This window comes from Micromonospora sp. NBC_01412 (assembly GCF_045040215.1).
Lineage (GTDB): Bacteria > Actinomycetota > Actinomycetes > Mycobacteriales > Micromonosporaceae > Micromonospora > Micromonospora rubida.
In genome coordinates this window covers 3,312,543-3,425,038 of sequence record NZ_CP109528.1, presented here as the reverse complement: position 1 = coordinate 3,425,038, position 112,496 = coordinate 3,312,543, and the positions used below count along the sequence as shown (strand labels likewise).

106 protein-coding genes, 1 tRNA gene and 4 pseudogenes (1 of these 111 only partly in view) are annotated in these 112,496 nt (G+C 72.6%); 47 read left to right on the top strand and 64 right to left on the bottom strand.

Annotated elements, in window-relative coordinates; translation table 11 throughout:
• Positions 1 to 154: 154 nt before the first annotated feature.
• From OG617_RS15785 to mqnC, 5 genes are all read right to left on the bottom strand, one after another.
• Entirely contained in the window at positions 155 to 1,432 is a 1,278-nt protein-coding gene (locus OG617_RS15785) for a geranylgeranyl reductase family protein (protein WP_396676345.1), read from the bottom strand.
• Positions 1,433 to 1,565: 133 nt separating this feature from the next.
• Positions 1,566 to 1,790 (bottom strand): hypothetical protein, encoded by a 225-nt coding sequence (locus tag OG617_RS15780; RefSeq protein WP_405102534.1) that lies wholly within the window; start codon positions 1,788 to 1,790, stop codon positions 1,566 to 1,568.
• Between the two features lie 100 nt (positions 1,791 to 1,890).
• On the bottom strand, positions 1,891 to 2,601 hold the full coding sequence (locus tag OG617_RS15775; protein ID WP_405102532.1) for a demethylmenaquinone methyltransferase: 711 nt from the start codon (positions 2,599 to 2,601) through the stop codon (positions 1,891 to 1,893).
• Between the two features lie 131 nt (positions 2,602 to 2,732).
• The gene (locus OG617_RS15770; RefSeq protein ID WP_405102530.1) at positions 2,733 to 3,968 is read right to left on the bottom strand and encodes an LPXTG cell wall anchor domain-containing protein; all 1,236 of its coding nucleotides are present in this window, start codon (positions 3,966 to 3,968) and stop codon (positions 2,733 to 2,735) included.
• Between the two features lie 381 nt (positions 3,969 to 4,349).
• Complete coding sequence (gene mqnC / locus OG617_RS15765) at positions 4,350 to 5,540, bottom strand: cyclic dehypoxanthinyl futalosine synthase (RefSeq protein ID WP_405102528.1); 1,191 nt, start codon at positions 5,538 to 5,540, stop codon at positions 4,350 to 4,352.
• A 206-nt stretch (positions 5,541 to 5,746) separates the two neighbouring features.
• On the opposite strand from mqnC, the gene OG617_RS15760 reads away from it, so the two are divergent.
• From OG617_RS15760 to OG617_RS15745, 4 genes are read left to right on the top strand one after another with little or no spacing between them, the layout of a single operon-like run.
• The gene (locus OG617_RS15760) at positions 5,747 to 5,929 is read left to right on the top strand and encodes a hypothetical protein (RefSeq protein WP_405102526.1); all 183 of its coding nucleotides are present in this window, start codon (positions 5,747 to 5,749) and stop codon (positions 5,927 to 5,929) included.
• Entirely contained in the window at positions 5,929 to 6,696 is a 768-nt protein-coding gene (locus tag OG617_RS15755; protein WP_405102524.1) for an N-acetylmuramoyl-L-alanine amidase, read from the top strand. The genes OG617_RS15760 and OG617_RS15755 overlap by 1 nt, the downstream gene beginning before the upstream one ends.
• Before the next feature lie 8 nt (positions 6,697 to 6,704).
• A complete protein-coding gene (locus tag OG617_RS15750) occupies positions 6,705 to 7,430 on the top strand; it encodes a hypothetical protein (RefSeq protein ID WP_405102522.1) in 726 nt (241 codons plus the stop codon).
• Between the two features lie 38 nt (positions 7,431 to 7,468).
• Positions 7,469 to 8,308 carry an ATP-grasp domain-containing protein gene (locus OG617_RS15745; protein ID WP_405102520.1) on the top strand — a complete coding sequence of 280 codons (840 nt, stop codon included), beginning with the start codon at positions 7,469 to 7,471 and terminating at the stop codon, positions 8,306 to 8,308.
• Positions 8,309 to 8,356: 48 nt separating this feature from the next.
• Here OG617_RS15745 and OG617_RS15740 read toward each other — a convergent pair.
• The 6 genes and pseudogenes from OG617_RS15740 to paaA form a co-directional block, all read right to left on the bottom strand.
• A pseudogene (locus OG617_RS15740) lies at positions 8,357 to 8,557 on the bottom strand (DUF397 domain-containing protein).
• A 413-nt stretch (positions 8,558 to 8,970) separates the two neighbouring features.
• Positions 8,971 to 10,080, bottom strand: a complete 1,110-nt coding sequence (gene paaE, locus OG617_RS15735) for a 1,2-phenylacetyl-CoA epoxidase subunit PaaE (RefSeq protein WP_405102518.1) — start codon at positions 10,078 to 10,080, stop codon at positions 8,971 to 8,973.
• Positions 10,077 to 10,553: a 1,2-phenylacetyl-CoA epoxidase subunit PaaD gene (gene paaD / locus OG617_RS15730; protein ID WP_405102516.1), complete on the bottom strand. Its 477-nt coding sequence runs from the start codon at positions 10,551 to 10,553 to the stop codon at positions 10,077 to 10,079. The genes paaE and paaD overlap by 4 nt, the downstream gene beginning before the upstream one ends.
• Entirely contained in the window at positions 10,547 to 11,272 is a 726-nt protein-coding gene (gene paaC, locus OG617_RS15725) for a 1,2-phenylacetyl-CoA epoxidase subunit PaaC (RefSeq protein ID WP_405102514.1), read from the bottom strand. Before paaC ends, paaD begins: the two co-directional genes overlap by 7 nt.
• Entirely contained in the window at positions 11,269 to 11,553 is a 285-nt protein-coding gene (paaB, locus tag OG617_RS15720; RefSeq protein WP_350883423.1) for a 1,2-phenylacetyl-CoA epoxidase subunit PaaB, read from the bottom strand. The genes paaC and paaB overlap by 4 nt, the downstream gene beginning before the upstream one ends.
• Entirely contained in the window at positions 11,550 to 12,617 is a 1,068-nt protein-coding gene (gene paaA / locus OG617_RS15715; protein WP_405102511.1) for a 1,2-phenylacetyl-CoA epoxidase subunit PaaA, read from the bottom strand. The genes paaB and paaA overlap by 4 nt, the downstream gene beginning before the upstream one ends.
• Before the next feature lie 371 nt (positions 12,618 to 12,988).
• Between paaA and OG617_RS15710 the strand changes: the two genes are divergently transcribed.
• Both OG617_RS15710 and OG617_RS15705 read left to right on the top strand, forming a co-directional pair.
• Positions 12,989 to 13,939 carry a serine hydrolase gene (locus tag OG617_RS15710; protein WP_405102509.1) on the top strand — a complete coding sequence of 317 codons (951 nt, stop codon included), beginning with the start codon at positions 12,989 to 12,991 and terminating at the stop codon, positions 13,937 to 13,939.
• Complete coding sequence (locus OG617_RS15705; RefSeq protein ID WP_405102507.1) at positions 13,939 to 14,889, top strand: hypothetical protein; 951 nt, start codon at positions 13,939 to 13,941, stop codon at positions 14,887 to 14,889. Before OG617_RS15710 ends, OG617_RS15705 begins: the two co-directional genes overlap by 1 nt.
• Positions 14,890 to 14,945: 56 nt before the next feature.
• Here OG617_RS15705 and OG617_RS15700 read toward each other — a convergent pair whose 3' ends face one another.
• From OG617_RS15700 to OG617_RS15690, 3 genes are all read right to left on the bottom strand, one after another.
• Positions 14,946 to 15,797, bottom strand: coding sequence for a menaquinone biosynthetic enzyme MqnA/MqnD family protein (locus OG617_RS15700; protein ID WP_405102505.1), 852 nt, complete (start codon positions 15,795 to 15,797; stop codon positions 14,946 to 14,948).
• A gap of 33 nt (positions 15,798 to 15,830) precedes the next feature.
• Positions 15,831 to 17,195 carry an MFS transporter gene (locus OG617_RS15695; protein ID WP_405102503.1) on the bottom strand — a complete coding sequence of 455 codons (1,365 nt, stop codon included), beginning with the start codon at positions 17,193 to 17,195 and terminating at the stop codon, positions 15,831 to 15,833.
• Positions 17,196 to 17,256: 61 nt separating this feature from the next.
• Positions 17,257 to 17,838, bottom strand: a complete 582-nt coding sequence (locus OG617_RS15690) for an ArsR/SmtB family transcription factor (protein WP_405102501.1) — start codon at positions 17,836 to 17,838, stop codon at positions 17,257 to 17,259.
• A 204-nt stretch (positions 17,839 to 18,042) separates the two neighbouring features.
• Here OG617_RS15690 and OG617_RS15685 point away from each other — a divergent pair, with 204 nt between their 5' ends.
• From OG617_RS15685 to OG617_RS15670, 4 genes are all read left to right on the top strand, one after another.
• On the top strand, positions 18,043 to 20,055 hold the full coding sequence (locus OG617_RS15685) for a HelD family protein (RefSeq protein WP_405102499.1): 2,013 nt from the start codon (positions 18,043 to 18,045) through the stop codon (positions 20,053 to 20,055).
• 140 nt (positions 20,056 to 20,195) lie between these two features.
• Positions 20,196 to 21,137, top strand: coding sequence for an ABC transporter ATP-binding protein (locus OG617_RS15680; RefSeq protein ID WP_405102497.1), 942 nt, complete (start codon positions 20,196 to 20,198; stop codon positions 21,135 to 21,137).
• 16 nt (positions 21,138 to 21,153) lie between these two features.
• Complete coding sequence (locus tag OG617_RS15675; RefSeq protein WP_405102495.1) at positions 21,154 to 21,891, top strand: ABC transporter permease; 738 nt, start codon at positions 21,154 to 21,156, stop codon at positions 21,889 to 21,891.
• A 143-nt stretch (positions 21,892 to 22,034) separates the two neighbouring features.
• On the top strand, positions 22,035 to 22,793 hold the full coding sequence (locus OG617_RS15670; RefSeq protein WP_405102493.1) for a VOC family protein: 759 nt from the start codon (positions 22,035 to 22,037) through the stop codon (positions 22,791 to 22,793).
• Positions 22,794 to 22,802: 9 nt separating this feature from the next.
• Here the strand turns inward: OG617_RS15670 and OG617_RS15665 are convergent, their stop codons facing one another.
• Entirely contained in the window at positions 22,803 to 23,384 is a 582-nt protein-coding gene (locus OG617_RS15665) for a TetR/AcrR family transcriptional regulator (protein ID WP_405102491.1), read from the bottom strand.
• A gap of 97 nt (positions 23,385 to 23,481) precedes the next feature.
• Between OG617_RS15665 and OG617_RS15660 the strand changes: the two are divergent.
• Positions 23,482 to 24,399, top strand: a pseudogene (locus tag OG617_RS15660) (alpha/beta hydrolase family protein); the annotation flags it as partial.
• Positions 24,400 to 24,418: 19 nt separating this feature from the next.
• Here OG617_RS15660 and OG617_RS15655 read toward each other — a convergent pair.
• From OG617_RS15655 to OG617_RS15640, 4 genes and pseudogenes are all read right to left on the bottom strand, one after another.
• On the bottom strand, positions 24,419 to 25,249 hold the full coding sequence (locus OG617_RS15655) for an ABC transporter ATP-binding protein (protein WP_405102489.1): 831 nt from the start codon (positions 25,247 to 25,249) through the stop codon (positions 24,419 to 24,421).
• Positions 25,246 to 26,340 carry a FecCD family ABC transporter permease gene (locus OG617_RS15650; RefSeq protein ID WP_405102487.1) on the bottom strand — a complete coding sequence of 365 codons (1,095 nt, stop codon included), beginning with the start codon at positions 26,338 to 26,340 and terminating at the stop codon, positions 25,246 to 25,248. The genes OG617_RS15655 and OG617_RS15650 overlap by 4 nt, the downstream gene beginning before the upstream one ends.
• 16 nt (positions 26,341 to 26,356) lie before the next feature.
• The gene (locus OG617_RS15645) at positions 26,357 to 27,295 is read right to left on the bottom strand and encodes an ABC transporter substrate-binding protein (RefSeq protein WP_405102485.1); all 939 of its coding nucleotides are present in this window, start codon (positions 27,293 to 27,295) and stop codon (positions 26,357 to 26,359) included.
• Between the two features lie 401 nt (positions 27,296 to 27,696).
• Positions 27,697 to 29,013: pseudogene (locus tag OG617_RS15640) on the bottom strand (M14 family metallopeptidase); the annotation flags it as partial.
• A 217-nt stretch (positions 29,014 to 29,230) separates the two neighbouring features.
• On the opposite strand from OG617_RS15640, the gene OG617_RS15635 reads away from it, so the two are divergent.
• A complete protein-coding gene (locus OG617_RS15635; RefSeq protein WP_405102483.1) occupies positions 29,231 to 30,565 on the top strand; it encodes a peptidase C39 family protein in 1,335 nt (444 codons plus the stop codon).
• A 106-nt stretch (positions 30,566 to 30,671) separates the two neighbouring features.
• Here OG617_RS15635 and OG617_RS15630 read toward each other — a convergent pair whose 3' ends face one another.
• From OG617_RS15630 to mqnE, 3 genes are all read right to left on the bottom strand, one after another.
• Positions 30,672 to 30,953, bottom strand: a complete 282-nt coding sequence (locus OG617_RS15630; RefSeq protein WP_405102481.1) for a DUF4229 domain-containing protein — start codon at positions 30,951 to 30,953, stop codon at positions 30,672 to 30,674.
• 73 nt (positions 30,954 to 31,026) lie between these two features.
• The gene (locus tag OG617_RS15625) at positions 31,027 to 31,461 is read right to left on the bottom strand and encodes a hypothetical protein (protein ID WP_396671576.1); all 435 of its coding nucleotides are present in this window, start codon (positions 31,459 to 31,461) and stop codon (positions 31,027 to 31,029) included.
• A 22-nt stretch (positions 31,462 to 31,483) separates the two neighbouring features.
• Positions 31,484 to 32,653 (bottom strand): aminofutalosine synthase MqnE, encoded by a 1,170-nt coding sequence (gene mqnE, locus OG617_RS15620; RefSeq protein WP_161689024.1) that lies wholly within the window; start codon positions 32,651 to 32,653, stop codon positions 31,484 to 31,486.
• A gap of 239 nt (positions 32,654 to 32,892) precedes the next feature.
• On the opposite strand from mqnE, the gene OG617_RS15615 reads away from it, so the two are divergent.
• Complete coding sequence (locus OG617_RS15615) at positions 32,893 to 34,401, top strand: C40 family peptidase (protein WP_405102478.1); 1,509 nt, start codon at positions 32,893 to 32,895, stop codon at positions 34,399 to 34,401.
• A 379-nt stretch (positions 34,402 to 34,780) separates the two neighbouring features.
• Here the strand turns inward: OG617_RS15615 and OG617_RS15610 are convergent, their stop codons facing one another.
• The gene (locus tag OG617_RS15610; protein WP_405102476.1) at positions 34,781 to 35,866 is read right to left on the bottom strand and encodes a hypothetical protein; all 1,086 of its coding nucleotides are present in this window, start codon (positions 35,864 to 35,866) and stop codon (positions 34,781 to 34,783) included.
• Positions 35,867 to 35,915: 49 nt separating this feature from the next.
• On the opposite strand from OG617_RS15610, the gene OG617_RS15605 reads away from it, so the two are divergent.
• The 3 genes from OG617_RS15605 to OG617_RS15595 all read left to right on the top strand — a co-directional run bounded on the left by OG617_RS15605 (position 35,916) and on the right by OG617_RS15595 (position 39,258).
• On the top strand, positions 35,916 to 36,440 hold the full coding sequence (locus OG617_RS15605) for a hypothetical protein (RefSeq protein ID WP_405102474.1): 525 nt from the start codon (positions 35,916 to 35,918) through the stop codon (positions 36,438 to 36,440).
• Between the two features lie 195 nt (positions 36,441 to 36,635).
• Complete coding sequence (locus OG617_RS15600) at positions 36,636 to 38,531, top strand: DEAD/DEAH box helicase (protein WP_405102472.1); 1,896 nt, start codon at positions 36,636 to 36,638, stop codon at positions 38,529 to 38,531.
• A gap of 97 nt (positions 38,532 to 38,628) precedes the next feature.
• Positions 38,629 to 39,258, top strand: a complete 630-nt coding sequence (locus OG617_RS15595; RefSeq protein ID WP_405102470.1) for a putative glycolipid-binding domain-containing protein — start codon at positions 38,629 to 38,631, stop codon at positions 39,256 to 39,258.
• 90 nt (positions 39,259 to 39,348) lie between these two features.
• Here the strand turns inward: OG617_RS15595 and OG617_RS15590 are convergent, their stop codons facing one another.
• The 3 genes from OG617_RS15590 to OG617_RS15580 are packed head-to-tail and all read right to left on the bottom strand — an operon-like array spanning position 39,349 to position 41,802.
• Positions 39,349 to 40,440, bottom strand: coding sequence for a PLP-dependent cysteine synthase family protein (locus OG617_RS15590; RefSeq protein ID WP_405102468.1), 1,092 nt, complete (start codon positions 40,438 to 40,440; stop codon positions 39,349 to 39,351).
• A gap of 23 nt (positions 40,441 to 40,463) precedes the next feature.
• On the bottom strand, positions 40,464 to 41,297 hold the full coding sequence (locus OG617_RS15585) for an SDR family NAD(P)-dependent oxidoreductase (RefSeq protein ID WP_405102466.1): 834 nt from the start codon (positions 41,295 to 41,297) through the stop codon (positions 40,464 to 40,466).
• A 46-nt stretch (positions 41,298 to 41,343) separates the two neighbouring features.
• Positions 41,344 to 41,802: an Lrp/AsnC family transcriptional regulator gene (locus tag OG617_RS15580; RefSeq protein ID WP_396671581.1), complete on the bottom strand. Its 459-nt coding sequence runs from the start codon at positions 41,800 to 41,802 to the stop codon at positions 41,344 to 41,346.
• 268 nt (positions 41,803 to 42,070) lie between these two features.
• Between OG617_RS15580 and OG617_RS15575 the strand changes: the two genes are divergently transcribed.
• On the top strand, positions 42,071 to 42,337 hold the full coding sequence (locus OG617_RS15575; protein ID WP_405102463.1) for a BldC family transcriptional regulator: 267 nt from the start codon (positions 42,071 to 42,073) through the stop codon (positions 42,335 to 42,337).
• A 66-nt stretch (positions 42,338 to 42,403) separates the two neighbouring features.
• Here OG617_RS15575 and OG617_RS15570 read toward each other — a convergent pair whose 3' ends face one another.
• On the bottom strand, positions 42,404 to 43,078 hold the full coding sequence (locus OG617_RS15570; RefSeq protein WP_405102461.1) for a UbiX family flavin prenyltransferase: 675 nt from the start codon (positions 43,076 to 43,078) through the stop codon (positions 42,404 to 42,406).
• 164 nt (positions 43,079 to 43,242) lie between these two features.
• Between OG617_RS15570 and OG617_RS15565 the strand changes: the two genes are divergently transcribed.
• Positions 43,243 to 44,211: a terpene synthase family protein gene (locus OG617_RS15565; RefSeq protein ID WP_405102459.1), complete on the top strand. Its 969-nt coding sequence runs from the start codon at positions 43,243 to 43,245 to the stop codon at positions 44,209 to 44,211.
• A gap of 87 nt (positions 44,212 to 44,298) precedes the next feature.
• On the opposite strand, the gene mqnP is transcribed toward OG617_RS15565, so the two are convergent.
• Both mqnP and OG617_RS15555 read right to left on the bottom strand, forming a co-directional pair.
• Complete coding sequence (gene mqnP / locus OG617_RS15560; RefSeq protein ID WP_405102457.1) at positions 44,299 to 45,213, bottom strand: menaquinone biosynthesis prenyltransferase MqnP; 915 nt, start codon at positions 45,211 to 45,213, stop codon at positions 44,299 to 44,301.
• Positions 45,213 to 46,673 (bottom strand): menaquinone biosynthesis decarboxylase, encoded by a 1,461-nt coding sequence (locus tag OG617_RS15555; protein ID WP_405102455.1) that lies wholly within the window; start codon positions 46,671 to 46,673, stop codon positions 45,213 to 45,215. Before OG617_RS15555 ends, mqnP begins: the two co-directional genes overlap by 1 nt.
• A gap of 744 nt (positions 46,674 to 47,417) precedes the next feature.
• Here OG617_RS15555 and OG617_RS15550 point away from each other — a divergent pair.
• Positions 47,418 to 48,278: an alpha/beta fold hydrolase gene (locus OG617_RS15550; RefSeq protein ID WP_405102453.1), complete on the top strand. Its 861-nt coding sequence runs from the start codon at positions 47,418 to 47,420 to the stop codon at positions 48,276 to 48,278.
• Between the two features lie 100 nt (positions 48,279 to 48,378).
• On the opposite strand, the gene OG617_RS15545 is transcribed toward OG617_RS15550, so the two are convergent.
• Entirely contained in the window at positions 48,379 to 48,966 is a 588-nt protein-coding gene (locus OG617_RS15545) for a carboxymuconolactone decarboxylase family protein (RefSeq protein ID WP_405102451.1), read from the bottom strand.
• Between the two features lie 88 nt (positions 48,967 to 49,054).
• Between OG617_RS15545 and OG617_RS15540 the strand changes: the two genes are divergently transcribed.
• Positions 49,055 to 49,531, top strand: coding sequence for a MarR family winged helix-turn-helix transcriptional regulator (locus tag OG617_RS15540; protein ID WP_405102449.1), 477 nt, complete (start codon positions 49,055 to 49,057; stop codon positions 49,529 to 49,531).
• Positions 49,532 to 49,770: 239 nt separating this feature from the next.
• On the top strand, positions 49,771 to 50,925 hold the full coding sequence (locus OG617_RS15535) for an FUSC family protein (RefSeq protein WP_405102447.1): 1,155 nt from the start codon (positions 49,771 to 49,773) through the stop codon (positions 50,923 to 50,925).
• Positions 50,926 to 50,988: 63 nt separating this feature from the next.
• On the opposite strand, the gene ccsB is transcribed toward OG617_RS15535, so the two are convergent.
• From ccsB to hemL, 6 genes are read right to left on the bottom strand one after another with little or no spacing between them, the layout of a single operon-like run.
• Positions 50,989 to 51,963, bottom strand: a complete 975-nt coding sequence (gene ccsB, locus OG617_RS15530; protein ID WP_405102445.1) for a c-type cytochrome biogenesis protein CcsB — start codon at positions 51,961 to 51,963, stop codon at positions 50,989 to 50,991.
• Positions 51,963 to 53,633, bottom strand: a complete 1,671-nt coding sequence (locus OG617_RS15525) for a cytochrome c biogenesis protein ResB (RefSeq protein ID WP_405102443.1) — start codon at positions 53,631 to 53,633, stop codon at positions 51,963 to 51,965. Before OG617_RS15525 ends, ccsB begins: the two co-directional genes overlap by 1 nt.
• On the bottom strand, positions 53,633 to 54,511 hold the full coding sequence (locus OG617_RS15520; protein WP_405102441.1) for a cytochrome c biogenesis CcdA family protein: 879 nt from the start codon (positions 54,509 to 54,511) through the stop codon (positions 53,633 to 53,635). The genes OG617_RS15525 and OG617_RS15520 overlap by 1 nt, the downstream gene beginning before the upstream one ends.
• The gene (locus OG617_RS15515; RefSeq protein WP_405102439.1) at positions 54,511 to 55,086 is read right to left on the bottom strand and encodes a TlpA family protein disulfide reductase; all 576 of its coding nucleotides are present in this window, start codon (positions 55,084 to 55,086) and stop codon (positions 54,511 to 54,513) included. The genes OG617_RS15520 and OG617_RS15515 overlap by 1 nt, the downstream gene beginning before the upstream one ends.
• A complete protein-coding gene (locus OG617_RS15510; protein ID WP_405102437.1) occupies positions 55,086 to 55,733 on the bottom strand; it encodes a histidine phosphatase family protein in 648 nt (215 codons plus the stop codon). The genes OG617_RS15515 and OG617_RS15510 overlap by 1 nt, the downstream gene beginning before the upstream one ends.
• A gap of 5 nt (positions 55,734 to 55,738) precedes the next feature.
• Positions 55,739 to 57,076 carry a glutamate-1-semialdehyde 2,1-aminomutase gene (hemL, locus tag OG617_RS15505; protein WP_405102435.1) on the bottom strand — a complete coding sequence of 446 codons (1,338 nt, stop codon included), beginning with the start codon at positions 57,074 to 57,076 and terminating at the stop codon, positions 55,739 to 55,741.
• Between the two features lie 142 nt (positions 57,077 to 57,218).
• On the opposite strand from hemL, the gene OG617_RS15500 reads away from it, so the two are divergent.
• Positions 57,219 to 57,554, top strand: a complete 336-nt coding sequence (locus OG617_RS15500) for an STAS domain-containing protein (protein ID WP_405102433.1) — start codon at positions 57,219 to 57,221, stop codon at positions 57,552 to 57,554.
• A 51-nt stretch (positions 57,555 to 57,605) separates the two neighbouring features.
• Here the strand turns inward: OG617_RS15500 and OG617_RS15495 are convergent, their stop codons facing one another.
• Together OG617_RS15495 and OG617_RS15490 are read right to left on the bottom strand one after the other, a co-directional pair.
• Positions 57,606 to 59,189, bottom strand: coding sequence for an ABC transporter permease (locus tag OG617_RS15495; RefSeq protein ID WP_405102431.1), 1,584 nt, complete (start codon positions 59,187 to 59,189; stop codon positions 57,606 to 57,608).
• The gene (locus tag OG617_RS15490; protein ID WP_405102429.1) at positions 59,186 to 60,103 is read right to left on the bottom strand and encodes an ATP-binding cassette domain-containing protein; all 918 of its coding nucleotides are present in this window, start codon (positions 60,101 to 60,103) and stop codon (positions 59,186 to 59,188) included. Before OG617_RS15490 ends, OG617_RS15495 begins: the two co-directional genes overlap by 4 nt.
• A 90-nt stretch (positions 60,104 to 60,193) precedes the next feature.
• Here OG617_RS15490 and OG617_RS15485 point away from each other — a divergent pair, with 90 nt between their 5' ends.
• Positions 60,194 to 60,703, top strand: a complete 510-nt coding sequence (locus tag OG617_RS15485; protein ID WP_405102427.1) for a GbsR/MarR family transcriptional regulator — start codon at positions 60,194 to 60,196, stop codon at positions 60,701 to 60,703.
• A 1-nt stretch (position 60,704) separates the two neighbouring features.
• Here the strand turns inward: OG617_RS15485 and OG617_RS15480 are convergent, their stop codons facing one another.
• Together OG617_RS15480 and OG617_RS15475 are read right to left on the bottom strand one after the other, a co-directional pair.
• Entirely contained in the window at positions 60,705 to 61,259 is a 555-nt protein-coding gene (locus tag OG617_RS15480) for a two-component system response regulator (RefSeq protein WP_405102425.1), read from the bottom strand.
• A complete protein-coding gene (locus OG617_RS15475) occupies positions 61,256 to 65,629 on the bottom strand; it encodes a HAMP domain-containing protein (RefSeq protein ID WP_405102423.1) in 4,374 nt (1,457 codons plus the stop codon). Before OG617_RS15475 ends, OG617_RS15480 begins: the two co-directional genes overlap by 4 nt.
• A 263-nt stretch (positions 65,630 to 65,892) precedes the next feature.
• On the opposite strand from OG617_RS15475, the gene OG617_RS15470 reads away from it, so the two are divergent.
• Together OG617_RS15470 and OG617_RS15465 are read left to right on the top strand one after the other, a co-directional pair.
• A complete protein-coding gene (locus tag OG617_RS15470) occupies positions 65,893 to 67,983 on the top strand; it encodes a SpoIIE family protein phosphatase (RefSeq protein ID WP_405102421.1) in 2,091 nt (696 codons plus the stop codon).
• Positions 67,984 to 69,482: 1,499 nt separating this feature from the next.
• Positions 69,483 to 69,914 (top strand): hypothetical protein, encoded by a 432-nt coding sequence (locus OG617_RS15465; RefSeq protein WP_405102419.1) that lies wholly within the window; start codon positions 69,483 to 69,485, stop codon positions 69,912 to 69,914.
• Between the two features lie 56 nt (positions 69,915 to 69,970).
• Here the strand turns inward: OG617_RS15465 and OG617_RS15460 are convergent, their stop codons facing one another.
• Entirely contained in the window at positions 69,971 to 71,329 is a 1,359-nt protein-coding gene (locus OG617_RS15460; RefSeq protein ID WP_405102417.1) for an FAD-binding oxidoreductase, read from the bottom strand.
• A gap of 153 nt (positions 71,330 to 71,482) precedes the next feature.
• On the opposite strand from OG617_RS15460, the gene OG617_RS15455 reads away from it, so the two are divergent.
• Complete coding sequence (locus OG617_RS15455) at positions 71,483 to 73,573, top strand: S9 family peptidase (protein ID WP_405102415.1); 2,091 nt, start codon at positions 71,483 to 71,485, stop codon at positions 73,571 to 73,573.
• 13 nt (positions 73,574 to 73,586) lie between these two features.
• Here the strand turns inward: OG617_RS15455 and OG617_RS15450 are convergent, their stop codons facing one another.
• Positions 73,587 to 74,534, bottom strand: coding sequence for a threonine/serine dehydratase (locus OG617_RS15450; RefSeq protein ID WP_405102413.1), 948 nt, complete (start codon positions 74,532 to 74,534; stop codon positions 73,587 to 73,589).
• A 147-nt stretch (positions 74,535 to 74,681) separates the two neighbouring features.
• A complete protein-coding gene (locus OG617_RS15445; protein ID WP_405102411.1) occupies positions 74,682 to 75,248 on the bottom strand; it encodes a TIGR03086 family metal-binding protein in 567 nt (188 codons plus the stop codon).
• A 31-nt stretch (positions 75,249 to 75,279) separates the two neighbouring features.
• On the opposite strand from OG617_RS15445, the gene OG617_RS15440 reads away from it, so the two are divergent.
• Positions 75,280 to 76,089, top strand: a complete 810-nt coding sequence (locus tag OG617_RS15440) for a DUF6597 domain-containing transcriptional factor (protein WP_405102409.1) — start codon at positions 75,280 to 75,282, stop codon at positions 76,087 to 76,089.
• A 309-nt stretch (positions 76,090 to 76,398) separates the two neighbouring features.
• Here OG617_RS15440 and OG617_RS15435 read toward each other — a convergent pair whose 3' ends face one another.
• The 6 genes from OG617_RS15435 to OG617_RS15410 are packed head-to-tail and all read right to left on the bottom strand — an operon-like array spanning position 76,399 to position 82,006.
• Positions 76,399 to 77,940, bottom strand: coding sequence for a SpoIIE family protein phosphatase (locus OG617_RS15435; protein WP_405102407.1), 1,542 nt, complete (start codon positions 77,938 to 77,940; stop codon positions 76,399 to 76,401).
• Positions 77,941 to 77,942: 2 nt separating this feature from the next.
• A complete protein-coding gene (locus tag OG617_RS15430) occupies positions 77,943 to 79,268 on the bottom strand; it encodes a sensor histidine kinase (protein ID WP_405103732.1) in 1,326 nt (441 codons plus the stop codon).
• Positions 79,269 to 79,300: 32 nt separating this feature from the next.
• On the bottom strand, positions 79,301 to 80,317 hold the full coding sequence (locus tag OG617_RS15425; RefSeq protein ID WP_405102405.1) for a SpoIIE family protein phosphatase: 1,017 nt from the start codon (positions 80,315 to 80,317) through the stop codon (positions 79,301 to 79,303).
• Complete coding sequence (locus tag OG617_RS15420; RefSeq protein WP_405102403.1) at positions 80,314 to 80,733, bottom strand: ATP-binding protein; 420 nt, start codon at positions 80,731 to 80,733, stop codon at positions 80,314 to 80,316. Before OG617_RS15420 ends, OG617_RS15425 begins: the two co-directional genes overlap by 4 nt.
• Positions 80,730 to 81,146 carry an STAS domain-containing protein gene (locus OG617_RS15415; RefSeq protein ID WP_405102401.1) on the bottom strand — a complete coding sequence of 139 codons (417 nt, stop codon included), beginning with the start codon at positions 81,144 to 81,146 and terminating at the stop codon, positions 80,730 to 80,732. Before OG617_RS15415 ends, OG617_RS15420 begins: the two co-directional genes overlap by 4 nt.
• Entirely contained in the window at positions 81,146 to 82,006 is an 861-nt protein-coding gene (locus OG617_RS15410; RefSeq protein WP_405102399.1) for an STAS domain-containing protein, read from the bottom strand. The genes OG617_RS15415 and OG617_RS15410 overlap by 1 nt, the downstream gene beginning before the upstream one ends.
• Before the next feature lie 160 nt (positions 82,007 to 82,166).
• Between OG617_RS15410 and OG617_RS15405 the strand changes: the two genes are divergently transcribed.
• The gene (locus OG617_RS15405) at positions 82,167 to 82,523 is read left to right on the top strand and encodes an STAS domain-containing protein (protein WP_405102397.1); all 357 of its coding nucleotides are present in this window, start codon (positions 82,167 to 82,169) and stop codon (positions 82,521 to 82,523) included.
• 9 nt (positions 82,524 to 82,532) lie between these two features.
• Here OG617_RS15405 and OG617_RS15400 read toward each other — a convergent pair whose 3' ends face one another.
• The gene (locus OG617_RS15400) at positions 82,533 to 83,843 is read right to left on the bottom strand and encodes an MFS transporter (RefSeq protein ID WP_405102395.1); all 1,311 of its coding nucleotides are present in this window, start codon (positions 83,841 to 83,843) and stop codon (positions 82,533 to 82,535) included.
• 50 nt (positions 83,844 to 83,893) lie between these two features.
• On the opposite strand from OG617_RS15400, the gene OG617_RS15395 reads away from it, so the two are divergent.
• The 5 genes from OG617_RS15395 (at position 83,894) to OG617_RS15375 (ending at position 86,365) form a co-directional block, all read left to right on the top strand.
• Positions 83,894 to 84,577 (top strand): FadR/GntR family transcriptional regulator, encoded by a 684-nt coding sequence (locus OG617_RS15395; protein ID WP_405102393.1) that lies wholly within the window; start codon positions 83,894 to 83,896, stop codon positions 84,575 to 84,577.
• 39 nt (positions 84,578 to 84,616) lie between these two features.
• The gene (gene mscL, locus OG617_RS15390; protein ID WP_405102391.1) at positions 84,617 to 85,090 is read left to right on the top strand and encodes a large conductance mechanosensitive channel protein MscL; all 474 of its coding nucleotides are present in this window, start codon (positions 84,617 to 84,619) and stop codon (positions 85,088 to 85,090) included.
• Positions 85,091 to 85,226: 136 nt separating this feature from the next.
• Positions 85,227 to 85,487: a hypothetical protein gene (locus tag OG617_RS15385; RefSeq protein ID WP_396676428.1), complete on the top strand. Its 261-nt coding sequence runs from the start codon at positions 85,227 to 85,229 to the stop codon at positions 85,485 to 85,487.
• A 199-nt stretch (positions 85,488 to 85,686) separates the two neighbouring features.
• Positions 85,687 to 86,061: a hypothetical protein gene (locus OG617_RS15380; protein WP_405102389.1), complete on the top strand. Its 375-nt coding sequence runs from the start codon at positions 85,687 to 85,689 to the stop codon at positions 86,059 to 86,061.
• Positions 86,062 to 86,092: 31 nt separating this feature from the next.
• Positions 86,093 to 86,365 (top strand): hypothetical protein, encoded by a 273-nt coding sequence (locus OG617_RS15375; RefSeq protein ID WP_405102387.1) that lies wholly within the window; start codon positions 86,093 to 86,095, stop codon positions 86,363 to 86,365.
• Positions 86,366 to 86,395: 30 nt separating this feature from the next.
• On the opposite strand, the gene OG617_RS15370 is transcribed toward OG617_RS15375, so the two are convergent.
• Positions 86,396 to 87,721 (bottom strand): benzoate/H(+) symporter BenE family transporter, encoded by a 1,326-nt coding sequence (locus tag OG617_RS15370; protein ID WP_405102385.1) that lies wholly within the window; start codon positions 87,719 to 87,721, stop codon positions 86,396 to 86,398.
• Between the two features lie 55 nt (positions 87,722 to 87,776).
• Here OG617_RS15370 and OG617_RS15365 point away from each other — a divergent pair, with 55 nt between their 5' ends.
• Positions 87,777 to 88,337, top strand: a complete 561-nt coding sequence (locus OG617_RS15365; protein ID WP_405102383.1) for a helix-turn-helix domain-containing protein — start codon at positions 87,777 to 87,779, stop codon at positions 88,335 to 88,337.
• 88 nt (positions 88,338 to 88,425) lie between these two features.
• On the opposite strand, the gene OG617_RS15360 is transcribed toward OG617_RS15365, so the two are convergent.
• On the bottom strand, positions 88,426 to 89,412 hold the full coding sequence (locus OG617_RS15360; RefSeq protein ID WP_405102381.1) for a LuxR C-terminal-related transcriptional regulator: 987 nt from the start codon (positions 89,410 to 89,412) through the stop codon (positions 88,426 to 88,428).
• A 175-nt stretch (positions 89,413 to 89,587) separates the two neighbouring features.
• Here OG617_RS15360 and OG617_RS15355 point away from each other — a divergent pair, with 175 nt between their 5' ends.
• From OG617_RS15355 to OG617_RS15340, 4 genes are all read left to right on the top strand, one after another.
• On the top strand, positions 89,588 to 90,307 hold the full coding sequence (locus tag OG617_RS15355; RefSeq protein WP_405102379.1) for a PP2C family protein-serine/threonine phosphatase: 720 nt from the start codon (positions 89,588 to 89,590) through the stop codon (positions 90,305 to 90,307).
• A 136-nt stretch (positions 90,308 to 90,443) separates the two neighbouring features.
• Positions 90,444 to 91,637 carry an enhanced intracellular survival protein Eis gene (locus OG617_RS15350; protein WP_405102377.1) on the top strand — a complete coding sequence of 398 codons (1,194 nt, stop codon included), beginning with the start codon at positions 90,444 to 90,446 and terminating at the stop codon, positions 91,635 to 91,637.
• 40 nt (positions 91,638 to 91,677) lie between these two features.
• Positions 91,678 to 92,424 carry a ZIP family metal transporter gene (locus OG617_RS15345; protein ID WP_405102375.1) on the top strand — a complete coding sequence of 249 codons (747 nt, stop codon included), beginning with the start codon at positions 91,678 to 91,680 and terminating at the stop codon, positions 92,422 to 92,424.
• Between the two features lie 188 nt (positions 92,425 to 92,612).
• Positions 92,613 to 92,828 (top strand): hypothetical protein, encoded by a 216-nt coding sequence (locus OG617_RS15340; RefSeq protein WP_405102373.1) that lies wholly within the window; start codon positions 92,613 to 92,615, stop codon positions 92,826 to 92,828.
• Positions 92,829 to 93,079: 251 nt separating this feature from the next.
• On the opposite strand, the gene OG617_RS15335 is transcribed toward OG617_RS15340, so the two are convergent.
• The 4 genes from OG617_RS15335 to OG617_RS15320 all read right to left on the bottom strand — a co-directional run bounded on the left by OG617_RS15335 (position 93,080) and on the right by OG617_RS15320 (position 95,234).
• Positions 93,080 to 93,370: a hypothetical protein gene (locus OG617_RS15335; RefSeq protein WP_405102371.1), complete on the bottom strand. Its 291-nt coding sequence runs from the start codon at positions 93,368 to 93,370 to the stop codon at positions 93,080 to 93,082.
• Positions 93,371 to 93,574: 204 nt separating this feature from the next.
• Positions 93,575 to 93,979, bottom strand: coding sequence for a hypothetical protein (locus OG617_RS15330; protein ID WP_405102369.1), 405 nt, complete (start codon positions 93,977 to 93,979; stop codon positions 93,575 to 93,577).
• Positions 93,976 to 94,812, bottom strand: a complete 837-nt coding sequence (locus OG617_RS15325; RefSeq protein WP_405102367.1) for a class I SAM-dependent methyltransferase — start codon at positions 94,810 to 94,812, stop codon at positions 93,976 to 93,978. Before OG617_RS15325 ends, OG617_RS15330 begins: the two co-directional genes overlap by 4 nt.
• A gap of 128 nt (positions 94,813 to 94,940) precedes the next feature.
• Positions 94,941 to 95,234, bottom strand: coding sequence for a hypothetical protein (locus tag OG617_RS15320; protein ID WP_396676441.1), 294 nt, complete (start codon positions 95,232 to 95,234; stop codon positions 94,941 to 94,943).
• 56 nt (positions 95,235 to 95,290) lie between these two features.
• On the opposite strand from OG617_RS15320, the gene OG617_RS15315 reads away from it, so the two are divergent.
• Positions 95,291 to 95,935: a TetR/AcrR family transcriptional regulator gene (locus OG617_RS15315; protein WP_405102365.1), complete on the top strand. Its 645-nt coding sequence runs from the start codon at positions 95,291 to 95,293 to the stop codon at positions 95,933 to 95,935.
• Positions 95,936 to 96,061: 126 nt separating this feature from the next.
• Here the strand turns inward: OG617_RS15315 and OG617_RS15310 are convergent, their stop codons facing one another.
• The 3 genes from OG617_RS15310 to OG617_RS15300 are packed head-to-tail and all read right to left on the bottom strand — an operon-like array spanning position 96,062 to position 99,455.
• Positions 96,062 to 98,266 (bottom strand): FtsX-like permease family protein, encoded by a 2,205-nt coding sequence (locus OG617_RS15310; protein ID WP_405102363.1) that lies wholly within the window; start codon positions 98,264 to 98,266, stop codon positions 96,062 to 96,064.
• Complete coding sequence (locus OG617_RS15305) at positions 98,263 to 98,934, bottom strand: ABC transporter ATP-binding protein (protein WP_405102361.1); 672 nt, start codon at positions 98,932 to 98,934, stop codon at positions 98,263 to 98,265. Before OG617_RS15305 ends, OG617_RS15310 begins: the two co-directional genes overlap by 4 nt.
• Entirely contained in the window at positions 98,931 to 99,455 is a 525-nt protein-coding gene (locus OG617_RS15300) for a PadR family transcriptional regulator (RefSeq protein WP_396676445.1), read from the bottom strand. Before OG617_RS15300 ends, OG617_RS15305 begins: the two co-directional genes overlap by 4 nt.
• A 407-nt stretch (positions 99,456 to 99,862) precedes the next feature.
• Here OG617_RS15300 and OG617_RS15295 point away from each other — a divergent pair.
• A tRNA-Lys gene (locus tag OG617_RS15295) sits at positions 99,863 to 99,934 on the top strand.
• 65 nt (positions 99,935 to 99,999) lie between these two features.
• On the opposite strand, the gene OG617_RS15290 is transcribed toward OG617_RS15295, so the two are convergent.
• From OG617_RS15290 to OG617_RS15280, 3 genes and pseudogenes are all read right to left on the bottom strand, one after another.
• Positions 100,000 to 100,425: a tyrosine-type recombinase/integrase gene (locus OG617_RS15290; RefSeq protein ID WP_405102359.1), complete on the bottom strand. Its 426-nt coding sequence runs from the start codon at positions 100,423 to 100,425 to the stop codon at positions 100,000 to 100,002.
• A gap of 163 nt (positions 100,426 to 100,588) precedes the next feature.
• A complete protein-coding gene (locus OG617_RS15285) occupies positions 100,589 to 101,803 on the bottom strand; it encodes an MFS transporter (protein ID WP_405102358.1) in 1,215 nt (404 codons plus the stop codon).
• Positions 101,804 to 102,331: 528 nt separating this feature from the next.
• Positions 102,332 to 102,663 (bottom strand): annotated as a pseudogene (locus OG617_RS15280) (hypothetical protein).
• A 208-nt stretch (positions 102,664 to 102,871) separates the two neighbouring features.
• Here OG617_RS15280 and OG617_RS15275 point away from each other — a divergent pair.
• The 3 genes from OG617_RS15275 (at position 102,872) to OG617_RS15265 (ending at position 105,792) form a co-directional block, all read left to right on the top strand.
• The gene (locus OG617_RS15275) at positions 102,872 to 103,129 is read left to right on the top strand and encodes a GntR family transcriptional regulator (RefSeq protein ID WP_266265022.1); all 258 of its coding nucleotides are present in this window, start codon (positions 102,872 to 102,874) and stop codon (positions 103,127 to 103,129) included.
• An 819-nt stretch (positions 103,130 to 103,948) separates the two neighbouring features.
• Positions 103,949 to 104,806 carry a MerR family transcriptional regulator gene (locus OG617_RS15270; RefSeq protein WP_405102356.1) on the top strand — a complete coding sequence of 286 codons (858 nt, stop codon included), beginning with the start codon at positions 103,949 to 103,951 and terminating at the stop codon, positions 104,804 to 104,806.
• Positions 104,803 to 105,792: a BtrH N-terminal domain-containing protein gene (locus tag OG617_RS15265; RefSeq protein WP_405102354.1), complete on the top strand. Its 990-nt coding sequence runs from the start codon at positions 104,803 to 104,805 to the stop codon at positions 105,790 to 105,792. The genes OG617_RS15270 and OG617_RS15265 overlap by 4 nt, the downstream gene beginning before the upstream one ends.
• Positions 105,793 to 105,965: 173 nt before the next feature.
• On the opposite strand, the gene OG617_RS15260 is transcribed toward OG617_RS15265, so the two are convergent.
• Positions 105,966 to 106,856: an META domain-containing protein gene (locus tag OG617_RS15260; RefSeq protein ID WP_405102352.1), complete on the bottom strand. Its 891-nt coding sequence runs from the start codon at positions 106,854 to 106,856 to the stop codon at positions 105,966 to 105,968.
• A gap of 326 nt (positions 106,857 to 107,182) precedes the next feature.
• Here OG617_RS15260 and OG617_RS15255 point away from each other — a divergent pair, with 326 nt between their 5' ends.
• From OG617_RS15255 to OG617_RS15245, 3 genes are all read left to right on the top strand, one after another.
• Complete coding sequence (locus OG617_RS15255) at positions 107,183 to 108,043, top strand: hypothetical protein (protein ID WP_405102350.1); 861 nt, start codon at positions 107,183 to 107,185, stop codon at positions 108,041 to 108,043.
• A gap of 88 nt (positions 108,044 to 108,131) precedes the next feature.
• Positions 108,132 to 110,330, top strand: a complete 2,199-nt coding sequence (locus tag OG617_RS15250) for a hypothetical protein (protein ID WP_405102348.1) — start codon at positions 108,132 to 108,134, stop codon at positions 110,328 to 110,330.
• Positions 110,331 to 110,342: 12 nt separating this feature from the next.
• Complete coding sequence (locus OG617_RS15245) at positions 110,343 to 110,966, top strand: hypothetical protein (protein WP_405102346.1); 624 nt, start codon at positions 110,343 to 110,345, stop codon at positions 110,964 to 110,966.
• 71 nt (positions 110,967 to 111,037) lie between these two features.
• Here the strand turns inward: OG617_RS15245 and OG617_RS15240 are convergent, their stop codons facing one another.
• Positions 111,038 to 111,871, bottom strand: coding sequence for an SDR family NAD(P)-dependent oxidoreductase (locus tag OG617_RS15240; protein ID WP_405102344.1), 834 nt, complete (start codon positions 111,869 to 111,871; stop codon positions 111,038 to 111,040).
• A gap of 106 nt (positions 111,872 to 111,977) precedes the next feature.
• On the opposite strand from OG617_RS15240, the gene OG617_RS15235 reads away from it, so the two are divergent.
• On the top strand, positions 111,978 to 112,496 hold the 5' portion of the coding sequence (locus OG617_RS15235) for a TetR/AcrR family transcriptional regulator (RefSeq protein WP_405102342.1). The gene runs 114 nt beyond the window's last position; 519 of the gene's 633 nt are visible here — the first part of the coding sequence; its start codon is at positions 111,978 to 111,980; its stop codon lies off the right edge, out of view.

Sequence of the window (112,496 nt, the reverse complement as noted above, 5' to 3'; positions counted from 1 at the left end):
TGCCCTCGGCGGTGGTTGGCCAAAATCACACTATTCACGTCCCTCACGACGGCTGTCGGCGGGGTCGATCCCTGTCCGACCTGCGGTCCTCGTCGACCGTCCGGCCGAAGCCCCACACTCGTCGACAACCTGCGGGGCTCGCGCACTCCTCGCGTTACACGGCTGGCGCCGCCTTCGTCATCGCGTTGATGACCCGGTCCATCGCGTCCCCGCCGCGCGGGTCGGTCAGGTTGGCCAGCAGCTTGAGCACGAAGCGCATCAGGGCTGGATGCGGCATGCCGTGCTTGGTGGCCATCCGCATGATCTCCGGACGGCCGATCAGCTTCACGAAGATCCCGCCGAGCCGGTAGTAGCCGCCGAACCGGGCCTTCAGTTCCTGCGGGTACGCCATCAGCGCCCGCTCCCGCTCGGCCCCGGCCGGCCGGGCGAGGGCCTGCACCGCGATCTCCGCGGCCAGTTCGCCGGACTCCATCGCGTACGCGATGCCCTCGCCGTTGAACGGGTTGACCATGCCGCCGGAGTCGCCGACCAGCATGACGCCGCGGGTGTAGTGCGGCACCCGGTTGAAGCCCATCGGCAGCGCCGCGCCGAGGATCGGCCCCTCGGCGTTCGCCTCGTCGGTCATCCCCCAGTCCTCGGGGGTGTTGGCCAGCCAGTCGGTGAGCAGCCGCCGGTAGTTGGTCTTGCCGAAGGCGGTCGAGGAGTTGAGCACGCCGAGGCCGACGTTGACCCGCCCGTCACCGAGGCCGAAGATCCAGCCGTACCCGGGGAGCAGGTTGTCGCCGCTGGCCTTGCTGCGCAGCTCCAGCCACGACTCCAGGTAGTCGTCGTCGTGTTTGGCCGGCGAGCGGTAGTACCGCCGGACGGCCACCCCGATCGGCCGGTCCTCCCGCTTGGCCAGCCCGAGGGAGAGCGGGAACCGGCCGGAGACGCCGTCCGCGGCGACCACCAGCGGGGCGCGGAAGGTGGCGGGCTCCTTGTCCGGGCCGACCTCGGCCTCCACCCCGACCACCCGGTTGTCGGCGTCGAGCACCGGACCGACCACGTTGACGTTGGTGCGCAGCTTCGCCCCGGCCGAGACGGCGCGCTGGGCGAGCAGGTCGTCGAAGTCGAGCCGGGTGCGGACCAGGCCGTAGTTGGGGAAGCTGGCCAGGTCCGGCCAGTCCAGCTCCAGGCGGACGCCGCCGCCGATCACCCGCAGGCCCCGGTTGTGCAGCCAGCCCGCCTCGGGCGAGGTGTCCACGCCCATCCGGATGAGCTGCCGGACGGCGCGCGGGGTCAGCCCGTCGCCGCAGACCTTCTCCCGGGGGAACTCGGTCTTCTCCAGCACCAGCACCCGCACGCCGTGCTGCGCCAGGTGGTACGCCGTCGCCGAGCCACCAGGGCCGGCGCCCACGACGATCACGTCGGCGTCGTTCTCCACCGCGGTCATCTGGGCCTCCTCCCGAGCGCTCGTGAAATCCTTCACAAGCCAGTCGGATGGAGTCTATGACCGACGTTACGTCCCTGCCTGGTTAGGTGGCCCTAACTTGCCGAGGTGAGAGCCGCCGGGCTCCACAAAGGGGTCAAAACGGCGCGGAGGTGGGTTCGTCCAGACCCGCATCGACCCTGATGGCCTCCGGCAGGTGGTCACGCAGGGCGCCGCCGGCCGCGCGGTCCAGGGCCGCCAGCACCTCCGCCACCACTTGACGGACGTCGGCCGGGTCGACCCCCGCCAGCTCCCTGAGCTGGGCGACGAGTTCCGCGGCGTCCTCGCTCGACGTCGCGCGCGCCGGCTCTGCTCCCGTCATGGAGCGAGCTTACCGGGCAAAGTGGACTAATTCCGCGCATTCGGGAAACGCGTCGCGGTCGGAACGACTCGGTCACGAACCGTGCGTCAGTCGGAACGACTCAGTCGCGGACCGCGCGGTGCAGGGCGACCACGCCGCCGGTGAGGTTGCGCCAGGCCACCCGGCCCCAACCCGCCGCGCCGATCCGCGCCGACAGGGCGGGCTGGTCCGGCCAGGCCCGGATCGACTCGGCGAGGTAGACGTACGCGTCCGGGTTGCTGGACACCGTGCGGGCCACCGCCGGCAGGGAACGCATCAGGTACGACAGGTAGACCGTGCGGAACGCCGGGTTGACCGGGGTGCTGAACTCGCAGACCACCAGCCGGCCGCCGGGCCGGGTGACCCGGGCCAGCTCGCGCAGGGCCGCGTCGGTGTCCGACACGTTGCGCAGCGCGAAGGAGATGGTCACCGCGTCGAAGCTGGCGTCCGCGAAGGGCAGCCGCAGCGCGTCCCCGGCCAGCAGCGGCACCGTGGGACGGGACCGCTTGCCGGCGTGCAGCATGCCGAGGGAGAGGTCCGCACCGACCGCGTACGCGCCGGACTGGGCCAGTTCCTCGGTCGAGACGCCGGTGCCCGCGCCGACGTCCAGCACCCGGTCGCCGGGGCCGAGCCCGAGAGCAGCCCGGGTGGCCCGCCGCCAGAACCGGTCCTGCCCGAAGGAGAGGACGGTGTTGGTCAGGTCGTAGCGGGCGGCCACGCCGTCGAACATCGCGGCGACCTCGTGCGGCTGCTTGTCCAGGCTGGCGCGCTGGCCCTGCGGGGTAAGGCTCACCCCTCCACTCTGCCAGCCGGCACCCCGCTGACCGATGCCGGGGCGGCGCGGAGCGGAGGTACGCGGACGGGCGGGGTGGTCGCCCACCCCGCCCGTCCCGTCACGTCGGACGCGTCAGTCGTTCCCGACGGTCAGTGGTTCGACTTCTCGTCCCCCGGGGTCACCAGCAGCACCCGGCGGCGACGGGAGAGCACCAGCAGCGCCCCGCCGGCCAGCAGCACAGCGCCGCCGATGCCGCCGATCAGCCCGGCCTGCACGCCGGTCACCGGGAGCCCGCCGCCACCGCCACCGCCGGTGCCCGGCGAGGTGGTCGCGCTCGGCTCACCGGACGGGCCCGCGGTCGGGGTGCCGGTCGGCGTCGGGGTCGGGGTGGGGGTGGGCTGGGCGGACAGGTCCACGAAGACGTCGAAGACGGCCTGGTTGTCGACCTCGTCCGTCTCGGTGAAGGCGCGACGCTGGGCCGCCGAGGCGACCTGCGGCTCCGACTCGGGAGCGCCCTGCGCCTCGTCCAGCCCGTACGCGAAGAGTTCACCGATGCGCAGCACCGGCTGGTCGGCGTCGTCGGCGACCTTCACCCGCACGTCGTCGGTGTAGTACTCGCCCGGCCGGATCACCGCGCCGGTGTCCTCGCAGAACGCCTGGGCCAGGCCGCCGATCTCCTGCTCGACGCAGTTCTCGGGCAGCTTCGCGAAGCTGACCTTGGCCGGCAGGGTGATGGCGTAGAAGACGCCGGTCGCCCGGCGGCTGCCGTCGTTGTAGATCGCCCAGTCCAGCGGGGCGGTCCCACCGCGCGGAATCGGCTTCAGGTCCGGCTCGTTGCTCTGCGCGCCGTCGACCACGACGTTGGCGTACCCGTCCTGCACCCAGGAGGTGAGGTCGTAGCCGGGGCGGGTGACGGTGACGTCGACGGTCTCGCTGTTGTCGCCCGTGTTCGGGTCGGCGGTCGCCGAGGCGACCGTCACCTTCAGCGCGCCGCCCTTGCCCCGGCCGCCGGCGCTGAACAGCGGGATGCCGAAGTCCTCGCTCGTGCCGCCGGCCAGGTCGCCGAGCAGGCAGGTGAAGGCGGTGCCGGAGACGTCGCAGCCGTCGGGGACGACGAAGCCGACCCGCTTGGTCAGGCCCTTCGTCTCCACGGTGACCCGGACGTCGCGGGCCGCGACCGAGCTGCGGGTGTTGTCGACGGTGAACTTGAACGGCTTGGCCTTGGCCGCCTCGACGCCCCTGGCCAGGTTCTGGCTGAGCGGGACCAGCGCCAGGTCGGCCTGGTCGGCCGCCTGGGCCGGGGCTGCCACGGTGGCCAGGCCGCCGGCGGCCAGCAGCGCCACGGCGCCGACACGGGCCAGGGCCGAACGGTGGAACGAGGTCATTGATCCCCCGGGGTTAGGGAAGGAGGAGGGTTTTTGCGGAACCGAGCGGACGTTATCCGAGGTAGATCGATTGCGCCAGGAGCCGGCACGGCAATTCATCCGTCCGGCCCCGCCCGTCAAGACGGTGGGGGCGGGATGGTCGACCATCCCGCCCCCACCGCCGCGCTCTATATGAACGGCCCCCACGGACCGATGGAGGACTGTGCCTCGGACCACGTCGCGGGGGACGTTAGCGACCCGCGCTGGCCTGCGCGACCCTTTCGGACGACAAGACGCACACCAGGTCCGACAGGCCGAGCAGAACTGTCCGGACCGCCGATCGGCTCACTGGCCGACCGGCCGGTGAGCGCTCGCCCAGCGTGTCCGCCGGTGCGCGGTGGGTCAGTTGGCCTCGACCAGCGGCAGCGGCCGGCCCGCCCCGCCGCCCGGCATGGCGATCGACGAGAAGTGCGAGACCACCCGGTCGTCGGTCGGGTCGTCGGCCGGGGTGCGGTGCACCGCGAGCCGGCGGTAGAGGGTGTCCCGCTGGGCCGGGATGCGGTCGGCCGAGCGGATCATGCCGATCAGCTCGTGCAGGTTGGAGCGGTGCCGGGCACCGGCCGAGGAGATGACGTTCTCCTCCAGCATGATCGAGCCGAGGTCGTCCACCCCCATGTGCAGGGCGAGCTGGCCGACGTCCTTGCCGGTGGTCAGCCAGGACGCCTGGAGGTGCGGGACGGTCTCGAAGAACAGCCGGGCCGTCGCGACCAGCCGCAGGTACTCCAGCGTGGTGGCCTGCGTGCGGCCCTTGAGGTGGTTGTTCTCCGCCTGGTACGTCCACGGGATGAACGCCCGGAACCCGCCGGTACGGTCCTGCACGTCGCGGATCATCCGCAGGTGCTCGATCCGCTCGGCGTTGGTCTCGCCGGTGCCCATCATCATCGTCGCGGTCGACTCCAGGCCCTGCCGGTGGGCCAGCTCCATGACCTCCAGCCAGCGCGCGCCGGACTCCTTGAGCGGCGCGATCGCCTTGCGCGGCCGGTCCGGCAGCATCTCGGCGCCGGCGCCGGCGATCGAGTCCAGCCCGGCCGCCTTGATCCGGGCGATGGCCTCGTCGAGGCTCACGCCGGAGACCTTGGCCATGTGCAGGATCTCGCTCGGACCGATCGAGTGGATGGCGAGCTGCGGGTAGGCCTTCTTCACCGAGGAGAACAGTTCCTCGTAGTACTCCACGCCGTAGTCGGGGTGGTGGCCACCCTGGAGCATGACCTGGGTGGCGCCCAGCTCGACCGCCTCGCCGCAGCGGCGCAGGATCTCCTCGGTCGGGTGGGTCCACCCGTCCTTGTGCTTGGGGGCGCGGTAGAAGGCGCAGAACTTGCACGCCGTCACGCAGACGTTCGTGTAGTTGATGTTGCGGTCGATCAGGTACGTGACGATGTCGTCGGGGTAGCGCCGCCGACGCACCGCGTCGGCCGCCTCGCCGAGGGCGTGGAAGGGCGCCTCGGTGTAGATCAGCAGGGCCTCCTCGGGCGTGATCCGCCCGCCGTCCGCGCCGCGCTGCAGGATGTCGTCGATCTCCCGGCTCACCGTCACCCCTCCGAGGGTACGCCGACCCCCATCCAGGCCCCCAGTGGTGCGCCGGACCGTGACCCATCCCCCATCTTCCCGCCCCACAAGCCCACGCTCAGATCGTGGACAGTTTCCGTCAGCAGCGGACGGAACCTGTCCAAGGTCTACGGGGGGCAGGACTGGGTGCGATCGGGGTTACCCGAAACACATAGAAACCCTACGATGCTTTCATGATCAATGAGCCCTCATTTCCTCCGAAGAACCCGGTCCGGCGGCGCACCCTCGTCGGACTGGTCCCGCTGGTGGCCGGCGGCCTACTCCTCGCCGCGACGGCCCAGCCCTCCAGCGCGGCCACCCCCGCCGACGCAGCCGACCCCGCGCCGGAGTGTCTCGCCGACCTGATCACGGGCTGATGGCCACCATCCCCTGGCTCGCCGACGTGCTCCGCGGCGCCGGCGTCACCGTGGTCGAACAGGGCAACTGGCTCGGCCGGGTCGCCGGCAGCTCGTTCGCCCCGATCGGCGTGCTCTGGCACCACACCGCGGCCACCTCCAGCGCCGCCAACCCGCACCCCGCCCTGAACATCTGCATCAACGGCCGGTCCGACCTGCCCGGCCCGCTCTGTCAGGCGCTGGTCGACTACAACGGCGTCTTCCACGTCATCTCGGGCGGACGGGCCAACCACGCCGGCGTCAGCCGGGGCAGCGGCCCCATCCCGGCCGGCGACGGCAACACCCTGATGGTCGGTTGGGAGATCGACTACAACGGGGTCAACCAGGCCATGACCGGCGCCCAGTACTCCGCCTCGGTGCTCGCGACCGCCGCCGTGCTGCGGCGGCTCGGCCGGGATGCCAGCCACGCCCGGGGCCACCGGGAGACCAGCACCAGCGGCAAGATCGACCCCTCCTTCATCGACCTCGACTCGATGCGCGCCGACGTGGCCCGCCAGCTCGCCGGCAACCCGCCCCTCGACCTCACGGAGAACGACATGAAGCTGATCCAGTCCACCAACCGAGGCATCGCGCTGGTCGGCCCCGGCTACTTCCGCCAGCTCAGCAACAACGAGGAGGTGACGGCCGCCGTCGCGCTGGTCGGCAACCCCCTGATCGGCAACGACCGCCAGTTCGACCTGTGGCGCAGCATCGCCTTCGACGGCCAGGTCAAGGCCCCGTCGGCCTGACACCGACGATGAACACCTACACCCGCCGCCAGGCGCTCGCCCTGGCGTCCACCGGAGCCGCCCTGGCCGCCACGGGCGTCGGGCTGTCCCAGGCTGCCTCCGGCGAGCCGGCCCAGGCAGCCTGCTCGTCGATCCCACCGAACGCCGACGACGCCGTCCTGACCGCCGTATACCAGGTCGCCACCGGGCTGTCAGCCAACGAGCGGGTGCTGCTCGCCGGCTTCGAGGCGGGCTGGGTGGAGTCGCGGATGAACAACCTGCCCTGCGGCGACTCCGACTCGCTGGGCGTGTTCCAGCAGCGCCCCTCCCAGGGCTGGGGCACCCCCGCGCAGATCATGAACGTGTCGTACGCGGCCAACTCGTTCTTCGTCCGGGCGATCCCGCTGGCCGCCGCCAACCCCGGCTGGTCTGCCGGGCGGGTGGCGCAGGGCGTACAGCGCTCCGCCTTCCCGGACCGCTACGACGCCGCGCAGGCCACCGCGCAGGCACTCATCGCCCGGGCCCGCGGGCTGACCCCACCCCCGCTCGACCTCTGGAAGGACGACATGAGGCTGATCCAGTCACCCGGCCGGGGCATCGCCCTGGTCGGTGCCGGCTACTTCCGCCAGCTCAGCAACACGGAGGAGGTGACGGCCGCCGTCGCGCTGGCCGGCAACCCCCTGGTCGGCAACGACCGCCAGTTCGACCTGTGGCGCAGCATCGCCTTCGACGGCCAGGTCAAGGCCCCGAGCTGACGCCCACGCGGGTGGCGGGGCTCGGGAAGGATGGCGGGATGCTGTTGCTCGTACCCGCCGACCCGCTCCGGCCCCGCTGCCCGGAACCGCACTTCGCGCCGGAGGCGACGACCGCCCGGGAGGCCGGCGTGCCGGTCGCGGTCGTCGACCACGACGCGCTCGCCCGGGGTGACGCCGACGCCGCCCTGCGACAACTGCCCGAGGAGACCGAGGCGGTCTACCGCGGCTGGATGCTCCGCTCCGAGCGGTACGCCGCCTTCGCGGACGCGCTGGCCGTGCGGGGCGTCACGCTGCGCACCGGCGCCGAGCAGTACCGGCGGGCGCACGAACTGCCTGGCTGGTACCCGGAGCTGAGGTCCGTGACGCCGGCCACGACGTGGACCGTGGGGGACGGGCGGGACGCGTTCGACCGGGCCCGCGCCACGCTGGGCGACGGCCCGGCCGTGCTCCGCGACTACTGCAAGTCGATGAAGCACCACTGGGACGAGGCGGCCTTCATACCCGACCTGGCCGACCCCGAGGCCGCCTGGGCGGTGGCCCGCCGCTTCCGGCAGCTCCGCGAGGACGACTTCGTGGGCGGTTTCGTGCTGCGCAGCTTCGAGCTGTTCACCTCGGCGGAGGTGCGGACCTGGTGGCGGGACGGCCGGTGCGTGCTGATCGGCCCGCACCCGGACACCCCGGACCGACCCCCCGCCGTCGACCCCGACCTGACCGCCGTCGCGCCGCTGGTGGCCGGCCTGGGACTGCCCTTCGTCACGGTCGACCTGGCGCTGCGCGACGACGGGGAGTGGCGGGTGATCGAGCTGGGGGACGGCCAGGTGAGCGACCGGCCCACCACCGTAGACCCGGCACGCCTGCTCACCCCGCTGCTGGCCTGAGCGCAGCCGGCGGCGGGGGTATCGGGGCGGTCACCTGCCGCCGGGCGATCAGGCCCGATTCGGTACGCCGACAAGAAAGGCGGCCCAGGAGGTGGGGTCGGTCGAAGGCCAGCACCGGCCCGGCCGGGTCCTTCGAATCGCGTACGGCGACCGCCCGCGCCGGCGTGGCCACCTCCACACGCAGTTGGCGTTGGAGCCGCTGCGGGTGGGCTTGCGCCAAATCACGCCGGACAGCTCAGGGGTGGTCATCCTCGGCCCTGGGTCGATGAAGATCGTCGGCCGGCGGAACCGGGTCCGTCCGGGCAGTGCGAGAACCCCGGCCGCCTGGTAGCGCGCCGAATGGGAGCGCAGGCAGCACCGTTTCAGAAGGTCATCGAAGTTCTCGAACCGAGGCCGGGGCCCTCATGCCATGCACCACGACCAGGAGCGCCATTTTCGACGCCAGGCCGCGCCATGACTGACCGCGCGGGAGATCTTGGAACGAAATGGCCCCTGGAGGGGCCGTTTGCTACCAAGATCTCCGGTTATCCTAAGGTGTGGAACGGAATTCCCGGAAAATGGAGGAACAGCCCGGGCCCCACCTCGCCACGACGACCGGTACCTGGCAACGGTCAACAGGTCCGTGTGGCGGTGGGGTGTTGGTCTCGGTGAGCCGGGGCAGGTCAGGCGTCGTAGTCGACCGTGAGCGTTTCGGTGACCGGGCTGGACTGGCAGGTCAGGACGTATCCGGCCGCCACCTCGTCCGGCTCCAGGGCGTAGTTGCGGGCCATCGTCACCTCGCCGTCGACCACCTTCGCCCGGCACGTCGAGCAGACCCCGCCCTTACACGCGTACGGCAGCTCGCCGCGCACCCGCAGCGCCGCGTCGAGGACCCGCTCCTCACGGCCCATGGTGAAAGACGACGACCGGCCGTCGAGCAAGATCGTCACCTCCGCCCCGGCGCCGGGCCGGTCCGCCGGGCGGCGCGGGGGCGCGGGGGCCTCGGCGACGTGGAACAGCTCCGTACGCACCGCCGACTCCGGCACGCCACGCTCCGCCAGCACCGCCTTCGCGTCGACCACCATCCCGTACGGGCCGCAGAGGAACCACTCCTCGATCGCGTCACCCGGCACGATGGTCTCCAGCAACCAACCCAGCCGCCCGGTGTCGATCCGCCCCGACAGCAGCGGCGACTCGCCCTGCTCGCGGGAGAGCACATGCACCAGGTGCAGCCGGGTCGGGTACCGGTCCTTCAGGTCCGCCAGCTCCTCGGCGAACATCACCGAGTTCGCCGAGCGGTTGCCGTACACCAGGGTGAAGGTGCTGGCCGGCTCGACGGCCAGGGCGGTGGCGACCAGCGCGAGCACCGGGGTGATGCCGGAGCCGGCGACCACCGCGCCGTAGCGGCGGACCCGGTCCGGCGCGAACGCCGTGGTGAAGTGCCCGAGCGGGGGCAGCACCTCGACGGTGTCGCCGCCGCGCAGGGCGCCGCAGGCGTAGGTGGAGAACGCGCCACCTGGGCTCTCCCGCACCCCGATCCGCAGCCGGCCGTGCCGGGCCAGGTCGTCGGGCGTCGAGCAGATCGAGTACGACCGCCGCACGTCCACGCCGTCCTCCCCGACGCGCCGCACGGTGAGGTGCTGGCCGGCGCGGAACGCGAAGGTCTCCCGCAGCTCCTCGGGCACGGCGAAGGTGATCGCCACGGCGTCGGCGGTGAGCCGGTCGACGGCGACGACGGGCAGCGGGTGGAAGGCCGGCCGGCGACGGACCGGGCGGGTGATCGTGACAGTCACAGCGCCTTCAGGTGGTCGAAGGGTTCGGAGCAGGAACGGCAGCGCCAGAGCGCCTTGCAGGCGGTGGAGCCGAACCGGCTGATCTGCTCGGTCTCCGGGGAGCCGCAGCGCGGGCAGCGGACGGCGAGGGTCAGCGGCACGACCGGACCGGACCGGACCGGGGCGGGCGGGGCGATGCCAGCGCCGGCGAGCTTCGCCCGACCGGTCTCGGAGATCCAGTCGGTGCTCCACGCCGGGCTGTAGACGGTGCGGACCTCGGCGTCGGGGTGCCCGGCGGCGGCGAGCGCCCGGCGGATGTCGGCGCGGATCATGTCCATCGCCGGGCAGCCGGTGTAGGTGGGGGTGATGGTCACGGTCACCCGGCCGGTGGCCGGGTCGGAGTCGACCGCCCGCAGGATGCCGAGCTCGTCGATGGTGATCACCCGGATCTCCGGGTCCATCACCGCCGCCACGGCCTCCCTCGGACTCACCACTTCGCCCCCGGGTGGGCGCGGTGCAGCACCTGCATCTCGGTGAGCAGGTACGACAGGTGCTCGGTGTGCAGGCCGTCCCGTCCGCCGGCCGGCGCCCAGCCGTCCGCCGGCCGGGCCAGCGTGGCCTCGGCGAGCACCGGGTCCACGGCGGCGTCGAACGCCGCGCGCAGGGTGGTCGGGTCGACCGGCGCGCCCGGGAACGGCGCGAACAGCTCGTGGACGTACGGCCAGACCTGGTCGACGGCGGCCTGCATCCGGCGGTGCGACTCGGCGGTGCCGTCGCCGAGCCGCCGCACCCAGAGCGAGGCGTGGTCGAGGTGGTACGCGGACTCCTTGCGCGCCTTCGCACCGATCGCCGCGAGCCGCTCGTCGGCGCAGCCGGCCAGCGCGGCGTACAGCGGGAGCTGGTACGCCGACAGGAAGAACAGCTTCGCCACGGTCACCGCGAAGTCGCCGTTGGGCAGCTCGACCAGCAGGCAGTTGCGGAACTCCCGGTCGTCGCGCAGGTACGCGAGCGCGTCCTCGTCCCGGCCGGCGGCCTCCAGCTCGCCCGCGTACGTGAGCAGCAGCCGGGCCGCACCGAGCTGGTCGAGGGCGACGTTGGCCAGCGCGACGTCCTCCTCCATCTCGGGGGCGCGGGTGGTCCACTCGCCGAGCCGCTGCGCGGCGATCAGCGCGTCGTCGCCGAGGGCGAGGGCGAAGCCGAAGGGGCCGTTCACAGGTGGGCCACCCCGTCCGGGACCTCGTAGAAGGTGGGGTGGCGGTAGACCTTGTCGGCGGCCGGGTCGAAGAAGGCGTCCTTCTCGTCCGGGCTGGACGCGGTGATCGCGCCGGCCGGCACCACCCAGATGGAGACGCCCTCCTGGCGGCGGGTGTACAGGTCCCGGGCGTTGTGCAGGGCCAGTTCGGCATCGGGGGCGTGCAGGCTGCCGACGTGGGTGTGCGCCAGCCCGCGTCGGGCCCGCACGAACACCTCCCAGAGCGGGGACTGCTCGGTCATGCGGCCACCTTCTCCTTCTTCTCCGCCTGCTTGGCGGCGTACGCCGTGGCCGCCTCGCGCACCCAGGCGCCGTCGGCGTGGGCGTGCCGGCGGTGCTCCATCCGCTGCCGGTTGCACGGCCCCTGGCCCTTGATCACCCGCATCAGCTCGTCGTAGTCGGGCTGGGTGTAGTCGTACGCCTGCCGCTCGTCGTTCCAGCGCAGGGCGGGGTCGGGCAGGGTGAGGCCGAGGATCTCGGCCTGCTGCACACACATGTCGACGAAGCGCTGCCGCAGCTCGTCGTTGGAGAACCGCTTGATCTTCCACGCCATCGACTGGGCGGAGTGGGTGGAGTCGCCGTCCGGCGGGCCGAACATGGCCAGCGACGGGTACCACCAGCGGTCGACCGCGTCCTGTGCCATCGCCTTCTGGTCGGGGGTGCCGTGGGCCAGGATGTGCAGGATCTCGTAGCCCTGCCGCTGGTGGAACGACTCCTCCTTGCAGACCCGGATCATCGCGCGGGCGTACGGCCCGTAGGAGCAGCGGCACAGCGGGACCTGGTTGACGATGGCCGCGCCGTCCACCAGCCAGCCGATCACGCCCACGTCCGCCCAGGTCAGCGTCGGGTAGTTGAAGATCGAGCTGTACTTCTGCCGCCCGTCGAGGAGGAGCCGCACCAGCTCGTCCCGGCTGATGCCGAGGGTCTCCGCGGCGGCGTACAGGTAGAGGCCGTGCCCGGCCTCGTCCTGCACCTTGGCCAGCAGGATCGCCTTGCGCTTGAGCGAGGGTGCCCGGCTGATCCAGTTCCCCTCCGGCTGCATCCCGATGATCTCGGAATGCGCGTGCTGGGCGATCTGCCGGATCAGCGTCTTCCGGTACGCCTCGGGCATCCAGTCGCGGGGCTCGATCTTCTGGTCGGCGTCGATCACGTCGGCGAAGTACGCCTCCAGGTCGGTGTCCGGGCCGGCGGTGCCGCCGCGCCGCCGGGCGGCCGCCTCCCGCAGCGCCGCCTCCGCCGCCTCCACCTCGCCGAGCAGGCCGCCGCCGGGCGCGTCGTCCGGAGCGGAGAAGTCGTTGCCATACATGGCAGCAAGTGTTACAGCTCGCCACTTCTAGCACCAGAGGGTGTCACAGGTTTCCGAAGACACCTTCCGTCACGAACAGTCACTCCCGGTGTCGACGCAGGTCGAGTCGGGGTATGACATGGGTCACCAAACAAAGGTGAAAGCCGCCAAGAGCGGCGAAGCGGTCCATTATCCCGCCTTCATAGCAACCTGACAGGCGTCGGATCCTGGCGTCAGGGCCATCCGGAAGTAGACTTTGCCGGTCACACCGATCGGCTGCCGACGATTGCCAGCGCCAGACGAAGGCCACTTCCCCCGGCCTCGGCGATCAAGCCGACCCTTTCGGAAAACGATCGGGCCCCCCGGCCCTGACATCTGGAGTTCATCCACTCATGCGACCTCGCGTGGCCATGGTGCTCGCCGTCGTGGCGGTCCTCCTCGGCAGCGCCATGCTGGTTCCCGCCGCGTACGCCCGGCTCTCCGACGACGACACCGGCGGATCCGGCGGGGGCGCGCAGAGCGTGGCGGCCCCCGAGCCGACCGCCCCACCGCCGCCGACCCTGGCAGCCGGCCCGGTCTCGATGAATTTTTCCGGTGAGTTCTTCTCCTGGGCCCTGATGGACCGGACCACCGGCACCATCTCCGGCTCGAAGAACCTGGCCTCGACCAACTCCACCGAGTCGATGATCAAGTCCTGGTTCGCCGCCGACTACCTGCGGCAACTCGGCGACAAGCCGCTGTCCGCCGAGCGAAGGAAGCAGATCACCACGGCGATCCGGGACAGCAACGACGACGCGGCCAACGCGCTGTACGCGGCAGTCGGCAAAGCCGCGACGATCAAGCGGATGATCAGCACCTGTGGGCTGACCGACACCAAGTCCGGCAACGTGCCCGGCTACGTCGGATGGTGGAGCTTCACCCGGATGTCACCCCGGGACGCGGTCCGGCTCGGCGACTGCGTCGCCGACGGCACGGCCGCCGGCCCCAAGTGGACGTCATACCTGCTGGACGAGATGAGCAAGGTTCGCGGCAGCATCAAGGAGCAGCAGCTGAAGTCCGGCGGCGGCAAGTGGGGCATCGTCGACGGCCTGCCGGCCGAGATCAAGGCGCAGGGCCCGGTCAGTATCAAGAACGGCTGGACGCCGTTGAACTACGACGGGAACTGGCACGTCAACTGCCTTGCGGTCACCAAGAAGTGGAGCCTCGCCGTCATGCTGCGCTACCCACAGAAGAGCGGTCTGCCCTACGGCGCGAAGGTCTGCGCCAGCGTGGCGACCCAACTGGTCACCCCGCAGCCGGGCGCCGCGCTCAAGGTGCCGCAGCAGCCGGTCGGGAAGCTCTGATGGCGGGCAACCGCCGGGCCCCCGGCGGGGATGCCTCTCCGCTGCGGCTGATCGTGATCGCCGTCGTCCTGATCGGGCTGGTGCTGGTGTCGCTGCGGCTGATGCCCGGCTCCCCGCTGGCCTCGGCCGCCGCCGCCAAGTGGGGTGACCCGTCCGCCCCGGTCGACCGCGCGGCCGCCGAGGCACCGGACCGCAGCTCGCGTCCCAGCCCCACGGCCAGCCCGTCGCCGTCGCCGTCGCTGGAGCCACTGCCGTTCGCCGACAAGCAGATCGACCTCGACATCGAGGGCTGGTACGCCTGGAGCGTGCTGGACACCCGGACCGGAAAGATCATCGGTTCGGAGAACATGGACGAGACCAACACCACCGCGTCGCTGATCAAGGCCTGGATCGTCGCCGACTACCTGCGCCTGGCCGACAAGGCCGGGCAGACGCCGAGCGACGCGAAGCTCGCCGACGCCACCCGGATCATCCGGGACAGCGACAACACCCGGGCCGAGCAGTTCTACAACTCCGTCGGCCGGTCCGCGTCGATCAAGCGGCTGATCTCCATCTGCAAGACCACCGACAGCAGCGTCGCCGCCGACGGGGGCTGGAGCCGGACCGCCCTCTCCCCCCGGGACACCGCGCGACTCGGCGCGTGCATCTCCGACGGTCGCGCAGCCGGCCCGGAGTGGACGAAGTGGCTGATCAACGAGATGCGGCTCGTCCGGGGTGCCGGTGACTTCGGCATCCGCAAGGCGTTCCCCGAGGCGGAGCAGAAGAAGATCGCCATCAAGAACGGCTGGATCGACCGGACCAAGGAGCAGGAGATGCACATCAACTGCCTGGCCATCGGCGACAACTGGACGATGGGCGTGATGGTCCGCTACCCGATCAACATGGGCTACGAGTACGGCATGAAGAACTGCCAGAAGATCACCGAGGCGGTGCTGCGCTCGACCACCTGACGGCAGGCCCCTCGGGCCCGCCCGGTCCGAGTCGGCCGCGCACGCAGGCCGCGCCGTCAGCCGGCGAAGAACTCCGGGCCGCCCTCGGGCAGGGCCGGGGCCTCGCCGATCTCGGCCGCCCGGCGGGCGAACTCCCGCAGGCCGGCCACCTGCCGCTCGCCGAGCGAGAAGTCCAGCGCCCGAAAGTACGTGGCCAGGGTCTCGGCGTCGAACGGCTCCCAGCGGGCGGCGGCCTCGGCGACCTGGTCCAGCTCCGCCAGGCAGAGGTCACGCGAGCGCAGGAACGCCTCGTGCACCTCCTTCACGAGGCCGGGATGAGCCGCGGCGAAGTCCCGGCGGACCGCCCAGACGGCGAAGACCATCGGCAGCCCGGTCCACTCCCGCCAGGCCTGGCCGAGGTCGGTGACCTCCAGGCCACGCCGGGGCGCCTCGTAGAGCGCCCGCAGCGCCACGTCGCCGATCAGCACCCCGGCGTCCGCCTCCAGCAGCATCTGAGTCAGGTCGGGCGGGCAGCGGAAGTACTCGGGGTTCACGCCGTACCGCTCGCCGAGCAGAAGCCGGGCCAGCAGCACGCCCGTGCGGGAGGTCGAGCCGAGGGCCACCCGTCCGTGGTCCAGCTCGGCCAGCGGCCGGGTCGACACCACGTTGACCGAGAGCACCGGGCCGTCGCTGCCCACCGCGAGGCCGGGCAGGAGCAGCAGCTCGTCGGCGTGGCGCAGGTACTCGACGTGCGAGATCGGCCCGATGTCCAGGTCTCCGGCGACGAGCGCGGCGCTGAGCCGGTCCGGCGAGTCCTTGTGCAGGTCGACGTCGATCAGTGCGCCGGAGCGCATCAGGCCCCAGTAGATCGGCAGGCAGTTCAGGAACTGGATGTGTCCGACCCGGGGGCGGGCGATGCGGTCAGCCATGCTTTGACCGTATCCCCGGGGCCGGCCCGGGGCTCAGCGGGCCGCCCCGGGAGTGGCCAATCCCGCACGAGGCGTCGGCGTCCCCGCCGGGCCAGCCGGAGTCTCCCCGGCCTCCGGGACCGGTCCGGCCTCCCGAGCGGCGGCGGCGGCGCGCTCCGCGCGAGCCGCCCGGGCGACCGGGACGGCGAACGCACCGACCGCCAGCGTCCCCGCGAGGCCGCACGCCGCCACCAGCGGTCGGGGCTCGGCCAGCTCCAACAGCAGGCCGCCCGCCGCGAGCCCGAGCATCGAGGCGCCCTGGGTGGCGGCCCCGAGCACGGCGTACGCCCGGCCCAGCGCCACCTGCGGCACCCGGCGCGCCAGCAGCACGTTGGTCAGGACGTTGTCCCCTCCGTTGGCCACCCCGCCGAGCAGCCAGACCGGCACCAGCAGCCACGCGGACGGCACCGCGGCGGAGACCAGCACCGCGACACAGCAGCCGCCGAGCAGGAACAGGCCCGTGCCGAGCAGCCGGCCGTCGTCGGTGAGCCGGCGGGCCAGCGGGGCCAGCGCCCAGGCACCCAGCACGACGCCGAGTGTCCAGGACCCGGTGACCAGCCCGTAGACCGTGGTGGAGCTGCCCAGCGTCTCCCGGATGAAGAACACCTCGATCACGTTGATCGCCCCCACCGCGCCGATCACCCCGGCCAGCGAGGCCACCATCGCGACGAGCAGCGGGTCCCGGCGCAGCCGCCAGCCCCCTGCGGTCGACCCGGCCCCGCGCGTCGCCGGCTCCGCCCCGGGCGTCGGCCCTGCCCCGGGCTTCACCGGGGCGGCGGACCGGGCGCCGCCCCGGCGCGTCCGGATCAACAGGCCGGCGGCGACCAGGACGAGGTAGCTGGCGGCGTCCACGAGCAGCGGCAGGCGGGTGCCGAACCCGCCGACCAGCAGACCGGCCAGCGCGGGGCCGGCGAGCGCGCCGAGGGTGCCGGCGGTCTGGTTGAGGGCACTCGCCCGGGGCAGGTCCGCCGGCCGCACCATTGCCGGCACCAGCGCGGAGAGCACCGGCTGGGTGACCGCGAGGCCGGCCGCGAGCAGCGCCACCAGGCCGATCACCAGGGCCGGGTGCCTTGCGTACGCGAGGGCCAGGCAGATCGCGGCCTGGGCCAGGCCGGCCCCTACCAGCAGGGTGCGGGAGTTCACCCGGTCGGCGAGCCGCCCGGTCAGCGGGGCGAGCGCGACCAGCGGCAGGGTCGCCGCGATCAGCAGCCCCGACACGGCTGTCCCGCCGGCCCCCGCCGACTGCAGGGCCAGGGTGAGGGCGCTCGCCGCGAGGAAATCTCCGCAGCTGGAGACGCCCCGGGCAACGGTGGCGAGCCAGACGTCGGGCCAGCGCGACCGGTCAGACGCGAAGGACATGTTTCGAAAATAATCCTTCACACTTGCCGTTGGCAATCCCCTCCCGCCCCGGCGAGCCCGCTCAATCGATGGGTACCGACCGCCACTGCACCGCGACGGTGCGCGCCTCGGCCGGCGGGTCCGACCGCTGCCAGCGTCGGTACGGCGCCAGCAGGCCCTGGACGGCCTCGTTGAGTGCGCCCAGCTCCTCGGCGGTGAGCAGCAGCACGCTGTCGCTGAACGAGCCGACGGCGTACCACTCCGGGGACTCCTCGGGCGCCCGGCGGAGCCAGTCCCGGGTCCGCTGCGCGTCCCGGGCCATGTGCGCCTCCACGAGGGCCAGTTCGGCGGCCCGCGCCTCGGAGTCGGCCGCCTGGCCCGCCTCCACGTAGTAGGACGGGCTGAACGCCCGCCACACCCGTTCCCGGGCGTCCCCCCGGCTCGGCGCCTGCTCGACCAGGCCGAACCCCGCCAGCGCGCGCAGGTGGTAGCTGGTCGCGCTCGGCGAGAGCCCGACCAGCTCCGCGCACTCGGTGGCGGTGACCCCGCCCGGAAGCGAGCTGAGGTGTTCCATGATCGCGAGCCGGGCCGGGTGGGCCAACGCCCGCATCACCTGCGGATCGCTGATCGTCACCCGCTGCCGCTCGGGCCGTGCCTCGGTCATGGCCCCATGATCCCGGCGCCGGGGCGGCCTGGCCAACCCACGGCCCGTCCCGGTAAACCGCCTGCCGGGTCAGCCGGACGAGGCGTAGACTGTCGCCCCGCCGACGGCCGCGGTGTCGAACACCGCAGCGGACGTCCCCGCGCCGGCCCTTGTGCCGGAAACGCGAGCGGCAGCGTTTGTCCCCCGCGCCGAGGAGTACGTCGGATGACCCTGCACGCCCCCGTTTCACTCGACACCGAACTGGCCGCCGAACGGGCCCACCTGGACGCGTCCCGGGCCGCGCTGGCCCGCATGCGCGAACGGACCGAGGCGCTCTTCGCCACCGGTCACAACGTCGCCGGCGACGCGTACACGGCCGAGATGCTGGGGCGCACCCTGTCCCGCCGCGTCGCCGAGCTGGCCGACCAGCCCGACACCCCGCTGTTCTTCGGCCGGCTCACGTTCGGCGACGAGGAGCACCACGTCGGCCGCCGCCACGTCACCGACGACCTCGGCGAGCCCATGGTGCTGGACTGGCGGGCACCGGTGTCCCGGGCGTTCTACCGGGCCAGCGCCCGCGACCCGCAGGGCGTCACCGTGCGCCGCCGCTTCGGCTTCGACCGCGGCGCGCTGACCAGCTTCGAGGACGAGCGGCTGGACCGGGGCGAGGAGCTGGGCACGGCCAGTCGCATCCTCACCGCCGAGATCGAGCGCCCCCGCGTCGGGCCGATGCGGGACATCGTCGCCACCATCCAGCCGGAGCAGGACGAACTGGTCCGCGCCGACCTGGCCGACTCGATCTGCGTGCAGGGGGCACCGGGCACCGGGAAGACGGCCGTCGGCCTGCACCGGGCGGCGTACCTGCTCTACCTGCACCGGGAGCGGCTGCGCCGCTCCGGGGTGCTGATCGTGGGGCCGAACCGGGCGTTCCTGTCGTACATCGCGGCGGTGCTGCCGGCGCTCGGCGAGGTCGAGGTCGAGCAGGCGACCGTGGAGGACCTGATCGCCCGGGTGCCGGTGCGGGCGGTCGAGGGCACGGCGGTGGCGACCCTCAAACACGATCCGCGGATGGCCGAGGTGCTGCGCCGGGCGGTCGAGTCGCGGATCGCCGCGCCGACCGAGCCGATCATGGTCTCCGACGGGTCGTTCCGCTGGCGGATCGGCCTCGACCCGCTGCACCGGCTGGTCGAGGAGACCCGCCGGGAGGGGCTGCCGTACGCCACCGGCCGGGAGCGGGTCCGGGCGCGGGTGGTCAGCCTGCTGCAACGCCAGGCCGAGGCCCGCCGGGCCGAGTCGCCGGGCGACCCCTGGCTGCGCCGGATGGGGAAGTGTCGCCCGGTCACCGACTTCCTGGACACGGTCTGGCCGGCGCTCACCCCGGAGGGGCTGGTGCACACCCTGCTCGCCGACCCGGCGGCGCTCGCGGCGGCGGCCGACGGCGTGCTCACCGACGCCGAGCAGGCGCTGCTGACCTGGGCTAAGCCGGCCCGCACCCCGAAGGCGGCGAAGTGGACCGCCGCCGACGCGGTGCTCGTCGACGAGGCCGCCGGGCTGCTGGAGCGCCCCGCCGGCTTCGGGCACGTGGTGGTCGACGAGGCGCAGGATCTGTCCCCCATGCAGTGCCGGGCCCTGGCCCGGCGCAGCGAGCACGGGTCGGTCACCCTGCTCGGCGACCTGGCCCAGGGCACCGCCCCGTGGGCCGCCCGCGACTGGCGGGAGTCCCTGGCCCACCTGGGCAAGCCGGACGCGGTGGTGGTGCCGCTGAGCATCGGCTTCCGGGTCCCCGCCGCCGTGGTGGCGTTCGCCAACCGGCTGCTGCCGGCGCTGGAGGTGGACGTGCCCCCGGCCGAGTCGCTGCGCCGCGACGGCGCGCTGGACGTGCGTACGGTGGACGACCTGGCGGGGGCGACGGTGGCCGAGGTGCGGGCGGCGCTGACGCACGACGGCTCGGTCGGCGTGATCGCCACCGACGACGCGGTGGACGGGCTGCGCGCGGCGCTGGCCGATGCGGGAATCGACACCGCGACCGCCGACGACGTGGAGACCGCGGCGCGGGTCATCGTCGTCCCCGCGACGCTGGTCAAGGGCCTGGAGTACGACCACGTCGTGGTCGTCGAGCCGGCCGCGATCGTGGCCGCCGAGCCGCGCGGCCTGCACCGGCTGTACGTGGTGCTCACCCGGGCGGTCTCCCGGCTGACGGTGCTGCACACCGCCCCGCTACCCGCCCCACTGCGCTGAGCCGCCCGCGACGGGTCAGCCGCACCCATTGACTCTGGGCGCTGGCGGAATCCGCCGAAGGCCTCTGTCCCCGGCAGCGCGCGGGGGGTACACCATAGGGCGGCGGCAACTGTCCGCCGGCCAACCCCGAAGGAGCCGTCATGATCCTCGCCCGCGCCGACCAGGCCACCCGCCGGTACGGCGACGTGCTCGCCCTCGACCGGGTCAGCCTCGACGTGCGCGCGGGCGAGTTGGTCGGGCTGCTCGGCCCGAACGGCGCCGGCAAGAGCACCCTGTTGAACCTGCTGGTCGGGCTGCGCCGGCCCACCGCCGGCCGGGTCGAGCTGTTCGGTGGCGATCCACGCGACCCCGCCCACCGCCGGCAGATCGGGGTCACTCCGCAGGAGACCGGCCTGCCCGGCACGCTGCGGGTCGGCGAGGTGGTCGACTTCGTCGCCGCCCACTTTCCGGACCCGGTCCCCCGGGGCGAGCTGCTGGACCGGTTCGGCCTCACCGATCAGGTCCGGCGGCAGACCGGCGGGCTCTCCGGCGGCCAGCGCCGCCGGCTGGCCGTGGCGCTCGCCTTCATCGGCCGGCCCCGGCTGGTGGTCCTCGACGAGCCGACCACCGGGCTGGACGTCGAGGCCCGACACAGCCTCTGGGAGGCGATCCGCAGCTTCCACGCCGACGGCGGCACCGTGCTGCTGAGCAGCCACTACCTGGAGGAGGTGGAGGCGCTGGCGCACCGGGTGGTGGTGATCGGGGAGGGCAGGGTGCTGGCCGACGACACCACCGAGGCGATCCGCGGGGTGGTCGGCGTACGCCGGGTCAGCCTGGTCGCGGCCGACCTGCCGGCGCTGCCCGGGGTGGTCCGGGTCGAGCGCGTCGAGGACCGCACCCACCTGCTCACCACCGACGCCGACCGGCTGGTACGGGCGCTGGTGGCCAGCGGCGCTCCGTTCCACGACCTGGAGGTGCGCCCCACCTCGCTGGAGGAGGCGTTCCTCGCGATCACCGCACCGGGCAGGCATGATGCCGTCCCCGGCGGGACGGGCGCCCCACCGACCGCCACCGATCACGCCGGCCAGCCCGCCACCGCCTGAGGAGACACCGGTTCCCGTGAGACTCGCCCTCGTGCACGCCCGCTACCAGCTCCTGGAGACGATCCGAATCCCGGTGGCGGTCTTCGGCAGCGCCTTCTTCCCCGCCGTGTCGATGCTCTTCTTCGTGGTCCCGTTCGCCGGGGACGATCCGACCGGCGCCACCTACGCCACCGCCGCCATGGTCACCTTCGCGGTGATGAGCGCCAACATCTTCCAGTACGGCGTCGGCGTGGCCGAGGACCGCGCCCAGCCCTGGAACCCGTACACCCGCACGCTGCCGGCCGGGCCGGCGCCGCGCTTCGCGGGCCGGGTGCTCGCGGGGCTGGCGCTGACCCTCCTCTCCCTGCTGCCGGTGGTGGTGATCGCGGCGCTGCTCACCGACGCCCGGATCAGCCCCGGGGCGTTCGGCCTCGCCGTCGCCGCGGTCGCGCTGATCTCGGTGCCGTTCACCCTGCTGGGCCTGGCTATCGGGTACGCGCTGCCGAGCAAGGCGGCGATCGTGGTGGCCCAGGTCGTCTTCTTCCCGCTGGCGTTCGGCGGCGGGCTGCTCTCCGCCCCGGGCAGCGCGCCCGCGTTCGTCGAGACGATCGCGCCGTACCTGCCGACCCGGGGCGCGGTCGAGCTGATGTGGGCGGCGGTCGGTCCCTGGCATCCCGCGCCGCTCTCGGTGGCCATGCTCGGCGTCTGGATCGTGGGGCTGGCGGCGCTCGCCGGGTGGGCGTACCGGCGCGACGAGGGTCGCCGCTTCCACTGACGCGCCCGACGGCACCACGCAGGGGCCGGGCGGTCGACGCCACTCGGGGCAGTTCGTCCCAATTCCGCCCGCCCGGCCCGGCTGCGGTGCCAGGATGCGGGCAGGGCGTCCCGCCGGGGCCGTCCCCTGCGAGAGGGGTCAGCGTGAGCACCGTCCCGCCGGGCACGCCGTGCTGGGCCGACCTGGCCACCCCGGACCTGGCAGGCGCGCGGCGCTTCTACCCGGAGCTGTTCGGCTGGACCGGCCGGATCGCCTCCCAGCCGGAGGCGGCCGGCTACACCACCTTCCTCAAGGACGGCCGGTCGGTGGCGGGCGCCGGGCCACCGGCCACCCCGGACCAGGTGCCGATCTGGTCGACGTACGTGGCGACGGACGACGCGGACCTGGTCACCACCCGGGTGGAGGCGGCCGGGGGGCAGGTGCTGGTCACCCCGTTCGACGTGTTCGACCAGGGCCGGATGGCGGTCTTCGCCGACCCGGCCGGCGCGGTGTTCAGCGTCTGGCAGCCGATGGCTCACCCGGGGGCGGAGCTGTTCAACGCCCCGGGGGCGATGAGCTGGAACGAGCTGGTCACCCCGGACCCGGAGGGCGCGAAGGTCTTCTACGAGCTGGTCTTCGGCTGGCATCCGGAGGAGCAGCCGACGGAACCGGTCACGTACACCGGGTGGCGGCTGGGCGGGCGGGTCGTGGGCGGGATGATTCCGCCGCTGGGCGACGACTTCCCGGCCGATTTGCCGGCGTACTGGACCGTCTACTTCGCCGTGGCGGACGCCGACGCCACCGCCGCCCGGGCCGCCGAGCTGGGCGGCACGATCCTGGTCCCGCCCCGCGACATCCCCCAGGGTCGGCTCGCCGCCCTCCGCGACCCGCAGGGCGCCCTCTTCTCCGTCATCGCCCGCTGAGCTGCGCCGCTACTGCGGACGCAGCCCCGCGACGAGGATGTCGACCAGCCGGCGCGCGTCGTAGCGCGGGTCGCGGCCCGCGCCGATGCAGAGGTTGCCGACGCCGCGCATCAGCTCGTAGGCCGCCACGTCGGGGCGGACTTCGCCTGCTGCGGCCGCGGCGTCGAGCAGCCGGGCGCAGACGGGCACGAGGCGGTCGAGGAAGTAGGCGTGCAGGGCCTCGAAGGCCGCGTCGTCGGAGCGCAGCGCCTCGGCGAGGCCGTGCTTGGTGACGAGGAATTCGACGAAGAGATCGATCCAGCGAGCCAGTGCGACGCACGGGGTGTCGCAGCCGACCAGCAGGGTCGGGCCGGCCTCGGCGCAGGCCTCGACCTGGTGCCGGTAGACGGCGACGACGAGATCCGCCCGCGTCGGGAAGTGGCGGTAGATCGTGCCGACGCCGACGCCGGCGCGGGCGGCGATGTCGCGTACCGGCGCGTTGACGCCGCAGGCGAGGAAGGCCGCGGCGGCCGCGTCGAGCAGGGCCTGCTCGTTGCGCCGGGCGTCGGCCCGCCTCCGCGCGCCTGACGCCCCCGATTCGTCGACGGCCACGGCGTCGCACCCCCTTGTCAAGCGGAACACGGTTCCGTATCGTCTCGGCGGAACGCTGTTCCGCTTCTTCATGATGTCACCCCGAGGGAGAAAGATCATGCCTCACTCAGACCCGGGGGCCGGCGCGCCCGCCCCGGTCGTCTCGGTCGCTCCGGTGGCGCTGCCAGCCCCGGGCCGCGGCGAGGACGTTCAGGTACGAGTCTCAGCGCCCGTGACCGGTCACGAACTGCCTGTCGTCATCTTCTCGCACGGCTTCGGCTGGTCGATGAACGGCTACGCCCCGCTGGTCGACTTCTGGGCGGCCCACGGGTTCGTGGTAGTGCAGCCCACCCACCTCGACTCCCGGACGCTCGACGTCACCCCCGACGACCCCCGTCACCCCGAGATCTGGCGTTTCCGCGTCGCGGACCTCCGGCGCGTCCTCGACGAGTTCGATCGCGTCGAGGACGCCGTGCCCGGCCTCCGGGGGCGCGTCGACCGCAGCCGCGTCGCCGCCGCCGGACACTCCTGGGGCGGCCAGACCGTGAGCATGCTGCTGGGCGCGCGCCTCCTCGGCGCCGACGGCACGCCCGGCGAGGACATGTCCGACCCCCGGGTCGGCGCGGGGGTGCTGCTGGCCACGGCCGGCACGGGCGGCACCGACCTGAGCCCGTTCGCGGCCGAGCACTTCCCCTTCATGAACCCGAGCTTCGCGCAGATGACCACGCCGGCCCTCGTGGTCACCGGGGACCGGGACCAGTCCGCCCTGACCGTCCGGGGGCCGGACTGGTTCGCCGACCCGTACCACCTCAGCCCCGGCCCCAAGAGCCTGCTCACCCTGTACGGGGCGGAGCATTCCCTCGGCGGGATTCCCGGCTGGGCGGTCGCGGAGACGACCGACGAGAGCCCCGACCGTGTCGCCCTGCTTCAGCGGCTCACCTGGGCCTACCTGCGCAGCGCGCTGCAACCGGGGGACGGCAGCTGGGCCGCGGCGAGCGCCGAGCTGACGACGAGCACCCACCCCCTGGGCCGCGTCGAGTCCCGTACCGAAAGCGTTAACAGGGTGCCTTTCCTTTCACCCGGGAACGGACGGGGACCACGAGGGGGCCGTGCTCTCCGGGCAGGACGCGGACCGAGGCGCGGTAGTGCCGGGCCAGCAGCTCCTCGGTGAGCACGTCGCGGGGCGGCCCGGCGGCAGCGACCCGGCCGGCGGCCAGCAGGACCATCCGGTCGGCGTACTCGCCGGCCAGGGAGAGGTCGTGCATGGTGGCGAGGACGGTGAGGCCGTGCTCGCGGCGGAGCTGGTCGACCAGCTCCAGCACCTCCTGCTGGTGGCCGATGTCCAGGGCGCTGGTCGGCTCGTCGAGCAGCAGCAGGGTGGCCCCCTGGGCGAGCGCCCGGGCCAGGAAGACCCGCTGCCGCTCGCCCCCGGAGAGGGTGGCCAGCTCCCGGTGCGCGAAGCCGCCGAGGTCGAGGCGGTCCAGCACGTCCCGCACGGCGGCCAGGTCGGCGGCGGACTCCCGGCCCAGCGACGGGATGTACGGGGTCCGGCCGAGCAGCACGTAGTCGAAGACCGGCATGCCGGCCGGGACGACCGGGGACTGGGCGACGGTGGCCACCACCCGGGCCCGGTCGCGGCGGCGCAGCGCCTCGCTCGGCGTACCGAACAGGGAGATGGCGCCCGGCGCGGGCAGCAGGCCGCCGACAGCGCGCAGCAGGGTCGACTTGCCGGCGCCGTTCGGGCCGATCACGGTGACCCACTCGCCCGGCTCGACGCGCAGGTCGACGCCGCGCAGGACCGGCGCGCCGTCCAGGGACACGTGCAGGTCCCGCACCTCGACGGCGGGTGCGCCGGGCGGCCCGCCGGCGGGGGCCGGGGCGCTCACGTGAGCACCCGGCGGGAGCTGCGCAGGACCAGCACGAAGAACGGGCCGCCGAGCAGCGCGGTGACCACGCCGATCGGGATCTCGGCGGGGGCGGCGGCGGTCCGGGCGACCACGTCGGTCAGCGCCAGGAACGCCCCGCCGAAGAGCAGGGACAGCGGCAGGACGACCCGGTAGCTGGACCCGGCGAGCATCCGCACGGTGTGCGGGACGATGATCCCGACGAAGCCGATCAGCCCGGACGCGGAGACCGCTGCGGCGGTGCCGAGCGAGGCGGCGGCGATCAGCAGGTACCGGGAGCGCTGCGGGTGCAGGCCGAGGCCCCTGGCCTCGTCGTCGCCGACGGACAGCACGTCCAGCTCGCGGCGGTGCAGCAGCACCACGACGGTGGTGAGCAGGAAGTACGGCAGGACCAGCCGGACGTCGTGCCAGCCGGCGGTGGCCAGCCGGCCGAGCAGCCACGAGTAGACCTGCTGGATGGTGTCGGAGTTGCGCTGGAGCAGGTACGTCTGCCCGGCGGAGAGGAACGCGGACACGGCCACCCCGGCCAGGATCAACGTCGCCGTCGAGCGTCCCCGCCCGCCGGCCACCCCGAGCAGGTAGGTCATGGCGACCGCGCCGAGCGAGCCGACGAACGCGGCCAGCGGGATGGTGACCGGCAGCCCGGTCAGCGCGCCGCCCGCCCCGGCGCCGAGGGCGATCACGGCGGTGACCGCGAGCCCGGCCCCGGCCGCCACCCCGAGCAGGTACGGGTCGGCCAACGGGTTGCGGAAGACACCCTGGTAGCAGCCGCCGGCCAGGGCGAGCAGCCCGCCGACCAGCAGCCCGAGCACCACCCGGGGCAGCCGCAGCTCGGTGACGATGGCGATCTCGCGCTCGGTCAGCCCGCTGTCCAGGCGCACCCCGGGCAGCAGGTTGAGCAGCTCGGCGGCGACGCTGCCGGGGGGCAGGCTGACCGGGCCGAGGGAAACTCCGGCGACGAGCGCGACCAGCACGGCCACCACCCCCGCGGCCAGCCAGCCGGGCCGCAGCCCGGCCGGCCGGTCAACGGGGGTGGGGGTCGGTGCTTTCCGCACGGCGGTGGGCCCGCTCAACGCCCGCCGCCCAGGGTCACGCCGGCACCTTGGCCACGGCGTCGACGACGGAGCGGAGCAGGTCGACGACTCGCGGGCCCCAACGCGAGGCGATGTCGTCGTCGAGCGCGACGACCTGGTTGTTCTTGACGGCGGTGACGCCCGCCCAGCCGCTGCGCGCCTTGACGGTCTCGGGGCTCTGCTTGCAGCACTTGGTGTCGGCCAGGAAGACGAAGTCGGGGTTCGCCTTGACGATGACTTCCTGGGAGAGCTGCGGGTAGCCGCCGTTGCGCCCGTCGGCGTCCGACGGGTCGGCGATGTTCTCCAGGCCGGCGAGGGCGTAGATCGAGCCGATGAACGTCTTGCTGGTCGCGCTGTACAGCTCCGGGCCAAGCTCGTGGTAGTAGGTCAGCTTCGTCGACCGCTGCGGCAGGTCCTTGGTCAGCTTGGCGATGTCGTCCTTCATCCGCCGGACCACGTCGGCCGCCTCGGTGGGATGGCCGGTGAGCGTGCCGAGGTCGGTGAGCTGCCGGTAGGTGTCCTCCAGCGTGACGGCCGCCGGGGTGATCAACACCGGGATCTTCAGCGTGGTCAGCTGGTCGACGATCTTGTTGGTGTTGGCGGAGAGCACCACCAGGTCGGGGGCCTTGCCGGCGATCGCCTCGGCGTTCGGCTGGAAGCCGGACAGGTCGCTCTTCGGCGCCTCCGGCGGGTGGTTCGACTGGTCGTCGACGGCCGTGACCTGCTTGCCGGCGCCGATGGCGAAGAGCATCTCGGTCGTGCTCGGCGAGAGCGAGATGATCTTCTCCGGACGTTTCTCCAGCGTCAGCTTGCCGACGGTGGCCGGGAACGCGGCGGACGCCGAGCTGCCGCCCGCGGCGGGGGTGTCGTCGGAGCTCTTCTCGGCGCAGGCGCCGAGCGCGAGCGCGGCCACCGCGAGGGTCGCGGCGAAGAGCCGGGGGGTACGTCGGAACACATGTCCTCCTGTCGGTCGAGGAGCGTGGTGCTTCGCCGACAGGAGCCGTGGTGCGGATGCCCGTCCGCGAGGCGCCCTTCCTCGAAGGCGCGTATCGCGACCGCGCCGCAGGCGACCTGGCTCGCCACACACGGCAGCGCCGGCCGACCGGCCGACGCCTGGGAAGGAGCCGGCCGTCGTGGCCGGCCCCACGCCCGCCCCGGAAGGGGCGGGACGCCACGGGTGGGGCATCACAGTTGCGGGACAGCGCCGGAGTCACACCGGCTTCGCTGCGGAATGGTCGGTGTCACGGTAGCGCACGTTCCGTGCGCACCCGGCTGAGCCAGGAGCCATCTCTCTGCGCGCACGCCCCGTCACGGGGTGGAGCCCGGCGTGGGCCCCACCCCGTGGAACGGTCAGGCGCAGTACTGCGCCTGCTTGTTGATCACCCGGTACGGGCAGTCGGCGTACTCGGAGAGCAGCAGGACCGCCTCCTTGTTCCGCGAGGTCTGGGCAGGGATGATCTCGTCGGGCGGGTAGAAGCCGCCGCCGATGCCGGACGAGCCGGGGTACATCTCGAAGGTGTACGCCCAGATGCCGTGCGTCGCCCACATCCAGTCGAGGCTGTCGCCGTCGGTGATGTAGAGGTCACTCGACTGCTCCGGGGTGTACCCGTTGGTGGCCGCCATCTGCTGGCCGAGCGTGGCGAAGGTGCTGTACTGGTCGGCGGTCATCCCGGTGGTGGTGTTCGCCGTGGTGTAGCCGAACGGCCAGAGAATGAGCTGCGAGTACGTGTGCCAGTCGATGTTGGCCTTGATCTGCTGCACCCCGCCGACGACCCGGCTGTTGACGAAGTCGCGCATCGCCTTCGTCTCCGGGGCGGAGAAGGCGGACGGGCCGCGGTAGGTCAACGACGACGCGGAGCCGGACGAGCCGCCGCAGCAGCCCCACTTGTAGCCCCAGTTCCGGTTCAGGTCGGTGCCGACCGCCGTCGAGCCGCTGTTGGGCTGCCGGTTCTTGCGCCAGGACCGGTACGACCCGGTGGCGATGTCGTACTCGCTGCCGTCGGGGTTGACGGTGGGGACGATCCAGATCTCCCGGGAGTTGACGATGTTGGTGACCCGGGAGTCGCTGCCGTAGCTGTCGGTGAACAGGTTGAGCAGGTAGATCGCCATCTCGACGGTCAGGTGCTCGCGGGCGTGCTGCTGGGAGTTGAACAGGATCTCCGGCTCGGCCTCGTCGGTGGCCACGTTGTCGGAGATCTTCACCGCCATCAGGTCCCGGCCCTCGTGCGACCGGCCGATGCTGGTCTTGCGCGCGATGGTCGGGTGGTCGGCGACCACCTTGTCGACCGCGGCGGTCAACTCGGCGTAGTCGTGGTAGTTCGAGTCGGCGGACGGGAAGCCCAGGGTGCCGATCTCCCCGGCGGGGGCGGCCGGGACCACCTCCTTCTCCAGCTGGAAGCCGAGCCGCCGGATCGCCGCCGCCTCGTCCGTGGTGGCCGAGACGTGCAGGATGCCGTGCTCGCTGGAGTCGATGGCGGCGCCGGTGCGGGCCACCGCGTTGCGGTCGGCCAGGGTGCGTGGGCCGAGCACCCGGTATTCGGCGGCGGCCGGCTCGGCGGTGATCTCCGGGGCCGGTCGCGCGGAGACCGGGCCGGTGGCGACGGTGAGGCCCAGGCCGGCGGCGGTGGCGAGCACCAGCGCGCGACGTAGGCGGACGGGAGTACGGAAGGCCATGGACAACCTCCTCAGGGCACGGGGAGATCCCGTTCTGTGTCGCACACTTCACCACCTGTTACATGGTCATATCAATATGTTTCGCTGTTTCTATCATCCCGACCTGATCCTCACATCGGCAACGATTTTCCATCCTTCAGCATCTGGCGAAACTTCCCTCCAGGCGGGATAGTGACCGGCAAGTACGCCCCGACCCGCCTCACTTCGCGGAGATCCCATGGTCAGCAGAGCCCTGCGCGCGGTCGCCCTCGTCGGCGTCGCCGCGCTCGCCCTCGGCGGCGCGGCCGTTCCCGCCAGCGCCCATCCCTCCACCGTCGTGCACGACGAGGAGATCACCTTCCAGGAGTGGTCCCGCTACCCCGACTGGCGCTCCGGCGACCACCGGGGCACCCGGGCCGTCCCCGGTCGCAATACCGGGATCACCATCGGCCGGCCCGCCGGCACCACCGAGTTCACCGACGAGCACAGCGGAACCACCGCCACCTGGGAGTACGCCACCTGGACCTCGCCGCGCACCAAGGTCGGCTTCGACGCCACCGAGCTGGTCGCCTCGTGGAACGCCGAGACCCCGGCAGGCACCTGGATCCAGGTCGAACTCCAGGGCACGTACAACACCGGTGACCAGACCCCGTGGTACGTCATGAGCCGCTGGGCCTCCGGCGACCAGGACATCAAGCGGGCCACCCTGGACGGTCAGGGCGACCCGTGGTCGAGCGTCTGGACCGACACGTTCTCGATCGACGACGCCGAGGCCGGAGTGCTGCTGCGGTCGTACCAGCTGCGGGTGGGCCTCTACCGCAAGCCCGGCCAGGCGGCGTCGCCCCAGGTCCGGATGCTCGGCGCGATGAGCTCCAACGTCCCGGACCGGTTCACCGTCACCCCGAGCCGGGGCGGGATCGCCTGGGGCACCGAGCTGGCCGTCCCGGCCCGGTCCCAGATGATCCACCGGGGCAACTACCCCGAGTGGGGCGGCGGCGGCCAGGTCTGGTGCAGCCCGACGTCCACCACGATGGTGCTCGAGTACTACGGCAAGCTGCCGTCGGCGCAGGACATGTCCTGGGTCACCCCCGGCTACGTCGACCCGCAGGTGGCCCACGCCGCCCGGATGACCTGGGACTACGAGTACGAGGGCTCGGGCAACTGGCCGTTCAACACCGCGTACGCGGGCAGCTTCTCCGGCATCGATGCCCGGGTGACCCGGCTGCACTCCCTCGACGAGGTGGAGCGCTTCATCAAGGCTGGCATCCCGGTGATCACCTCGCAGTCCTTCCTCGACACCGAGCTGGACGGGTCGAACTACGGCACCGCCGGCCACCTCTTCGTGGTCGTCGGCTTCACCGCCGAGGGTGACGTGATCGTCAACGACCCGGCGTCCTCGTCGAACGCCGAGGTGCGCAACGTGTACAAGCGGGAACAGTTCGAGCAGATCTGGCTGCGCACCAAGCGCTACCGGGCCAACGGCACGGTGGCCGGCGGATCCGGCGGCATCGCGTACCTGGTCAAGCCAGCGAACCGGCCCTGGCCGGTAGTCCAGGGCTCGACCAACTGGTAGGGAAACGACACCGGGCCCGGCTCGTCCTCAGGGACGGCCCGGGCCCGGCTCACGCTCAGGCCCGGCTCACGCTCAGGGACGGCTTACGCTCAGGGACGGCTTACGCTCAGGGACGCTGGTCGCCGGGGCTGTCCTCGGCAGGCTGGTCGTCGCCGGCCAGCGCGGAGCGCAGCCGCTCCTTCTCGGCCCGGCGCCGCTCGGCAGCCTCCGCCATCTCCCCGGCCATCTCGTCCCGCCAGCCCCGGAGCAGGAAGAACGAGAGCGTGGCGGAGAACGCCAGCGCCAGCATCAGCTGCAGGAAGATGTTCATCCCGACCGGCCAGAGCGCCACGAAGACCACCACGAACAGCCCGACCCGGCCCAGCGTGTACTTGACCGCCGCGCTCACGTTCGCACTCCGTTCTCCGCCGGCTCGCCGGCGGGAGGATTCAGCCGCCGGCTCGCCCGGGCGGGAGGGTTGTTCAGCCCGTCCGCCGGGCCAGCCAGTGGACGCCAGGAAACCACACCACCGCGTACACCACGGTGAACGCCGTGGCCGCGAGCCCGCCGGAGACCATCGGCGGCAACCCGTCGGCCAAGCCGGCCACCAGCAGGCCGCCGACCACGGCGAGCGCAGCCGCCGCCAGCGCGGCCACCACCCGGGCCGCACCGAACTCCCAGGCCCGGAAGTCCTCCCAGTACAGCCAGGCGGGCAGGATGATCGCCAGCCAGCCGTTGGCCCGACCGAAGTCGCCCGCGCCGACCGTGGCGAAGCCCCAGTCGAGCAGCAGCAGGGCGAGCAGGCCGATCACCATGCCGGCGAGGCTCACCCCGAGCAGGTCGCCGAGCGCGACGACGCGCCCCTGGGCATCGCGCCGGGGAAACCCGCCCTGGTCCGGCTGACTCGACTCGCTCATGGCATACGAGGGTACGGGCCGGTCAGGCCCAGACCTGCTGCGGCTCGGACCGGCGCTCGGCCAGCGACGGGGCGGCGTCGTACTCGCGGACGACCTCGTAGCGGGTGTTGCGCTCGACCGGACGGAAGCCGGCGTCCCAGATCAGGTGCAGTAGGTCGTCCCGGTGCATCGTGTTCGGGGTGCCGTACGAGTCGGCGTCGTGGGTGATCTTGTATTCCACGACCGAGCCGTCCAGGTCGTCCACGCCGAAGTTCAGCGAGAGCTGGGCCACCGAGAGCCCGTGCATCACCCAGAAGTTCTTCACGTGCGGGATGTTGTCGAAGAGCAGCCGGGAGACGGCGAAGGTCTTCAGCGACTCGGCCGGGGAGGCCATCGTCGTGCGGGCCTGGATCCGGTTGCGGACCTTGCCGTCCGCCGAGTCGACGAAGTCGTGCTGGTAGCGCAGCGGGATGAAGACGGCGAAGCCACCGGTCTCGTCCTGCAGCTCGCGCAGCCGCAGCACGTGGTCGACCCGGTGCCGGGGCTCCTCGATGTGGCCGTAGAGCATCGTCGCCGGGGTCTTCATGCCCTTCGAGTGGGCCAGCGCGTGGATCCGCGACCAGTCCTCCCAGTGGCAGGCGTGGTCGACGATGTGCTGCCGGACCTCCCAGTCGAAGATCTCCGCGCCGCCGCCGGTCAGCGACTCCAGGCCGGCGTCCATCAGCTCGTCGAGGATCTCGTCGGCGCTCAGGCCGCTGATCTTCTCGAACCACTGCACCTCGGTCGCGGTGAAGCACTTGAGCTTGACGTTCGGCAGCGCCGCCTTCAGCTCGCGCAGCACCTTCGGGTAGTAGCGCCAGGGCAGCGTCGGGTGCAGGCCGTTGACGATGTGCAGCTCGGTGAGCTGCTCGTCCTCCATCTCCTTGGCCTTGCGGACCGCCTCGTCGATGCGCATCGTGTACGCGTCCTTCTCGCCGGGCTTGCGCTGGAAGGAGCAGTACGCGCACGACGCCGAGCAGACGTTGGTGAGGTTGAGGTGCCGGTTGACGTTGAACATCACCCGGTCGCCGTTCAGCTCGGTGCGCCGGTGGTGGGCCAACCGGCCCAGCCAGGTCAGGTCGTCGCTGTCGTAGAGGGCGATCCCGTCCTCGCGGGTCAGCCGCTCGCCCGCGTACACCTTCGCTTCGAGCTCACGCTTGAGTCCGGCGTCCATCGAAAGCCACGTCCCTTCCACCTGCGGTCCGGTCGAGCCTACGTCGGGTCTCCGACGGAGTGTCTGCCCGGTCGGGCACAGCGACGTACTTCACCGAACTCACAGCCGGTCGTTACCCGTTACCGCATCGACATCTTTGCTCCGGTGCGGTAAGACAGGGTGGGGCGTGCCACACCAGGGCGCGCCGCCGCCGCCGCGCCGACCGAGCGCGGTCCAGTTCACGCCGGACGGGGAGCGGAATGGTGCAGAGCCAGCAGAGCCGACGACGGCAACGACGGAGGCCCCCGCTGTTCTCTCCGGTGCTACGACCGATGCTCTGGTCCGCCCTGCTCAGCATGGTCGTCACGGCCGCGCTCGCCACCCCCGCGTACGCCGAGCCGCCGCTGCCCAACGTCGTCCCCGACACCGGGTCCCGCCCGGTCGCCGCCGCCGGGGTCCAGCTGCCCGGCGTGAACGGCCCCGGCGGGCTCCCGGGCACGGGCAGCCCCGCCATGCCGTTGGCACCCCTCGGCAGCGGTCCGCTCGCCGTCGTGATCGCCGCCGCCGAGGCCCAGGTGGGACTCCTCGGCGACCAACTGCTCGGGTTGCGCCAGACCCGCACCGAGGCGGAGACCCAGCTCGCGACCGCCGACCAGGGCCTCAAGACGGCCCGCGACGGCCTGACCAAGGCCCAGGACGGCGCCGACACCGCCGCCGCCGGCGCGTTCAAGGCCGCAGCCGCGCTCCCGCCCGGCGAGTTCGCCCGGGATCTGCACGGCCTCAACATGCTCACGCAGATCACCCGGGGCGAGCAGGCCGACGGCGCCACCACCGCCGCCGCCGGCGAGCTGGCCCGGGCCCGAGCCGCCGAACAGGTCGCCTACCAGGCGTGGATGGCCGCCGACACCCGGGTGCGGGCCGTCCGGGAGCAGTACGCCGCCGTGGAGAAGTCGCTCCGCGAGCAGGAGGCGAAGCTCCTCAAGCTGCGCAAGGACAACGCCGCGCAGCTCATCGAGCTGGAGCGCCAGCAGGAGGCGGCCGAGCAGCAGCTCGGCGCGTCATACGTCCAGGGGCAGAGCACCAACGGCCTCACCGCCAGCCCGGTCGCGCTGGCCGCGGTGCGCTACGCCCTGGCCCAGCTCGGCGACCCGTACGTCTGGTCCGAGGAGGGCCCGGACGCCTTCGACTGCTCCGGCCTCATGTGGGCCGCCTACCGGTCGGCGGGCTACCGCCAGCTCCCCCGGGTCTCCCGCGACCAGTACTACGCGACCCGGGGCCGGTCGGTGAGCCAGGGCGCCCTGCTCCCCGGTGACCTGCTCTTCTTCGCCTCCGGCAGTAGCTGGACGACGATCCACCACGTCGGGATGTACATCGGCGGCGGCAAGATGGTCCAGGCCCCGACCACCGGCCAGACGGTGAAGATCTCCACGGTTGGTTGGTCCCGGCTCTACGCCGCGACCCGGGTCGTCGGTGCGGTGCCCGGCCCGCCCGCGCCCCCCACGCCGAAGCCCACGAAGCCGCCGACCACGCCGAAGCCCACGCCGAAGCCCACGCTCAGCCCCACGCCGACGAAGTCCCCGACGCCGAAGCCGACGACGCCGAAGCCGACGACCCCGTCCACTCCGCCGCCCAGCTCGTCGCCGAGCCCGTCGCACTCGCCGTCGGCGAGCGCGTCGGACACCCCGCCGCCGGTGCCGACGACCCAGTCCAGCAGCCTGGCGCCGAGCGACAGCGCCTCACCGAAGGCGTCGACGACCGAGGCCAGCTGAGGCAACCGTCCACTCCGGCTGTGCGGCCGGGCGGGGATGTGGCACCGTGACACCCATACACTTCCGGCCCGGCGCCACGGGTGCGGGGGCGAACGCGGGCACGGAGGACGACCATGGGCGAGCAAGAGGTTCCGGCGGAGACGGTCGACCCCGGATCCACGCCCGGCCCCGCCGGCCGCGTGGTCGGCACGGAGGACGCCCGGTCCGGTGCGGCGTCGGGTGACGACCCGGCGGTGACACCCGGCCGTTCCCGCGACCCGTCGGGGCCGACCGGGCGGGCGGCCGTGCCGGCCGGGGCCGCGCGGGCCCGGGTGAGCGTCGCCGCCGCCCCGCCGCAGGGGATGACACTGCCGCCCGCCGCAGCGGGCGGCGGGACCACCTACCGCGCGGGCACGCCGTCGTCCGGCGCCGCCCCCGTGCCGCCGCCGGCACAGCCCTCGGCCCCGCCTCCGGACCAGCGCAGCCCCGCCGAGCCGGCGGCACCGTCGTCCTGGTCGGGTGCCGCCACGGCCGAGCGCCGCACCGCCGCGCCCGCGACGGGTGACGGCCTCCCCGCCCCGGCGACCGCCGACGGGACCCCGGCAGCCCCGGCCGGCAACCCCGCCGTGGGCCACGATGACGCCTCCGTCGCCGCTACGGCCGGCCCGGCGACCGCCCGGCCGGCGACCGTCGTGCCGGCCCAGCGCAACGGCGACCCGGCGCCCGCAACCGCGCGGGCCAGCGCCTCAGTGCCTGGCCTGAACCGGATCTCCGCGCGCGAGGCCGGGGCGGCGAGGAACGCCGGCTCCTCCCCCGGCTCCGGCGGGACGACGCACGGCAGCGCCAAGGTGTACCGGTCGACCCCGGTGAGCCCCGAGCCGCCCGAGCCGGCTCGGCCACCGGAGCCGGCCGAGCCACCGGCGCCGCCCGTCCCGGAGCCGGAGCCCGCCCCGGTGCCCGTGCCGCCTGTCCCGGAGCCGACCCCGCCGACGCCGGTCCCCGGCCCCACCCCGCCGTCGCCGAATCCCCCGGTCCCCGAGCCGACGCCGCCGGGCCCGGGTCCGCTCCCGCCCGCGCCCGGACCTGGTCCGATCCCGCCCGTGCCCGGGCCGCCGGTGCCGCCCGTGCCCGGGCCGGGTCCGATCCCGCCCGTACCCGGGCCGCCGGCGCCGCCGCCACCGCCCCCCGGCCCGATGCCGGCGCCGCCGTTCCCGCCGCCGCCGCTGACCGCGGCCTCGGCGTCCTCGGCGGCGTCTTCGGTGCAGTTCCTCCCGGGCCGGCCGGCCTCCGCACCGCCGGCTTCGGACTTCGGCGTGGGCTGGCCGGCTCCGACGGCGGGCACCACGGGCCCGATCGCGGGCGGGCCGCCACCGGCGAGCCGACCGTCGTCCGCACCGCCCGCCAGCCGGTCGGTGTCCGCGCCGCCGGTATCCGTGCCGCCGCCGGTGCCCGGCGCGCCGTCGGGCTGGTCGGCGGTCCGCGCCACGCCGCCGTTCCCGACGGAGCCCTCGCCGCCGGCCGCCGCTCCGCCCCCGGTGGTCCCGGCTCCCGCGCTGCCGGCCTGGCCGCCGCCCGAGTCGACCTCCCACCGCGATGGCCCCGCAGGCCGCCCAGGCGGGTCGACGCCGGGCCGGCCGGTCTCCGGCGGGCCCGCTCCCACCGCCGACCGACCGACCCCCGGCCTGTACGGCTCCGCCCCGACCACCGCCTGGCCGGCGGCGCCGCCGCCCGGCCGGCCGGGCGGCCGGGTCCCCGCCGGGCCACCCGGCCGGCCGGATCCGGCGACCGCCGACCTGGCCAGCACCGCGTACGGCACCGAGGGGCCGGGATTCGCCACGGTCGCGCTGCCGACGGGGGCCGCGCTGGACAACTCGGGTTCCCTGACCGGGCACATCCTCGCCCAGGGCTGGGCGGACGCCCCGACGCCCCGGTCGCGCACCACCAAGGTCGTGGCCGTCCTGGCGGTGTCGCTCGGCCTGCTCGTCGCGATCGGCGTGCTGGTCGTCCTGGTGGCCAACGACGCCATGGGCGGGCTGGTGGGGGGTTTGCTCAACAAGTGACGCCGCCGGCAATGGTGAGCCCGCCCACTACCCCTCGCGGCGCGGTGGCGGGTTTGCCGGGTCGCCGTACACTTGTGACGATCACTGACCTAGCGGCGCGCACGAGGCGCGCCCATGGGCGATCTTGCGGGCGATTCGGCGGCGTTCAGCTGCGGCAGGCCATCGCGAAGATGCGCCCCGCTCGAGAGGCATTTCTTGACCACCTTTGCTGACCCCAGTACGTTCCCGTCCGCCTTCGACACGTCGGCTGGACAGACCCCTCCGGCGGGCACCGGTGACGCCGCCGTCACCACCGCCCCCGAAGAGCCCACCCCGGCCGCCGCCGCTGACCTTGACGCCGCCGACGCGGCCGTGACCGTCGAGGTCGACGCCACGCCGGAGCCCAAGGCCAGCTTCGCCGCCCTCGGGCTGCCCCAGTCGCTGGTCCGGGCGCTCGACCGGCAGGGCATCACCACGCCGTTCCCGATCCAGCAGGCCACCGTTCCCGACGCGCTCGCCGGCCGGGACGTCCTCGGTCGGGGCCAGACCGGTTCCGGCAAGACGCTCGCCTTCGGCCTGCCGCTGATCGCCCGGCTCGCCGAGCGCAACCGGGCCCGCCCGCTGCGCCCGCGGGCCCTGGTGCTGGTCCCCACCCGGGAGCTGGCCATGCAGGTCAACGACGCGCTCGTGCCGCTCGGCAAGGCGGTCGGGATCTTCCTCAAGACCGCCGTCGGCGGCGTGCCGTACGACCGGCAGATCGACGCGCTCCGCCGCGGGGTGGAGATCGTGGTGGCCACCCCCGGACGGCTGGGCGACCTGATCAACCGGGGCGTCTGCCAGCTGGACGACGTCGAGGTGACCGTGCTCGACGAGGCCGACCAGATGGCCGACATGGGCTTCCTTCCTGAGGTCACCGAGCTGCTGGCGAAGACTCCCGCCGGCGCCCAGCGACTGCTCTTCTCGGCCACCCTGGACGGTGACGTCGACTCGCTGGTCAGGCGGTTCATGACCGATCCGGTCACCCACTCGACCGCCCCGGCCACCGCTGCGGTGTCCACCATGGACCACCACCTGCTGCTGATCCCGCCGCACGAGAAGTTCGCCGTGACGGCCTCGATCGCGGCCCGGTCCGGCCGGACCATGCTCTTCGCCCGGACCCAGCTCGGCGTGGACCGGCTGGTCGAGCAGTTCGCCGCCGTCGGCGTACGGGCCGGCGGGCTGCACGGCGGGAAGACCCAGAGCATGCGGACCCGCACCCTCGCCGAGTTCCGCGAGGGTCGGATGGACGTGCTGGTCGCCACCGACGTGGCGGCCCGGGGCATCCACGTCGACGGGGTGACCCTGGTGCTGCACGTGGACCCGCCGAAGGACCCGAAGGACTACCTGCACCGCGCGGGGCGTACCGCCCGGGCCGGCGAGTCCGGCGCGGTGGCCACCCTGGTGCTGCCGAAGCAGCGCCGGACCACCCTGGCGATGATGGAGAAGGCCGGGGTCGAGCCGACGGAGAGCCGGGTCCGGGCCGGCGACCCGGTCCTGGCCGAGCTGACCGGTGCCCGCGAGCCCAGCGGCGTGCCGGTCCGCGCCGAGCCGTCGGGGACCCGCCGGAACGGCGACCGCTCGTCCGGACCGCGCCGGTTCGAGGATCGGGGCGGCCGGGGCGAGCGCCGCTACGGGGACCGCCCCACCGGCGAGCGAAGCTACGGCGACCGGCCCACGGGCGAACGACGGTTCGGCGACCGCCCCAGCAGCGACCGGCCCACGGGCGAGCGCCGCTACGGCGACCGCCCCACGGGCGAGCGGAGCTACGGCGACCGCCCCACGGGCGAGCGGAGCTACGGCGACCGGCCCACGGGCGAGCGGAGCTACGGCGACCGGCCCACGGGCGAACGACGGTTCGGCGACCGCCCCAGCAGCGACCGGCCCACGGGCGAGCGCCGCTTCGGCGACCGGCCGACCGGCGAGCGCCGCTTCCCGGAGCGGGGCGAAGCTGGCGGGGACCCGCGCACCGGCGACCGGCGGGGCGGTTTCCGGCCCGAGGGACGCGGACGGGACGACCGGCCGCGCGATGACCGGCGCGGATTCGGCGGACGGCCGCCGGCGCGTACCCACTGATCTGACGTAGACCGGAACGCCGTCGCGGAGCCCACGCTCCGCGGCGGCGTTTCCGCATGCGCTGCCGGCGGTCGCGCCGTGGCGTAACGTCCGGTTCATGCCGACCATGCCGAAGTCGCTGTTCTGGGCCCGGACGGACACCGCCGGTGCCGAGCACGCCCTGCTGGACGACCGGGACGGGCTGACCGCGCGAGGTGTCGCGGTGGCCGTCGACCCGATCCCCTGTACCTGCCGCTACCAACTGACCACCGGGCCGGACTGGACGGTCCGCCGGCTGGAGGTCGAAACGGAGGGAGCGGGCTGGCAGCGGAGCGTACGGCTGGAACCGGCGGGTGACCGGTGGCGGGTGACCACCTCCGAGCAGGGCAACCTGGACGCCGCGCTGCGGGCCGCCGGGCACCCCCCGGCCGGGCTGCCGGGCACCGACGAGCCGGACCGGCTGGCCGACGCGGTCGACGTCGACCTCGGCGGGTCGCCGCTGTTCAACACCCTTCCGGTACGCCGGCTGCGGCTGGCCTCGGCGGCGGCGGACACCACTCACCGGATCACCGTGGCGTGGGTGCTGGTGCCCAGCCTGGCCGTGGTGCCCGCCGAGCAGGTCTACACGGCGCTCGGCGCGGGCCGGGTCCGGTTCACCAGCGGCACCTTCACCACCGACCTGGACGTCGACCCGGACGGCTGGGTGTTGCGCTACCCGGGCCTCGCGGAGCGGGTCCCTGGGCGCTGACGCGCACATCGGCGTCTCCCGCCGCCGCCCCGGCCCGGCGGCCGGTCACCGCCGGCCCCACCGCCGAGGGCGTCGCCGGGGGCGGTTCTCTCACTCGGGCCAGGCGCCGGTGGCGAGGAAGCGGTCGACGGTGGCCAGGTGCGGGGCGAGGTCGAGGCCCTGCCCGGCCACCCAGTCGTCGGCGTAGTACGTGTCGGCGTACCGGTCCCCGGAGTCGCAGATCAGGGTGACCACCGAGCCGGTTCGCCCCTCGGCGAGCATGCCGGCGATCAGGCCGAACGCGCCCCAGAGGTTGGTGCCGGTGGAGCCGCCCACCCGCCGGCTGAGCAGGGTCGAGCCGGCCCGCATGGCGGCCAGGGAGGCGGCGTCGGGCACCTGGACCATCCGGTCCACCACGGCGGGCAGGAAGGACGCCTCGACGCCGGGCCGGCCGATGCCCTCGATCCGGGAGCCCCGGCCGGTACGCACCGACCAGTCGGCCGCCTGCCAGGCCGGGTAGAACGCCGAGTTCTCCGGGTCGACCACGCACAGCTTGGTGGGCAGCCGGCGGTATCGGGTGTACCGGCCGATGGTGGCGCTGGTGCCGCCCGTCCCGGCGCCGACCACGATCCAGGCCGGCACGGGGTGCCGCTCCAGCCCGAGCTGCGCGTAGATCGACTCGGCGATGTTGTTGTTGCCCCGCCAGTCGGTGGCCCGCTCGGCGTAGGTGAACTGGTCCATGAAGTGGCCGCCGGAGTCCTCGGCCAGCCAGCGCGCCTCGACCACCACCTTGGCCGGGTCGTCGACCAGGTGGCAGCGCCCGCCCTGGAACTCGATCTGGGCGATCTTCTCGGGTGAGGTGGACGCCGGCATCACCGCGATGAACGGCAGCCCCAGCATCCGGGCGAAGTACGCCTCGGAGACCGCCGTGGAACCGGAGGACGCCTCGACGACGGTCGTCCCGGGGCCGATCCAGCCGTTGCACAGCCCGTACAGGAACAGCGACCGGGCGAGCCGGTGCTTGAGCGAGCCGGTCGGGTGCGACGACTCGTCCTTGAGGTAGAGGTCGATCCCCCACTCCCGGGGGAGTGGGAACGGCAGCAGGTGGGTGTCGGCGGACCGGTTGGCGTCCGCCTCGACCGTGGCGATCGCCCCGGTCACCCACGTCCGCCCGGCCTCGTCACACCGGTCGAGATGAGTCACATTCGAAAACGTAGCAAGCCGGGTCAGGCCCGGTCGGAGCCGCCCCGGCGGCGCTGCCGCCGCTGCCCGGCCCGGCCGGTTGCCCGGATCAGCGGGGTCAACCCCACGGCGAGCCCGGGGAGCGCGTCGAGCAGCCGGACCTGCGCACCGCGCCAGCGGGGCAGCGTCACCACGGGCCGGGGCCGCCGGGCCAGCCGGACCGCCCGCGCGGCGACCCGCTCGGGGGTCAGCAGCGTCCCGGTGAAGGACGCCACGGCCCCCGGGTCGTCGAGCCGGTCGTGCAGCATCGGCGTCCAGATCCCGTCCGGGCACAGACACGAGACGTGTACGTCCCGGTGCCCGGCCGCCCGCAGGTCGGCCAGGGTGCCCAGGCTGAACGCGAGCAGGGCGTGCTTGCTGGCGGCGTACACCGTCTCGCCGGGGGCGGCGACCAGCCCGGCCAGCGAGACGACGTTGAGCACGTGCCCGCCCCCCTGGGCCCGCATCACCGCCAGCGCGGCGAGGGTGCCGGCCATCGCACCGAGGGCGTTCACCTCGATGATCCGGCGGCGGGTCCGCTCGTCCTGCTCCCAGGCGGGGCCGGTGGCCAGGATGCCGGCGTTGTTGACCCAGAGGCCGAGGCCGTCGGGCGACCGCCCGGCCGCCTCGGCGGCCACCGCCGCGCAGGCCGCCTCGTCGCGCACGTCCAGCGGCCGGGACCAGCCGCCGAGCGGCGCGGCCACGGCGGCGACGGCGTCGGCGTCCAGGTCGGTGAGCAGGACCGGCCAGCCGTCGGCGTGCAGGGCGGCAGCCAGCGCGCGGCCCAGGCCGCCGGCCGCGCCGGTCACCACGGCCGTTCCCCGCACAGGCGACGTCACCGGCGCAACCTACCGCCGTGGCACGCCGCGCGCCAGAGGTCGCCGCTCAGGCCGTCGGCGGTTCGATCGACTGGGGGCGGTTCTCCCACTTCGTCGACAGGGCGATCCCGGTGCGGGTGGAGGCCACCCCGGGGGTCCGGTTCAGCCGGACGATGAGCTGCTCCAGCTCGGCGATCGTGCCGACCCGGGCCTTGAGCAGAAACGACTCGACCCCCGCCATGAAGTAGCAGGACTCGATCTCGGGCATCCGCCGGAACGCCTCCAGCACGTCGTCGGTGTCCCCGCCGGAGTCCTCGACGATGCTGATCAGCGCGGTCACCCCGAGGCCGATGGACTCGGGCTCCACCTCCGCCCGGTACGCCCGGATCACCCCGCCGGACTCCAGCTTCCCGACCCGTTCGTGCACGGCGGGGGCGGAGAGGCCGACCTGGCGGGCCAGCTCGGCGTACGAGAGTCGGGCGTTGCCCTGCAACAGCGCGACGAGGCTCCGGTCGATGGCGTCCACGGACTGTGACCCTAGTCGTTCGGGCGTAACGTCCGGCGGTCGACATACGTTGCACCTGACAGCAGGTGAGTGTTCGCAGACCTTCGGTCAAGGGAGAACCGCGCCGGTAGCATTTACTAACTTCCCACTCAGTGCTTTTTTCGCGTTTGGCGGACAGGCCAGGTCGCTGGTGCTGTAATTGCCATACGTCCCTCATGACGGCTCTGGGCTCGCACCGGCCGGGGGCAGTGTGTTCAGCCGGGGGCTTCGTCGACGCGAGGAGGGGGCTGTGGACACTGGAGATCGCCTGCTGACACCGGGTGAGGTTGCCGCACTGTTTCGGGTTGACCCGAAGACTGTGACGCGATGGGCGGCGGCCGGCCGGATAGGCAGCATCCGGACTCCAGGCGGGCATCGCCGGTTTCGGGAATCCGAGGTGCGGGCCCTGCTGGAAGGGGAGGGCATGCTGGACGAGGCGGACGACATGGGAAAGGCCCGTAACGTCGGCCCTCCGGCATCGACCGGCCCCGGCCCGGCCAACGCCGGGATGTACTGACCAGGTGCACTGACGGGGCACGCGGACCGGTCCGCCCGGTCCGCGTCCCGACGACACCGCCCGCGCTCAGCGGCTGCCGTCGTCCAGCCCGCGCGGGCCGGCGTCCGGGTCGCCGGTACGGCCGGTGCCCAGCTCGCCGGACCAGCGCCGGAACAACGTGTGCGGTACGCCCAGCGCGTCGAGCACCTTCCCCGCCACGAAGTCGACGAGTTGCCGCGCCGAGGCGGACGCCCCAGCACCGTAGAAGCCCGGGCTGGCGGGCAGCACCACCGCCCCGGCGTCGTGCAGGGCGATCAGGTGCTCCAGGTGGCTACGGGTCACCGGCGTCTCGCGCGGTACCACCACCACCGGCCGGCGCTCCTTGAGGTTGACCTCTGCGGCCCGCTGCAACAGGTCCTTGGACAGCCCGATCGCGATGCCGGCGCAGGCCGCCGTGCTGGCCGGCACGACCGCCATGCCGCGTACCCGGTAGGAGCCGCTGCTGGGGCCGGCGGCGAGATCGCCGGCGGGCCAGTGCCGCACGTCGGCGTCGCCCAGGTCGCGGCCGAGCCAGGCCGCGAGGTCCTCGGCCCAGTGTCCGTCGCGGAAGGCCCGCCCGGTCTCGTCGAGGATGGTCAGCCGCGCGGCGCGGGAGACGATCAGGTCCACCGGCTCGCCGGCGTCCAGCAGCCCGCTCACGACCGCAGCGGCGTACGGCGTGCCCGACGCGCCGGAGACTCCCACCACCCATGGTTCACGCATGCGTCCAGCCTGCCTGGTCACGCCGGGCGGCCGTCGCCCACCCCCTCGGGTCCGCCGGGCGGCCGTCGCCCACCCCCTCGGGCCCACAGGCCGGCCCCCCGACGCCCGTATCGACCTGCCATGCTGCCGTGGGCGCGATCCCACGCCCATGGGAGGAACCGATGATGACCGGCGACATCCTCTGGTCGCTTCGCTCCCACTGCCCCATCCCGCCGAGGCTGTCCCCGCACGCCGATCGGGTGCAGCGGTGGCTCGACGACCTGCTGCCCGGCCTCGGCCTGCCGCTGGACGGCCCGGCGCTGGACCGGCTGTCCCGCGCGGGTTTCGCCCGCTACGCCAGCCGGCTCTACCCGCAGGCCACCGAGGCCGACCTGCGGGTGGTGGCTGCCCTGTTCACCTGGTTCTTCCTGGTCGACGACGCCTGCGACGGCCCTCACCGGCTGACCCCGCAGCAGATCCGGGCGCTGCGCGACGGGACGCTGTGGCTGCTGCGGGAGGGGCACCGGATCCGCCACCCGGGGCTCACCGGCCCGCTGCGCCGGCTGCTGCTGCGGGCCTGGCGGGAGCCGCGCCGCCGGATGCCGGCCCGCTGGCGGCTGCGGTTCGCCGATGCGGTCGGCCACCACCTGCACGGGACCTGGCAGGAGGCGGTGGAGAAGGCCGCCGGTCGGCCACCGGACGTGGCCCGGTACGTCGAGCTGCGCCGGGCCACCTCGGCGGCGTACGTGTCGTATCCGCTGATCGAGTTCGTCACCGGCCGCCAGCTGCCCGACGCGGTGTACCACCACCCGCTGCTGCGCGAGATCGCCGACCTCGGCAACGACCTGCTCTCCTGGTACAACGACCTCGCCTCGCTTGAGCGGGACCGGGCCACCTCGGGCGGGCACAACCTGGTGCTGGCGCTGGCCGCCGAGCGGGGCGTCCCGGTCGTCGCCGCGGTCGGCCTGGCCGCCGAGCGCTGGCGGGCGACGATGCGCCGCTTCGTCGAGCTCCGCGCGACCGTGCCGTCGTTCGGCCCGGCGTTGGACGAGGCCGTCACCGACCACCTCGACGGGGTCGCCGACGCCGTCCGGGGCACCATCGAGTGGACCCTGGAGAGCGCCCGCTACCCCACCCCGGCGGCCCGGGACTGACAGCTCCCGCCGCCCCTGGCCGGAAGCCGGCTCAGGGGCGCGGATCGGGCTCACGGCGGGAAGCCGGCCCAGGGACGCGGATCGGGCTCAGGGGCGCAGGCCGAGCCGTACCACCAGGTCGAGCAGGGCGAGCACGAACAGCGCGATGCCGACGAAGCCGTTCGCGGTGAAGAACGCCCGGTTGACCTTGCTCAGGTCGGTCGGCGACACCACCAGGTGCTGGTAGCCGAACGCGACGGCGGTCAGCGCCAGCCCGATCCACCAGAGCCAGCCGAACCCGACCAGCGCCCCGAACCAGATGAACAGCGCGAACGTCACCACGTGCGTGACGGTGGAGGCGTGCAGGGCGAAGCGCAGCCCGTACCGGGCGGGGACGCTGTGTACGCCGATCTTCCGGTCCACGTCGGCGTCCTGGCAGGCGTAGATCAGGTCGAAGCCGCCGATCCACAGGCCGACGGCCGCGCCGAGCAGCCAGGCCGGCCACGAGCCGGCGAAGGTGCCGGTGACCGCGAGCCACGCGCCGACCGGGCCGACCGCCTGGGCGACCGCGAGGATCGCGTGCGGCCAGTTGGTGAACCGCTTGCCGTACGGGTAGACGACCAGCGGCACCACGGCGAGCGGCGCGAGCGCCAGGCAGAGCGGGTTGAGCAGGGCGGCTGCGGCGAGGAAGACCACCAGCGCGACGGCCGCGCCGGTCCAGGCCGTCCGCACGCTCACCGCCCCGGTGACCAGCTCCCGGGAGGAGGTACGCGGGTTCCGCGCGTCGATCCGCCGGTCGAGGATGCGGTTGGCGGCCATCGCGAACGTCCGCGCCCCGACCATCGCCACGGTGATCAGCAGCAGGTCTCCCCAGCGCACCCGCCCGCCGTTGACCTGCATCGCGGTCAGCGCCGACAGGTACGCGAACGGCAGCGCGAAGACGGAGTGCTCGATCGCGACGAGCTTGAGGAAGGACTTGACCCGACCTGGGCGTTCGACGGGTTCCGTGACGGCGGCGGTCATCAGATCCCGTACTCCTTCCAGCGCTTGTCCACCAGCGAGACCACCTCGGGGGCCATGGTCATCGCCTCCGGCCAGCCCCGGGTGTAGCCCTCGGTGGGCAGCTTGCGGGTGGCGTCGACGCCCGCCTTGCCGCCCCAGAACTGCTGGTACGAGGCGTGGTCGAGGTGGTCGACGGGCCCCTCGGTGAGCAGCAGGTCGCGGGCGTAGTCGACGTTGCCGAAGGCGCGGAACGCGACCTCGTTGTAGTTGTGCACGTCGCAGTCCTCGTCGACGATCACGATCAGCTTGGTCAGCGACATCATGTGCGCGCCCCAGATGGCGTTCATCACCTTCTGCGCGTGCTTCGGGTAGCGCTTGCGGATCGACACGATCGCGCAGTTGTGGAAGACGCCGGCGGCGGGCAGGTCGTAGTCGACGATGTCCGGGATCAGGAAGCGCAGCAGCGGCGCGAAGATCCGCTCGGTGGCCTTGCCGAGGCCGTGGTCCTCCTGGGGTGGTTGCGACGTGACGATCGAGTGGTAGACCGGGTCGCGCTGCATGGTCATGCACTCGATGTGCATCACCGGGAAGGGCTCCACCGGCGTGTAGAAGCCGGTGTGGTCGCCGAACGGGCCCTCCGGGAGCCGCTCGCCCGGCTCGATGTAGCCCTCCAGGACGATCTGCGCGTGCGCCGGCACCTGCAGCGGAACCGTCAGGCAGTCCACCATCTCGACCCGCTCGCCGCGCAGGAATCCCGCGAACAGGTACTCGTCGATGTCGGCGGGGAGTGGTGCGCTGGCCGAGTAGGCGACCGCGGGCTCGGTGCCGATGGCGATCGCCACCGGCAGCCGCTGGCCGAGCCGTTCGGCGACCGCGTGGTGCGCCGTGGAGTTCTTGTGGATCTGCCAGTGCATGCCGATGGTGTTCCGCGAGTGCTGCTGCAACCGGTACAGCCCCAGGTTGCGCTTGCCGGTCTCCGGGTGCTTGGTGTGGGTCAGACCGAAGTTGTGGAAGATCCCGCCGTCACCCGGCCAGACCTGCAGCCCCGGCAGCCGGTTCAGGTCGACGTCGTCACCGCAGTAGACCACCTGCTGGCAGGGGGCGGTCTTGACCTTCTTCGGCGGCATCGACGTGAGCTGCCTGACCTTGCCGAGGCCGTCCATCATCCCGGAGAGGCCCATCGGCAGCTCCGGCTTGAGCATGTTGCCGATCCGCTCGCCGATCTCGTCGAGGTTCTCGACGCCGAGCGCCATCGCCATCCGCTTCTCGGTGCCGAACAGGTTGACCGCCACCGGCATCTCGCCCCGGGTGGGCCGCTCGAAGAGCAGCGCCGGCCCTCCCTCCCGCACGGTCCGGGTGACGATCTCACTGATCTCCAGCGTCGGGTCGACCGGGACGCTGACCCGGCGCAGCTCCCCCGCCCGCTCCAGGGCCGCGAGGAAGTCCTTCAGATCGGTGTACGGGAAGCCACGAGCCGCCATGACAGCCAGTCTCCCCCACCGGCCGCCGGAACTGCCGCTCCGGGTCCCCCGCGCCGACGCAGATCACCCGTCGCCGTGGTCGGCGGCTGTCTCCCGCTCGGCAAGGGGTCGTGGCCGGGCCCCTTGGAGCTGCCCCGCCGACGCGCCCACCCCAGCGCCGGGCATCCCTCCGACTCCCTGTGGAGCTGATGTCACGAACGGATCAGCCGGCCGAGCGCGACGCCAACCGAGCCCCAGAACTCGGATCGCGGGGCGGCACGGCCGGGCCCCTGGAGCTCGGGGCGGTCAACGGCAGCGACCGGCTCGCCCGCGCGCCGACCAACTCAAGCAGCGCGACGAAGAGGCCGCCGCTGCCGAGAACACCCCGTCCGCCCGCATCGGGTACGCGGTTGGGCGCCGCCTGGCCCACCTCCACCTGCGAAACCATCGACATCGAGTAGTGCGCCCGCCGCCCATACTCCTCCTGGCTCAGCCCGGCGCAACCCACGCCCGCCGCAGCTGACCCAAATCAGCAAGGCCCACCCCCACCGCGCGGTAGCTTCCAAGTAACTCGCTGTCACCAACACTCGCCACACCGCGTTGATCAAGAGGTTTGCGTCAATTCCGCTGCCGATCCCGACGCAAACCTCTTGATCAACGCGGAGGGAGTCGGGCGCAGGGCGGGGGGACGGGGGACGGGGACAGGTGGGAGGCGGATCAGTGGGAGGCGGATCAGTGGGAGGCGGATCGGTGGGTGGGGGGCGGGTGCCGGAGGGGTTCGGCGAGCGGCGGGTGCGGGTCGGCGAGGTCATGATCAACCACGTCCGGGGCGGGCAGGGGCCGCCGCTGGTGCTGCTGCACGGCTACCCGCAGTCCTGGTACATGTGGCGGGCCCTGCTGCCCGAGCTGGCCCGACACTTCGACGTGGTCGCCCCCGACCTGCGCGGCTTCGGCGACAGCGATGCCCCGGCCGCCGGGTACGACAAGAAGACCCTCGCCGCCGACCTGCACGGGCTGCTCGCCGAGCTGGGCTTGGCCGGCGACCTCCGGCTGGTCGGCCACGACGTGGGCACCATGGTCGCGTACGCGTACGCCGCCGCCCACCCGGACCGGGTTAGCCGACTGGTGCTCAGCGAGGCGCCGATCCCCGACGAGAGTGTCTACGCGTTCCCCGCGCTGACCCCGGCCGGCCCGGGGGTGTGGAACTTCGGCTTCTTCAGCCTCGTGAACGGGCTGCCCGAGCAGCTCGTCAGCGGCCGGGAAACGCTCTGGGTGGACCGGTTCACCGACTCGATGATGGTCCGCAAGGGCAGTATCAGCCCCGACGACGTCGAGGAATACGCCCGGCACCTGCGGGACGAGGCGCACCTGCGGGCGAGCTTCGCGTACTTCCGCGCCTTCGGTCAGGACATCGAAGACAACGCCGCGTACCGGGCGACGCCGCTGCCCATGCCGGTGCTGGCCGTCGGCGGCCGGGCCAGCCTCGGCGACCAGGTGGCAGACCAGGTCCGCCGGTACGCCACGACGGTCCGTGGCGAGGTGGTCGAGGACTGCGGTCACTGGCTGTACGAGGAACGGCCGGACGCACTCCTCGCGCTGTTGCTGGACTTCCTCCGCCCGGCCTGACTTACGAGCACCGCCCCCGGTCCACCGTTCCATGACGCGCCGCCGCCGGCCCGAACCGCAGGAGGAGGCGGATCGATGACCGACCCCGGGTACGCGCGGGTCAGCCCGCAGCCAACGCCGTGGCCCGGACGGGATCGGCCGGCCAGGCGTGCTCGGCGAACTGGGGGTCGAGCGGGGCGCCGGTGAGCCGGTTGGCGAAGGTGGAGATGGTGTACGTGCCGACGCCCAGGACCACGTCGAGGGCGTTGTCGGGGCGGTAGCCGGCCGCGAGGAAGGCTCGCATCGCGTCGTCCGGGACCGCGCCCCGGTGGCCCAGCACGGCCAGGGTGAACAGCCGCAGCGCCTCCAGCCGCGCCTCGGGCAGCGGCGTGCCGGAGCGCAGCGCGCCGATCAGCACCGGGTCGGCGCCCTGCCCGGTCAGCGTGCCGGTGTGCATCGCCACGCAGACGTGGCACTCGTTGCGGGTGGCGATCGTCAGCACGACGACCTCCCGCTCCAACGGGTCGAGGCTGCTCTGCTCGAAGATCCCGTTGACGGTGAGGAAGCCCTTGAGCAGGTGCGGCGACTCGGCCATCAGGGCTGCCGGCGCCGGCAGGTAGCCGAACTTCCGCCGTACCTGCTCGATGGTCGGGCGGGCCGGGGCGGGCGCGGTGTCGGGGGTGTGAACGGTGAAGAAGCCATCGGGCACGGTGACCTGCTCTCGGGGTCGGGGTGAGGGACCGCGTGACGTACGATCGTCAACGTGGTTGTCGAAATCGTAAACCAGGTTGTCGAACATGGCAACGGCTGAACCCGCCCGCCCCGGCTTCCTGCTGCCCCTGCTGCTGCTGGCCGGCTTCCGTACGCTCATCGACGACCTGCACGCGGAGCTGGCCCGGCAGGGGCACCCCGAGCTGCGCCCGCTGCACGGCTTCGTCCTCCAGGCCGTCGGGCCCGACGGCACCACCGCCACCGAGCTGGGCCAGCGGCTCGGCGTCTCCAAGCAGGCCGCCGGAAAGACGGTGGACCGGCTGGTCGCCCTCGACTACCTCGAACGCGCCGACGACCCCCGCGACGCCCGACGCAAGCTGGTCCGGGTGACCCCGCACGGCCTGGACGGCCTGCACCGCTCGGCGGCCGTCTTCGACCAGCTCCGGCAGCGGTGGGCCGCCACCCTCGGCCCCGACCGGGTCGCCGCCCTGGAGGACGACCTGCGCGCGGTCACCCCGGCCAACCCGTTCCGCCTCGACGTGCCCGGCTGGTTCGGCGGCTGACCCACCCCGTGGGCGTGAAACGGAACCGCGCTGCGGGAGAGACAGGGTGCCAGATCGCTCGATGAACGACTAAATGGTCGGTTACGTCGTTGAACCGGCCAAAAGTCGGAGATCGCCGAGACCCGAGCAGCCGCCCGTGACCGCCCGTGGCGCTCGGCGAGGGCCTCCTCCTGTGCCGGGCGGACAAAGTCGACCGGGACAGCGGCGGGCGTCACTCGAGGACGATGGGGGAGACGCGCGTGGCCCGGCGGACACACTGGTTCCGAACCGCCTGGAGTCGCCTGCGAAGCGGTTGGCAACTGCTGGCGGCGGTGACCCTGGGGGCGACCGTGTCCTGGTTCGTCGCCAACCGCCTCCTCGGAGGCCCGCACGGTGGTGACGACAGCGCGGCGTTCTACGCACCGACCGCCGCGCTGATCGTTCTGTCCCAGGCCCGGGGCGTACGGCTGCGGCAGGCGATCCGGGTCCTGGCCGGGATCGCGGTCGGGGTGATCCTCGGCGAGGTCGCCATCTGGCTGCTCGGCGCCCGCTCCACCGCCGCCGTCTTCGTGGTCATCCTGGTCGCCGCCGGGGTGTCGATCGCCGCCAAGGCTCCCGGCGTCGTCCGGAACCAGTTGACGATGTCCGCGCTCTTCATGGTCGCCGTGGTTCCGCCGAACAAGGAGCTGGAGCCGACCCGCCTCTACGATGCGCTGATCGGTGGCACCATCGCGTTGCTGATCACCCAGGTCGCCGGCTCACGCTCGCCGCTCGGGCCGCTGGACACCGAGGGGCGGCGGGCGTTCGCGGAGCTGTCCGGGGTCCTGGACAGCATCCGTCAGGCCTTGCAGCGACACGACGAGAAGGCCGCCCTGGCCGCGCTCGACCGGGCCCGGCAGCTGGACTCGCGTACCGCCGCGCTTCGCAGGGCCGTGCTGGTCGCTGACGAGAATCTGCGTCTCGCGATCTGGGAACGGCGCAGTCGCCCGCGTGTCCAGGCCGCCCGAGCCGCCGTCGACCAGGTCGACTACGCCGTCCGCAACACCCGGGCGCTGGCGCGCTCGGCAGTGGTGCTCGCCCGGATGCCGGATCCGCCGCCGCAGCAGCTCGTCGCCGCGCTGACCTCGCTGAACCAGTTGACGAGCTGCGCCGCCGCGGTGCTCGCCGCCGTCGTCTCCGGCGACAGTGACACGGCCGACCGGCACATCGACCAGGCGGGAAAGACCGCGGTCGCCACCGTCCAGGTGATGGCGCCGCTGCTCCGGCACGAGCAGTCGTTGCCGGTCAGCACGATCATCAGTCACATCCGGATGCTGGTCGTCGACCTGCTGCGCAGCGCCCGGGCAGACAAGCCGGAGGTGCTGAACGCGATCGACCAGGCGCTGGACCTGCCCGCCGTCTGGAAGGAACGGTGACCGGCGCGCCGCGCAGGTCCTGTTCCCGGGTGTGCGCCCCTGCCGGACGCAACCCGAGGGCGATCAGTCGACGCCGGCGTACGAGTGCAGGCCGGTGAAGAAGAAGTTCACCCCGAACAGGTTCATCAGCATGGTGAGGAAGCCGAGGATGGCGAGCCAGGTGGCCACGTTCCGCCGCACGCTCGGGGTGGCCCGGGCGTGCAGGTAGCCCGCGTACACCACCCAGGAGATGAACGCCCAGGTCTCCTTCGGGTCCCAGCCCCACGGCCGGCCCCACGCGGCCTCCGCCCAGATCGCTCCGGCGATCACCGCGAAGGTGAAGATCGGGAACGCGAAGGCGTGCAGCGTGAAGGTCAGCCGCTCCAGTCCGGCCGCCGCCGGCAGCCGCTTCGCCAGGATGTACGGGAAGCTGCGCTTGCCCTGCTCGTACCCGTTGCGCATGAGGAACGCGATTGCCGGCACCGCACCGAGCAGGAAGATGCTGGACGAGAAGCTGATCGTCGACACGTGCACGGTGAACCAGTACGACTGGAGCGCCGGCATCAGCGGCACCACCTCGACGTACAGCTTCAGCTCGGCGAACGCGAGCAGCAGCACCATCACCAGGGTGAGGAACAGCCCGAGGCGACGCAGCGAGGGGCGCTTCCAGAGCACGGCGAGCCACGCCACCGTGCTGATGCACGAAACCGTCAGCACGAACTCGTACATGTTGCCCCAGGGCATCCGGTCGGCGGCGATGCCGCGGGTGACCGTGGCCGCGAGGTGCAGCGCGGCGGCGACGACGGTGATCCCGACCGCGACTAGGCCGGCCAGCCCGGCCCGCTGCGCCGAGCGGTCGACCCGGGCCGGCGGCGCGACCGGAGCGGCGGGCGCGTCGATCAGCCCACCGGCCCCGCCGGCTCCCGCGCCGACCAGCTCGCGCGCGGCCGGGGTGACGGCCCGGGCGTTGCCGAGGGCGTACTCGACGGCGTGGCAAATCATCGCGACCAGGTACGCCAGGATCGCGAACGTGACTAGTTGGTCGGAGAGTGCGGTCATCACTCGGCTCCTTCTCGCGTCCCGGACGGACCGCGTGCGTCACGCCCCCCACCGGCCCGCTCGCCCGGCTTCCCGTCGCCGTCGACGGCGGCGACGAGCTGCGCGAACTCGTCGGCGAACCCCGGATAGTCGGTGCGCGGCAGGCCACCGGCCTCCACCAAACTACTACCGCCCGTCGGAGATCCATCGGCGGGGTCGGTCGCCTCACCCGATCCGGCCGGCGTCACCCGGAACCAGACCCGGCGGCGCTTGCCGAACAGGGAGCCCATCAGGCCGATCAGCAACACCGTCGAGCTGCCGAGCAGCAGCGTCGAGCCGGGGTCGTAGCGCACCGACAGGGTGATGTACGGCCTCGTGCCGACGAACTCCAGCACGCTGCCGTCGTCCAGCGTCCACTTCTCGCCGACGGCCAACTTCTTGTCGCCGACCTGCTTGAGCTTGCCGTTGGTGACCTGGCGCTGGTCGAGCTTGTACACCGAGCCGGGGATGCCGGCGTCCATGCCCAGGTTCCCCCGGTACGCGACCAGCACCACGGCCGGGTTGCCCTCGGTCGGGAACTCCGACCGGGTGAACGGGGCCTGCTTCGGGGCGGTGGGCAGGTAGAGCCCGTCGAAGGCGATCTGAAGGTTCGAGTCCCGCTTGCCGGTCGTCGGGTCGACGTTCACGTCCGGGAACGCGGCCACGCCCTCGCTGGTGAGGTTGGCGTCCCCGCTGGTAATGAAGGGGAAGTTGCTGGTCTGGGTCTTGCCGTACCGGTCGGTGTAGCGCAGCACCGGGGCGTAGCCGTGGCCGAGCAGGTAGACGTTGGCGTCGCCGAGGCGCAGCGGGGAGTTGACCGAGAAGGTCTCGGTGCGGGTGGCCCGGCCGGCCTCCTCCACGTCGACCGTGGCCCGGTAGAAATCGGGCTGGCCCGATTCCAGGAACCGCGCGTCGAAGTGGTTCAGGGTCAGGCAGAACGGCGGCAGGTCGGCGCTGTCCACCTGAGGGCCGAGCTTGGCCTCGGCGTACTGCTGCCGGGTGTTGCAGAAGGCGTTCTCCTCGCCGGCCACCAGCAGCTTGTTGCCATGCCAGCCGTACCAGGAGCCGAGGGCGACCCCGATCAGCACGGCGATCAGCGAGGTGTGGAACAGCAGGTTGCCGGTCTCCTTGAGGTACCCCTTCTCGGCGGAGACCTCGGTGCCGCGTACCACGACCCGCCAGCGGCGACGCCGCAGCTCGGCGGCGACGGCCTCGGCGTCGGTGTCGACGCCGGTGCGCACGGCGTGCTGGGGCAGCCGTTCCAGGCGCTTGGGCGCGGCCGGTGGCTTCGTGCGCAGGGCGCGGACGTGGTCGCGCAGCCGGGGCAGGATGCAGCCGATCAGGGAGGCGAACAGCAGCAGGTAGATGGCGGAGAACCAGACCGACCCGAACACCTCGAACGCGCCGATCCGGTCCAGCGTCGGGGCCAGTTCGGGGTGGTCGATGAAGTACTGGTCGACCTTCTCCAGGTTCACCCCGCGCTGCGGCAGCACCGAGCCGGGGATGGCCGCGACGGCGAGCAGGAAGAGCAGGATCAGTGCCGTACGCATGCTGGTGAGCTGCCGCCACGAGTTGCGCAGCAGGGCCAGCGCCCGGTTGGGCCGGCGCGGCGCCTCGGCCGGGGGCACCGGTCGGTCCTCCACGATCGTCATCAGATACTCACCTCGCCCACGCCGAACGTCGTCTGCAACCAGATGACGAAGTTGGTCCACCCGCCGGTGACCAGCGCGAGGCCGATCAGCACCAGCAGGACGCCGCCGACCCGGGTGACCCAACGGCTGTTGCGCCGGACGGCGCGGAACACCCCGAGCAGGCGGTGGAAGCCCAGCCCGAAGACGACGAACGGTATCCCCAGCCCGAGGCAGTACGCCACGGCGAGCACCACGGCCCGGTCGGTCTGCCCGCCGGGGGTGGCCATGCCGAGCACCGCCGCGAGCGTGGGGCCGGTGCAGGGCATCCAGCTCAGGGCGAAGACCGCGCCGAAGACGGGAGCCCCGAGCAGGCCGGCGGCGGGCAGCCGCTGGATCCGGAACTCCCGCTGGAGGCCGGGGAGCACCCCGACGAAGGCCAGCCCGAGCACGGTGACCAGCACACCGGCACCGATCTCCAACGCCCGCTCGTACTGGATGAAGACCCGACCGACGCTGGCGAAGAGGATCGCGGTGGCGGTGAAGACGGCGGTGAACCCGGCGATGAACAGCAGCGTCCCGGCGAGCACCCGGCCCTTGACCGCCGCCGCCGTCCGGCCCCGTTCCCGGGTCCGCTCCCGCACCGCCACGCCGCCGCCGTCGTTACCGCCGCTGCCGTTGGTGCCGTCCTGCCCCGGATCCGGGGGGCCGGCGGGGGGCGTTGCCGGCGTGTCCCGACCCTCCAAGTCGGCGCCGGCCAGGCCGGTGACGTAGGAGAGGTAGCCGGGGACCAGCGGGAGGATGCACGGGGACAGGAAGCTGACCAGCCCGGCGAGTGCCGCCGCGCCGATGGCCAGCAGCAGCGGCCCGCTCTGGGCGACGTCGTGGAAGGTCCCACCCATCAGCGGGAGCCGTTGGGCGCGGGCTGCTCGGCGGCGATCCGCGCGACGATCGGTTGCAGCCGCTCCTGGGTCACCGCCGACCGGATCACCACGGCCACCCTGCCGTCCCGGTCCAGCAGGACGGTGGCCGGGATGGTGGTGGGCGAGATGTCGAAGGCGAGGGCGAGCCGGCTCGGCGGGTCGAAGAGGCTGGGGTAGGTGACCCGACCCTCCTCGAACGCGAGCGCCTTGTCCCGGTTGTCCTGCACGTTGATGCCGAGGAAGGTCACCCCGGACGACTTGGTGGCCTGGTAGGTAGCCTCCAGGTCGTCGGCCTCGGCCCGGCAGGGCGGGCACCAGGAACCCCAGAAGTTGACCACGACCACCTGGCCGCGGTCCGTCGCGACGTCGTAGCTGCCGCCGGTGAGCAGCTCACCGGACAGCTTCGGGGGCGCGGACCGCTGGTCGGGGGCGCACTCGATGAAGCCGTCGGTGTTGGCGCAGCGCTGCTCCTGGCTGTTGGAGGAGCAGCCGGCCAGGGCCGCCGTGGCGGTCACGGCCGCGAGGAGTCCCGCGATCCACCTCCGGGCTGGCATCAGGCTCCCTTGGCCGTCCGGGCGGTCGGCGATGTGGCGACCAGGTGGGCAGCCGGCTCGCTGTAGCCGATCCCGACGATCTTCGCGCCGTCGAAGTGGAACGAGGTGAGGCTGGCCAGCCCGCACTGCCGCCGGCGCGGGTCGTGCCACAGCCGCTTGCGCTCGACGTGACGGCGCAGCGTCCAGATGGGGAGCTGGTGGGAGACCAGCACGGCCTCGCGTCCCTCGGCGGCGACCCGGGCCGCGTGCAGGGCGGCGAACATCCGCTCCGCGATGACCCGGTACGCCTCGCCCCAGGACGGGGTGACCGGGTCGCGCAGCACCCACCAGTTGCGCGGGTCGCGGAACGACCCGTCGCCCGGGGAGACCTTCTTGCCCTCGAACCAGTTGGCGCTCTCGATCAGTCGCTCGTCCACCCCGACGGGCAGCCCGAACTGCCCGGCGATCGGCTCGGCGGTCTGCTGGGCGCGTTCGAGGGGGCTGGCCACCACGTGCACCACGTCCCGCTCGGCGAGCCCCTGGGCCGCCGCCTTGGCCATCTGCACGCCCAGCTCCGACAGGCGGAAGCCGGGCAGCCGGCCGTAGAGGATCTGATCCGGGTTGTGCACCTCGCCATGCCGCAGCACGTGGACCACCGTCTTGCTCACCGCAGTTACCCCCCGTTGCCCGCCGCTGCCGCCGCGTTCGCCGCCGCGGGCAGGGCCGCGGCGATCTGCTCCAGGGCGGCGTCGTCGATCGCCGCCGAGACGAACCAGGCCTCGAACGCGCTCGGCGGCAGGTAGACCCCGTCGGCGAGCATCGAGTGGAAGAACGCCTTGAACGCCGGGACCTGCTGGGTCCGGGCGCTGTCGTAGTCGACCACGTCGGCGTCCGTGAAGAAGATCGAGAACATGCTGCCCGCGTACGACAGCCGGTGCGGGACCCCGGCGGCGGCCAACGCGTCGCCGGCGAGCTTGCCCAGCACGGCGGCCGTCTCGTCGAGCCTGCGGTAGACGGCGTCGTCGGCCAGCCGCAGCGTGGCCAGGCCGGCGGCGCAGGCGAGCGGGTTACCGGAGAGGGTGCCGGCCTGGTAGACCGGGCCGGCCGGGGCGAGCCGCGCCATGATCTCCGCGCGCCCGCCGAACGCCGCGGCCGGCAGGCCACCGCCCATGACCTTCCCGTACGTCCACAGGTCGGCGTCGGAGGGGTCGAGGCCGTGCCACCCGGAGCGGGAGACCCGGAACCCGGTCATCACCTCGTCGACGACCAGCAGTGCGCCGTGCGCGTGGGCGATCCGGGCGAGCTGGGAGTTGAACCCGTCGCGGGGGGCGACCACGCCCATGTTGCCGGCCGCCGCCTCGGTGATCACCGCGGCGATGTGCGGCCCCTCGGCGGCGAACGCCGCCTCGACGGCGGCGATGTCGTTGTACGGCAGCACGATGGTGTCGCCGGCCGCCGCGCCGGTCACGCCGGGCGAGTCGGGCAGGCCGAGGGTGGCCACGCCGGAGCCGGCGGCAGCGAGCAGGGCGTCGACGTGCCCGTGGTAGCAGCCGGCGAACTTGATGATCTTCGAGCGGCCGGTGAAGCCCCGGGCCAGCCGGATCGCCGACATGGTCGCCTCGGTGCCCGAGTTGACCAGCCGGACCTGCTCGACCGGGGTGCGGTCGACGATCTCGGCGGCCAGCTCGACCTCGCCGGGGGTCGGGGTGCCGAAGCTGGTGCCCCGGGCGGCGGCGGCCTGGACGGCCGCGACCACCTCCGGGTGGGCGTGCCCGAGGATCAGCGGCCCCCACGAGCAGACCAGGTCGACGTAGCGCCGGTCGTCCGCGTCGTACAGCCAGGGACCCTCCCCCCGGACCATGAAGCGCGGGGTGCCGCCGACGGCGTGGAACGCGCGCACGGGGGAGTTCACCCCGCCCGGCACGATGGCGCGGGCGCGGGCGAACAAGGCCTCGGAGGCCGGCGCGTCGGCTGGGTAGCGGCCGGATCCGGCGGAAAAGGTATCGGTCACGATGCCGCCATTGTGTCAGCGCCGGACGGCGAATCGGCAGCCACCCCTGGTCGGGGTTACCGGGCTCACGCGAAGTGGCTGGCCGGGCGAGCTGCGAGCGCCTCGACGGGCCGGAGGACCCGGTTCGCGCTAGGCTGATCGAGTGGATCGTGCCGAACTGTCCATCACGCTACACCGGACGGGCGATGAAGTGGTGCTTCGCCTCGCCGGTGAGATCGACATGCTCACGGCCACCCAACTCTCGACCGTCGTCAACGAGGTGCTCGCCGATCCGCCCCCACGGATCGTCCTCGATCTGGGCGGGGTCACGTTCTGCGACTCCCAGGGGCTGGGCACCCTGGTCGTGCTCAGCCGCAAGACCAGCCACGCGCAGAGCCTGCTCGTCCTGACCCGCGTCGGCGACTTCCTGCTCCGGGTCCTGGACATCACCGGCCTCCGCTCGGCCCTGATGATCCGCAACGGCGCCCCCACCGACTGACCGCGCCGCCCGCGCCCCACCGCCCGGACGGGCTGCGGGGCGCGGGCGCGCTCAGGCGGGAAGGTCGCGGCGGCGGAAGGTGAACAGGCCCGCCGTGGCCAGCGCGGCGGCCGTGCCGGTCAGGGCCAGCAGCGGGGTGGCGGACACCGGGCCGCCCAGGACCTGCGGGGTGTGGGTGAACGGGGACAGGTCCAGCAGCCACTGGCTCAGCTCCAGCACCGCGCCGAGCTGGCCGAGGAGCAGGCAGCCGGCGAGCGCCGCCCAGGCCGCGCCGACGCTGATCCGGGGCAGCAGGCCGAACAGCAGCACCGCCACGCCGACCAGCACCCAGACCGCCGGTACGTGAGCCAGCGCCGCCCCGGTCAGCCGGGGCACCTTGCCCGCCACGTCGGAGCTGCTGAGGCCGTAGGCGAGCCCGGTGACCGCGCCGGTCACCGCCAGCATCACCGCCGGGCCGAGCAGGGCGAAGGCCAGGTGGCCGAGCAGCCAGCGGGACCGGCTCACCCCGGTGGTGAGGACCGGCTCGGCGCGCTGGCCGGTCTCCTCGGTCCGCATCCGCAGCGCGGCCTGGATGCCGTAGCCGCCGGCGGCGAGCGCGGTGATGCTCAGGGTCGTCCCGAGGTACGCCTCGGCGATGGAGGCCGAGCCGCCGAGGCGCTCCATCAGCCGGGCGACGGTCTCGTTGCCGTCCACCGCGTCCCCGGCCGCCTGGGCGGCACCGCCGAGCACCGCGCCGAGGGCCGCCGCGCCGACCGTCCACCCGAGCAACGCGACCCGGTTCAGCCGCCAGACCAGCCCCCACGGGCCGGTGAGGGCGGGACCGGCTGCGGCCGGGCCGAGCCGCTGCGGCAGCACGCCGGCGTCGAGGTCCCGCCGCGCCGAGAGCCGGAACGCCACCGCGCCGACCAGCGCGGCCAGCCCGGCGAGCAGCGCGAGCGGCCACCAGCGCTCGCCGGCGTAGGGGTGGGTGCGCTGGGCCCAGCCCAGCGGGGAGAGCCAACTCAGCCACTCCGTCCCGCCCGCGTCCCCGGCGAGCCGGACCAGGAACGCCACCCCGAGCGCCGCGACGCCCAGCCCTCGGGCGCCGCCCGCGCTCTCGGTGAGCTGCGCGGCGAGGGCGCCCACGGTGGCGAAGAACGCCCCGGCGAGGGCGACCGAGAGCCCGAACGCCAGGGAGCCGGCCGCGGGCAGGCCGGCGGCGACCAGGCCGCCGGCCACGAGCAGCCCGAGCAGCAGGTCCGCCGCGTACGTGACGAGCAGCGCGGCGGTCAGCCCGGCGTACCGGCCGAGGACCGTGGCGCCGAGCAGCTCCCGCCGGCCCGCCTCCTCCTCGGTCCGGGTGTGCCGGATGACGACGAGCAGGCTGATCAGGCCCACGATCAGGTGCAGCAGCCCGGCCCGCTGGGCGGCGAGCGCGCCGACGCTGTCGCCGTACACCGGGCCGAGCAGGGCCATGACCGACGGGTTGCCGGCGGTGGCGACCGCGTACTCGGCGCGCTGGGCGGCGGTCGGGTACAGCTCGGCGTACGTCCCGGCGTAGCTGGCCGGCAGGACCGCGATCAGCAGCACCCAGATCGGCAGCAGCACCCGGTCCCGGCGCAGGATCAGCCGGACCAGGTGCCGGGCGCCGGTCACCGGGCCACCCCGGCGGGTGCGCCGGCGGCACCGGCCGACTCGTAGTGCCGCAGGAACAGCTCCTCCAGCGTGGGCGGCCGGCTGACCAGGCCCCGTACGCCGATCTCGGTGAGCCGGCGCAGCGCGGCGTCGAGCGCCGGGGTGTCCACGTCGAAGCGGACCCGGTCGCCGTCGACCCGCAGGTCGTGCACGCCGGCCAGCTCGGCCAGCCCGTGCGGCGGCCCGGCCAGCTCGGCGTCGACGGAGGTGCGCTGGAGGTGGCGCAGCTCGGTGAGGGTGCCGGTCTCCACGGCGCGGCCGTTGCGGATGATCGTCACCCGGTCGCAGAGCGCCTCGACCTCGCCGAGGATGTGGCTGGAGAGCAGGATGGTGCGGCCGTCGGCGCGGGCCCGGCCCACCCAGTGCTGGAAGACCTCCTCCATCAGCGGGTCGAGGCCGGAGGTGGGCTCGTCGAGGATCAGCAGCTCGGCGTCGGAGGCGAGGGCGGCGACCAGGCCGACCTTCTGCCGGTTGCCCTTCGAGTACGCCCGGCCCTTCTTGCGCGGGTCCAGCTCGAAGGCGGCGAGCAGTTCGTCGCGGCGGGCGCGGTCGATGCCGCCGCGCATCCGACCGAGCAGGTCGATCACCTCACCGCCGGTGAGGTTGGGCCAGAGGGTCACGTCGCCCGGCACATACGCCAGGCGACGGTGCAGGGCGACGGCGTCCCGCCACGGGTCACCGCCGAGCAGGCGGGCGGCCCCCGTGTCCGCCCGCAGCAGGCCGAGCAGCACCCGGATGGCGGTGGACTTGCCGGCGCCGTTGGGCCCCAGGAAGCCGTGCACCTCACCGGCGCGGACGGTCAGGTCCAGCCCATCGAGCGCCCGGGTCCGGCCGAAGGTCTTCACCAGGCCGGTCACCGTTATCGCAGTTTCCATGAATCAGAAGCTACAGTCATTTCACGATGTTGTGAAGACTGTGGAGGCTGGGGCACGATCAGATACCCGACCTACGCCGAGGAGAGCCGGATGAGCATTGCCGACCCACCCCGCCGCAACGACGAGGCGGTCCACCTCTTCGTCGAGCGGATGGCCATGGCCTTCGCGGAGGTCGGTTTCCCCCGGATGGCCGCCAGGGTGCTGTTCACGGTGATGAGCGCGGACGAGGAGCTGACCGCCGCCGAGATCGGCGAGCGGCTCGATGTCAGCGCGGCGGCGATCTCCGGTGCGGTCCGCTACCTGACCCAGTTCGGGATGCTGATCCGCGAGCCGGTGAAGGGCTCCCGCCGGGACCGCTACCGGCTGCCGGAAAACCCCTGGTACGAGGGGACGATCACGAAGACCGGCCTCTACAAGAGCTTCATCGACATCGCGGACGGCGGGGTCAACGCCCTCGTCGGCCGGAGCACCCCGGCCGGCGAGCGGGTCGCCGAGATGCGCGACTTCTTCGTCTTCATCCAGGGGGAGATCGACTCACTCGGCGAACGCTGGCGGGCCCGCCGCGCCGCCACGGGCCACGACGGTTCGCCCCCCGCCTAGGTCAGCGGGTGTTGCCCCAGCGGGCCTGTTCCAGCAGGTCGACGGCCCGGGTTCGGGCCTCCGGGTCGTTCGCCCGGAGCAGGGCGGTGGCCTCGTCGACGGCGTCGGTGAGCGTGCGCCACTGCGTCTCGCGCTCCCGGACCAGGTCCGACTGGGCGGCGAGCTGTCGGGTCTTGACCCACAGCTCGACGAAGACCGACACCTTGGCCCGCAGCACCCACGGGTCGAAGGGCTTGGTCAGGTAGTCGACCGCACCGACCGCGTACCCGCGCAGGGCGAGCTGGGCGTCCTTGTCGGCCGCGGTGAGGAAGATGATCGGCACGTGCCGGGTGCGTTCCCGCCGCTTGATGTGGCTGGCGGTCTCGAAGCCGTCCATGTCGGGCATCTGCGCGTCCAGCAGGATCACCGCGAAGTCGTCCACCAGCAACTGCTTGAGCGCCGCCTCGCCGCTCTCCACAGCAACCGACTGCACCGGCAGCCCCTGGAGAATCGCCTCCAGGGCCATCAGATTCTCCCGTCGGTCGTCGACCAACAGCGCCTTGGCCGTCTGGCTCACATTCTCTCCTCGCCTCGACTGCCGCCCACCCAGGACGCCATCAGCTCGATCAGGTCGTCCAGGTCAACCGGTTTGGTGATGTAGTCGCTGCCGCCCGCCGCGAGCGCGGACTCGCGGTCGCCCGGCATCGCCTTCGCGGTGAGGAAGACAATAGGCAGGTCGGCGAAGCGGTGGTTACGGCGGATCTGCCGGGTGGTCTCGTAGCCGTCCTGGTCAGGCATCATCGCGTCCATCAGCACGATGTCCACCTCCGGATGCTCGGCCAGCCGACGGACGCCGTCCGCCCCGTTGTCCGAGTACAACACGGTCATACCGTGCAACTCCAATGCGCTGGTCAGCGCGAAGACGTTCCGCACGTCGTCGTCGATGATCAGCACGGTGACGCCCTCCAGCCGGCGGGTGGCCGGCGTCTCAGCCACCCCCGACAGCTCCGGCGGAGACATCAGCAGCAGCGACGCCGGCAGGCCCGCGCGGGCCGGCGACGGTGGCGCCGGCGCGACCACCGCGTCCGGGGCCAGCACGTCCGGTACGTACAAGGTGAAGGTGGAGCCCTCCCCGGGCGCCGAGGCCACGATGATCGAGCCGCCGAGCAGGCGGGCCAGGTCCCGGCTGATCGACAGCCCCAGCCCGGTGCCGCCGTACCGCCGGCTGGTCGTCCCGTCCGCCTGCTGGAACGCCTCGAAGATCAGCGACAGCTTGTCGTCCGAGATGCCGATGCCGGTGTCGATCACCGTGAAGGCGATCACCTGCCGGGCGTTGGTCAGCGCCGGCACGTCGAAGACGACGTTCTCGGACGCCGGGGCGATCCGCAGCGTCACCGTGCCGCTGTCGGTGAACTTCACGGCGTTGGAGAGCAGGTTGCGCAGGATCTGCTGCAACCGCCCGGCATCGGTGACCAGTGCCGGGGACAGCTCCTCGGCCACCTGGACCTGGAAGCCGAGGCCCTTGTCCTCCGCCTGCGGGGCGAACGCCTGCTCCACGAACCCGCGGATCTCGTCGAACCGGACCTCGGTCGGCTCGACGTCCATCCGGCCCGCCTCGATCTTGGACAGGTCGAGGATGTCGTCGATCAGCCGCAGCAGGTCCGAGCCGGAGCCGTGAATGGTCCGGGCGAACTCGATCTGCTTCGGGGTGAGGTTCTGCTCCGAGTTCTCCACCAGCAGCCGGGCCAGCAGCAGCAGCGAGTTCAGCGGCGTGCGCAGCTCGTGGCTCATGTTGGCCAGGAACTCCGACTTGTACGCCGAGGCCCGGGTGAGCTGCTGGGCCTTGTCCTCCAGGCCGAGCCGGGCCAGCTCGATCTCCCGGTTCTGGGTCTCGATGTTGGCCTTCTGCTCGGACAGCAGCTGGGCCTTGTCCTCCAGCTCGGCGTTGGTGCGCTGCAACTCGGCCGACTGTTCCTGGAGCTCGTGGGCCAGCCGCTGAGACTGGGCCAGCAGCTCCTCGGTGCGCCGGTTGGCCTGGATCGTGTTGACCGCGACGCCGATGGTCAGCACCAGCCGCTCCAGGAACGCCAGGTGCAGTTCGGAGAAGGCGGCCACGCTGGCGAACTCGATCACACCGAGCAGCTCACCCTCGAACAGCACGGGCAGCACCACCAGGTCCGCCGGCGGGGTGTCCGCCAGCCCCGAGCGCAGGGTGAGCCGGCCGTCCGGGGAGGCGCTCACCCGGATCGTCCGGCGGGACAGCGCGGCCTGCCCGACCAGTCCCTCGCCGGGGCCGAACGTGACGTCGTGCCCCCGGGCCACGTAGCCGTACGAGGCGGTCAGCCGCAGCCGCATGCTGCCGTCGGAGGTGTCCACCAGGAAGAATGCGCCGAGCTGCGCGTCGACCAGCGGGGTCACCTCCATCATGATCATCCGGCAGACCTCGCCGAGGTCCCGCTGTCCCTGGAGCAGGCCGCCGATGCGGGCCAGGTTGGAGTCCAGCCAGCCCTGCTCGGCGTTCTTCTTCGTCGTCTCCCGGAGGGTGACGATCATCTGGTTGATGTTGTCCTTCAGCTCGGCGACCTCGCCCTGGGCCTCGACCGCGATCCGCTGGGTCAGGTCGCCCCGGGTCACCGAGGTCGACACCTGGGCGATGGCCCGGAGCTGGGTGGTGAGCGTGGAGGCGAGCTGGTTGACGTTCTCCGTGAGGTCCCGCCAGGTGCCGGAGACGCCCTTCACCTGCGCCTGGCCGCCCAGCTTGCCCTCGATGCCGACCTCACGGGCCACCCGGGTCACCTCGTCGGCGAACGACGACAGCTGGTCCACCATCGTGTTGACCGTGTTCTTCAGCTCCAGGATCTCGCCCTGCGCGTCCACGGTGATCTTCTGGCCCAGGTCGCCCTTCGCCACGGCCGTGGTCACCGACGCGATGTTACGCACCTGCGACGTCAGGTTCGACGCCATCGAATTCACGTTGTCCGTCAGGTCCCGCCAGGTGCCCGACACGCCCTTCACCTGCGCCTGGCCGCCCAGCTTGCCCTCCGTGCCCACCTCACGGGCCACCCGGGTCACCTCGTCCGCGAACGACGACAGCTGATCCACCATCGTGTTCACCGTCGACTTCAGCTCCAGGATCTCGCCCCGGGCGTCCACGGTGATCTTCTGCGACAGGTCACCCTTCGCCACCGCCGTGGACACCTGGGCGATGTTGCGCACCTGGGCCGTCAGGTTCGACGCCATCGAGTTCACGTTGTCCGTCAGGTCCCGCCAGGTGCCGGCGACGCCGCGCACCTGGGCCTGGCCGCCCAGCTTGCCCTCCGTGCCCACCTCACGGGCCACCCGGGTCACCTCGTCCGCGAACGACGACAGCTGATCCACCATCGTGTTCACCGTCGACTTCAGCTCCAGGATCTCGCCCCGGGCGTCCACGGTGATCTTCTGCGACAGGTCACCCTTCGCCACCGCCGTGGTCACCGACGCGATGTTACGCACCTGCGACGTCAGGTTCGACGCCATCGAGTTCACGTTGTCCGTCAGGTCCCGCCACGTACCCGACACGCCCTTCACCTGCGCCTGGCCGCCCAGCTTGCCCTCCGTGCCCACCTCACGGGCCACCCGGGTCACCTCGTCCGCGAACGACGACAGCTGGTCCACCATCGTGTTGACCGTGTTCTTCAGCTCCAGGATCTCGCCCTGCGCGTCCACGGTGATCTTCTGGCTCAGGTCACCCTTGGCGACGGCCGTGGAGACCTGGGAGATGTTGCGGACCTGGCTGGTCAGGTTGCCGGCGAGCTGGTTGACGTTCTCCGTGAGGTCCCGCCAGGTGCCGGAGACCCCGCGCACCTGGGCCTGGCCGCCAAGCTTGCCCTCGATGCCGACCTCGCGGGCCACCCGGGTCACCTCGTCGGCGAACGACGAGAGCTGGTCCACCATCGTGTTGACGGTGTCCTTCAGCTCCAGGATCTCGCCCTGCGCGGCGACGGTGATCTTCTGCGACAGGTCGCCCCGGGCGACGGCCGTGGACACCTGGGCGATGTTGCGCACCTGGGCCGTCAGGTTCGACGCCATCGAGTTGACGCTGTCGGTGAGGTCCTTCCAGGTGCCCGCGACGTTCGGCACCTCCGCCTGGCCGCCGAGCTTGCCCTCGGTGCCCACCTCCCGGGCCACCCGGGTCACCTGCTCGGCGAAGAGTCGCAGCGTGTCGGTGAGCGAGTTCATGGTGTCGGCCAGCTCGGCGACCTCGCCGCGCGCCCCGACCGTGATCTTCTGCGACAGGTCGCCCTTGGCCACCGCCGTCGCCATCTGGGAGATCGACCGCACCTGGCCGGTCAGGTTCGACGCCATGGTGTTCACCGAGTCGGTGAGGTCCTTCCAGGTGCCGGCCACCCCGCGCACGTCGGCCTGGCCGCCGAGCTTGCCCTCGGTGCCCACCTCCCGGGCCACCCGGGTCACCTCGTTGGAGAAGGACGAGAGCTGGTCGACCATCGTGTTGACCGTGCGGCCGATCCGCAGGTACTCGCCGCGCAGCGGCCGGCCGTCGATCTCCAGCGCCATGTGCTGGGAGAGGTCGCCGTCGGCCACGGCCACGATCACCCGGGCGATCTCGGTGGTCGGGCGGCCGAGGTCGTCGATCAGCGAGTTGACCGCGCGCTGCCCCTCCGCCCAGGAGCCCTCCAGCCCCTCCTCGTCGAGACGCTCGGTGAGCCGGCCGTCCCGGCCGACGATCCGGCTGATCCGGCGCAGGTCCAGGTGCTGCCGCTCCTGGAGGGCCACCACGTCGTTGAACGCGTCCGCCACCTCGCCGGCCGCGCCCGCCCGCCGGGGCAGGCGGACCTTCAGGTCGCCGCCGCGCATCCGGCGCAGCGCTTCCGCCAGCTCGCTGAGCAGGGCCGCCTGGTCCGGCGCGGACGGGTCCGCGGCTACCGAGTGTTTCGCCGTGGTCATCATTCCTCGCTCAGTTCGGGGCCGCCGGGGCCTGCCGACACACCGGCCATCCCATCATTGTGCCCGGCCGAGCGTCGATGCCGCGCCGCGCCGCCCGCCGGACCGCCCGCGCGTCGAAGCAGCTCACGGCTCGGGGAACCTGGCTGGCCGAGCCGACGGCCGCCGGAGCCCGCGCCGCCCGGGCGATCCCCCGGGCGGGCGACGGTCCTCGACGCGGCATCCGGGTCGGATTGGCTTACGGCCGGGCCGCGGTGGAGGATATGGAGGTGTCAGCGGAGGCGGGACCGACGACCTCAGGCGGTCCGGACGAGCGCATCCGCCGGGTACGGCTGCCCGCCGACCGGCGGACGCCGGCCGCCGCGCGCGCCCTGGTCCGGTCCGTGCTGGCCGCCGCGAGCCTCGACGACCTGCTCAACGAGGCCCTGCTGCTGACCACCGAGCTGACCACGAACGCCGTCGAACACGCCCGCACAGAACTGGACATCGAGGTCGTCGCCGACGACATCGGGCTGACCGTCACCGTCTCCGACTTCGCCGTGGGCTCGGTCGACGAGCTCACCGTGGGCGTCCGCAACGACAGCTCCGAGATCAACGAGGTCTCCGAGCGGGGCCGTGGGCTGCTGCTGGTCGACCACTTCGCCAGCCGGTGGGGCACCACGTACCTGCCCACGGGCAAGGGGGTGTGGTTCCGGCTCGACCGGCGCGACGCGGCCGGGCAGCCGGTCGCCGGCGGCCCGCCACCCGCCGGCGGGTGGGGCCATGCGACCGCCCGCTCCGGCGGCGGACCGGCCACCGAGCACCCGGGGCCGAGCGCCGGGGCGATGAGCGAGCTGATGCAGACCGCTCCCGACCAGTACGCCGAGGACCCGCTGCCCGAGTTCGCCACCGAACTGCTCACCCGGCTGGCCGAGATGGTCGGCGCGGCCGGCGGCGTGGTCCGGCTGGACCGGGGCGACGGGCAGGGCATGCAGATGCTGGCCCGCTACGGCCGCGCCCCCCGCGCCGGCAACGAGCTGCTCCAGGTGCCGCTGGCGGTGCACCGGCCGTACGCCGGGGAGCTGGAGCTGGACGCCGCCCCCTCGACGTACGCCCGGCCGCTGGCGGTGCTGACCGCCGAGCGGCTCTCGCTGCACCTGGAGAACGACCGGCTGCGCCGGGCCAACGTCCGCCGGCAGGCCTGGCTGACGTTCCTGGCCGAGGCGAGCGAGCTGCTGGCCCAGTCCCTGGACGTCGAGCTGACCATGGCACTGATCCCGCAGCTCGTGGTCCCCCGCCTCGGCCAGTGGTGCGCGGTGCACACCGCCGACGAGTGGGGGCAGCTGCGGCTCGCGGCGGCCACCCACGCCGACGAGTCGGTGCTGCCGCAGCTGCACAAGGTGCTCCGGGAGGCGGGGACGGACTCGGTGCAGGCCCGGCTGCGCGAGGCGTCCAGGACCGGGTCGCAGGTGCCGCTCGGCGGGCCGATGGAGGGCTTCGCCGTCCCGCTGGTGGCGCGTGGCCAGCGGCTGGGCACCCTCGCGGTCGGCCGGCACCAGCGCCACCGGCACGACCCGGACGAGGTCGCCGTGCTGGAGGACGTGGCCCGACGGGCCGCGCTGGCCATCGAGAACGCCCGCATCCACGCCGAGCGGCGCAGGGTGGCCCAAACTCTGCAACAGTCGCTGCTGCCGCCGGTCCTGCCGGTCGTCGAGGGCATCGGCTTCGCCGCCGAGTACGTGCCGACCGGCGACGACGCGGAGGTCGGCGGCGACTTCTACGACGTGCTCCCGCTGCCCGACGGGCGCTGGCTGGTGGTGGTCGGCGACGTGTCCGGCAAGGGGGTCGAGGCGGCTGCGGTCACCGGGCTGGTCCGAGACGTCATCCGGGTGCTGGTCGGCGACGGCAAGCCGCTGCCGGAGGTCCTGGGCCGGCTCAACGAGACGCTGGTCGAGCGGGGCGGCGGGCGCTACTGCACGCTGGCGCTGGCGGCGGTCGGGCCGGGCAGCGGCGACCGGCTGGACGTGGCCCTGCACCTGGCCGGGCACGACCGGCCGGTGCTGCTGCGGGCCGGCGACGGGGCCGCCTTCGTCGGGGCCGGCGGCACCGCGCTCGGCCTGCTCGACGCGATCAGCTCGCCGACGGCACAGGTCACGCTCGCCCCCGGCGACTCGCTGATCTTCTACACCGACGGGGTGACCGAGCGCAGGCGGGGCCGGGAACTGTTCGGCACCGATCGGCTGCGGGAGTCCGCCGCGCCACTGGCCGGGTACTCGGCCGACGTGGTGGCCGCCCGGCTGCGCTCGACCGCGATCGGGTTCTCGGTCGAGGCCCCCCGCGACGACATCGCCATCCTGGTGCTGCGCAACGACCGGCTCTGAGCCCAGAGCGGAGCGCCCCGGCAGGAAGAACGTCCGACCCGGTTGCCTGCAGCTGCCCCGCAGGCGGCTGTCGACCCAGCACGGCCAGAGCGATTGCGAAGTCGGGCGGGGGCGCTGCGATCAGGATGTCTGGGGGGGCTGAGGGCTCCTGGCGTGGGCGCCGCTCCACGGCGGGTATGCCTCCCGGCGCCTATGGAGCTGAGTCGGATACGACATCAGCCACGCCCGCCGCGCTCGGCGACCGCAAGCGACGACCCGACGGCGGTGGGTGACGCGACGGCGGTGGCCCGACCGGCGGTGATGACGTAAACGACTCAGCTCCATAGGCACCGCCCCACGACATCGACCACCGCGCCCACAGCTCCGCCCCGGGCCACGGTCCCCGGGCCGACCAGGGACCGCACCCGCGGCAACGCAATGACCCTGCCAGCACGGCGGCATAGCGATTTCCGGCGAAGGAACACTGCGCTTCGGCGATGACAAAACGGCGACGAAACCCGGAATCCATATTCGGACTCACACGCCTGCACCATCGCCGAAACTCGCGAACGTGACCCGCTATCAACCGAACTCCTTCGCGAAGTTTAATCCACCGATCACAATGCCAGGAACGGAGGTCCAAGACCTATCATCTAACTTCTTACTCGCCGGCTGACGACGATGAAGTGAGGCAGCAGGACGGCCTCTGGACCTGACCGTGTCGCGCATACCCACCACCGGAAGCGACTTGTGATGAGGGTCACATTTTGACATCGAGTGGCCGAGTGAACGCCGGACGCTCCGCACGGACGTCCGATTCAGGCGCTTGATCCCATTCGTCCCTCACCATCCGAGACGCCTTTTGCCTTTCCTTCGATGTCCACGTACACGCGCGGGCGTGTCGCGCCTGCGCGCGGGAGCGCGTCGATGGATATATGTACGTGCACGCGGGCGCGTCCGCTGAAATGCGCGCACGCGGCGCGTATGCGAATACCGCACGAACGGCGAACGCGGAAGGCCTATTCAAATCTCGACCATCGGGCGATGCGTTGAACCCGGCGGCCGACTTGACCAACTCCCAGCGACCGGTTGCAATTGACGGCAACAAGGCCAGAGAAGCAAATTGAGAGGGATTCCCCTTTCTCCGATGAAGCAAACGGCGGTAGCTACCCGGCGCTTGCTGCAACTTCGGCCAACTGGACGTGTCACCGCAGGCAGGAGGAGCCTTTGTCGACCGCAACAACCAACGAGGAGCCGGACAACAGGAGGCAGGAAGCCCACCGGGTCGTCTTGGCCTATCTGAGGACGGCAGCGACGGTCCTCGGTGCCGTAGCAGCCGTCCTGGCGACGCTCACCCCCCTGGTGGCGCTACTGGTCGACTGAGGACGTCCCGGGGCCCGGACACGGCCGGGCCCCGGGCCTCACCGCGCCGGCAGCCGACCACCGGGCGCCCCTCCTGGCAGTCGGGCCGACGCGCAGGAGGGGCAACGCATCTGCTCCGCCGGTGCTAGGTTCCCCCCATGTCGACGACGGCGGCCACCGGCGCGCGAGCCCCGTCCTCGGTCCGGCTGCTGACCACGATTCACCTGGCCTTCGCGGGCGCATTCCTGCTGGTGACCGTCCTCTACCTCGGACGGATAGCCGCAACTGGGGCCGGTCCCGCTGACATGCTCACCGGCCACTACGACCCGAAGGATCTGATCCCCTTCGGACCGTCTGGGGTGAACCCGTTCACCTGGCTTTACGCTTTGGTCGCGCTGCTCTACCTGGTCGGCTTCCTGGTCAGCCCAGCGCTGGCCATGGTCTCGTTGCCGCTGCTCGCCCGGACCTGGCATGAGCTGTCCCGCCCGGCCAGGGCCCTGCTGCTGGCGGGAATCGTCAGCGCGGTTGCCCTACCCCTGCTACGTCTCCTCCCCGCCGTCGGCGACATGCACAGGTGGTGGCTGGACTGAGCGCCTCCGCGTGACCGGATCGGCTGTCATGTCCCCTGGCGCGGAGGATGCAGCCGTCACAGGCCGCCGGGGAGGCGGCCGGGGGCCAGGCGCTGGTGCGGGTCGAGGTATTCCTTCGCCGCCCGCAGCCGGGGCAGCGAGGCCAGCTCGCCCCAGAGGTCGACCGCCTGGCGCACCGGCGGCGGCGCCGCGACCACGACGCACCGGCCGCGCCGGGCAAGCAGGACCCGGCGCACGCCGGTGACGATCGACGCCACCCGCTCGGCGGGCAGGGAGCCGGGCAGGGCCGCGTGCACCACGCCCTGCCCGGCGGAGCCCCGGATCGGGACCGGGCCGCCGGCCGCATCGCGCAGCGCGTAGACGGCCGCGTAGAGGTCGGTGGTCGGCACCTCGATGCGTAGCGCGGTCTCGCCGGGGCCGAACGGATAGCTCCGCCACCACGGCGGCGCCGAGTGGTCGACGGTGGCCTCGTCGCCCAGCAGGGCGAGCAGGCTGTCCACCCGTTCGGAGACGTCGGCGGGACCACCCTCGAGCAGCACCGCCAGGGTGCCCGCCCCGGCCAAGCGCGCCGTGCGGCGGAACATCGAGGGGTGCCGGGCGCGGGCAGCCGCCGCCGGGTCGTCGGGGTGCGGAGCCGGGCGCACCCGGTTCGCCCGGGCCGGCAGGTCCAGCTCGACGGCCGCCGGGTCGAGCCGGGCGGCGAGCACCGCCCGGACCAGGTCGGGCAGGTCCAGCGGGCTCCCCACCGGGCGGGTGACCCAGACCTGGCTGGCCGGCACCGGCTGCACCCGCAGGGTGGCCGAGACCAACACCCCGAGGCCGCCCTGCGAGCCGCAGAGCAGCCGGGCCAGCTCCAGGCCGGGTGCGCCGCCGCCCGCGCTCGTCAGCTCGCCGTCGGCGTCCAGGTAGCGCACTCCGACCAGCTGGTCGGAGGGGCCGCCGTGGCGGTGCCGCAGCGGGCCGGACTCGTCGGCGGCCAGCACCCCGCCGACCGTCGCCCCGGGCGAGGGCGCGTCGAGGGCGAGGCGCTGCCCGGTGCGTTCCAGGGCCGCCTGGGCCGCGCGCAGCGGGGTGCCCGCGCCGATCTCGGCCACCTGGGCGCCCGCCGGCTGGTGGCCGATGCCGGCCAGCCGGCCGGTGTCGAGCATGATGTCGACCTGCTCCGGGGCGGCACCCCAGTCGATCTTCGTGCCGGCGCCCCGGGGCACCACCGTCAGGTCGTGGGCGGCGGCCAGCCGGAGCACCTCGGCCGCGGCGGACGGATCGCCGGGCACCGCCACCCACCGGGCCGGCCGCCCGGCGACCTCGTCGGCCGCCCCGGCGAAGCGGGCGAAGTCCGGGCCGCAGATCTCGGTGAGTCGACGAGTGATGCCCATTGCCCCGGACCGGCCGGTCGACCGCGCTACTGCCGCCATGGCGGTTATCGTACAGGTGTTCGAAGGAAGTGGCGGGGTGCCGCGCGGCGTCGGGCCGCCGGCCCCCGCGAAGGATCCGGTCGCAGGGGGAACACCTCGCCGGGCCGCCGCAGCGCCCCGACGGCAACCCTGCCGGCCGGTAACCTGACCGGCGTGACCACCGAGATCCCGCCCGTCGCCAAGCAGGTTCCCACCGAGCGCACCCACCACGGCGACACGGTCGTCGACGAGTACGCCTGGCTGGCCGCCAAGGACGACCCGGAGATGATCGCCCACCTGAGGGCGGAGAACGCGTACACCGAGGCGCGCACCGCGCACCTGGAGGAGCTGCGCGGAACCCTGTTCGAGGAGACCCGGCGCCGCACCCAGGAGACCGACCTGTCGGTGCCGACCCGCAAGGGCGGCTACTGGTACTACACCCGCACGGTCGAGGGCCAGCAGTACGGCGTGCACTGCCGCCGGGCCGTCCGCGACGGCGAGACCGAGCCCCCGGTGAGCGCCGACGGCGCCCCGCTCGACGGCGAGGAGGTGCTGCTCGACGGCAACCTGCTGGCCGAGGGGCACGACTTCTTCTCGCTCGGCGCGTTCGACGTCAGCCCCGACGGCCGGTGGCTGGCGTACTCGACGGACTTCTCGGGCGACGAGCGGTTCACCCTGCGGGTGAAGGACCTCAGCACCGCCGAGGTGCTGCCCGACGAGGTGCCCGACACCTCCTACGGCATCGCCTGGTCGGCGGACGCCTCGGTGCTGTTCTACGTCACCGTGGACGACGCCTGGCGGCCCAACCGGGTCTGGCGACACCTGATCGGGAGCCCGGCCGCCGAGGATGTCGTGGTCCACCAGGAGGACGACGAGCGCTTCTGGGTGGGCGTCGAGCTGACCCGGTCGGAGAAGTTCATCCTGATCGACAGCCACAGCAAGATCACCAGCGAGGTGCGGGTGATCCCGGCCGGCAATCCCACCGGCGAGCCGGCCCTTGTCGCTCCCCGCCGGCAGGGCGTCGAGTACAGCGTCGAGCACCACGGGCACCGCTTCCTGATCCTGCACAACCACGACGCCGAGGACTTCGCGCTGGCGTTCACCTCGGCGGACGCGCCGGGCGACTGGGTGCCACTGATCCCGCACACCCCCGGCACCCGGCTGGAGTCGGTGGACGCCTTCGCCGACCACCTGGTCGTCTCGTTGCGCAGCAACGGGCTGACCGGGCTGCGGGTGCTGCCGGTCGGCGGCGGCGACGGCCACGACATCGACTTCCCGGAGCCGATCTACAGCGTCGGGCTGGACAGCAACCCGGAGTACCGCACCCGGCAGGTCCGGCTGCGCTACGCCTCGCTGGTCAGCCCCGACTCCGTGTACGACTACGACCTGGTCACCCGGGTGCTGGTGCTGCGCCGGCGCAAGCCGGTCCGGCCCGGTCCGGACGGCCGGGAGTACGACCCCGCCGACTACGAGCAGCACCGGGACTGGGCGCTCGCCGACGACGGCACCCGGGTGCCGATCTCGCTGGTCTGCCGGGCCGGCACCCCGCGCGACGGCTCCGCCCCCTGCGTGATCTACGGGTACGGCTCGTACGAGGCGAGCATGGACCCGTGGTTCTCCATCGCCCGGCTCTCCCTGCTGGACCGGGGCGTCATCTTCGCGGTCGCCCACATCCGGGGCGGCGGCGAGCTGGGCCGCCGCTGGTACGACGAGGGCAAGCTGCTGGCCAAGAAGAACACGTTCACCGACTTCGTCGCGTGCGCCCGGCACCTGGCCGGCTCGGGCTGGACGTCGACGGACCGGCTGGTGGCCCGGGGCGCCTCGGCCGGCGGCCTGCTGATGGGCGCGGTGGCCAACCTGGCCCCGGAGGCGTTCACCGGCATCGTCGCGCAGGTGCCCTTCGTGGACGCGCTCACCTCGATCCTCGACCCGTCGCTGCCGCTGACCGTCACCGAGTGGGAGGAGTGGGGCAACCCCCTCGAAGACCCCGAGGTGTACGCGTACATGAAGTCGTACACCCCGTACGAGAACGTGGCGGCGGTGGACTACCCGGCCATCCTCGCGGTGACCAGCCTCAACGACACCCGGGTGCTCTACCACGAGCCGGCGAAGTGGATCGCCCGGCTGCGGGCGGTCGCCCCCCGGGGTGACTACCTGCTCAAGACCGAGATGGGCGCCGGCCACGGCGGCCCCAGCGGCCGGTACGACTCCTGGCGCGAGGAGGCGTTCATCAACGCCTGGATCCTCGACCGCCTGAAGGCGTAGGGAGCGGCCGGGGTCAGGGGGTGGTGGCCAGGGTGGCGAGGACGGCCGGGTCCACGTTGCCGCCGGTCACCACCGCGACGGTACGGCCCGACGGCAGCTCGGCGGCTCGGAACAGCCGGGCGGCCGTCGCCACCGCCCCGCTCGGCTCGACCACCAGCCGGGCGTCCCTGATCAACCGGCCCGCCGCCGCCCGGATCTCCTCCTCGGTCACGGTGACGATGCCGTCGAGGCGGTCCCGCAGGTGGGCGAGGGTCAGCTCGGACAGGTTGGTGCGCAGCCCGTCCGCGCAGGTGCGGTAGGTCAGCTCGACGGCCCAGGGCACCACCCGCCCGGCGGCGAGCGACTCCCGGGCGTCGGCGGCGAGTTCCGGCTCGACGCCGATCACGGCGGTCGACGGGCGCAGCGCCCGCAGCGCCGTGGCGACCCCGGAGGCGAGGCCGCCACCGCCGACCGGCACCAGCACCACGTCCACGTCGGGCAGGTCGTCGACGATCTCCGTGCCGACGGTGCCCTGGCCGGCGATGATCCGCCGGTCGTCGAAGGGCGGCACCAGCACCGCCCCGGACTCGGCGACGATCCGCTGTGCCTCGGCCAGCCGCTGCGCCGGCGGGACGAGCAGCACCGTCGCCCCGAACGCCCGCATCCGGGCGATCTTCACCTCCGGGGCGCCCTCCGGCACCACCACCGTGCACGGCACGCCGGCCGCCCGGGCCGCGTACGCGAGGGCCTGCCCGTGGTTGCCGGACGAGTGGGTGACCACGCCCCGGTCCCGTCGGGCCGGGTCGAGCCGGGCGACCGCGTGGGTGGCCCCGCGCAGCTTGAACGAGCCGACCGGTTGCAGGCTCTCCGGCTTCAGCCACAGCCCGTCGTCCCACGGTGCGCGCAGCAGCGGCGTACGGAGGACGGTCGGGGCGATGTCGGCGGCGGCGGCCCGGATGTCGTCGAGCGTCACGAGGTCCATCCCGCCATCCTGCCCGCTGGGTCTACGACGAGCAGGCCGCCTCCTACCGCTATTCACCGAGCGAATAGCGGAGTCAACCTCGCCCGGCCGCCTCCACCGGTCCGGCGGCGGAGCCGGCGGCTGGCCAGAGCTACCGGCGCTGCCGGGTCAGCGCGGCGACCAGCCGGGGTGGCGGCCCATCCGGGCCAGGGCGAGGTCGAGCGGGGAGGCGTCCGGCGGGGCGTCGACCGGTGCGCCGAAGGCCCCCATCCGCTGGCCTGTGTCGCCCATCCGGTCCATGAAGGCGTGCATGACGGCGGTCGCGGCCGGCGCGGCGTCGAACGGCTGGCCGGTGGCCCGGGCCAGGTCCCAGGCGTGCACGGTGAGGTCGATCAGCCCCATCTCCCCGACGGTCTCCGGGGGCAGCCCCATCCCGGGCGAAACGCCCTCCAGCGCGGCCGGGTCCGCCCACGCCCCGATCAGCCGCTCGGTCTCGGCCGCGAACCGGTCCTGCCAGCCGTCCGTCAAATAGTCGGTCTTGTCCCAGTTCGCCGGCCGCTTGGCGGCCAACTCCTGGAAGTTGACCACCACCTGGTACAGGTGGTTCACAAGGTCCCGGACGGAGTAGACCGCGCACGGGGTCGGCAGGTCGAGCTGGTCCTCACGGATCGCCCGGACCACCGCGACGGCGCGCGGCGCGGCTTCGGACAGCAGTTCACTAGTCTTCGTGGCCATAGGAGCAGCGTATGAGGGTGGTCTTGAAGAAATGCGACAGCAGCCACGCGGAGACAGCCGGGGCATCCTCGACCCGCGCCGGCTGCTGCGCGACGTCCGCTTCCGCCGCCGGCTGCCCGCCGCCGCACTGCGCCCGTACGTCGAGCTCTACTGGCTGATCGACTGGGAGCTGGCGGAGCCGTTCGAGCAGCAGGTGCTCCCGCACCCGGCGGTCAACGTGGTGTTCCAGCGCGGCGGCGACGGCCGGGAGACCGCCGAGGTGGCCGGCGTCGGGCGGGAGCTGTTCCGGATCACCCTGACCGGCACCGGCGGGGTCAGCGGGGTGCAGTTCCGGCCGGGCGGGTTCCGGCCGTTCTGGCGGCGGCCGGTCGCCGAGCTGACCGGCGGGCGCCGCCCGCTCGCCGCCGGCGTCGTCGCGGGCCGGCGACCCTGCGCCGGTACGGACGACGAACGTTGCACCGCCCTGGACGACCTCCTGCTCGCCTGGGACCCGCGCCCCGACCCGTCGACGGCGGAGGCGATGGCGCTGGCCGAGGAGATCCGCGTCGACCGGGGTGTCCTGCGGGTCGACGACCTGGCCCGGCGGCACGGAACCACCACCCGGAGGCTGCAACGGCTCTTCCTCGACCAGGTGGGCGTCGGCCCGAAGTGGGTGATCCGGCGGTACCGCGTCCAGGAGGCGATCGAGCAGGCCGCCGGTGGGCCGGTGGACTGGGCGGCCCTCGCCGCCGACCTCGGCTACGCCGACCAGGCCCACCTGGTCCGCGAGTTCACCGCCGCTATCGGGATCTCCCCGACCGCGTACGCCCGGTCGCTCAGCCGGCCGGCGTCAGTCCGGTGAGGAAGGCCCGCCAGGCGGCCGGGGAATAGGCCAGCACCGGGCCGGAGCGGTGTGGTCTGGGTCCGTACGAGCGCACACGATCACGCTGGACCGGGGAACAAGGTCGTGCTCGATCAGGGAAGGTGTGGCCTCCCACCCGCAACGAGGCCACACCTTCCGGGATCGAGCACGATCTTGCACGCCTGGCCGATCAACGACGGTTCCCGGGAGGCCGCCCGGCCCCGGAACGCTCCGGAACTGGTAGATCTCCGCTCACACGCCCTAAACGCGGGGCCGTTGCCGGGGCGGAGACGTCGACGGGGTGCTCGCCTACGGGCGGCGGCGGAGGGCGACCACGGCGACGTCGTCGTTGATCTCGATGGGCGCCAGCTCGACCAGCAGCCGCTGGCAGAACGCGTCCAGGTCGGCGTCCACCACCTCGGCGCTGCTGGCCAGAGCGGCCAGCCCCTCGTCGATCGTGGTGTCCCGCCGCTCGATCAGCCCGTCGGTGTAGAGCACCAGCGTCGCCCCGGCCGGCAGCACGAACTCCAGATCATCGGGGCGCTTTGCGCGGACGCCGAGCAGCGGGGCCGAGTGCTGGACGTACTCCACCGTGCCGTTCAGGTTGATCAGCGCCGGCAGGTGGCCGGCGCTGGCCAGCCGGACCTGGCCGGAGTTCGGCTCCAGCAGCAGCAGGCAGATGGTGGCCAGCTCGTTGGGCAGCAGCGTCAGCATCAGCTCGTTGACCCGGTGCAGGATCGCGCCCGGCTGGTGACCCTCGACCGCGTACGCGCGCACGGCGTGCCGCAGCTCCGCCATCACCGTCGCGGCGTGCAGGGAGTGCCCGGCGACGTCGCCGATCGCCATCAGCAGGTGGCCGTCCAGCATCACCAGCTCGTAGAAGTCGCCGCCCACCTCGGTCTGCGCGCTGGCCGGCTCGTACCGGACGGCGAGGTCGAGCCCGGCGATCTCCGGGATCCGGCGGGGCAGCAGGCTGCGTTGCAGGGTGACCGCGATGCGGTGCTCCTCGTCGAAGGAGCGCTGCGCCTCAACCGCCGCCGCCACCGCCTGGGCTACCTGCACCAGCACGGGCGTCCCGGCGGTCTGGGTGCCCGTCGGCACCACCACGTAGAGCGGCGCCCGATCCTCGCGCAGCTTCGCCGCGGCCACGGTCACCCGGTCGCCGGCCGGCCAGCGGACCAGGCCCCAGTTGCCGGGGTCGTCCACCCGCACCGTGGAGCCGGTCGGCACCCCGGTGTCGTCCACGGCCCACGGCACGATCCGGGGCTCGTCCCCCGGGCCGGCGCAGACCCCGGCGATGCAGTCACCGTCGAAGGTCTCCGCCACCACCGCCGCCGGGCCCTTGAAGATCCGGGCGGAGCCAGCCGCCGCCGCCTTCAGCAGCCGGGGGAAGTTCGGCGCGGCGTGCACCGCCACGGTCGTCTCGGCCAGCCCGGTGAGCCGCTCGGCGAGCAGCTCGGCGCGCTGCCGGGCCCGGTAGTAGCGCAGCACCGCGTGGGCGGTGGCGACCAGTTCCTCCGGCTCGATCGGCTCGGCCAGGTAGGCGTCCGCGCCCCGGGTCAGGCCCTGGGCCCGGTCCGCCACGTCGACGGCGTGCGCCGACACGTGGATCACCGGCATCGCCGGATGGGCCTTCTTGATCCGTTCGCAGACGTCGAACCCCGTCAGGTCGGGCAGCCGGACGTCGAGCACGACCAGGTCGATCTGGTCCACCCCGACCCGGGCCAGCGCCTCCGCGCCGGTCTCCGCCTCCAGCGTCGCGAAGCCGGCCCGGCTGAGCCAGCTCACCAGCAGGTACCGCTTCGTGCGACTGTCGTCGACCACGAGCACGGTCACCGGAGCACCCTCCACAGTCACCCTCCGCCGATCGGCAGGGTGACGGTGAACGTGCTGCCCCGGCCCGGCTCGCTGGTCAACTCCAGGGTGCCGCCGAGCAGGCGCACCACCCGGCGGGCGTACGGCAGGCCGAGGCCGGTGCCGCCGATCCGCGTGCTCCCGGGCACCTGGTAGAACTCCTCGAAGATCCGCTCGTGCAGCTCCGGGGCGATGCCGGCGCCGGTGTCGACGACCGACAGCCGCCACCGCTCGTCGCGGACCTCCGCCCGCAGCCGGACCTCGCCCCGCTCGGTGAACTTCAGCCCGTTGTGCAGCAGGTTGCGCAGCACCTGGGCGAGCAGCACCTCGTCGGAGCGGACCATCCCCGGCGGGGGTGGATCCTCCACCACCAGCTCGACATCCGTCCTGGTGGACAGCGCGCGCAGGGTGCCGCGCAACTGGCCGAAGACCGCCCGCAGGTCCACCTCGGCCCAGTTCGGCTCCAACCGCCCGGACTCCGCCTTGGCCAGGTCGAGCAGCTCGTTGACCAGGGCGAGCAGGTCGGTGGCCGAGGACCGGATCAGCCCGACCTGCTGGGCCTGCTCCTCGGTCAGCGGGTCGGACGCGGAGTCGGCCAGCAGCCGGCTCAGCCCGATGACCGCGGTCACCGGGGCACGCAACTCGTGGCTGACGTTGGCCAGGAACCGGCTCTTCGACTCGCTGGCCGAGCGGAGCTGGACGGACTTCTCGTCCAGCTCGGCGTAGAGCGCGACCACACCCCGGTTGGTCTCCTCCAGCTCCTCTGTGAGCTGGTTGTACAGGGCCATCACGCCCTGGTTGGTCTCCTGGAGTTCCTCGTTGAGCACGGCCAGCTCGTCACGCTGGCTGCGCACCTCGTCCAGGGCAGCGATGAGCTGCTCGTTCTGCGAGGCGAGCTCGTCCAGGGCGCTACCGGGAGCGCTGCTGCCGAGCTCGGTGCGTAGCTCGGCGAGTCGCTCCGGGGTCAGCGCCTGGGAGCTCGCGGGGACACGTCGGGACATCCTCACGACCGTATCGCCCTCCCGGTCCACCACGCCCAACATGTCCACCAGTCGCGCCACCGCGCCGGAGTGCGGCTCGTACCGGCCGTCGGGCAGCGGGCGCACCGGGGCCAGGTCCACCCGCACCCGCGGTGGGCCCTGCTCGTCGAGGTCGACGGCGAAGGTGACGTCCGCACCGCCGACGACGCGCAGCAGGTCCCGGGCCACCTCGCTGAGGGCGGTGGCGAGCCGGATCTGGTCCTGGTGCTCCAGGCCGACCGCCGCGGCCACCTCCCGGCCGCGCTGCCGGACCACGAAGATGTCGTGTTCGACCCGCAGCGCCATCTGGAGCAGCGGCGAACCGGCGGTCGGCCCGGTCACCACGCCGCCCGGGCGACCAGGACGCAGGCGTCGTCCCGGCGCAGCCCCGCGTCGCGCAGCAGGGTCGCGGCCATCACGAGCGGACCGCTGCCGAGCAGCCCGGGATAGTCGTCGAGCTGCCAGCGGTCCACCACCCCGTCGCTGTGCATCACCAGCGACGCTCCGGCCGGGAAGGGATAGTCGTACTCGCGGACGACGGGCCGCTGGTGGCCGGCGATCCCGGGCAGGGAGACCAGCCCCCGCCGCCGTTCACCCTCGGCCACCACGGAGGCGGAGATGTTGCCCAGCCCGGCGAACCGCAGCAGCTTGGCGTCCGCGTCCAGCTCAGCGACGGCCAGCGCCGCGCCCCGGGTGTGTGACATTGACCGGTGCAGGTGCTGCACCACCGTCGCCGGCGACCCGGCCGGGGCGTCCCGGAACGCGGCCAGCGCCGCGTCGGTGGCCGCCGCCGCCAGCGAACCGTGGCCGAGACCGTCGCAGGTCAGCACCTGGTGCCGCCCCTCGGCGATCCGGACGGCGTACCCGTCGCCGCTGACCGACTCGCCGGTGATCGGCCGGGTGAGCGCGCTGACCCAGGACAGCTCCGGGAGGGGCTCCTGCGGCCAGACCTGCACGGCCAGAACGGTGCCCTTGCCGGGCCGGGAGTAGCCGTCGAACCAGTCGGTCTGGCGCATGATGGCGCCGAGACCGATGCCGAGGGTCCCGGCGGTGGAGTGCCCGTCCCGGGAGGACACGGTCAGGTCGGCCATGCCGGGGCCGGAGTCGATGGCGACCAGTTCGACGCCGGCTTGCCCGCCCCGGCGCACCGGGCGCAGCAGCAGCACCCCGTCCTCGGCGTGCTTGACCAGGTTGCTGGTCAGCTCGGCGGCGACGATGGCCAGGTCGGCCGTGCGGGCCTCACCGATCTCGAGCTGCCGGCCCAACCGCTCAGCGGCCCGCCGGACCGCGCTGGCCGCGCTGCCGTTCTCCACCCGGAACCACAGGCCGTGGTCGGACACGGCTTCGGCGGTCATCGGGACCACTTGGTGATCGTGATCCGGGTCCCCTGACCCGGCCCGGTGACGATGTCGAACTCGTCGACCAGTCGGCGGGCGCCACTCAGGCCGAGGCCGAGGCCGCCACCGGTGGTGTAGCCGTCGGTGAGGGCGAGGCCCAGGTCGACGATTCCGGGGCCGTCATCGGCGAAGACGACCCGCACGCCGCGCCGCAGGCCGTTGTCCACGGTGGTCACCTCGGCCTCGCCGCCCCCGCCGTAGACCAGGGTGTTGCGCGCCAGCTCGCTGGCCGCGGTGACCAGCTTGGTCTGGTCGACCAGGGAGAGCCGGGCCGCCACCGCCACAGTCCGTACCAGTTGGCGGACCCGCACCACGTCCTCGTCGCTCTGGATCGCCTGCGCCTGCGGGTGGCCCAAGTCGATGCCGGCGGTCATCTCGTGGCCGTCGTGTCGTCGTCCGGCTCGTCGTCGGCGGCGGCGAAGTCGTAGTCGTCGGGCAGGGCCGCCGCGATCAGCTCCATGCCGCGCTCGACGTTCAGGGCGGTACGGATGCCGTTCAGCGACAGGCCCAGCTCGACCAGGGTGATGGCGACGGCGGGACGCATCCCGACCACCACCGTCTCGGCGTCGAGCACCTTGGAGATCGAGGCGATGGTGGACAGCATCCGGCCGACGAACGAGTCGACGATGTCCAGCGCCGTGATGTCGATGATCACGCCGTGGCAGCCGGTGGCGACGATCCGCTCGGCCAGGTCCTCCTGGAGCTGGACCGCCGTCTGGTCGGACATGTCGATCTGGATCGACACGAGCAGGATGTCGCCGATCTTGAGGACCGGGACTCGCTCCATCAGAACTCCCGGCGCGGATGCCGGCGGGCGTTCGCCGCCCCGCTCAGCCGCAGCACGTGGCGCAGCGCGTCGGCCAGGCTGGCCTTGGTGGCGATGTCGCCGAACTCGATGCCGAGCGCGACGATGGTCTGGGCGATCTGCGGGCGGATGCCGGAGATGATGCAGTCGGCGCCCATCAGCCGGGCGGCCACCACCGTCTTGAGGATGTGCTGGGCGACCTGGGTGTCCACCGCCGGCACGCCGGTGATGTCGATGATCGCGTACGGCGAACCGGTGTCGACCAGGGTCTGGAGCAGCCGCTCCATCACCACCTGGGCCCGGGCCGAGTCGAGCGTGCCGACCAGCGGCACGGCCACCACGCCCTCCCAGATCTTGACGACCGGGGTGGAGAGTTCGAGGAGTTGCTCGGCCTGGTCCGCGATCAGGCCCTCCCGGGTACGGACGAAGCTCTCGAAGGTGAACAGCCCCATCTGGTCGACCAGCGAGGAGAAGGCCACGTAGTCGCGGAGGCTGGCGTTGCCCCCGTCGGCCTCCATCAGCTCCAGCAGGACGTCCTTGACGGCGTACACGCTGACCGCCGTCTCGGTGGCGGTGAACCCCTGCCGGGCCCGGCCCCTGGACAGCTCGGCGAGCACGGCGCGCAGCTCACCGGCCGACTCCGACTCAAGATCAAATGCGCCGTCTCGCGCCGCTTCTACCATGCTACGGTGCAGCTCCTGCACCTGGCGGCGCAGCTCGGCCTGACTGAGTCGGCCGCGCAGCGACGCGGTGGCGATCTCCGTCCAGCGCTGTGTGACCCGCTCGGCATGCTCGCTCAGCAAACCGGCCAGCCGACCGCTTTCTTCCGCGTTCAATGCCACGGCATCCTCCCTCTGACCTGGACCGGCCGGACTCTACCACCGGGTACCCAGCAACTAATTGCCACAAGACAAAGAAATGATCACGGACACGGCCTGCCGCTTCCGTTCAGCGGCGAGCCCCGAACGTGGGATACGGTTTCACCGATAACAGGAGGTCCGAATGTCCTTGACGGTGCACACGGAACAGCGCGGCGACGTCGTCGTCGTGTCGGTCGCGGGCGAGCTGGACATGGCGACGGCACCGCAGCTCCAGGACCAGATCACGGACCTGCTCGACAAGGGTCGCAGCCGCCTCGTCTTCGACCTGGCTGACGTCTCGTTCTGCGACTCGACCGGGCTGTCCGTGTTCGTGCGCGCCAAGAACGGCTGCGACGAGGCCGGCGGCGTGGTCCGGCTGGCCGCCCCGCAGCGTGGGGTGCTGCGCATCCTGGAGGTCAGCGGGCTGGTCGAGGTGCTGCACACCTACCCGACGGTCGAGCAGGCCGTCGCGGGCGCCCCCACTCCGGCCTCCTCCTGACCCACCCGCTCAGCGCTCGTCCTCGATGAACCGGGGACGAGCGATCGCCAGGCCCGCGACCGTCTGCACGGCCAGGGCGGCGAGCAGGAACCCGATCGGCGCGGTCCACCCGCCGGTCGCCTCGTAGAGGATGCCGACCAGCAGCGGGCCGAGCGCGGCGATCACGTACCCGGTGCTCTGCGCGAAGGCGGACAGCGCCACCGTCCCCTCGGCAGTGCGGGCGCGCAGCCCGATGGTGGTCAGGATCAGCGGGAACGCGCCCTGGCCGAGGGCGAGCAGGCCGACCCAGAGCAGCGCGGCGTCGTGCGGCGCGAGCGCCAGCCCCAGGTAGGCCGCCGTGGAGAAGGCGGTCAGCCCGAGCACCAGCGGGCGCAGCGTCCGCAGCCTGCCGGCCAGCGCCGGCATCAGCAGTGCGACCGGCACGCCGAGCGCGGTCACCCCGGCCAGCAGCAGCCCGGCCGTCTCCGGCGCGAAGTCGGCGTCCCGGAAGAGCTGGGCCAGCCAGCCCATGATCGCGTACCCGCTCAGCGACTGCGCCCCGAAGTAGACCGCCATCGCCCAGCCGAGCCGGGTCCGCGCCGGCTGGACCCGGGCCGGCGCGGCGGCGGCCACCGTCGGGGTCCCGGCCCGGCGCGCGGCGCGGGCCCGCAGCGCCAGGGGCACCCACGGGAGTACGGCCACCGCGGCCAGCGCGGCCCAGACGCCGAGCCCGGCCCGCCAGGAGCCGAACGCGTGCGCGATCGGCACGGCCGAGGCGGCAGCCACCGTCGTGCCCACCGTCAACGCCATCGTGTACGCCCCGGTGACCAGCCCGGTGCGGTGCGAGAAGTGCTGCTTGACCAGCATGGGCAGCAGGATGTTCGCCACCGCGATGCCGGCCAGCGCGAGCGCGCTGGTGGCCACGAAGACCAGCGCCGAGTCGGTGACCACCCGGAGCACCTGCCCGACGGCCAGGGCCAGCATGGCGACCACCAGCACCCGGGCCGGGGCGAACCGGCGGACCAACCACGGGGTCAGCGCGCCGAGCCCGGCGAACGCGATGGTCGGCAGGGTGGTAACGAACCCGGCCATCGTCCCGGAGAGCCCGAGGCCGGTGCGGATCTCGTCGAGCAGGGCACCGAGGCTGGTCACGGCGGCGCGCAGGTTGAGCGCGACCAGCAGCATGCCGACCAGCACCAGCAGCCCGCCCGTGACCGGCCGCTGCGTCGGGACCGGGGCCGACGCGGCGTCGGTGGCCGGGCCCGGGGTCACGTCGGCGGTCGGACTGAGCCGGTCGGGCCCGGTGACGGGGCCCGCGGTGGCGGACGGTGGCGGGGTCATGGCCTCGAACCTACAATCATGGGATGAATCTCGGACGGGTGATGTAACCAGTGACACCGCCGGTGAATTCCGTGTCCGTGCCGCCCCGGGGCCACCGGGTCCGGCAGACGATCGAGCAGCTCCGGTCCCGCATCCTCGGCGGGGAGTGGCCGGTGGGCGGGCGCATCCCGACCGAACCGCAGCTCGTCGCCGCGCTCGGGGTGGGGCGCAACACCGTCCGCGAGGCGGTCCGCGCCCTGGTGCACGGCGGCGTGCTGGAGTGCCGTCAGGGCTCCGGCACGTACGTGGTGTCGACCGACGAGCTGGCCCCGGTGGTGGCCCGCCGGCTCACCGACGACCGGATGACCGAGGTGGTCGAGGTGCGCCGCGCCTTCGAGGTGGAGGCCGCCCGGCTCGCCGCGCTGCGGCGTACCCCGGAGGACCTGGCCGCCCTCGACCGCGCGCTCGCCGCCCGGGAGGCCGCCTGGCGCGCGGGCCGGGTCGGCGAGTTCGTCGAGGCGGACGCGGCGCTGCACACGGCGGTGGTCGCCGCCGCGCACAACGCCATGCTCGCCGAGCTGTACGCCTCGGTCGGCGCGGCGCTGCGCAGCACGATCACCCAGGCGATGGGCGACGCGCTGAAGCCCGAGCGGTACGTCGACCACACCCGGCTCGTGGACGCGATCCGCAACGGCGACCCCGGCTTGGCATCCCAGGAGGCCGGTGCTTTTCTGGAGCCCTCCCCGGGGGAATAGGTTGCCCCGGACGGTAAACCGGACACCACGGGAGTACGGATGCTCAAGGGTTTCAAAGACTTCATCATGCGCGGAAACGTCGTCGACCTCGCGGTCGGCGTCGTCATCGGCGCCGCGTTCACGGGCGTGGTCACCCAGCTCACCAAGTCGTTCCTCGAACCGCTGGTCCGGGTCCTGATCGTGCTGATCACAGGCAACAAGGACGGCCTCAGCGGCTCGACGCCGTCGTTCCGAGGCATCGAGTTCGACTGGGTGGCGTTCATCAACGCGGCGATCACCTTCGCGCTCACCGCGGCGGCGCTGTACTTCCTGGTCGTCTACCCGATGAACAGGCTCGCCGAGCGGCGCAAGCGCGGCGAGGAGCCGCCGCCGTCGGCCCCCAGCGAGGAGGTCAAGCTGCTCACCGAGATCCGGGACGCGCTGGTCGCCGCCGGCCACGCCACCCCGGGCCAGCAGCGGGGCGCCCTGGACGACGTGCTCGGCCGCCGCACGGAACCCCCGGCCCCACGCTGAGCCCTCGGCCCCACGCTGAGCCCCTGATCGACGCCGAGCCACGGCCCCGCGCCGGTCCGCCCGGCAAGCACATCGGCCCCCACGGGATTCCGTGGGGGCCGGCCTGCTTCGTACACCTGTTCGATAGAGTCCCGTCATGGAGCAGCGGAAGCACTGGTGGAACGGCAAGTGGGGGCGGCTGGCGCGGCGGGACGTCTTCCTCCGGGTGAACGGCGACCGGTGGCACGTCGAGCAGCGGGCCGGCGGCGCCGAGGGCGTCTCCCAGTTCTACGAGTACCCGAGCGTCGAGGAGGCGGAGGAGACCATCCGCGCGCTGCTCGCCGGGGCCGACGGCTGGCGCGAGCTGTCCCCCCGCCCGCCGGGCGCGTGGCAGCCGACGCCCGACGCCCGGCCCTGAGCGGGCGGCGGCCCGGCGAGAGGGCCGAGGGGGTCGCTCCATCGGCGGCTGTGCCGGTGCTCCTGGTGCCCGTGAAGGTTGTCGGCGGCGGCCCGGAAGGGCGCGGCCGGACCGCCACAGCGCGCGCGGGGGGCCGGGACCGCCACTGGGCTGAGCGGGGCGGCGTTTAGCCGGCGGGCGGCTCGGGAACCGCGCCAGGATGAAGCAGCAGGGCACCGATCAGCAGGCGACCATCTCCCGCGTCACCACCGGAATGTCGGTGGTCGACGTGACCGGGGCGGAGGTCGGCACCGTGGACCTCGTCCAGCGGGGCGATCCGAACGCGGTGACCGTGCAGGCGCCCACCGCGGACCCCGGCGGCAGCCTGGACGAGTTGATCGAGTCAGCGGCGGTCGAGGAGCCGGACGTGCCGGCCGACCTGGCCGCCCGCCTGCTGCGTACCGGCTACCTGAAGGTCTCCACCGACCTCGCCCCGACCGGCGCCGTCTACGTGCTGGCTGACCAGATCGCCGGCGTCGCCGACGGCCGGGTACGCCTCGACGTCCCCGCCGCGAGCCTCCCCGCAGAGGAATGACTCCCGCCACGCCGGCCCTTACGGTGGACCGATGTACATCCTGATCGGGGAGCAGCAGGCCGAGGCGGTCGACGCGGACGAGCAACGGGCCCGGTTCGCGCACATGGCGGACGTGGTGCGGCACAGTCCCGGGTTCGTGCGTGGCTGGTGGGGGCTGGACGACACCGACCGGGAGGCCGCCCACGTGCTGATCGCCCTCGACACCCTCGACCACGCCCGCGCGCTGCGCCGCATGGTCGAGGAGAACGTGTCAGGGGTCCGGCTACGGATCATGGAGGTCGGCGTGTCCGCCGAGGCGGACTGATCCACACCGTCTCACCGACGTGAGGTCGGCCTATTCGCCCGCCCGGCCGACCGAGGTCGGGACGGGCGGAGCCGGGGCGTCCGAGGTCGGGACGGGCGGAGCCGGGGCGTCCGAGGTCGGGACGGGCAGAGTCGGGGCGTCCGGGGTCGGGGCGTCCGGGGTCGGGGCGTCCGGGGTCGGGGCGTCCGGGGTCGGGGCGTCCGGGGTCGGGCGGCGACGGAAGAGGAGCAGCATCAGCCAGCCGGCGAGCAGCCCCCAGAACGCGCCGCCGACGCCGAGCAGACTCACCCCCGAGGCGGTGACCACGAAGGTCACCACGGCGGCCTCCCGCGCCTGGGGGTCGGCGACCGCCGCCGACACCGCACCGGCCAGCGCGGCGAGCAGCGCGAGCCCGGCCACCGCCTCGATCAGCACCGGCGGGGAGAGCAGCACCAGGGCGGTGGCGACGCCCGCACCGAGGCCGAGCAGGGCCATCCCCACCCCGGCGGTGACCGAGGCGACCCAGCGGCGATTCGGGTCCGGATGGGCGTCCGGGCCGGCGGCCAGCGCGGCGGTGATCGCGGCCAGGTTGACCGCGTGCCCGCCGACCGGGGCGCCGAGGGCACTGGCCAGGCCGGTGACGCGCAGCGCAGCGCCGAGCGGCGGCCGGTAGCCGTAGCCGCGCAGCACCGCCATCCCGGGGACGTTCTGGGCGGCCATGGTGACCAGGAAGAGCGGGAGCGCCAGCCCGACCACCGCCGGAACCGTCCACTCGGGCGCGGTGAGGGTGAACACCGGCTTCAGGCCCTGCGCGCCGATCCCGCCCGGCGTGGTCAGCGCGATGGCGACCGCGGCCACCACCAGTGCGGCGGGCACCGCCCAGCGGCGGGCGAACCGGTGCAGGAGCAGCCAGGTGACGACCACCGGCGCGGCCAGCGTCGGCACCTCGACCAGGGCGCGGACCGGCGCGGTGCACAGCGGCAGGAGCACCCCGGCCAGCATCGCGCTGGCGATCGGGCCGGGGATGGCGGCCACCGCCCGGCCCAGCACCGGGAAGAGCCCGGCGGCGACGATCAGCACCCCGCACACGAGGAACGCGCCGACCGCCGCCGGCCAGCCGCCGGGGACCGGACCGGTGGCCGCCAGCAGCGCCGCACCGGGGGTGGACCAGGCGATCGCCATCGGCAGCCGGTGCCGCAGCCCCAGCCACACCGCGCAGACACCGGACGCGACGCTGACCGCGAGCAGCCCCGAGGCGGCCTGGCTCTCGTCGGCGCCGACGGCGCGCAGCCCGGCGAGCACCACGGTGAACGAGCTGGCGAAGCCCACGAGCGCGGTCACCAGCCCGGCGAGCACGGGTTGCAGCAGGCCGGCCACGTCTCCCCCTCCTGTGTTCCGTTTACGGAACGAAAGTGTGTAGCACGATAGCGGGGTGGAACCGCCAGCACCAGCACGGGGAAGGGGCGTCGACACCGGCGCCGAGACGGTGGGCCGCCGGGTGCGCGCCCTGCGCGAGGAGCGGGGGATGTCGCTGTCCACCCTGGCCCGGCTGGCCGGGGTCGGAAAGGCCACCCTCTCCGGCCTGGAGAACGGCACCCGCAACCCCACGCTGGAGACGCTCTACGCGATCACCGCCCAGCTCGGGGTGCCGCTGGCCGCCGTACTCGCCGGGCCAGCCGCGACCCCGACGGTCCGGGGCGCGGCGGTGAGCGCCACCCTGCTGGAGGTCTTCACCGACACCGACGCGACGTACGAGCTGTACCGGATGAGCGTCGCCCCCGGGCCCGGCCAGCTCTCGCCCGCGCACCAACTGGGGGTCACCGAGCACGTCACGGTCTTCGCCGGGGTGCTCCGCGCCGGGCCGGTGGACGCCCCGCTGACCGCCGGCGTCGGCGGCCACCTGCGCTGGACCTCGGACGTGCCGCACAGCTACGCGGCGGTCGGCGACGAGGAGGTGTGGGCGAGCCTCCTGCTGCGCTACCCCCGCCGCTGACCACCCGCCTCGCCGGCCCCGCCAGCCGCTCCGGGGTCCGCGCCTTGGTCGAGATGCCGACGTCGGGCCCCGGGCCCGAGGGCGAAGGTCAGGTCTGCCTGGCCGGGAGCCAATGCTGGACGGCCCAGAGCGCGGCCTCGGTGCGCGACGCCGACCCCGTCTTGCGCAGCAGGTTGGACACGTGCACGGTCACCGTCCGCACCGAGATCCCCAGCTCCCGGGCGGCCTGCTTGTTGGACATCCCCGCGACCAGGCAGGCGAGCACCTCGACCTCCCGGCCGGTCAGCTCGGCACCGGGCGGAAGCACGGCAGAATGCGGAAGCACGGCAGCGGACGGGAGCACGGCAGCGGGCGGGTACGCCGCGTCGGGCGGGGCCGCGGTGCGCGGCGCGGGGGTGCCCCGATGCTCCGGCAGCGGCCGGCGGAGCAGGGCGTCCGGCCCCTGGCCGGAGTGCGCGGCGAGCAGCTCGATCAGCATGTACGGATTGCCGCCGGTGCGCCGCCACACAGCGGTCACCAGCCGACGGGACGGGCGCGTCCCCTCGTACACCTGGTTCAGCACCTCGGCGACCTCGGCCGGGCCGAGCGGGCCGAGGTGCTGGCGGACGGCGCCGCGTACCCCGCAGAACCGGGACAGGGCGCGGGCGGCGAGGTCCGGTGCGACCGCGTCCGCCGCGGGCCGGCTCGCCACCAGCAGCAGCGCCGGCAGGTCGGGCGCGGTGGCCAGCTCGCCGACCAGGTTCAGGCTGGCCGGGTCGAGGGCGTGCAGGTCCTCCACCACCAGCACCGCAGGGCCGGCGCCGACGAGCAGCCGGACCGTACGCACGGCCAGCCGCAGCAGCGTGCCAGGGGCGTACCGTTCGCGTGGGGCGGTGGGCTGCTGGGCGAGCCAGGCGAGCGCGTCGGGCGGCAGGTCGAGGCGGCTGGTGTCCCGCCCGCTGAGCACTGCGGCGAGCCAGTCGTACGGGGCTGGGCTGTGCACCCGCGCGGCCCCGCTGAGCACCACCGTCGGGCGTGGCGCGAAGCCGTCCAGGGCCGCCGCCACCAGCAGACTCTTGCCGACGCCCCCCCGCACCGGTGAGCACCGCGACCGCAGGGCCGGGCCGGCCACCGCGCGTCAGTGTGGACCACGCCCGGTCGAGCTCGGCAAGCTCACCGGCGCGCCCGACCATGGAGACCGGCATCATTCTTTTCACCCTACGCAGTAGTGCGTAGAGACGACGGGAGGGTCTTCTTGGCAAGCTTGTCGTATGAAACTGATCCTCCGCTCGGCCATCCTCAACGACGTCGGCCTGGTGCGGACCAACAACGAGGACTCTGCCCTCGCCGGTGACCGTCTGGTCGCCGTCGCCGACGGCATGGGCGGGCTGCCGGCCGGCGAGGTGGCGAGCGAGATCGTCATCCGGATCCTCGACGAGCTGAACCCGCCGACCACCACCGACGGGGCCACCGAGGCGCTACGGTCCGTGGTGAGCACCGCCAACCGGCGCATCCGGGCCGCCATCTCCGTCGACCCGGCCCGCGAGGGCATGGGCACCACCCTCACGGCCGGCCTGCTCGCCGGGGATGTGCTGGTCCTCGCCCAGGTCGGGGACTCCCGCTGCTACCTGCTGCGGGGCAGCGAGTTGACCCAGCTCACCCGGGACGACACCTTCGTCCAGGCGCTGGTCGACCAGGGCGCGCTCTCCCCGGACCAGGCCCGGCACCACCCGCAGCGCTCGCTGGTGACCCGGGCCGTGCAGGGCGCGGACGCGCCCCCGGCGGTCGGCGCGCTCACCGTCTTCGCCGGCGACCGGCTGCTGCTGTGCAGCGACGGCCTGTCGGACTACGTCGACGACGCGTCGATCGCCGCAGCCCTGGCCATGTACGGCGACCGCCAGCAGTGCGGCGAGCAGCTCGTGAAGCTCGCCCACCAGGCCGGCGCCCCGGACAACGTCACCGTCGTCGTCTCCGACGTCACCGCGGCCTGACCGCTCACCCCCGTCCGGGCCGACCGGGTCGGCCGGACGGGCCCGGGCGACCCGGAACCGCCCTGCGGAACCGGGCCACCCGGATGACCCGGCGAATGTGGTTGCGCCGGCCCGGCAGGGCGGGTTGGGATGGGGGATGAGTATCCGGCGGGTGAGCAACACCGAGCGCTTCAGCACGTCCTTCCCGCTCCAGGCGTACGCCTTCGAGGCGTCGCCGAAGCGGCCAGAGCGGGCCGAGGAGTTCAGCCGCTACCTGCCGTACGGCGAGGCCAACCGCACCCTGGTCGCCGAGGAGGGCGACGAGACCCTCGCCGTGGTCTCCGCCATCCCGATGCGGCAGAACCTGCGCGGGGCGGTGCTGCCGATGGCCGGCATCGCCGGGGTGGCCACCCATCCGCTGGCCCGTCGGCGCGGGCACGTCCGGGCCCTGCTGCACCGGCTGCTCGACGAGATGCGCGACGAGGGGCACCTGGTGAGCGCGTTGTACCCGTTCCGCGCCTCGTTCTACGAGCGGTTCGGCTACGTCGGGCTGCCCCAGGCCCGCACGGTCACCTTCACGCCGGCCGACCTGGCCCCGCTGCTCCGCGCCGACCTGCCCGGCGAGTTGAGCTGGGAACGGACCGGCACCGGGTACGCCACCCACCGCGCCTTCACCGAGCGCTGCCTGGCCGAGCGGCACGGCTTCGCGCTCTTCCCCGAGACCCGGGCGGTGTGGCTGCGCGACGACGACGACCGGTGGCTGGTCACCGCCCGCGTCGACGGCGCGACGGTCGGCGTCCTGACGTACCGGATCGACGACCACGGTGGCGAGCTGGCCGGCGACGATCTGCTGGTCGCCGACCCGTACGCCCGGGCGCTGATCCTGGCGTTCCTGGCCCGGCACGTCGACCAGGTCGGCCGGGTGCGGCTGCGGGTGGCCGCCGACGAGCTGCCCGAGCTGTGGCTCACCGACCTGGCCGTGCACGTCGAGGCCCGGGTCGCCCGGCCCGGGTCGGCGGCACCGATGGCCCGGCTGCTCTCGCTGGACGCGCTGGCCGGCCTCCCCGCCGGGCCCGGCCGGGCCCGGATCACGCTGACCGGGGACCGCTGGCTGGGCGGCAGCCACCTGCTCGACGGCACGACCGGCCGGCTGGAGCTGATGCCCGACGCCGCCACCGGTGCCGCGCCGACCGCGACGCTCACCGCGGCCGGGCTCTCCGCCCTGGCGTACGGGGTGCTGGACCCGGCGGAGGTGGACGTCCGCGGCCTCGGCCAGGTGCCGGCCGACGCCGCCGTCGAGCTGCGCCGCCTCTTCCCCCGCCGGCTGCCCTACCTGTACGCGGGCTTCTGACCCTGTTCTCGCCACCCGCCGCCCGGGTAGCGTTCGGCGAATGCCGGAATGGTTACAGGCGGGTGGCTGGGGTCTGCTGGCCGGGTCGGCCCTGCTGGTCGGGGCGGCGCTGGGCTGGTTCGTGTCAGTCCCGCGACGGGTCGTCGCGTCCGTCATGGCCTTCGGGGCGGGGGTGCTGCTCTCCGCGGTCTCCTTCGAGCTGGTCGCCGAGGCGCACGAGCAGGGCGGGCTGCTGCCGACGGCGATCGGGGCGGCGGGCGGCGCGCTGGCGTACACCGGGGCGAACGTGCTGCTGGCCCGGCGCGGCGCGCGGCACCGCAAGCGCTCCGGCGACCAGCCCTCGGAGGGGGAGCAGCCGGGGTCCGGGTCGGCGATGGCGGTGGGTGCGCTGCTCGACGGCATCCCCGAGTCCGTGGTGATCGGCGCGAGCCTGCTCTCCGGCGGCGCGGTCAGCACGGTCACGGTGATCGCGGTGTTCCTCAGCAACGTGCCGGAGGGGCTGTCCAGCGCGGCGGGGATGCGTCGGGCCGGCCGCACCCGCCGGTACGTCTTCCTCCTGTGGACCGGAATCGCCCTGGTGAGCGGCCTCGCGGCGCTGGCCGGACACACCCTGCTGGGCGGGGCGCCGCCGGAGGTGCTCGCCGCGATCACCGCGCTGGCGGCCGGCGCGATCCTCGCCATGATCACCGACACCATGGTCCCCGAGGCGTTCGAGGACGCCCACCTGCTGGTCGGCCTGATCACGGTGCTGGGCTTCCTGGTGGCCTTCGCCCTGTCCCACGCCTGACCCGTACCGGGCCCTCCTTTCGTTCGTCGGGAACGCGTCGACGAACGCGTCCGGCGCCACAGCAGGTACGCGGTGTTCAGGGAGGACGACGGCGATCCTGGAGAAAACGCTGTTCGCCGTCGCGGCCGGCCCAAGGCACGGGATCCCACTTCCGGAATCGGACTGTCACGATTGACGCCTGACCGGACATGGATGGAACGTGGTGGATCCGCGCGGACCGGGCCGACGACGAGGCCGCCGTCAAGCGGGCCGCCGCCGCGCTGCGCAGCAGCCACCATTGGCGGGTGCTGCACGACATGAACGACGAGGGCGACTACCCCAAGGTGCTCTGGGCGACCGCCGACAAGGTCGCAGACGGCGACGTGCCGGACGAGTACGAGGCGGGCCTCGGCTGCGACCAGTAAAAGGGGTCAGGTTGAGGTCGAGCCGGCACGGACACCGCTCAGTTTGGCCTCAACCTGGGATCACCTGGTCTGAGTAGATCCCGCATCGCCGGAGTTGGCGGGCTGCCGCCGCAGCGCGGGCATCTGGTCGAACGCGACCTCGACGCCGACCTCGCACGGTGGTTCTCCGGCCGTTCTCCCGTCACCGTTCCCGTGCGGGATCCTGAACGCCGGCTGCCAGACAGCGCTCACCGACGACGACGTCTACTGGGTCAGGCGCGCTGCTCCTGGTTATGGCCCACCGGCGGCCGGGTCTGCTTCACCGCGAACGGATGGCGCAGTCGCCGCATTGCCTCCTCGCTGCCGTCGAGAGTCACGCCCGGGCCGTCGAGCCCGTCGGCGCTCTCCGTGGCGAAGAACAACGCCGGTTGATCATTATTTTTCGATGCCATGCGGTAGTCCTGTCTTCGAAAGGGAGGCACATCAGGACGTCGGCATCCCGTGCCGACAACCTCGTGACAGACCCGGTGCTCGCCCTGGGGCCCGATCAGTGTCTCGATCACTGGCGAGCGCCAGGCGACACCGACACACCGAACCATACCCGGCTTCGCCGTCCGTCATGCGCCGCCGCCGGTGACCGCCCTCCCTCGCGCTCGCCCAGACCCTCACCACGTGCACGTTCCCACCGGTCGGGGACATCCCGGATCCGGCGGCCGGACATCGACCGGGCGTCGCGGCTCGCGGCGGCTCGCGGCGGCTCGCGGCGGCTAAAGCCGTTCGAAGCTCTCCATACCGGCGAGTTCGAGCACCTCGGTCCGGGTCGCCGGGCATTCCTGCCGGGTCTGGTCGTCGATCTGACGGCCGGTCGGCACGGCACCCTGCTTCTCGTACCAGGAATAGAGGTTCACGGTGAGGTTGGCCATCGTGCCGGTCTCGGACCCGATCCCCCTCAGCGTCGGCAACTGGCCGTCCAGGTAGGCACACACCTCCTTCGCCGACACCGGCGTCGAGCCGCCGGCCGGAGCGGATCCGGCCGCGCTGGACGCGGCGTCGGCTGCTGCGGGGGTGCCATGCGCCGCGGCCCCGGAGGGCTCGGGCGCGTCGGCGTCGGCACACGCCGTCAGGGCGAGCACAAGACAGAGGGTCGGCGCGAGCATTCGGATCGTTCTCATCGGTTCTCGTCCTGACGTGGTTGTCGGTGGTGGGTGACCGGCGGTCGGGCCGCAGCGGACGGCTCGTCAGCGGACTGCGGAACGGATGACTCACCGTCAAACCCGGCGGCGATCGCGGTGACGAGCCAGAGGCCTGCGGGCAGTCGGTAGCCGACGCCGGGTTCACGAAACCGGTCGAGCAGTCGGACGGCCCCCGCCCGGGCCGAAGCCTGCCCAGCCAGCGGCACCGCCCGGTACGCGGCACCGGCGGGGCCGACCTCGATAAGCCATTCGGCCACGGCATCGGCGTCGTCCGGAGCGTCCATGGTGACGTCACACGACGTGATCGTGACGGCGGTCAAGCCGGCGACGGTGAGGACCCGGGCGAGCCGCGCCGGGTCGGCGAAGGAGAATGGGCCGGGCTCGTCGCCCACCGGTAGCGGTGGTAACGGCCCGAGGTGCGGTGCCGCGCCGAGCATCGCCGCGGACATCCACGGGTTGACGCTGCCATCGCGGAAGACGGTCGCGGAGAGGCGCCCTCCCGGGCGCAGCGACCGCCGGATCGTGGTGCAGCCGGCGACCGGATCCGCCAACAGCATCAGGGCCATTCGCGAGTACGCCGCGTCGAACGGCGCCCCCGGCACGACGTCGAGGGTCTCGATGTCGGCGGCGTGGAACCGGATACCCGGGTACCGGTCCGTGGGGAACCGTTGCCGGGCGGCGGTCACCATCGCCTCGGCGATGTCGATGCCGACCGCCGCGCCGGTCTCGCCGACCGCCCCGGCGAGTTCGGCCGTGGTGCCGCCACAGCCGCAGCCCACATCAAGGATCCGTTCGCCGGGCCAAGCGGCCATTCGATCCATGGCCGGCGCGCCCAGCGGTCGACCGAGCTCGTCCTGCCGATCGGCGTGGCGGATCCAGCCAGCTGCCGCTCCCGTCCAGAAAGCGGCGTTGCGGGACCGCAAGGTGGCGGCGTCGGCCATCAGAACGGCATCTCGGTGCCGTCGACGCTCACCGATCGGAAGCTGGCCGCCTTTGTCGGGTCGAAGCCGTCCTCCTGCGCCGCCAAGCCTGCGGCCCGGACCAGCCGTTCGGACTGGAACCGACGGAACGCGGCCTCGTCCTGCCAGATGTTGATAATCCGCCAGCCGTCCTCGGTCGGGCCGGCGACGTGGGCGACGAGTCCCGGCGGCCGGTCCGGTCCGAGGTGTCGCTCCACCTGCCGGTACTCCGCCTCGCTGACGCCGGGCATCTCCTGCAACACACCGAACGGCATGGCCGCGCCCTTTCGATAGAGTTAAGTTCTATCCAATAGAGCACTACACTCGAACCGTGGTTGTCAAGAGACGCTATGACTCCTCCCGACGGCAGGAACAGTCCCGACAGACCCGACGAGCAATCCTCGAAGCGGCCGGCCGGCTGTTCGTCGACCCCGGCTACGCGGCCACGCCGCTGACCGCCGTCGCCGCCGAAGCCGGCGTCGCGGTCCAGACGCTGTACGCGGTCTTCGGCAGCAAGCGGCAACTGCTCTCCCAGCTGGTTGACGTCACCCTGGCCGGCGACGACGAACCGGTGGCCCTGCCGGACCGGCCCTTCGTCACCGAGATCCGCGCGCTCGCCGACCCCCGCGCCAAGCTCGCCCGCTACGCCCGCCACCTGGTCGAGGTCAACGCCCGGCAGGCCCAGGTGATGCTCGCGCTGGCCGGAGCAGCCACGGCCGATCCGGACGCCGCCGAGATCTGGCGCAAGAACATCGACGAGCGCCGCCATGGCATGGCCATGTTCGCCGCGGAGCTCGTCGGCACGGGAGCCCTCCGCCCTGACCTGGACGTCGAACAGGTGGCCGACATCCTCTGGTTGGCCCAGGACGTCCGCAACTTCGACTGGCTCGTCCGGCAGCGCGGATGGCCGCCGGAGCAGTACCAGCGGTGGTATGTGGACACCGTCAGCGGCGCCACCATCGCCCAGCCCCAGTGAGGTCGGTGTGATGGCCTGCCCTATCGCGGCCAGTTCGACGGCGGCCGGCAGGCCCTGCTCGATCGCCCCCTCAAGTCGCTGGACGTGCACCCGTCCGGGGTGGCATGGAGCCCTCCGGAGCGTGGCTCACTCGTTCCGGGCCGTCTCCGGGCCGGTGATCCGGCCCAGCAGCGGCAACGTCGAGGCGATGATTCCCAGCGACACCGCCAGCCCACCCACGACCACGAGGTAGAACGACAGGCCCGGCGGCACCAGCGTGTAGTGCAACTGCGCCCGCAGGAAGAGCTGCGCGGCCAGGAACCCCATCCCGGTCGCCACCACGGAGACGGTCAGCAGCGGCACGACGGTCTCCAGCGCGACCACCCGGCGCAGCGTGCGCAGCTGCACCCCGGTAAGCCGCAGCATGCTGAACGGCCGCTTCCGGTCACTCAGCCCGCCGGCGATGCTCACCGCCAGGCTGCAGCCCGCGATCGGCAGGCTGGCCAGCATGACCACGTTGGCCAACTGCTGGAACTGCACCATCTGCTGCGCGGAGTCCGCCTCCCATTCGCCGATGCTCGCCGGAAAGCGCCCGGACGGAAACGCATTCACCAGCATCGTCCGGGCCTGCTCGAAGGCGGAGCGGCTGGTCGTGTCGACGACCACCGACAGGATCGGCTGCCGGTCGACCTCCGTGGGGGCGATGCCGGCGGTTTCCCAGACGTACGGGTCGCTGGTCTGGTCGAACGTGCGCGGGCCGATGAGGTCGGGGTACACGGACGCAACCTGAGCGCCGGAGGGGCAGCTGCCGAACACCGTCAGGCGGTCCAGCTCGGCGCACGTGATCACGCCGGGCCATCCGCCGGAACCGGAGGCGTCGGGGTTGAGGCGCACCAAGGTCACACTGCGCACGCCGGGGATCGTCGCGAGCCCAGTCGGAATCTGCTCCGCGGCCGGCGCAGGCCCGTCATCGGGAAAAAACCTCTTCGCCAGTGAGGTCGCGGCCAGCGAGTCGGTGCGCGGTTCGCCACGGTTGGCGACAAACGTGGTGATCGTGCCGGTCGCCACACTGGCCACGAACAGCGCCACGATCAGCCCACCGACGGACCGAAAGCCGGCCTGCGGATTGTCGGCGAGCCGCCGTCCGGCGATGAGCGTGGCGGCCCGGCTCGCCCGACCGGCCAGCACCCGGGCACCGATCATGGTCAGCCAGGGCCCGGCCAACAACAGCCCGGTCAGGATCAGCAGGAATCCGGAGAGGTACGCGGCGAGCTGGCCGTTGGTCGTGTCGGGGCGCCGGCCGATGAAGTAGGTCAGCTCGGCGAGCCCGGCGACCAGCGGGATCAGCCGCCAGGCGCGCGGCGGCTTCGGGGTGACGCGCCGGCTCACGCCAAGCGGCGAGATCTGCACCCGACGCAGCGCCAGCCAGGAGGCCACGACCGCGGCGAGCGGGATACCGAGCGCGACCAACACGACGTCGATGACGTTGAGTGACAGGTCGGCGGCGAAGAACGGCTCGCCGGTGAACGGGATCGCGGCGAGTCCCGGCCGGAACGCGAGGAACAAGCCGAACCCGGTGACGGTGCCCGCCAGGGCGGCGACTGTGGACTCCACGGCTGAGATGAGGGTGATCTGCCGTGGGGTGGCGCCGATCAACCGCATTGCGGCGAAGCGCTGCTCCCGGCGGGCCGCGGCCAGTCGGGTCGCGGTGGCGATGAAGATGAGCACTGGGAAGAGCAGTGCGGCTGCGGTGACGGACAGCATGAGTGTCATGCCGTCGCTGTTGATGCCGACGTAGCAGCCGTTGCAGTCGCTTGGGGATGTGGTCATGATCTGGGTGACCTGCCGCGCCCCCAACTGCTCCATCTCGGCCGGGGTGCGGCCGATGACGATCAGCAGGGATTCGGGGGAAGGTAGCGCCGACCGGCCGATCGTACCGATCTCGTGGCCGGGGAAACGGTCTCCGAGTTCCGCGGCCGGCGTGGTCCGCAGCAGCTCGCCGAGGGCGGGCGAGACGTAGAACTCGCCCGGTCCGGGCAGGTGTGGGATGCCCGGCGGGACGGGCGCGTCCGGGCCCAGCGCCGCGACCTCGACCCGGGCTATGGACTCGCCACGGTGGTAGTCCTTGCGGGCCAGCCACCACATCGGGTCGGCCGACGCGTCGGCCGATGCCGGGGCGACGGCGGTGTTGAGCCAGGCGTACCGCTGGTTCTGCTCGCCGACCGCGTTCATGCCGGCGAGCGCCGCCAGGAGCATGCCGACGCCGAGCGCCACCGCAGCGGCGATGATGACGAGCCGGGTGGCGGCTTCGCGCCCGCCGGCCACGGACAGTCGTACCGCGAACCAGATCATGAGCGCACCAGCGCGTTCACCTTGCCGTCGCGCACGATGACCTGCCGGTCGGCGCACGCGGCGATGCGGGCCTCGTGGGTGACGAGAACGACGGTGGTGCCCTGCTCGCGCGCCGAGGAGACCAGGAGGTCCATGACCTGCTCGCCGGTCAGCGAGTCGAGGGCCCCGGTCGGCTCGTCGGCGAACAGCGCCCCGGGCCGGGCGACCAGGCCGCGGGCCAGAGCGACCCGCTGCGCCTGCCCGCCGGACAGCTCACCTGATCGGCGCCGCTCCAACCCGGCGAGGCCGAGCCGCTCGAACCAGGGCCGCGCCTCCCTGAGCGCGGCGGCCCGCTTGACGCCGCCGAGCAGCAGTGGCAGCGCGATGTTCTCCTCGGCGGTCAACTCCGGCACGAGCTGCCCGAACTGGAACACGAACCCGAAATGGTCCCGGCGCAGGGCGCTGCGCTGGCTCTCGTTCAGGGTGTCGATCCGGCGGCCGTCGAAGTGGATCTCACCGGCGTTCGGCACCAGGATCCCGGCCAGGCAGTGCAGCAGGGTGGACTTCCCGGAGCCGCTCGGGCCCATGATGGCGACGATCTCGCCCGGGGCCACCGAGACGCTGGCGCCCCGCAGCGCCAGGGTCTCGCCAAAGGACAGGACGACGTCTCGTGCCTCGATCGCCTTCACCTCCGTACCACCTGTCGGAGGGCGTCCAACCGGGCGACGGTGGTGTCGATCCAGTGCAGGTCGGCGTCCAGGTGGAACAAGCCGTGATCGGCCAACATGGCGTCGACCAGGTCGCCGCTGCGCCTGACCTCGGTGAACTCCTTCATCCGCCGCAGGTGCGCGGCGCGCTGAATGTCGAGGTACTCCTCGGCGGGGCGGTTGAGCATGAGCGCCAGCACGACCTTTGTGAACAGCACTGTCTGCAGGTTGGGCTCGGCCTCGACCGGCTCGGTCAGCCACGACTCGACCTCGGTCGCACCCCGTTCGGTGATGACGTACCGCTTGCGCTCGGGGCCCACGCCCGGCTCAACCTCGCCGACCACGATCTTGCCGTCGCGGGCGAGCCGGCCGAGGGTCGAGTAGACCTGGCCGAACGGCAGCGGCTTGCTCCGGTTGAAGAAGGTGTCGTAGTCGCGCTTGAGGTCGTAGCCGTGGCTGGGCTCGCGTTCGAGCAAGCCGAGAAGGGTCATGGGAACACTCATGCCGAGACCATACCCTGAGGGTATACCCCGCGTGTACACACCGGGCGTATATCGATACGTGCTGCTGCCGATACAGGGCCGAGCCGCCGACTGGCACGGGCGGCGCCACGGGTGCAGCGCCCAGCCCGGTAAGGGCGGATCAGGGTGGCGCGATGCGCATGGTCAGCTCGGCAGCCGGAACAGCACCATGCTGACCCGGGTGGAGCGCGCCGCACGACAGGCGGCGGGTCGCGTTGCCGTCGCCGGGGCGAACGGCGACCTGGAGCGAATTCGACTCTTCGCCGGCAGTTCGAGGTCGATGTTCGGGTGTTGACGACGTAGATGCCGCCCGTCCGCACCGGCATGACCGGACAGCGGAAACCCTCCCAGCCGGTCCCAGAAGCGGGGTTCCGGTAGCCTGGTACGGCGGGCCGTTAGCTCAATGGCAGAGCTGAGGACTTTTAATCCTTAGGTTCTGGGTTCGAGTCCCAGGCGGCCTACAAGATACCCCCTCTGAGCTGCAAGAACTCCGACTGAAGATCATCCGGCACAACCAGGGCACAACTCAGGTTTGATCTTGACCGGTGGGATGCTTCGGCAGCTTGCCGTCTGCTTGCCGTAGGAGGTTGCCGACCAGGCCGCGCGGCCGGTCCTTCTTCGGCAGCCAGTGGACGTAGGTCTCCAGCGTGATTCGCAGGTTGGCATGCCTCAGCGCCTTCTGCACCTCCTGTGGCTCGACACCGTTGCTCATCAGCGTCGTGGCGAAGAAGTGGCGCAGGGAGTGGAAGGTGCCTTCCTTCGGCCATCCGGCAGCCTCGCGCCAGTCCGCCCACAACTGCGACCAGTAGGTGTCGTTCAGCAGCTTCCCCCGCGAGGAGGTGAACAGGACGGCGACCGGCCGAGTCAGCCGCTCTCCCGTGGTGATGTCGGGAAGCTCGAACTCGACGGGACCGACGTCGCTGACATGAGCGGCGAGTTCCTCCGCTACCACCGCGTCTACTTGTTCAAGGGCGGGCCTGCGGCCCGCCGCCGTGCCCGCGCCGGGGCGCGCGTGCGGCCTCCGGCCGGTCACGCCCCGGCGCACGGCGTACCAAGAGGAGCGATTGACAAACCATCGTGTACCCCGGCGCTAACCGCGTGTCCGCGGAAGTGGATCAGGATCGAACTCGGTGGCCGGCGGCCGGTGTCTGCATGGCGCCCGTGGGAGCCGGCTCGCCGCTGCGAAGTCCTAGGTACAGCAGCAGGGCGCACAGGGCGATAAGACAGGGCGCGACGGTAAAGGCAGCTGACAGTCCGACGTGGTCGGCGAGGGCACCGAGGGTGAACGGGGCGGCTACGACCAACAGCCCACCGAGTAGTTGACTGCGGGCGTTGGCGGCGTCGGTGTGGCCCGGGGCAGCGGCCAGGGCCAGGGCGAGGCAGAGCGGGAACAGGTTGGCGATGCCAAGGCCAGCGACGAACAGGCCGGCGAGGGTTACCGGGAGATACGGGCAAAGCCAGAAAGCCACGAAGCCAATCGTGGTCACCGTCAGGGAAACCCACACCAGTCCGCTGGTCCGTCCGGGCTGGCGAGCGAGGTGACCGCCGGCGATCCGGCCGGCGAGGATGCCGGCGTAGAACAGGGCCATCGCCCCAGCCGCGCTGGCCGTGGACAGCTTGGTGGTCGCGGAGAGCTGCTCGGCACCGAAGTACACGATGCAGAATTCGACACCGATGCCGATCGCGACGAGCAGACACAGCAGCCAGCAGGCCAGCGACAGTCGGGTGCCGCGCCGGCCGATCGCCGGGCGGGCCGGAGGTGGAGGAAGCGGCTGCCGGCGATAGACGAGGTACAGGGCGGCCAAGGCCAGGGCCGGCAGCGCCATCCCGGCTCGCCAGCCGGCCGGGGTCGTGTGGAGGAATCCGAGGGCCACGGGTGCGATCACGGCGCTGGCCCCGGCACCTATGTTGGCTTCGATCAGGGCCTGGTCGCGTCGCGAGCCGTGCCGGTCGGCGAGCACCGACTGGGTCATCGTCTGCAGCATCGTGCCGGCGAATCCCAGGATGGCGGTGCCGGCAAGGGTCGCAGTGGTGGTGTGGGTGGCGGTGAAGATGGCGGCTCCGCCGGCGGCGGCGAGGGCTGACCCCCACAGCATCCCATGGCGACCGATTCGCCTGGCGGCCGCGCCGAAGGTCATCCCGGCTAACGCCGAGCCGGCAGCCCATACCGCCGAGTAGACGCTGAGCATCGTGTAGGAGAAACCCGACTCGGAGCGAAGCAGGGCAAGAGCGGGGCCGAACGCGTACAGCCAGAACGTGTACGCGCCCAAGGCGCTGTACGACAACACCGTCGGCCGGTCCCGGACGAAAGCCTCACTGCCAGCGAGCACCGCACTACTCGCCCGCGTGTCAACGCTGGCCACAACTTCTCCCCTAAGCCGAACCGCTCACGTCCGATCACAGCCGCGAGCGTGGTCGAGGGCCTCGATCAGATGAATGTGACCCCCCAGTGCGATGGGCCGCTACGCACACGCCCGACCGGAGGTCGGTTGCCCACCATAGTGCGCCGGCTACCTCTGAGCAATAGTCCGCAGAACTGGACAGAGTATATTCTGACGGGCAATAGGTGATGATCCGGCTGTTCGGCCCCAGCCATGCGGTTGCCGGGACTGGTCGAGGACCGTGCAGAGCGCTAGAACGGGCCGCCGCCGGAGCTTGGCGCCGAGAATGACGCGCAGTGGAGAGCCGGCAAGCCCCAAGCATGGGGGCGGCGCCCGCGGTTGCCGAGCAGGCGACCCCCCGCGCCAGCTCCCACCGAAGTCCAGGTCAGGCCAAACCCTGCACCTGGGAAGGGGGTGGGGGTCGCCGTGGTCGGGGCCGTCGTCCAGGAGCCGACTCTGTGGCCGGTCCCGGTCAGGTCAAGGGCGCTGCTGTGGCGGTGTCCGCCGGGCGCCGGGCCGTGACACGAAAGCCGAGTCCGACCCCGGGTACCCATCAGAACGACGGACGCGCTGGAGCCGGCCAGCCGTGCGTAGATCTCTCGCTTGGCGACGGCGTGGCCGTGTCCGTCGAGTTGGTAGCCGGTGACCCAAATCCAGCCCGGGTAGTTGGGTTTCGGGCACACCGAGATCACTCGGAAGACGAAGGCCGGCTGTCTCGCGAACTGCACCGACGCCTCTCGGCTGATCAGCAGCTCTTCACCCGGGGCCGGGGGCCGGGGGCCGGAGGTGGGCCGTGGCCCGTGCGTCAGGAGACATGACCTTCCTTCCTCCGGTGGCCCCTGCCCCGGCCGGTTCGAAGGAGCCCGGCCGGGGCAGGGGTACCGCCGTGCCGAGGCGAGTTCGGGTCCTCCACGACCAGCACAGCGGGTTGGCCGCACCGTAACAGCACTGGTCTACCTACGTCTAGCAACGTAGAAGGTCGAAGGCGCTCGTGCCGGGACTTCTACCGTCAGACGTATGGAGGCCGACCCGGACGCCCGCATCGACCACGGCGCACCGCTGCCGCCCTACCGTCAACTGGCCGGCATCCTCGTAGCTCGAATTCGTCGCGGGGACTGGCAGCCAAACCGGGCCATCCCGTCCGAGGCGCAGCTCGTAGGGGAGTACGGCCTCGCTCGGGCGACCGTCCGCCGTGCGATCGCTGTGCTGGTGGACCAGGGCACGCTGTTCGTGGTGCCGCAGCGAGGGACGTTCGTCAAGCCAGAGGGCGAATAGCCTTCGATGTTCGACCATGATCATCGGGCACAGAACCGGCACAACTGAGCCCGAAAACGGGTGTCAAACGTCGAAAGACGATAAGAGCTGCCGCCCTGGTCAGAGGCCGGATCTGTCCGATTCAGGTTGATCGACGCAAGGCGAGGAGGGCTTCTGGGTTCGAGTCCCAGGCGGCCTACAAGATCTGGCCCATGAACAGCAAATATAGGCGATCATCGTCGCCCGATTGCATCGATGCTGGCTGCTCCAGCGGCGTGCGTCGGATGCGATCGGGCTGTTGGACGTCCTTGCGGTCGGCACCGGCGGCTTTGAGGAACGTCGCGGCGCTGTGTCGGATGTCGTGCAGCCGGATCAGGGGTAGACCGGTCGTCGCAGACGAGGCACTCGAACCGCCAGGTGACGACCTCCGGCACCAGGGCTGGCCGTCGGGTTGGACGAAGAAGAACCCGTTGTGGGGCCACGCGGGGCCGTAGGCCAGCAATGCAGCCGTGGGCGGCCATCTCTGCTGGGAGATCGTGATCGGGGTGCACCACCCTGGCCAAGCGAGGGTTGGGCCGCTGCCCCAAGTCACCGATCCAATCCGCAACCGCATCGACCTTGGCCGTCAGGGGGTCGCGCCCCAGACCAGTGCATCGACCGCCGCGCTGATCGCGGCATGTGTGGATGAGGTTGAGCTGCCGGATGCGCGGCCCGTGAGCGCGCTCGGTACGTGGTCGGCCGGACCCGTTCCATGATGATTCGTTCCGTGGTCGGCGCGGCAGGCGCCGGGCCGCGGTTGACCCTCTCCCAGGGGGAGAGGCGAGGCTGTTGGAGGCGTCGGTGACGGGGTTGATGCCGATCGGGGTGTTCGCGCGAGCGACCCGGTTGTCCGTTCGAGTGCTGCGTAACTATGACCGGCTGGGTCTGCTCGTCCCGGCGTGGGTCGATCCGGATACCGGCTACCGCCGGTACAGCGTCGACCAGTTCCCCCGAGCGGGGCTGGTCCGGCGGCTGCGGGAGTTGGAGGTGCCGTTGCCCGAGATCGCCGAGATCCTGGCGGCCGACACCCCGGAGCAGGCAGGCGTCGTCATCGAGCGGCACCGGGAACGTGTGGCCGCACGGGCGGCCCGGCTGGACGAGATCGCCGGGCGGTTGGGAGCCGTGCTGGCCGAGCCGGGGCGCGTGTCGGGCTGGCTGGAGGTGTACGAACGGTGGAGCGGTGCCCAGCCCACCGCCCGCACGCTGGTGCGTACCCCGCTGAGCGGGCTGGCCGGGGCCTTGGCGCCCGGGTTCGCGCGGCTGTTCGCCGGCCTCGCCGAGCAGGGGATCGCCCCGGCGGGGCCGGCCGGGACCCGCTACCTCAGCGACGACCTCGACGCGGCGGAGTTGGAGGTGGAGTTGTTCGTGCCGGTGGCGCGCCCGCCCCGGCCGACCGCGACGATCGCGGCCGGGGAACGGGCGGGCTGCCTGCTCGCCGCGACCGTCCACGAGGGTGGCTACGACGACATCGAGACCGCCTACCGGTCACTGGGGCGCTGGATCGCCGAGCAGGACCGGGTGCTGGCGGGCCCGGCCGAGGAGCGCTACCTCGTCCCGCCCGCGCCCGGCGTACCCATGGCCGCGCTCCGCACGGAGATCGCCTGGCCGGTTCGACCCCCGTCGGGCCCGTCCCGACCAGCAGATCAGGAGACCAAATGATCATTGAGAATGTGGCGTTCCCCGCCGGTCGGCACTGCGAGACCACCGCGCTCGGCGCCCTGCTGCGCCACGAGGGCATCGACCTGTCCGAGCCCATGCTGTTCGGCCTCGGCGAAGGTCTGGGCTTCGTCTACTGGGACGCCAAGAGCATGGACTTTCCGTTCCTCGGCGGCCGCAGCAAGCCGACCTCGATCACCCGGACCGTGGCCAACCGGCTGGGCCTGACGCTGCGCATCCAGGAGACCGCCTCGCCCCGTAAGGCCTGGCAGAACGTCGCCGCCGCTCTCGCCGCCGGACGGCCGGTCGGCCTGCAACTGGACTCCTACCACCTGGACTACTTCACCACGAAAGTCCACTTCGGGGCCCACTTCGCCGCGATGTACGGCTACGACGACACCCACGCCTACCTGATCGACACCGCCCAGCAGGGCGGCACCGTGGCGACCACGCTGACGAGCTTGGAACGGGCCCGCGACGAACGCGGGCCGATGACCGCCCGCAACCTCTCCTACACCATCGCCAGCCCCACCGGCCGGCCCGATCTGGGCGACGCCATCCGGGCGGCCATCCGCAACAACGCACACGCCTTCCTCAACCCGCCCATCGCCAACCTCGGCCACCGCGGCATCGACAAGGCGGCCCGGCAGGTGACGCGGTGGCTCGACCGCTCAAGCGACCCGTCCCGCGACCTCCCGCTGGCTGCGACGCTGATGGAACACGGCGGGACCGGCGGCGCCCTGTTCCGCGCCATGTACCGCGACTTCCTCGCCGAATGCGCCACGATCGTCGACGACGACAGCGTTCGCCTCGGTCATCGGCTGTACGACGAGATCGCCCCGCTATGGACCGAGGTCTCCCACCACCTCACGGCCGCCGGAGAAACCGCCGACCCAGACCACCTGACCCGCGCCTCGGCAGTCCTCACCGAACTCGCGGACAGGGAACGCCACGCCATGCAGATCCTGGGCGGCGTTCACACCGACTAACCGCCGCCGCTCCGCGGCGGACGGCGGATGCCACGGCGTGCAGCGCTTGCGCAGAACCGGGCAGTCGTTCACGCCGTGCAGAGAGTTCCTGATCGTCCACCGTGAGTAGGACGACGTCGCTACAAACTCAGCGGCCCGGGAGACAGCCCTCCTGCCGTACCCCTCCAGCGCCCTCAGTCGGCGGCGCGTAGCCGGCCTGCCTCCTTGCCCTGAGCGTCGAGCAGCACCAGGACATCGCCTTCAAAGCCGGCTCGCCGGGCCGTCCAGAGCCAGGCCCCGACCGGCACGCTGGCAGCGCAGTACATCAGCGTGACGGCCCCGGCGGTGGCGAGCAGCGTGCCCCCGGCCGCAGTGATCCACCGGCCGCTATCGTCGTTGCAGCCGTCGGACCCGCGCCACTCACCGTCCGCCGTGAACTCCACGTACGCCGCCTTGTGCCCGTCGGTGGGCGCCCAGCGACCGGCCAGCCGGCGCCGATCGACGGGAGTCAGCGCCGCCGGTAGCGGGGCCGCCGGCGCGAGGGCCCGCCTGGCCGCGTCGGTGACCACCGGCGGCGCCAGCTCGGAGGCCGCCATGTCCGGCCCGGCCGTCGGCGTCGCGCCGGGGATCAACCGGGCAACCGGCCGCGCCAGATCATCCAGAAGCACGGGCAGCCCTCTTCCGTCGAGCCGGTACGCCGTCACACGCCGCAGCCAGCCGGGAACGTCCTGGCCGGCCCTCTCACAGCCCGGAATGCCCTCCACGACGAGGCTGGAAGCAGAGTCGATGTCCGCGAGAAAGACACCGTCGACGTCGGCCCGCCAGGACCCGCCCAAGGTGCCGCAGCGGCTGCCGATCAGGTGCAGTTCAGCAGGTGCGAGGCGCAGAATCTTGCCCGCGCCCGGGTCGTCGACGTCGGCGATCGTCCAAGAGCCGACCAGCTGCTCCGGCGCCAGCGGCCGCGAAGCCTCGGTGGCACCCGGGACCGGCCCTGGGTCTACCGACCCCGAACCGGTTTGCCTACCGCATCCAGCGAGCAGCACACCGAACGCGATCAGCGTCGCAAGGTAGCCCTGACGCACCATCTCAAGCTCTCCGTCCGGCCGTCTTCCCTGGTCCCGCCCGTCACCACCGTTCCGGGGTTCGGACGGCACACGGCAGAGGACGGTTCTACCTGCTCCTACCAACGATCGGCCCGGTGAGCAGGGAGCGCTTCGGCGGTGGACAGGCCCGCGGCGCGGGTACCGCCCTTCCGTCCCATCACGGTCTCCTCATCGAGGTCGTGAAATCATCCGCGAGCGTCGTTGGGTGCGAGCACCGTTGGGTGCGACGCGATGCTGGGTCATTGAGCGCAATGGGACAATCCGCAAAGGTCGGGGTCGTCGGGGTCTTGGACATGTAGGAGGAAGCCGTGAGTCCGCTGGAGGACTGGCTGGAAGGCATGCAGCCCCGGCTCACCGGGCTGCTGGACTTCGAGCTGTCGGAGGGGGATGCCTGGGACTACTCGGCGGCCTCGCTCGCCCGGCTGGAGGCGGAGATGCTGTCCCGCTTCGTACCGACGCCCGATTTCCTGGAGCGGGTGTCCGGTTATCTCGGCGAGGCACTGCTGACGGCGGGCGGGGGACGCTGGGCCTGGGACCCGGGGCGTGGCCTGCCTCTCGTGCTTCCCGACGAGGCCCTGGCTCTGCCGCCCGTCTGCCCGGCCGACCTGGTCGAGCGGGCCCTGGCGGCGGCCGACGGTGGCGAGTTCGGCCGGGCGTACCGGGCGCTGGAACTTGCGGTGGTCGAGCGGCGGGCGGCGGAGCCAGGCTGGGAACCGCACAAGGAGCCGACCCCGGGCCTGGACGAGGTCCCGGGTGCCATGCCGTCGGCGGAGCTCGACACCTGGCTGGCCGTCCGGAAAGAGACCTGGGCGGCCTGGCTGGCTGAGTACGGAGAGCGGCCGGAGCGCTGGGACTTCTCCGTGGCCTCGCTGGACGAACTGGAGGCGCTGCTGCTCCGGCTGGTGTCCGCTCCGGAGGAGTTGGCGGCGCGAGCGGAGCTCTCCGAGGGCGCGGCCTGGTACCTCGGCGAGGTGCTTCGGCCGGTGCTGTCCGCGCACTGGTGCTACTTCCCCGGCGATCCGGACGGGGAGAACATGTTCATCGGCCGGCCGTTCCTGAAGCAGCCGGTGCCGAACGGGCGGATGGTCGTGCCGTTCGTGCTGCTCAAGGGCGTGCTTGCCAGGCGGGAGCCGGGCCTGCTCCGCCAAGTGGCCGAGCGGCTGACCTGAATTCTGTCCCATATCTGGCAATGCCCTCTCACATCTGGCGTATGTAGATACATTGACGCCAGAAAGTGCCCTCCGAGGGGAGCCGGGTGTGAACAGGCTTCGTCTGGTGCTCGTAGCACTGATCGTCTTTCTGCTGGCGACACCGGCCGGTTCGATCGGCTGGCCGAGCCCGGCTCTGGCGGCGCCGAAACCGATTCCGCTGCCCAACATCAAGGGATCTTCGCCGGACCCGGACACCCTGCCGGGCGGTAGCAACCCGACCGACCCCGGAAAGCGCCAGCGCTACGACTACGAGAATCCGGCCGAAGCGCTCCGAACGCATGAGAACGAGCCAGCGCCCGATGACGGGGCAGCACAGATCGCAGCGCTGAGCCCGGAGGCCGAGAAGGCGGGCACCTGGGAGCACTGCCAGAAGCGATGGCTGGAGTACCAGGAGAAGAAGGCCGCCGAGAAGGCGGCGGGCAAAAAGACCAGCCCACCGCTGCCCTGGAGGACCTGGCTCCGGAGGTACATCCCCAACCAGGGCAACGACAACCAGGGCAAGGCCTTCGTGCTGCACGTCGCGCAGCGGCTCCGGCTCGGCGCCAACCACGGCTGGCGCTCCGAGGTCCACATCCCGGAGGTCAACCGGTGGTACGACCTGGGTAACGAAGAGCTCGGCCTGTTCTACGAGATCAAGTCCGGCAGGGGCGTCGACGACTCCGAACTGGCGAGAGACAAGAAGCTCATCGAGTTGGAGAGGGCGAAGCCCAACCCTCGCAGGCTGGTGTACCTCTTCGCCGAGGAGCCGACCAAGGGCGCCAAGGCGAAGCTGCGTGACGCCGGCGTGTCGTACTTCGTGGTGCCCGCGTTGAAGAACCTCATCAACAGTGGCGGCGATCCGGGCGGTGGCGGCGGCACCGGTACCGGCGGTCCCAAGGACGGCGGTCCCAAGGACGGCGGCCCGACGGACGGGGCCTCGGACATCATGCGCGCCCCGGACCAGCGCGGCAGCCAGGGCGCGGCGCTCGATGGGTTCGCCGATTCACCGGACACGCCCGAGGAGGCGGCCGAACTGGCGCGGGTCGACGCGCAGCTCGCTGCGGAGTCCGGCCACCCCGAACTGGCGCAGGACCTGGGTGGAGTCGACTTCTCCACCCTGGAGCTGCGCTACGTCTCCGACACCTACCACAACGGTTCCGGCGTGCAGTACGCCTTCAAGGCAGACGAACTGCCCGCCGCAGACCAGCAGTCCTTCGGCGGCCGGCACGCGGCCCAGCTCGCCTCGGACTCGTTCTTCGTATGGCTGTCGCTGCCCCCGTCCAGCTTCACCGTGAACCTCAACCCGGACGAGCCTGACCGGATCATCGACGCCCAGTTCGGCAAGACCGACGCCGGTCGTGTGCTGCTGGAGGCCGACCTGACAATGAAGAAGTCGGTAGCGAAGTTCATTCACCCGGACACCCGCGGCGGTCAGAAGTACTGGGATGCCCTACGGGGCGAGACCAAATGCGTGTCCATGAGGCAGTGGATCGTGCCCGACACGGCGACCGTCCGCGACAATGACAACGAGCTGTACATCCTGAATGCCCCGCTACAGGTGAAGATGGAATCCGACGTCGTCAAGGCCCAGGGGGTCGGGGGCACCGCCGGATGCGGCCAGCAGGACCAGGCCACCACCAAACACAACGAGTCCGTGTACCGCACGATGATCCTGCCCCAGGTCCAAGACGCGGTGAACCACGCCCCCGAGTACGCCGACCTGCGCCGGGTCTACGCAAGCCGGGTAGCCGCCGAGTGGTTCCGTCAGCGCAGCGCCACCAAGCACACCGCCTACTCCGACCTGATCGACGAGGGCGACATCAGCCGCTGGACCTCCCGCGAGCCATGGAGCCCGCGAGGGGTCTTCGATCGCTACGTCAAGTCGTACAAGAACGGCGAGTTCAAGGTCAAGCGCACCACAACCAGGGGCAACTTCATCTACACCAGCACCTTCGTCTACGGCGGGGTGGACTTCAGCCGCATCAACCGCGACCCGGTCAGCGCCGACGCGTTCGCCAAGGAACACCCCACACTGGCCGCCTCCGTGAGCGATGCGTTGTACGGACCCGTCGGCCAGGGCAGTGAGGTCTGGCTGGGCGGCCTGACCACCTCCAAGCCGCTGTCCGAGGCCTTCGCCAGACCCGCGTCGGCGACCTCGAATCCCCTGCTGTACCCGCTCGCGGCCCTGCCCCTCATCGCCTGGCTCCTGACGGGCGGCCTGCTGCTCCGCCGACGCCGGGCGCGGATCGAGCCGAGCGGGGCCTGACCGGTGACCACGATGAGGGTGCAACCATCACCGGCGGTTCCGGGTGTCGTGTTCGCGGCGAGCTACCTGTTCGCCGGGGTGGCCGCGCTCGCTCTGGTCGCCGCGATCGGCACGTTCTTCGCCATTCCGGAGTTCAGCGCCTATCACAGCGAACGTGCCGGCGACGGCGCGGCGGGTTCGCTCGCCGCGTTCGGCCTGGTCGTGTACGCACTGCTGGCGATCGTATTCGGCGTCGTCTGTTTGCTGCTGGCCATCCTCGACGGGCAGGGGATGAACCCCGCCCGGGTGCTGACCTGGCTCGTGGGCGGGCTGGCCGTCTGCTTCAACGTCGCGCTGCTGGCGGTCGGCGGATACGAATCCGTGCCCTGGTACGCGTACATGACCCGGGTCCTGGCGGTCGTGTCGCTGGCACTGACGGTGGGTTCGACCATCCTGCTCGGGCTGCCGGCCTCTCATCGGTACTTCCGGACCGCACGACTGGCCCGGCAGGCTCGGCGCCCTCGGGCCGCCCCACCGCCCCCGCCACCCGGCTACCGCCCACCGCCCCCGCCACCCGGCTACGGGCCACCGCCCCCGCCACCCGGCTACGGGCCACCGCCACCCGGCTACCGGCCACCACAGCCGCCACCCGGTTGACCGGTGTGCCGCCGAGTTGCGGGGACGGGTTGATGATGAAGGTGCCCGGCCAGGTGTTCCGTAGGCACGGGCTACCGCCCCTGGGCGGCGGTGGGTCGGTCGCCCAGTCGGCTGAGGTCCTCCCAGCGCGCGTACTCGGCGGCGCGTGCCGCGTCCAGTTCGCGGACCATGTCGAACGCCGCCCCGCCCAGCACGATCCGCTTCGGCGGGTCGGGCAGCGCCACCACCCGCATCACCACGTCGGCGGCGAGTGCCGGGTCGAAGTCCTCGGCGGCGCTCCACATCTCGTTCAGTCTCGCGCGCAGCGAGTCGTACACCGGGTGGGGTGCGGTCTGGGTCAGCCCCTTGGTGAACAGCCCGGTCTCGTACCCGCCGGGGTTGAGGATCGTGACCCGGATCCCGAACGACTCGGCCTCCATCGCGAGGGCCTCGCTGACAGCGTCGAGTGCCGCCTTGCCCGCGCTGTACAGGCCCGTCGAGGCGAATCCCCCGGAGGAGCCCATCGACGACACCTGCAACAGGTGCCCACTGCCCTGTTCGCGCAGCACCGGAAGCACGGCCTGGCTGACCCAGAGCGCGCCGAAGAAGTTGACGTCGAGGTGTGCCCGGGCCTGGTCCTCGGTGGCCTCCTCGACCATTCCGAGCAGCGCACCGCCGGCGTTGTTGACGACGACGTCGAGCCGTCCGAGTTCGTCGGTCGCCCGTCGCACTCCGGCTAGGACGGCGGCACGGTCGGCGACGTCGAGCGGGTACGCAACGAGCCGCCCGTGCGCTGCGGCGATCAGGTCGTCGAGTGGGCCGACGTCCCGCGCCACGCCGACCACCCGGTCGCCGGCGGCGAGTGCGGCCTCGGTGAACGCCCGCCCGAGGCCACGGGAGGCGCCGGTGATGAACCAGGTTCGCATGATCATTCTCCTTAACGAGACGGACCGGACCGTCTCGTCTCTCACTTTCACCCACACCCTGAGCCATGTCAAGACGGACCGTCTCGTCTCGATATATGCTCCACCCGTGCCACCCGATGCAGCCCGCCGCAACAACCGGTCCCGCCTGGCGATCCTGGCCGCCGCCCGCGACCTTGTCGTCGAGGTCGGATATCCCCGAGTGTCGATCGAGGCGATCGCGCGCCGGGCCGGCGTCGGCAAGCAGACGATCTACCGCTGGTGGCCGTCGAAGGGCGCGGTGGCGCTCGACGCGGTACGCGCGCTGAGCGAGGACGATGCTGGCGCCATCACCCTGCCCGACACCGGCGATCTGGAATCCGACCTGAAGACGGTGTTACGGGCCACCGCCGCCGAGTTCACCGACCCGGCACTGTCGGCCCTGCTCCGCGCCCTGTACGCCGAGATCGCCGTCGACCCCGCGCTGGCCACGCTCTACCGGGAGAAGGTCGACCGCCCGCTCACCGAGGCCAAGCTCGCCCGGCTGCGCTCCGGACAGTGCGCCGGACAGCTCCACCCCGATGCGGATCTCGCCCTCTGCCTCGACTTCCTCTACGCCCCGTTCACCCAGCGTTGGCTGCACCGGGCC

Bases quoted from the DNA above. Each gene is read 5' to 3' on its own strand.
- mqnE (WP_161689024.1), bottom strand. From the start codon at position 32,653: ATGGACGCCGGACTCAAGCGTGAGCTCGAAGCGAAGGTGTACGCGGGC.
- mqnP (WP_405102457.1), bottom strand. From the start codon at position 45,213: ATGACCGCCGCCGTCACGGAACCCGTCGAACGCCCAGGTCGGGTCAAG.
- OG617_RS15275 (WP_266265022.1), top strand. From the start codon at position 102,872: ATGGAGGCCGACCCGGACGCCCGCATCGACCACGGCGCACCGCTGCCG.
- OG617_RS15520 (WP_405102441.1), bottom strand. From the start codon at position 54,511: ATGGGTGGGACCTTCCACGACGTCGCCCAGAGCGGGCCGCTGCTGCTG.
- OG617_RS15635 (WP_405102483.1), top strand. From the start codon at position 29,231: ATGGTCAGCAGAGCCCTGCGCGCGGTCGCCCTCGTCGGCGTCGCCGCG.
- OG617_RS15485 (WP_405102427.1), top strand. From the start codon at position 60,194: ATGAGCATTGCCGACCCACCCCGCCGCAACGACGAGGCGGTCCACCTC.
- ccsB (WP_405102445.1), bottom strand. From the start codon at position 51,963: ATGACCGCACTCTCCGACCAACTAGTCACGTTCGCGATCCTGGCGTAC.
- OG617_RS15490 (WP_405102429.1), bottom strand. From the start codon at position 60,103: ATGGAAACTGCGATAACGGTGACCGGCCTGGTGAAGACCTTCGGCCGG.
- OG617_RS15690 (WP_405102501.1), bottom strand. From the start codon at position 17,838: ATGACCGAGGCACGGCCCGAGCGGCAGCGGGTGACGATCAGCGATCCG.
- OG617_RS15685 (WP_405102499.1), top strand. From the start codon at position 18,043: ATGACCCTGCACGCCCCCGTTTCACTCGACACCGAACTGGCCGCCGAA.
- OG617_RS15385 (WP_396676428.1), top strand. From the start codon at position 85,227: ATGGAGCAGCGGAAGCACTGGTGGAACGGCAAGTGGGGGCGGCTGGCG.
- mscL (WP_405102391.1), top strand. From the start codon at position 84,617: ATGCTCAAGGGTTTCAAAGACTTCATCATGCGCGGAAACGTCGTCGAC.
- OG617_RS15695 (WP_405102503.1), bottom strand. From the start codon at position 17,195: ATGTCCTTCGCGTCTGACCGGTCGCGCTGGCCCGACGTCTGGCTCGCC.
- OG617_RS15680 (WP_405102497.1), top strand. From the start codon at position 20,196: ATGATCCTCGCCCGCGCCGACCAGGCCACCCGCCGGTACGGCGACGTG.
- OG617_RS15515 (WP_405102439.1), bottom strand. From the start codon at position 55,086: ATGCCAGCCCGGAGGTGGATCGCGGGACTCCTCGCGGCCGTGACCGCC.
- OG617_RS15330 (WP_405102369.1), bottom strand. From the start codon at position 93,979: ATGAGAACGATCCGAATGCTCGCGCCGACCCTCTGTCTTGTGCTCGCC.
- OG617_RS15565 (WP_405102459.1), top strand. From the start codon at position 43,243: ATGACCGGCGACATCCTCTGGTCGCTTCGCTCCCACTGCCCCATCCCG.
- OG617_RS15705 (WP_405102507.1), top strand. From the start codon at position 13,939: ATGGCGGGCAACCGCCGGGCCCCCGGCGGGGATGCCTCTCCGCTGCGG.
- OG617_RS15440 (WP_405102409.1), top strand. From the start codon at position 75,280: ATGCGACAGCAGCCACGCGGAGACAGCCGGGGCATCCTCGACCCGCGC.
- OG617_RS15570 (WP_405102461.1), bottom strand. From the start codon at position 43,078: ATGCGTGAACCATGGGTGGTGGGAGTCTCCGGCGCGTCGGGCACGCCG.
- OG617_RS15540 (WP_405102449.1), top strand. From the start codon at position 49,055: ATGGCAACGGCTGAACCCGCCCGCCCCGGCTTCCTGCTGCCCCTGCTG.
- OG617_RS15745 (WP_405102520.1), top strand. From the start codon at position 7,469: ATGCTGTTGCTCGTACCCGCCGACCCGCTCCGGCCCCGCTGCCCGGAA.
- OG617_RS15405 (WP_405102397.1), top strand. From the start codon at position 82,167: ATGTCCTTGACGGTGCACACGGAACAGCGCGGCGACGTCGTCGTCGTG.
- OG617_RS15260 (WP_405102352.1), bottom strand. From the start codon at position 106,856: ATGGTGCGTCAGGGCTACCTTGCGACGCTGATCGCGTTCGGTGTGCTG.
- OG617_RS15355 (WP_405102379.1), top strand. From the start codon at position 89,588: ATGAAACTGATCCTCCGCTCGGCCATCCTCAACGACGTCGGCCTGGTG.
- OG617_RS15265 (WP_405102354.1), top strand. From the start codon at position 104,803: ATGATCATTGAGAATGTGGCGTTCCCCGCCGGTCGGCACTGCGAGACC.
- OG617_RS15525 (WP_405102443.1), bottom strand. From the start codon at position 53,633: ATGACGATCGTGGAGGACCGACCGGTGCCCCCGGCCGAGGCGCCGCGC.
- OG617_RS15425 (WP_405102405.1), bottom strand. From the start codon at position 80,317: ATGACCGCCGAAGCCGTGTCCGACCACGGCCTGTGGTTCCGGGTGGAG.
- OG617_RS15760 (WP_405102526.1), top strand. From the start codon at position 5,747: ATGATCAATGAGCCCTCATTTCCTCCGAAGAACCCGGTCCGGCGGCGC.
- OG617_RS15785 (WP_396676345.1), bottom strand. From the start codon at position 1,432: ATGACCGCGGTGGAGAACGACGCCGACGTGATCGTCGTGGGCGCCGGC.
- OG617_RS15555 (WP_405102455.1), bottom strand. From the start codon at position 46,673: ATGGCGGCTCGTGGCTTCCCGTACACCGATCTGAAGGACTTCCTCGCG.
- OG617_RS15710 (WP_405102509.1), top strand. From the start codon at position 12,989: ATGCGACCTCGCGTGGCCATGGTGCTCGCCGTCGTGGCGGTCCTCCTC.
- OG617_RS15755 (WP_405102524.1), top strand. From the start codon at position 5,929: ATGGCCACCATCCCCTGGCTCGCCGACGTGCTCCGCGGCGCCGGCGTC.
- OG617_RS15420 (WP_405102403.1), bottom strand. From the start codon at position 80,733: ATGACCGCCGGCATCGACTTGGGCCACCCGCAGGCGCAGGCGATCCAG.
- OG617_RS15770 (WP_405102530.1), bottom strand. From the start codon at position 3,968: ATGACCTCGTTCCACCGTTCGGCCCTGGCCCGTGTCGGCGCCGTGGCG.
- OG617_RS15350 (WP_405102377.1), top strand. From the start codon at position 90,444: ATGAGTATCCGGCGGGTGAGCAACACCGAGCGCTTCAGCACGTCCTTC.
- OG617_RS15325 (WP_405102367.1), bottom strand. From the start codon at position 94,812: ATGGCCGCTTGGCCCGGCGAACGGATCCTTGATGTGGGCTGCGGCTGT.
- OG617_RS15415 (WP_405102401.1), bottom strand. From the start codon at position 81,146: ATGGAGCGAGTCCCGGTCCTCAAGATCGGCGACATCCTGCTCGTGTCG.
- OG617_RS15625 (WP_396671576.1), bottom strand. From the start codon at position 31,461: ATGAGCGAGTCGAGTCAGCCGGACCAGGGCGGGTTTCCCCGGCGCGAT.
- OG617_RS15615 (WP_405102478.1), top strand. From the start codon at position 32,893: ATGGTGCAGAGCCAGCAGAGCCGACGACGGCAACGACGGAGGCCCCCG.
- OG617_RS15750 (WP_405102522.1), top strand. From the start codon at position 6,705: ATGAACACCTACACCCGCCGCCAGGCGCTCGCCCTGGCGTCCACCGGA.
- OG617_RS15375 (WP_405102387.1), top strand. From the start codon at position 86,093: ATGTACATCCTGATCGGGGAGCAGCAGGCCGAGGCGGTCGACGCGGAC.
- OG617_RS15460 (WP_405102417.1), bottom strand. From the start codon at position 71,329: ATGGCGGCAGTAGCGCGGTCGACCGGCCGGTCCGGGGCAATGGGCATC.
- OG617_RS15475 (WP_405102423.1), bottom strand. From the start codon at position 65,629: ATGATGACCACGGCGAAACACTCGGTAGCCGCGGACCCGTCCGCGCCG.
- OG617_RS15345 (WP_405102375.1), top strand. From the start codon at position 91,678: ATGCCGGAATGGTTACAGGCGGGTGGCTGGGGTCTGCTGGCCGGGTCG.
- paaB (WP_350883423.1), bottom strand. From the start codon at position 11,553: ATGACCGAGCAGTCCCCGCTCTGGGAGGTGTTCGTGCGGGCCCGACGC.
- OG617_RS15240 (WP_405102344.1), bottom strand. From the start codon at position 111,871: ATGCGAACCTGGTTCATCACCGGCGCCTCCCGTGGCCTCGGGCGGGCG.
- OG617_RS15310 (WP_405102363.1), bottom strand. From the start codon at position 98,266: ATGATCTGGTTCGCGGTACGACTGTCCGTGGCCGGCGGGCGCGAAGCC.
- OG617_RS15300 (WP_396676445.1), bottom strand. From the start codon at position 99,455: ATGAGTGTTCCCATGACCCTTCTCGGCTTGCTCGAACGCGAGCCCAGC.
- OG617_RS15400 (WP_405102395.1), bottom strand. From the start codon at position 83,843: ATGACCCCGCCACCGTCCGCCACCGCGGGCCCCGTCACCGGGCCCGAC.
- paaA (WP_405102511.1), bottom strand. From the start codon at position 12,617: ATGTATGGCAACGACTTCTCCGCTCCGGACGACGCGCCCGGCGGCGGC.
- OG617_RS15780 (WP_405102534.1), bottom strand. From the start codon at position 1,790: ATGACGGGAGCAGAGCCGGCGCGCGCGACGTCGAGCGAGGACGCCGCG.
- OG617_RS15445 (WP_405102411.1), bottom strand. From the start codon at position 75,248: ATGGCCACGAAGACTAGTGAACTGCTGTCCGAAGCCGCGCCGCGCGCC.
- OG617_RS15465 (WP_405102419.1), top strand. From the start codon at position 69,483: ATGTCGACGACGGCGGCCACCGGCGCGCGAGCCCCGTCCTCGGTCCGG.
- OG617_RS15595 (WP_405102470.1), top strand. From the start codon at position 38,629: ATGCCGACCATGCCGAAGTCGCTGTTCTGGGCCCGGACGGACACCGCC.
- OG617_RS15320 (WP_396676441.1), bottom strand. From the start codon at position 95,234: ATGCCGTTCGGTGTGTTGCAGGAGATGCCCGGCGTCAGCGAGGCGGAG.
- OG617_RS15380 (WP_405102389.1), top strand. From the start codon at position 85,687: ATGAAGCAGCAGGGCACCGATCAGCAGGCGACCATCTCCCGCGTCACC.
- OG617_RS15700 (WP_405102505.1), bottom strand. From the start codon at position 15,797: ATGGCTGACCGCATCGCCCGCCCCCGGGTCGGACACATCCAGTTCCTG.
- OG617_RS15340 (WP_405102373.1), top strand. From the start codon at position 92,613: ATGGATGGAACGTGGTGGATCCGCGCGGACCGGGCCGACGACGAGGCC.
- OG617_RS15450 (WP_405102413.1), bottom strand. From the start codon at position 74,534: ATGGACCTCGTGACGCTCGACGACATCCGGGCCGCCGCCGCCGACATC.
- OG617_RS15430 (WP_405103732.1), bottom strand. From the start codon at position 79,268: ATGGCGCTGCGGGTCGAACACGACATCTTCGTGGTCCGGCAGCGCGGC.
- OG617_RS15245 (WP_405102346.1), top strand. From the start codon at position 110,343: ATGAGGGTGCAACCATCACCGGCGGTTCCGGGTGTCGTGTTCGCGGCG.